This is a genomic window from Fumia xinanensis (assembly GCF_014384905.1).
GTDB lineage: Bacteria > Bacillota > Clostridia > Oscillospirales > Ruminococcaceae > Fumia > Fumia xinanensis.
Genome location: NZ_JACRSV010000003.1, coordinates 173014 through 288356, shown reverse-complemented (window position 1 = coordinate 288356; position 115343 = coordinate 173014). Strand labels below are relative to the sequence as shown.

Below are 115343 nucleotides of genomic sequence, written 5' to 3'. Positions count from 1 at the left end.
CAATGAAGTGCCCGGCTGCAGCAGAGTTGTATACGACGTAACCAGCAAGCCGCCGGCAACGATAGAGTGGGAATAAGTTGGAGTATCTTAAAAACTCAGTGTTTATGCGGGTTTGCGGCACTTTAAAAAGTCTTTTGATAACAAATTGATAACAGTTGCATAAGAGCCATTATTCTTGTAATCCGGTGGTTTTATGGTTAGAGAATGATTGACAGGCGGTTGTGCAACAAATAAATCCATATTATAAACTAAGCCCTTAGCTGTGGGTATGAAACTCATGGCTAAGGGCTTTTTGTCGTCTTTATTTATTTGGTTTGAGTTGATCTTTGAACATTTCGACTAAGGCATCACTAAGTTCCTGTGATGGCACTTTCGCCCATCTCTGTGTGGTATCGAACTTTGGATAGTGGTAACGCCAGTTATCGTATTCTTCCTTACTGATTTCTTCGGAAGATAACTTGTCCGCCTGTTCTTTCCAAGCATAGAGCATTTTCAGTAGTTCGTGAGCGTCTTTTCCTTTGTCCTTGTTGACTTTCAGACAGACTTCTCCGTCTGCTTCGCTGACAGTCAGACCATATAAATCTTCAAGGGTAAACAAAGTGTGCATCAGTCCGATATAGCTGTCAATGTCGGGTACATCGAGGGCATGAGGGGAAACATCAAGTGCCTGTGCCAATGCAGCAGTAAGTTCCGCTTTCGGTTTTCTTGTCCCTGTTTCATATTGTGCTAAACGCACATCGGCACTTCGCTCAGGAAAGCCGACAATCGTACCAAGATATTTTTGTGTCATTCCACGCAGAATGCGGAAAAAATGTATTCTCTCTCCAATCGCCATAATCATCGCTCCTTGTATATGTATTGTAATCAGTATAGCAGATATGTTTAGGCGAAGTCAAGATAATACAAAACAAAAAAGTTTAATGTTTTCCGAAAACCACTTGACACAAACAAATATGCTTAGTATAATGAGTTCAAAATTAAACAAATAAGTTTAGATGAAAAGGAGGGCAACCTATGGAGAACAAATTTATTCGTGCCGAAGAAGTGGCACAGGAACTAAGCGTATCAAAGCCTTATGCTTATAAGTTAATCCGGCAGTTGAATGAGGAACTGAAAGCCAAAGGTTTTATTACGATTACAGGGCGTGTAAACCGCCAGTATTTTTATGAAAGGCTCTACGGAGCAGGAAAGGAGGAAAAGTAATGCCGGTATTTAAGAATGAAGCCAATGGAACATGGTATGTGATGGCGAGGTATGTGAACTGGAAAGGCGAGCGTAAGCAGAAATGTAAACGTGGTTTTGCTACCAAGAAAGAAGCACAGGAATGGGAGCGGATGTTTCAGTTACAGAATGCGTCTGACCTTGATATGAGCTTTGAAGCCTTTACCGAGCTGTATATTCGGGATGTGAAAACTCGTCTGAAGGAGAACACATGGCTGACAAAAGAGCATATCATCCGCACGAAGATACTTCCGTATTTTGGCAAGTTAAGAATCAGCGAGATTTCCACAAAGGAGATTATCACATGGCAGAACGAACTGCTTGCCTATCGGGATGAGAAGAAAAAGCCTTATTCCCAGACTTACCTGAAAACGCTGCATAATCAACTGTCAGCCATATTTAATCATGCGGTACGTTACTATGAGTTGCGTTCCAATCCTGCCGCAAAGGTGGGAAATATGGGAAGTGAAGAACACAAGGAAATGCTGTTTTGGACAAAAGAAGAATACAAGAAATTCTCTTTTGAGATGATGGACAAGCCTGTTTCCTTTTATGCTTTTGAAATGCTCTACTGGTGCGGTATCCGAGAAGGGGAACTGCTTGCACTGACCGCAGCGGATTTCGATTTTGAGAAAGAAACGGTCAGAATCAACAAATCTTATCAGCGGCTACACGGAGAAGATGTGATTACTACACCGAAAACAAAGAAAAGCAACCGCATAATCAAAATGCCGAAGTTCCTTTGTGAGGAAATGCAGGAATATCTGGGTATGATTTACGGATTGAAGAAGAAAGACCGCATTTTTACAGTTACCAAAAGTTATCTTCATCACGAGATGGACAGAGGGGCAGAAGCCGCAGGCGTAAAGCGTATCCGCATTCACGATCTCCGTCACAGTCATATCAGTTTACTGATTGATATGGGATTTTCAGCGGTGGCGATTGCCGACCGTGTGGGGCATGAAAGCATTGACATCACTTACCAGTACGCTCATCTGTTCCCATCTAAACAGGTGGAAATGGCAGATAGATTAGATGATTTGGAGAAAGGAGAGATTGCAAATGTCAGCTAAGAACAGGGATAACAAAAACCGTTGGAGAAACATTACAGTAGGATTTCGGGTATCTCCTGAAGAAAATGAACGCATCAACAAGGCGGTTGCCTTATCAGGATTGCCAAAACAGGAATACTGTTACCGCCGCTGTCTGAATCAGGATGTGGTGGTACAGGGCAATCCGAGAGTGTATAAGGCACTCAAACTGGAACTTGCCGCTGTCCTTACAGAGTTAAAGCGGATTGAAGCAGGGAGCAGCGTGGATGAGGAACTGATGAATGTAATTGAACTGATTGCCATTATTCTTGGCGGTCTGAAAGGAGAGAATGAGAATGGAGAATAAAAAAGAAAAGACTGCCCCGAATGTATCTGTTGGCGCAGATACGGAGCAGCCAATTTTCAAAAACACTAAAAGTAGTATATCCGAGTGCGAGGAAAATATCAAGAGTTTTGAGGAAATGCAGAGAGAAATCCAGTTGAGTTTAGACCCCTCCTATCTCAAAGCAGTCTCCATGAATGAACTGTTTGACACCCAGTACCAGAGCAAGCCGCCGTTGATCGACGGTCTGCTCTATTCCGGAACTTATATTTTTGCAGGTTCTCCAAAACTGGGAAAGAGCTTTCTGATGGCACAGCTTGCCTATCATGTCAGCACAGGCACACCGCTTTGGAATTATACCACCCGAAAAGGAACGGTACTGTATCTTGCCCTTGAGGATGATTACCGCCGCTTACAGGAACGTCTGTATCGGATGTTTGGAACAGAGAGTGCGGATAATCTTTTCTTCTCTGTTTCTGCCAGTCAGCTAGGGAAAGGGCTGGATGAACAGCTTGCAAGGTTTGTAGCGGAACACGCAGACACAAAGTTGATTATCATTGATACGCTCCAAAAGGTGCGGGAAGTCGGCGGAGATAATTACAGCTATGCAAACGATTATCAGATTATGGCAAGGCTGAAAAGCTTTGCGGACACCCACGGTCTTTGTATCCTGCTTGTACACCACACAAGGAAACAGACGGCGGATGATAAGTTTGATATGATTTCGGGAACAAGTGGACTGCTCGGTGCGGCGGATGGGGCGTTTCTCCTTCAGAAAGAAAAACGGACAGGCAATGCCGCAACTTTGGAAGTATCGGGCAGGGATCAGCAAGACCAAAAGCTATACCTTATCCGCAACACAGAAACCTTGTTGTGGGAGCTGCAAAGGGCAGAAACAGAATTGTGGAAGGAACCGCCGGAACCTTTACTGGATGAGATTGCTGAACTTGTTATGAAGGATAAATCCTTTTGGGAAGGCTCGGCAACGGAACTGGTTTCGCTGATAAAGGTAGAAATTCAGCCCCATGTCATCACACGAAAACTGAATGTTCTTTCAGGGCGATTGTATGCGGAGCATGGCATTTATTATAAGAGCAACCGTACCCACGATGGAAGAAAAATACGGTTTTGGAAAGACGATACGGAAACAGCGTGACAGTTGGTGACGGTTGTGACGGTATTTTTGACAGCGGGGGCGGTATCGAAATAACCGTCACAACTGTCACATACCGTCACGGAGAGGATGGGATACGATGAGAAATGTGCAAATATCACAGGAATTATTTATGCAGTTGCTCCGCTTCCACTTGATGGAAGATGAGAGTTGCGAAAAAGAAATTAAGAAGGAGTTGGAGAAAAAGTTGGACAAGATGGTCATGCGTGATCTTTTTGGAAAATCAAAAACTGCACCGACAGAGGAAGAACGAGAACAGGCAAGAAAAGAATATCTGGACAGGCGAGGAGTGTCGGAGAGTTTCCGCTGGTAATTCTTCCTTGATGATAAGGACAGGGGTGTGCCACACCCCTGTAAATAACAGACAAGGCAGGAAGGGAGTGTTGCAGATGTTAAAGCAGCCGGAAAGAGAAAGCAGAAACATGAATGATTTCTTTTATGAGATGGAGGGCAGGCAGATACAAAAAATGAACAAGGTACTGGCAGACGTGGAGCTGACAAAAGCGGAGGAAAAAACTCTGATATGGCTTGCCGGATGGGAAGAAAGTACCGTAGATCATCTGCTGTCAGTCATAGAAAAAACAGCCCGGATACGGGCAGATAAAAAGGGCGGATACGCCCATAAATCTAAATGTGAGTCCGAGAAGTAATCGGATTGTGTTAAACAAAAACAAGCCCTCGGCGTTTGAGAGCGAAATACACCCATCGCACAAACTTCGTTTATGCTCTGCGTATTTCGCCCTTGCAGGGGGCAAGCCGCCGACAGGCGGATAAGTTCGTAAACAGGTGCCTATGCACCTACTCACAGCAAAGCCGGCGAGAGCCGAGGAAGGAGGATGCTTATAGGCAGACATTCATTTATCAGACAAAGTAAGCTGTCCGACGTGGCAGGAAGGATTGATTATATCTCCAATCCGAAACGACAGGAATATCTCTATGCGACCTATCAGACAAAAGGGGCAACACCGGAGTTTTGGAAACGTCTTGCAAGAGAAAATCAGTTAGACTTTAAGGCGAGTGGTTCAGCAGGGAAATGTATCGAGGGGCGTGAATTTATCATTGCACTTCCCGAAAGTTTTGTTCAGTACAGGGCAGATGATATGGTAAGGTTTTTTACGGAAACTTTTCATAAAAGATATGGTGTGGAATGCAGCGCAGCTCTTCATCACAACAAGACAAAGACGAATTATCATATTCATCTGGTGTTCAGTGAACGGAAAATGTTGGAACAGCCCGAAGTGAAGATTGCCACCCGAAATATGTTTTATGATGAGCAGGGAAAGCATAGACGCACGAAAAAAGAGATTTTAGACGAGCAGGGAAATATCAGAGCCGGATGCAGTATTATCTCGAAAGGGAAAGTATATGAAAGTCATATTTTCTCGAAAAAGGATGAATGGTTTAAGAACAAAGCCTTTACCAAAGAAGTGAAAGAACTATTTACAGATACAATTAACTGTTATGTAAAAGAAGAATCAGAAAAATTATCGGTATTCCAACAGGGTGGCGTTTATCTGGCAACGAAGAAAATCGGAAAGAACAATCCGAAGGCAGAGGAGATAAAGGCAGACAATGCGGCAAGGCAGGAATGGAATCGGACAGTTGATGTGGCATTAGTCGAGGGTGTTCCTGAAGAAGATATTTTGAAGATTAAGCAGGAAAAAATCACAGACAAAACGCTGCAATCTATCAGGACACACGGTTGGCTGCCGGATATGTTCCGTCAGATTATCCGAGGGGCAAAAGACTTTTTGCAGGAAGTGATTTTCAAATTTAAGCTGCCGCCGAAACCTGTACCAAAGATTGATTTGCAAGAGTGGAAAGATATGCAGAAGGTCATGCATGACTTGCAGGGACAGTCAAGGGAGATAAAACGCACACAGCAGGATATTTCTTCTTTGAAAAAGCAACTGTCAGAGTTGCGAGGGTTCTTTAAAGGCAAAGAACGAAAATCTCTGGAAGGGAAAATTGAATTGTTAGAGGATTTGGAAAAGCGTCTGCACAAGAGTATGGAACAGATCGTAAAACGGGAAGGCTATCCCAATGTACAAGCCTTTCAGAAGGTTTATAACAAGGCAGAAGAATTGATTATAGAATACAACGAAGAACTAAGGATATGGAAAAAGCAGACGGAACAGAAAAAAGAGAAACCGTTAGAACAGCCGAAAAAAGCGAGTGTACTGGAAAAGCTGCACCGCTATCAGCAGGAAGGCAGACAGCAGCCGAAACGGTTAGTCAAGAGAAAATCTATGGATAGAGAACGATAAGAAAGGTGGAAATGATTATGAAGAAAACAATTTTTGAAGAAATGGGCGGCACTTATATCAGACATGGGGATTATCTTATCCCCTGTCTTACCTTGCCGGAGGAAGAACAGAGATTTATCGGCGTATGGGGACAAAGGCATTTACGCTATCTGAAAGAATATCGCAGGGGTGTATATCTGAATCTGCTTACAAGTGGAAGGTTGAATGATTATTTGGCTGATATAGAAGAACAGGCACAGGAACGCTTTGAAAGGATTGTAGAGCAGATGAAACAGGCACAGGGGATCACGGAACAGTTAAAGGCAGAAAATCAGATGGAATGGGTAGGGAGAATGAACAATATACAAGCGTGTGCGAGGGAGATTGTGGATAATGAGGTGATTTATCAATAAGAAAAGGTGTATGGTGGAAAGCAAGTCTAAAAACGGCTTGCTTTTGGCTTTACAATGTGGGTGGCTGATGTATAATTATGATAAAGAGATAAATTGGAATTTGTCGATGATATTTAGAATATTAACTATAATAAAATGGTGTTGACTTAATAAAAAGGAGAATTGTTATGAAAAAAATATGTTGTGTAAATGATATGCCCGGTGTGGGAAAAATTGCTTTATCTGCAATGATACCGATCCTCTCTGCAAAAGGGATCGATGTCGCTTCATTGCCAACTGCGTTGGTGTCTAATACTCTTGATTTCGGAAAGTTCGATATTCTAGATACCACCGATTATATGGAAAAGACCGTTGATATTTGGCACGATCTTGGCTTTAGATTTGATTGTATTTCCACGGGTTTTATGGTTAGTCCTAAACAAATTAACATTGTTGAGCGACTAATCAACAATCAAGACACAGACAATTTGTTGGTTGTTGTAGATCCAATTATGGGTGATGAAGGAAAACTATACAATGGTATGACTGATAATAACGTGGCGATTATGAGAAAACTTAGTTCACACGCCGATATTCTGATTCCTAACTTCACTGAAGCGTGTTTCTTGACAAATCGTTTTTACAGCAGAGATACTTTAAGTCAGGATGAAGCAGATAAATTGATTGAGAGAGTGCGTCAGCTTGGCGGTAAATCGGTTGTCATTACAAGCACTTCTGTGAATGGTGAAAACTGCGTTATTGGATATGACCACACAAAGGATGAGAACTTCAAAATTGGATTTGAACTGATAGACGTTCGTTTCCCTGGAACAGGAGATATCTTTTCCGCAGTTCTTGTCAGCGACGTGCTGAACGGTGAGTCGTTGTATGATGCCACCAAACACGCAATGGAAACGGTAAGAATCATTATTATAGATAACCTCGATAAGAAAGAAAAATTTTTCGGTGTTGATATCGAGCGTTACATAAGCGAGGGGAAATTATGAAGATTAAAATAACTTTGGTAGAACAAAAAGGTACTTGTCCTTGCCACAGAGGACACAAGGTTGGAGATACTTTTGATTTTGACACAGAAAGAGGGAAGTTGTGTCCAATGGCTGCTCACGTTCTTTTTCCTATGATTGATATCTTACGCTATGGTGGCGAGTTAAAGAGCAATGTCTTCTGTTGCCCGGATGTAGATACAATAAATGTGTTCAAAATTGAGAAGGTAGATTAATAGATAATTGACAAATTAGAATTTGTAGTGAGATTAAAGTAGTGAGGTTACAGTATGAATATTAGGAAAGCAAAAAGAGAAGATTTATCACGAATTGGCGAAATTTATGTGTTTAACAATCGTGCAAATTATTATCCCGTGTTTAAAGATAAAATGTATTCATTTAATAAATTGCAATTTGTTTAATTGAGTTTGAATAACAGACAGAAAACCTCGGATGCCCATTTTACAAGGGTTTCCGAGGTTTCTTTATGCCTGTTGGATCTATTTTTTGACGGAGTATTATTTATGCGTTAATACTGAAAAACTTCTCCATATCATCTTCCACGGTGCCAATTCCTGTAATGCCGAAGTTCTCGACCAAGACCTTTGCAACATTCGGGCTGAGAAATGCTGGAAGTGTAGGACCAAGGTGGATATTCTTCACGCCAAGATATAAAAGAGCCAGAAGAACGATAACAGCTTTTTGCTCGTACCATGCGATATTATAGATAATTGGCAGATCGTTAATATCGTCAAGTCCAAAGACCTCTTTGAGTTTCAAAGCGATAACAGCAAGGGAATAGGAATCATTGCATTGACCTGCATCCAGAATACGTGGGATGCCATTGATATCGCCTAAAGACAACTTGTTATATTTATATTTTGCACAACCGGCAGTAAGGATGACAGCATCCTTTGGTAGAGCCTTAGCAAATTCTGTATAGTAGTCGCGGCTCTTTGCTCGACCATCACAGCCCGCCATAACTACAAACTTTTTGATTGCACCGCTTTTTACAGCTTCTACAACTTTATCTGCCAAAGCCAGAACCTGCGCATGGGCAAATCCGCCGATGATTTCACCGGTTTCGATTTCACTCGGAGCGACACATTTTTTTGCATGCTCAATAATCGCAGAAAAATTTTTTTGTTCGCCAATTTCTCCCGGAATATGTGTACATCCCGGATATCCCGCAGCACCGGTAGTGTAAAGTCTGTTTTTGTAACTATCCTTAGGAGGAACAATGCAGTTGGTTGTTATTAGAATAGGCCCGTTAAAGGATTCAAATTCTTCTTTTTGTTTCCACCAAGCATTCCCATAATTACCAACAAAGTTAGGATATTTTTTGAAAGCGGGATAATAATGAGCCGGCAACATCTCGGAATGTGTATACACATCCACTCCAGTTCCCTGTGTCTGCTCTAACAGCATTTCCAAATCGCGCAGGTCGTGGCCAGATACCAGAATGCCGGGGTTCTTTCTGACACCGATATTTACCTTTGTAATTTCGGGGGTTCCATAGCTGTCTGTGTTAGCCTTATCCAGCATTGCCATACCGGATACTCCGTATTTTCCTGTTTCCATTGTTAGAGCAATCAGATCTTCTACACTAAGGTTATCATTCAGCGTGGCAGCCAGTGCTTTCTGAAGAAATGCGTCAACTTCATCGTTGTCCTCCAACAACACATTTGCGTGCTTCGAGTAAGCGGAAAGTCCCTTCAAACCGTAGGTGATTAACTCGCGCAGAGAGCGAATATCCTCGTTTTCGGTAGAAAGAACACCGACAGTTCTGGCTTTTTCTTCCCAGTTTTCAGCTCCGTTCCATTTTGCGGCTTCAGGCAGAACAGTCAGATTGGTAACTTGCTTTAGCAGAACTTCCTTTTCGGTCAGTGTAGCACGGATTCTTGATTCAATGCTCTCTTTATCAAAATTTGCGTTGGTAATGGTAGTGAACAGATTCAGAGTAATCAAGTGATTGATTTTTGCAGAGACCTGTTTACCTTCCTGACGCAATGCAGTCGTAATAGCCGAAATTCCTTTTGTAACATAGACCAACAGATCCTGCATGGCCGCTACATCAGGTTTCTTTCCGCATATGCCGGACATGGTGCAGCCCTTGCACCCGGCGGTTTCCTGACACTGATAGCAAAACATTTTTTGTTCCATAATATACCTCCTAAAAACTATTAAAATTTGAAATAATGTGGTTTCTTTTTGATCAAAAAAGCATATAGACACGTTTGAATTAATCTTCCTAGGCGATTGCAGACACAGGACACGAGTCGGCGGCCTCCTGTACAGCACCTTGATTTTCAGCGTTTGCTCGTTGATACGCTTCCGCCTTTCCCTGCTCGTTCATACGGAAAACTTCGCCGCAGATCCCACAGCAAAGCCCACAGCCAATGCAGAGATCCTTATCTACTTTTGTTGCTTTCATAAAATCACCTTCTTTTGTCAATTTTGCGTTTGATTAAAATACAACTACTAAAAGCATTTTGAACGCTTCCTTCCCATATACCGCATGGGGATGGCCTGCTGGCATGACAATAGATTCTCCTTCGTGCAGCAGATATTCAACGCCATCAATCGTGATTTTTCCGATACCATCCAAGCAGGTGACGAAGGCGTCCCCACCCGATTCATGGGTGCTGATCTCTTCACCTTTTGCGAATGAGAACAGGGTAATACTTAATGCCTGGTTTTGTGTCAAAGTTTTGCTGACAATCTGCCCCTCCTGATAGGAAATTTGTTCTCTCAGCGTCAGTACTTCTGATTGAGCGATGTTTTTCATTTTTTTACTCATAGTATCTCTCCTTTTATTCCAAAATTTTACCATCCAACGAAATCGTAACAATCTGCCAAGGAATGAATTTTCCGCTTGCCTGCAACGCTTTTTTGGCAGCTAATTCTAGTCCGCCGCAGCAGGGAACTTCCATGCGTACAACCGTTACACTTTGAATATTGTTGTTTTGAATGATCTGCGTCAGCTTTTCGCTGTAGTCTATGCTGTCAAGCTTTGGGCAGCCGATAATCGTAATTTTCCCACGCATGAAATCCTCGTGCATTCTGGCATAGGCGTATGCACTGCAATCCGCTGCAATTAACAATTTTGCGCCGTCAAAATATGGTGCATTAGTCGGTACCAGTTTGATTTGGCATGGCCATTGTCCCAACTGTGATTCTGTCTGTACCCGGGCAGACGGAGTTGTTTCTTGTGAATGTTGAATACGCTGCATTCGACTGCCGGGGCAGCCTGTATGGGGAACAGCGGCATGATTGCTTTTCGCTTTTTTCCTCATATTTTCCTGCACAGCTTTTTCATCATAGGCGGCAGCTTCTCTCTCCACAAAGGAAATTGCACCTGTCGGGCAGGTTGGCAGACAATCTCCCAAACCATCACAATAATCATCTCGCAGAAGTGTTGCTTTGCCGTTTACCATGCCGATTGCACCCTCGTGACAAGCTTCGGCACACGCACCACATCCGTTACATTTTTTTTCATCTATTTGGATAATTTTTCGAATCATTTTATACTATCCTTTCTCTTGTCTTTCTGGGCATAGTATATTATAATCAAAAATAGAAATCTGTTGTTTTAACAACGAAAGGGCGAAAAATATGAAATTATCCGATATGCAGCTATTCCGTGGGTTAGAAGAAGATGACATCTCCTCACTTTTAAGCTGTTTGAATAGTGTAAAACGCAATTATAAAAAAGGAGAAGTAATTCTTTCAGAAGGGAGTATTATAGAGAATATCGGCATTGTGCTGTCAGGCATGGCAATGATATCTTGTAACGATATTTGGGGGAATACCAGCATTTTAGGAAGTGTTGCTCCTGGCTCTGTATTTGCTGAGGTATATGCCTGTATTCCGGGACAGCCGATGCTGGTTACAGTGTCTGCCGTGGAAGATACCTCTGTGTTGTTTATGAATGTGGGACGTGTTCTGACTACCTGCACAAACGCCTGCCCTTTTCATACAAACCTTGCACGAAATCTACTGACTGTCTGTGCTCATAAAAGTCTGCAACTTTCACAAAGGATTTTGCACACCAGTTCCAAATCCATACGAGGCCGATTGATGTCTTATTTTTCAGAATGCGCAAAACATGCCGGAAGCAATTCTTTTCTGATTCCATATAACCGCCAGCAATTAGCAGATTACTTGAATGTTGACCGCAGTACTATGTGCAACGAGCTTTCTAAAATGCAGAAAGATGGCATGATTGAATACAAAAAAAATCGTATTTTGCTCAAAGACTGAGATTTAAGGAATGGTATGAATTTGAATAGGGATTGATTTTTTAAGCAAAATCGCTTATGATCTGAAATAGAATATAGTGCTATTATCCACAGTTACAGAGCAAGTGTTATCAACACCGATAACAAAATGATAACATTAGCCTGTATAGGCAGGATAATATGGATAAATCAAATAATCAAAAGAACTGTAAACACGACAGAGAATAATCTCTAAACAAAATTGATTAGTAATTGTCGAGTGGGAATAACACTTTAAAGCAACCCGTAAAGTCCGATAGGCATGGACTTTACGGGTTTATTTTTATTCCGCGACAACATTCCATTGTACTGACTTGATAAAAGCTGCTTTGCCATGCAAAATAAAATGCGGCATAATTAAAACTGTAATAGGACAGGGGATACTCGTCATTATTAGATATTCTTTAAAATTCTGTCCACAAACAGAATAATTAAAACCTATCGTACTTACATGTTATTGTGGATCTGACGATACTCATTTACACTAAGTTTGTGAAAACTTTATGTGCTGATAGTTCATATTATCAAACAACTGTGCGGGTATCTATTGACTTTTTTTAAAAAAGCTTCTACAATGGTACTAAATAGGGGGTATCCTATTAGTATCGGCGTAAATTTTTACAAGGAACAGGATGCCGGATTTTTTATATTTTAAGAGTGTTTTTGAGAAAGGCTGGACCTTTGCCATGAATATATTGATTGTCGGCTGTGGAAAAGTGGGTTCTACTCTGGCGGGTGTGCTAAGCCGGGAGGGCCATGATGTTTCCATTATCGACCGATATGAAAGTTCTTTTGATTTGCTCCCCGAAGATTACAGCGGCTATATTACGGTGGGGGTGCCCATCGACCAGGACGTTCTGCGGAAAGCAGGCATCGAAAATTGTGACGCCGTCGCAGCGGTGAGCCGAGACGACAATGTCAATATCATGGTGTGTCAGCTTGCGCGAGAGTTTTTCCATGTAGGCACCGTTATAGCCCGTATTTACGATCCTAAGCGGGAAAATGTCTTCCGCCATTTCGGATTAAACACCATCTGCCCCACTAATATCACCGTAGATTCCGTCAAAAGCGCCTTGCTTAAACAGGAACTTCAAAGTGTGGAATTTGAGTGCAATCCCGTGGATTTTCACACCTTTCCTGTTCCTAAACGGCTCATCGGCGTCCACACCGATGAAATTCAAGGAAGTGAGCAGGAGGCGGTGTTCGCTGTCCTCCATAATGACGGGACTATGGTGCTTACCAGTAAGACGGATGTCATTTTACAGGCCACCGACCAGTTGGTAGTGGCGAAAATTATTAGTTAACTGCGAATTTGATCGGCTGGATATCGGCCGGAAAGGTCTGGAAAATAGATATGAGAATTGTGATTGTAGGCGGCGGAAAAGTGGGCTATTATTTAGCCAAAACGCTGATTGAACATCACCATGAACCGACAATCGTCGAAATTGATAAAGCACTTTGCGCCTTTTTGGCAGATGATTTGGACGCGCCCATCGTCTGCGGAGACGGAACCGCTATCGAAATGCTTGTCAGCGCCGGCATCGAACAGGCAGATGCCCTCATTGCCGTCACAGGGCAGGATGAAAACAACCTGATCACCTGCCAGCTGGCCAGGATGATGTTCCACACTAAGCGGACCATCGCCAAGGTCAACAACCCCAAAAACGCCGAAGTCATGAAAAAGCTGGGCATCGACATTACGGTATCCAGCACCGACAACATCACACGGCTTATTGAACGGGAGGTGGATTTTTCTCGTATCCGGCAGTTGGTGTCCCTCAACCAGGGAGAATCTTCCCTCAATGAAGTGTTGCTGCCCGAAGATTTCAAGTACGACGGAAAAAAGCTCACTGATATCAAAATGCCTGACCAGTCTATTATCGTGTCCATTGACCGGGAGGGGGAAATCATTATTCCCCGCGGCAACACCTGCGTTTATTCCGGAGATAAACTGCTGATTATGGCAAAAAACTCCGTGCTGCATAAAATAAAGGATAAGCTGAGACTTGACGACTAAAAAGGAGCGGCCTTATGTTAAACGACAAAGAGCAAAAAATTTATGAGTACATTCGGGAGTGTATCCTAAACTACAATATCTCTCCCACCGTCCGGGAAATTTGCCGTGAAGTTGGGATTCCCTCTACCTCTACGGTTCATTATTACCTTAAACGGTTGACCGAGGAAGGCTATATCGTCAAAGACGAGTTTAAAAAACGCACCATCAAGTTGCCTTCCAGCGGATCTATCACCGTCCCGCTTCTGGGAACGGTGACTGCCGGTATTCCCATAACTGCCATAGAGGAAGTAGAAGATTTTATTCCGGTTTTCAATCTCCGGGGGGACGCTAAAGATTTTTTTGCTCTCCATGTCCGGGGAGAAAGCATGAAAAACGCCGGTATTTTGGACGGTGACATTGTTATCGTCAAAAAAAGCCCTTCCTGCCGTAACGGGGAAATTATTGTAGCTTTGATTGGAGATGAGGCAACGGTCAAGCGGTTCTACAAGGACGAGAAGACCTTCCGCCTAATGCCGGAAAACCCGGATTTTGAGCCGATTATCGTTGATCAGCTGACAATTTTGGGAAAAGTGGTTTCGTTGATACGAAATTATTAACGATCGTCAATGAAAAGCCTGGCTGATGACACCATCGGCCAGGTTTTTTGACCTTCTTTTTTGAATTCCCTCAATCTATTTTCTCTCATGCTTAGGACAGACAATGTAAGGGAATCGCTATTGTAGGTAATAATGGCGGTGACACAGCACACCTAACAAACAAATAGACCTATTTTTTATCAACTGAGTTATTAAAGGCGGTTATATTATATGGCACAGGACAAAACAAATGTAATGCGTCTGCTGGACCGGGCAAAAATTGCATACACACCCCACTATTACGACCATGAGGACGGAGCGATTGACGGCATTGCCGTAGCCCAGAAGATGGGCCAGCCGCTTAGCCAAGTGTTTAAAACGTTAGTTACGCGGGGAAGTGGCCGACACTATTATGTTTTTGTCATTCCGGTGGCAGAAGAACTGGATCTGAAGGCGGCAGCTAAGGCCTGCGGGGAGAAATCGGTGGAGATGATCCACGTGAAAGAAATTAACGCGTTAACTGGCTATATCCGGGGCGGCTGTTCTCCCATCGGAATGAAAAAGCTTTTTCCCACCTTTCTGGATGAATCCGCCCAACGTCAGAATACTATTATGGTCAGCGCCGGTAAAATCGGAACCCAGGTGGAACTTGCCCCCATTGATTTAATAGATTTTGTCGGAGCAAAATTAGCCGCTCTCGCTAAAAAGCAATAAATGAAAGAGGAATGCCTATGAAAATCCAGTTGCCTTCCCCCGTGGGGCGTGCAATCGAGCGGCTCAATGCCGCAGGTTACGAGGCCTACGCTGTGGGCGGGTGCATTCGGGATAGTCTTTTGGGCCGGATGCCCGAAGACTGGGACGTCACTACTTCCGCCGAGCCGGAACAGACAAAAGCGGTATTTAATGGTGTACCTGTTATCGAAACCGGCATTCAGCACGGGACCGTCACAGTGATATTAGACGGTCAGCCACTGGAAATCACCACCTACCGAATAGATGGCAGTTACAGCGACAGCAGGCATCCTGACGCGGTCCGCTTTACCCGCAGCCTCAAAGAGGATCTTGCCCGCCGGGATTTTACCGTCAATGCGTTGGCTTATCATCCAGATACCGGAATCGTTGACTGCTTTGGAGGGACGGAGGATCTGCGGCAGAAAAGCCTCCGCTGCGTAGGAGACCCGGATAAGCGGTTTACCGAGGACGCTTTGCGTGTCATGAGGGGAATCCGCTTCGCCTCACAGCTTTCTTTTTCGCTGGAATCCGCAACGGAAGTGTCGCTGCGGAGATACGCCCCGCTCCTCCAAAAAGTTGCCGCTGAACGGCTCCGGACGGAACTTGTTAAGCTACTTTGCGGGGAACAAGTGGAAAGCGTTCTTCTGCGCTTTCCCGCCGTGCTGGGGCAGTTGATTCCAGAGCTTCTACCCATGGTGGGCTTCGACCAGCAGACTCCCTATCATATTTATGATATTTACGAACACACCGCCCATTCGGTAGCAGCCATCAAAAACACACCCGTTCTTCGGCTCACTATGCTTCTCCATGACATTGGAAAACCCCGCCGCTTTACAGTAGATAAAAAAGGGCAGGGTCATTTTAAGGGCCACGGGACCGTCAGCGTCCATATGTGCCAGGAAATTCTTCCTCGCCTTCGGTTCGACAAACGCACTATAGAACGGATTTTGAGTCTTGTCAAATACCACGACGTTGACTTAGAACCTAGAGAAGCTCTTATCAAACGGTGGTTGAACCGTCTTACACCGGAGGGCTTTTTTCAGCTGATGGAAGTAAAACTCGCCGACAATGCAGCGCAAAATCCTCTCTATGACCGAAGCGCCAGTTACCGGGAAATCATACAAATGGCCCACGAAATTCTCGACCGGAAAGAGTGTTTTTCTCTTTCCTCTCTCGCTGTCAATGGGGACGATCTCATCGAGATGGGAATTCCCGCCGACAAAGAACTGGGGGAAACCCTCCAAATTTTATTGCAGGCCGTCATCGACGGAAAATGCAAAAACGACCGGGAATCGTTACTGGAATACTGCCAAAGTCATCGGCAAAACCTATAACTTCAAACAAAAATTCTTGTACATTTTGCAACTCCCGACAAAAAGGGGGATTTTCCCCCTTTTTCTGTTGACAAGGTCCTTTTCCTCCGGTATACTATTTTATGATAATCACCTTATCAAGAGTGGCGGAGGGACAGGACCTGTGAAGCCACGGCAACCTGCTTTTTGCAAGGTGCCATTTCCTGCGACGCAGTCGAGAGATGAGGTTTGCTGGGAAACTGTATGCACTCGCTCAAAGGCGGGTGCTTTTTGGTTTTTCGGCGTGCAATTTCAAATTTTGAAACTGTGAAATTTCAGTTGTTTCGATTGCAACAACGGGCCATTTTCTTATCCGCACGGAAAAGCAGGCCAAAAATCGGGTGCGGACTGGATCTCTCTACACAAAAGGAGGCAAACATGTCAAAAGTTTTATTTACATCCGAATCGGTGACCGAAGGCCATCCCGATAAAATCTGCGACCAGATTTCCGACGCGGTCCTGGACGCCATCCTCTCCCAGGATCCAAACGGCCGCGTGGCCTGCGAGACCTGCTGCACAACCGGCATGGTCATGGTCATGGGAGAAATTTCCACAAAGTGCTATGTAGATATTCCGAAAATCGTCCGGGAAGTTGTGCTGGACATCGGCTACGACCGGGCCAAATACGGCTTTGACGGCAATACCTGTGCAGTTTTGACCAGTATTGACGAACAGTCGGGCGACATCGCCATGGGAGTGGACAAGGCGCTGGAAGTCAAGCAAGGTAAGGATTCAGACGATGAAAACGGTGCCGGAGATCAGGGCATGATGTTTGGCTACGCCTGTGACGAAACCCCTGAGCTGATGCCTATGCCCATTTCGCTGGCTCACAAGCTGACAAAACGCCTTACCGAGGTTCGAAAAAATGGTACCCTTCCTTACCTGCGCCCCGACGGAAAATCCCAAGTTACCGTCGAATACGAGGACGGTCGTCCCATTCGGGTGGACGCCATAGTAATTTCCTCCCAGCACGCCGACGATGTAACCCTGGAACAAATCCGCAAGGACGTTATGACGGAAGTCATTCTGCCCGTCATTCCGGCAGAGCTTTTGGACGAAAACACCAAATACTACATCAACCCCACCGGACGGTTCGTCATCGGCGGGCCCCAGGGGGACAGCGGTCTGACCGGACGCAAAATTATTGTTGACACCTACGGTGGATACGCCCGTCACGGCGGCGGTGCTTTCTCCGGAAAAGACCCGACAAAAGTGGACCGTTCCGCAGCCTATGCCGCCCGTTGGGTGGCCAAAAACATCGTGGCGGCAGGCCTCGCCAAAAAATGCGAAGTGCAGCTGGCCTACGCCATCGGCGTCGCCCGTCCCGTTTCCGTCATGGTGGACACCTTCGGTACCGGAACCGTTTCCGACGAAGTGATTGAAAAAACCGTGGAGAAAGTCTTTGACCTGCGCCCCACCGCCATTATCAGGGAGCTCGGCCTTCGCCGCCCCATTTACCGAAACTTGGCTAAATATGGCCATATGGGTCGAGAGGATCTGGGAGTCACCTGGGAAAAAACTGATAAAATTGAAGCTTTAAAAACGGCAATTCAAGGTTAAACCTCACCTTTTTTCTGCTTTTTTCATATACTGTCCCACGAGGTGATTGCCGTGCTGATTGCATTTGGACTGGGGGCAATGATTCTTCTCGCCCTGATTGGGGCGGTGGAAGTTATCTGCCTTTTGTCCCGGAAATTCTGGCGCAAAGGCGCCGCCGAGACGGTAACCCTGTCGATCATTCCTGCCAAAGGACATATGGACAATATCGAATACTTAGTCCGGGCGGCGCAAGCTGACCTGCATTGGCTGGAAAACAGCAGGGGACGGCTCATCGTTTTAAACCTTGGGCTGGACGAAGAAAGCAAAAATCTGATTACAGAGATGCGCGGGGTGGAGCTTTTGGAGGAAGAAGAGCTTTGCCCCTTGCTGCAAAACACCCTCATTGGACAGATGTATAGTAAATAGACTTGAAAACAAACCTCAATTTAGCCACAATAGTCATAAATGGAAGATTTTGCGGCTTCTCTTTGGATGTTTTCTAAGTCCATTCACTATGGAACCGAGGAACTATGGAAAAACAATTGGTGCAAATTGAAGGAATGGTCGAAAATGTGGTGTTCGGAAACGAAAATACCGGATTTGCCGTCATCGAACTGAACACCGGGGAGGAAATTCTCCCCGTGGTCGGAGAGCTCTATGGCGTGGAGGAAGGCGAGGAGCTGAAAGTAACCGGCACCTACGCCTCCCATCCCAAATTCGGCTATCAGTTTAAAGCGGAAGTCTATGAGCGCAGTCTCCCCGCTACAGCGACAGCCATCAAGAAATTCTTGTGCTCAGGCGCCGTCAAAGGCATCGGAAGCGTCCTCGCCCAAAGAATTGTCGACCTGTTCGGGGAAGAAACCCTCAACATTCTTGAAGAAAATCCCCAACGCCTTGTGGAGGTTAAGGGAATCACCCAGAAAAAAGCCGACGCACTCGCTATCGAGTTTCATCGGCTTTTTGGTATGCGCTCCGCCATGATGTTTTTCTCGGCATATGGCATGACCCCCAGTCAAGGCGTGCGCATCTGGAAAAAATGGGGCGTCATCTCGGTAGACGTCGTCAAGGACAACCCGTACCTTCTCTGCGAGGACGACATTATGGTGGAGTTTCGCACCGCCGATCAGATGGCCCTGTCACTGGGACTGGACGAGCAGTCCGGAAAGCGAATCTTTGGCGCCATCCAGCATGTGCTGCGCCACAACCTGCGAAACGGGCACACCTGCCTTGCGAGAGAAACGGTTTCTGCCTTAGTGAGCAAGTTGCTCGTAAACGTGGGCACCGATCCCATCGAAATCGAGATTGACAACCGCATTCAGGACGAGGAACTATTCTCGGTTCAGCGGAACAAGGAATTTCTCTTCCTTCCGTCCATGTATGGCGCGGAGCGGTACATCGCCCTGCGGCTTTCCATCATGCTCCAAAACCAGTTCTTCGTACACAAGGACATCGAATTGATGATTGACAAGGTGGAGACTGAGAAAGGTATCCAGTACGAAGGGCTTCAGCGGCAGGCCATCAGAGAAGCCCTTCAGCAGAGTATCCTGCTTTTAACCGGCGGCCCCGGCACCGGAAAAACCACCACCCTAAACGCCATTATCGACCTTTTGGAGCAGGAGGGGCTCACCCTCGCCATCGCGGCCCCCACCGGCCGGGCGGCCAAGCGGATTTCCGAGGTGACGGGACGGGATGCCAAAACCATCCATCGCCTGCTGGAAGTTGATTTCAGCGGCGGGGATACCCTGAAATTCATCCACAACGAGAAAAATCCCCTGCGGGCAGACGCTATTGTCATTGATGAAATGTCCATGGTAGATACGATTTTATTTGAGTCCCTGCTCCGGGGTGTCAAGATGGGAGCCAAACTGATTCTCGTGGGCGACTCCGACCAGCTGCCGTCGGTGGGGGCGGGCAATATTCTCCGTGATCTCATCGACAGCGAAGTGATCCCCACGGTGCAGCTCAGGCAGGTGTTCCGGCAGGCGGCCGAAAGCCTCATCGTCACCAATGCCCACAAAATTGTCGGTGGCGAAATGCCGAATCTGGCTCAGAAGGATAACGATTTCTTTTTTATGCAGCGAGGCAGCGAAGCGGCCGTTACTCAGACCGTCGTCGAGCTGGTATCCCAGCGTCTTCCCAAAAGCTATGGGTTTTCGCCCATCGCCGATATCCAGGTGCTGACACCCCAGCGACAGGGAAATTTGGGTGTTTACGTCTTAAATAGCCAGCTCCAGGAGGTCATAAACCCGAAATCGGCAGCTAAAAAAGAGTTCAAGGGCATTTTCTGCACCTTTCGCGAAGGGGACAAGGTGATGCAGATCCGCAACAACTACGATATGGAGTGGACAAAGGACGATGAAGAGGGCTTAGGCATCTTCAACGGCGATATCGGCATCATCAAGCTCATTGACAACGCCACCTCTACTATCGTGATCGACTTCGAGGACCGCATCTGCAACTATCCCTTCGAGATGGCGTCGGAATTGGAGCTTGCCTACGCCGTCACCGTCCACAAAAGCCAGGGCAGTGAATACGACGCTGTAATTCTCCCCATCTTTGGAGGATTCGACAAGCTCTATTTTCGGAACCTCCTCTATACAGCCGTCACCCGGGCAAAAAAGCTGCTCATTATCGTCGGAAACAGAGGACGGGTAGAATATATGGTGCAAAACAACCGCAAAATGCTGCGTTACACCAATTTGCGGAACTTTTTGACTGAGGCGGTACAACATGGAAGTTAGCAAAAAAGAATACCTGATCTCTATTTTATTTCCAAAGCACTGCCCCTTCTGCGGTCACCCCATGGAAATTCACCGGACGTACTGTGAAGAGTGCGAGCAAGAGCTTCCCTGGGTCCCCGCCGATACCCTTTGCCCCACCTGTGGAAAAAAGAACTGCATTTGCTCAAATGATCCCTTTTTAAAGCGGCTCTACGTTCCTTTTTTCTATGATGGGCTTGTCGCCAACGCCGTTAAAAGCCTTAAATTTTATAATAAACGGGGTTATTCCCGGCCATTGGGCGGACTTTTGGCCCAATATATCCGTAGAGAAAATAAGCACCAGCACTTTGACTGCATTCTCCCAATCCCTATGACCAAACGTGATATTCGAAAGCGAGGCTATAGCCAGTCGGAATTGATGGCACGGTTTATTGGGGAAGTATTGGATATCCCCGTTGAAAAGAACCGCCTGATTAAAATTCATCAAACCGAAAAACAGCATCGCCTCAACGCTGAAGAACGAAAAACAAACTTAAAAGACGCCTTTACTGTTAAAAATCCAGAAATTTTAAAAGGAAAGTCTGTTCTTCTCTGTGATGATGTCATCACCACCGGCGCCACTTTGCAGGAAGCGGCCAAAACGCTGAGAGCTGTTGGAATCACCGATATCAGCGCCGTTGTAGTCGCTACAACAGAAGAGCTTGAAATCCACTCAGAAAACATGGTATAATAAACACAATCAACGAAGGCTTTCACAGAAAACCTTTGACCGTAGTATGCGGCATTTCATCATTCAGTTGTGCAAAAGCAGAACCACGGCGCGTAAATCCGCCTCCAAATTCCAAAAAAATTTGCGAAGCATCTAAAGTCCCCGTTATCCTGCCAACGCAGGATTAGTGCAAGTATCACAGATAAGCCTCCATCCAGCAGGCTGTCTGCCGCCATAGAGGATTGATTTCACAGGGCGGCTGTCTTAAAAGACACAACCACCTACTCCGCTGCGTGATTTGAAACACACCTTTGTATAACGACAAAATCCGCACGGAAATCGCAGTAAAATAACAGAAAAGTAAGGAGGCTCATCCATGGCAGGTGTAGATTTGGGCATCGATCTGGGTACCACAAAAATTATTATTTACCGGTATGGCAAAGGTATTGTACTGGAAGAACCCAGCGTCGTCGCTTATCATACAAAAACAGAAAAAGTGGTCGCCGTAGGACATGAAGCTTTGAGGATGTTGGGAAGGACCCCCGCCTATATCCGCACCGAATGTCCCATCCGTGATGGCGTCATATCCAATCATCTTTTTACCGAGTACTTAATTAAAGAATTTGTAAAAAAAGTTTCCAAAAGTTTTCTCATCAAGCCGCGTATCGCCATCTGCATTCCGTCAGCGATAACCGATGTGGAGGCCAGGGCCGTCGTGGAGGCTGCAATGAGTGCAGGCGCACGCAAGGTGTATCTCGTGGACGAGCCCATTGCTGCCGCCATCGGCGCAGGGCTCGACATTGCAAAGCCCAACGGCCAGATGATGGTCGACTCCGGTGGTGGTACCACCGATGTAGCGGTTATCGCCCTTGGAGGAATCGTCGCCTCGTATTCCATGCGGGTGGCCGGCAACAGCTTTGACGAAGCCATTGTCAAGTACCTGCAAAGCGAGTACAAACTGGCTATCGGCACTAGCGTGGCTGAACGAATCAAAAAAGAAATTGGCTGTGTCTTTGAGCCTACCGCGGAAGTCACTACCACTGTAAAAGGCCGGAACCTTGTGACCGGGTATCCGGAGCAGATTACCATAAACCAGATGGAACTGTTTGAAATCCTACGCCCCTTTGCGGCGGAAATCGTCATGGGGGTCCGCAATGTTTTGGAACGCACACCACCGGAACTGACCGGTGATATTTTCGAAAACGGCATCACTATGACCGGAGGAACCTCACAGCTCAAAGGATTGGATAAGCTAATTGAGGAAAACACCGGCGTCAGTGTCCGCATCGCGGAAAACCCTCGGGACTGTGTGGGCATCGGTACCGGTAAGTGTTTTGACATGCTGGACGACTTAAAGGAAGGGTTTACACGCGCTTCTACCTATATCCACTAATAAAAAAGCCTTAGCTATTCCATCAGCTAAGGCTTTTTACAGTTTAAAATTTAATAAAAATACAAAAAGGAAAGCCTTAGGGGGATTATTATGCTCTCAAGGCTTTCCCTTTTGCGGTATAAGCACTGTTTTATCAGGGAGTATTAATTAATTCTGCCACCATGGTAACAGGAGAAGCGTCCAGGCCCTTCAGCCGCAGTGGGATTCCATAGACTTTGCAATAATCTTTTAGCCCCAAAATAGGGGTAAAGTCCATGCACTCATAGATGAGCAAAGGCCGGATACCGTCCTCCCGCATATCCAAAAGCGCGTGATGATTTGCAAAACCGGTGGAAAATCCGTCGGTTCCGTCTACGCTGAGGGTGTCCAATGCAATGGCCTTTAGATTCGGCAGTTGTTCCCGGAGATACCGGGCCGCTTCCAAGGTCAAAGCGGGGAAATCGTCCCGATAAACCGCCTCATTCTGCCAAAACTGGGAGTATCCCATATGCAACATCAAAAGGTCAGCGTTTTCGATGCCTTCCTGCCCTTTCAGCTGTTCCACACCGATTCGCCCACCCCGCTGGGACTGCACATTCACCAATAGAGCCTTGGAAAAGATGAAAGCCCCAATATTTAGTTGATCAATCGTGTCTCCACCCTCACAGAAGTGGTAGGGAGCGTCTACGTGGGAACCGCCGTGGGTGAAAAGCGTAATCACTGTCTGATTGTTACTATCGCCGGAACCGATGCTGGTAAACGGTTGAAACTGCGGCTTGGGAGTAGCGTCGTCGTACCGCACCACATCGGGCGACAGGGGAAGCGATAACTCATACAGCATAAACGTTCACCCCTAATAATGAGGCTGTCCGGTGTGACAGGTGATTCCGCCGTCTACCGGCAGGTTTACACCGTTTAGAAAATCCACCTTTCGTGCCGCCAGGAACAGGGCCACTTCGGCGATCTCCTCCGGCGTGGCAAAGGTGTGGGTGGGGTAAGCTTCCCGGTTGACCCGCTCGGCGTAGTCGATTTTCCGGAAGGTGTACTCCAGCATTTCTGTCCGGACCGCACCGGGACAGATAGCGTTGCAGCGGATACCCTGATCGGCGTAGTCGATGGCGATGGCCCGGGTGAGGTTTGTCACAGCGCCCTTGGCGGTGTTATAGGCCGCCATGGAGTAGTCCGCGCAGATGCCCGACACTGACGACATATTGATAATGGTTCCATACTGCTTTTTCAGCATCATGGGCATGAAGTAGTAGCAGGCTAAGTATACCCCGCGGCAGTCGATGGACATGATTTTGTCAAAATCTGCCGGCGGGGTCTCCAAAATCCTTCCCGCAAGGTGGATGCCGGCGTTGTTGAAGAGCACGTCGCAGCCGCCGAACTCTTTTTCCACGTATGCGGCCATGGCCTTGACTTCTTCTTCCACGCTCACATCCATCTGGTAAAAGCGGACGCAGGCTTCCGGGTATTTTTCGGTGCATTCCTTCTCGAGCGCATCTCCTTCCGCCTTTTTCCGCCCGGCAAACACGACGTTTGCCCGGTTTTCCGCAAACAGCCGCACCGTGGAGGCACCGATTCCGGTGGTTCCGCCGATGATGACCGTCGTTTTTCCCTTTAGCATCCTTCCTTCGCTCCTTTCGTCAGCTCCACAGCCGGTCGTGGGACCAAATATAATCCCAGTCGCTGGTGTCTTCCCAAAGCCCCTTGACTTTGGAATGCATATGCTCTTTCAGCGCCTCGTCGTTGATGTCGGTGATGCCAAGGCCCGGCGCGGTGGGAACTTTGGCCTGCCCGTCCGCAATAATGGGCTTATCGCAGCCGATGACTATGTCGTTCCACCAGGGGATGTCGTTGGAGTGGTGCTCCAGCGCCAAGAAATTCCGAGTGGCCGCAGCGGTGTGGACCGCCGCCAAAAACGCCACGGGGCTTTCCGCGTTGTGGATTGCCATGGCGACGCCGTGTTCTTCGGCTATTTCGCCGATTTTCTTGGTCTCGAGGATTCCCCCCGCCGTCAGGATATCCGGGTGGATCACCGAAAAGGCGCCGGAGGAGACGATCTCCCGGAAGGCTTCTTTTCCGTAGGTGTCCTCGCCGGTGCAGAGGGGAACGGTGGTCGCGGCGGCAATTCTCTGCCACTGCTTTGTATACTGCCAGGGGAGCAGATCCTCTGCCCAGGCGATGTTGTACTTTTCCAGCCGCCGCAGCAGCCGGATGCAGTCCTCCGCCCCGATATGGCCGAAGTGGTCAATGCTGATGGGCACATCATAGCCCACAACCGACCGGGCGTCCGCCACATACTGCTCCAAGAAATCCAGTCCCTTTTCGGTGATGTGGATTCCGGTAAAGGGATGCTCGATGTTATAAAGGTCGTAGATTGCTTTTTCTTTGAGGTTTTCCTCCGTGGTGTGGCCACCCCGTTTGAAGACGGGCATGTCCGCATCTTCCCGCATGGCATCTAATATCCAGGCTGGTGCGCAGAGGGTGCCCGGCTCGTCCAACAACAGGTCGATACCCACGTCCATTTTGAGGAATTTAAAGCCCTTTTCCATCCTCTTTTTGAGAGCGGCTCCCATGGCCTTGCCGTCGTGTTTTCCATACACGTCGGTGTCGCAGTAAACGGTCACGGTATCCCGATATTTCCCGCCAATGAGCTGATATACCGGCACCGAATAGGCTTTCCCTACGATGTCCCAAAGGGCCACTTCGATGCCGCTGACTCCGCCGCCCTGCCGTCCGTGGTAGCCGAACTGCTTAATCCGGTGGAACAGCCGGTCCACATCGCAGGGGTTTTCGTTGATGAGACGGCTTTTGAGCATCAGGGCATATTGCTTGCAGGCGAAATCCCGCACCTCGCCGAATCCCACGATCCCCTGGTTTGTGTAGACTTTAATGAGTGAATTCTCAAAGGGACCTCCTTCGATGTCGGTAAACCGAATGTCGGTAATTTTAAGTGCAGAGGGAGCCGAACAGGTATTGACGTTTTGCTGGATTTTTTCTTTCAGTTCCATTAATCCTCACCATTCCTTTCACCGCTCCTGCGCCGCGGGCGTGGGGAAGCGGCCTTGTTTCGCGCATTTACGCTCAAATTGGGAGGAATCCTCTCCAATCTCTATGGACAAACGGCAGCTTTTATAATTTGTTTTCCTTTTCCCGCATAAAATGCGGGAAATCCATCAAAGATGGCTTCAAAAGGCATTCGCCTTTTGAAAAAGCAAATTGTTAAAAAATAGTTGCAATCCGTGTCCCGGATTGCAAATGCCTGTTTAATCAGGCATTTTGCGGGCATTTCATGCCCGCAACGATACTATTTTTTATAGCCGCCAAAAATCCTTCTAATTTATCCCCAGCTTCAGATGCCGGAAGCTTTCTCCATAATTGCCTCTTCCGTTGCCCCCTCGTGGGCAAATTCGGAAACCAGCTCTCCTTCGTACATGACCATGATCCGGTTGCTCATCTGCATGACCTCCGGCAGTTCAGAGGACACCATGATGATGGAATGACCGTTTTCGACCAGCTGATGGATGAGCTGATAAATTTCGTGCTTGGCGTTGACGTCGATGCCCCGGGTTCCCTCATCAAATAGAATGATTTTAGGCTCGATAAACAGCCATTTGGCCAAAACTACCTTTTGCTGGTTGCCGCCGCTTAAGTTTACAACTTCCTGCTCGATGCCGGGGGTAGCAATTTTCAAATCGCCCACAAACCGGTCCGCCGCCTCGCGGCTTTTCTTTTTGGAGATAACAGTCCTTCGAATCAGCTTATTCAGTCCCACAAAGCCGATGTTCCGCTCCACGCTGTCATCGAGGATCAGGCCGTCGTAATGCCGGTCCTCGGTCACAAAGCCTAATCCCGCCTGGATGGCGTCTTTGGTGCATTTGGGAAGGTAGGGCTTGCCACGCAGGGTGATTTTCCCGGACAGAATTTTGTCGAGTCCGAAAAGCGCCCGGCAGATTTCCGTCCGTCCAGAGCCTACCAGTCCCGCAAAGCCCAGCACTTCCCCCTCATGGAGCTCAAAGGAAATGTTTTTGACCCGGCTTGTCGTGAGCCCCTCCACTTTCAATATGGTTTCCCCAATGTCGGTATAAACAGGGGGATAAATCTGCTTCAGTTCCCGGCCGACCATATACTGTACCAAATCGAATTGGTTGACCGAGTTCACGTCGTCGATGTCGATGACTTTTTCCCCGTCTTTCAAAACGGTGATGGTATCCGCGATTTCGAAAACCTCGTCCATGTGGTGGGAAATGTAGATGACACCCACGCCGTCAGCTTTCAGCTTTCGGATAATTTCAAACAATGTTTCTACATCGTTTTCCGGCAGCACAGCGGAAGGTTCGTCCAAAATCAGGATTTTTGGGGTGAACCGGATTGCCTTTGCAACCTCCACTCGCTGGGCGTTGGCCACCGATATATCGGAGACCAGCTGGGTCGGGTCCAAATCCCCAAAGCCCAGGGACCCGAGCAGTTCCTTGGCCTCTTCGTTCATCTTTTTCCGGTCGAGAATGCGCCCTTTTTTCAGCGGGAGATCGCTGAAAAACAGGTTTTCCGCCACCGACATGGTGGGGATCAGGGAAAAATGCTGCTGCACGGCGCGGATACCGGCCTTTTGTGCATCCAAAGGGCCCTGTATCTGGACTTCCTGCCCTTCGATAGAGATGGAGCCTTCGTCTTTGCGTATCACGCCGCAGAGTGTTTTGATAAGGGTACTTTTTCCCGCTCCGTTTTCTCCCACCAATGCCAAAACTTCTCCGCTCTTCAGCTCCAAGTCCACCTGGTTGAGCGCCACCACGCCGGGATACCGTTTGGTAATGCCCTTCATAGAAAGCAACGATTTCATTTTGAGGACTCCTTCTTGCGGACAGAACTTCCGTATACCGCGATCAAAATGATGATGCCTTTAATGATTTGCTGCCAGTAAATGCTGACTTTCAGTAGATTCATAATGTTGCCGATGAGTCCCATGACGAGGGTACCGACGATAACGCCACCGACCCCGCCAACTCCGCCGGTCATGCTGGCTCCGCCGATAACGACGGACGCGATTGCCGTCAGCTCCCAGCCGTTGCCCACCGAGTTGGAACCCAGGGTGAGCCGGGAAGCCATCAATACGCCGCCGATGGCGCAGAGAAAACCGGACACGATATACGCCGACAGTTCCACGCGGTTGACATTGACACCGCTGAGCCGCACCGCCTCTTTATTGCCGCCGAACCCCTTCAGGTGCCGACCGGCCTTGGTGCGCTCCAGGATGTGGTTTACAATAATCGCGATGACGAGCCAAATGACCGCCATCAGCGGCAAAAACCAATAAGATATGCTGCCAATTTTGAGGAATGTCTCGTTTTTGTAAAAGACCTGCCGCCCGGTGGACAGTAAGAGCCCCACCCCATTAAAGACGTTGAGGGTAGCCAAAGTGGCGATAAAGGGAATGATTTTGAAGCGGGTGATCAGTATGCCGTTGACAAAACCTGCCAGCAGACCCACGATCAGCGTGACCCCAATGGCTATGGGGATCGGCATTCCCGCCTTTAGCATCAAGGAAACGATGACCGTCGTCATCGAGACGATAGCGCCGACGGACAAATCGATACCGCCGGTCAGAATGACCACCAGCTCGCCCAAGGCAACGATTCCCACCGCCGCGTTTTGCTTAAACAGGTTTGAGATATTAGTGCTGGTAAAAAACTTGTCGCTGACCAGGGCCGAGACAATCACCATGACCACCAGCAAAATGTATTTGGAGTTTTTTACGAGGAGTTTTTTCCAATCAATTGTTTTTTTCATGTTTCAATCCTCCCGTTTTTGACACCGGCAAACAGGAAGATTCCCTGTTTGCCGGTATCTTTTGAGGTTTAGAAACCGTAATCCATGTATTCGTCTACGTTTTCATAGTTGACAATGATGACTGGGATCAGATACTCGGATTCCACTTCTTTGCCGCTGAATATATCATCGAGAACGTCCATGGTCATTTCCGCGATCATAATGGGGCTGTTCAGGCCGGTAACCAGGTCCGGGCCGTTCTTTCCGCCTTCGTTTTCCTTCATTTTTTCAAAGAAAGCCTTTTCGCCGTCGAAACCGGAGATGACTTTAATGTCCTTGCGGCCGGCGTTGTTGATAGCGGTCAGCGCGCCCAGAGCCTGCGCGTCATGGTGCACCAGCACTACATCGATCTGGCTATTGGCGGCCAGAAGTTCTTCCATCTGGTTCATGCCGTCATTCTCGCCCACGTCGGTGGGAGCGTAGCGTTCATCGATCAGCGGGAAACGGGCCATTTCACCCTGGTCGGACATACCGCCCATGATGCCGCCGAAGCGAAGGGCTGGACAGCCGGTGTCGGTGGGGGTACTGCGGACGTAAACCATGTTGCCGCCGTTGTATTTCTCGCCGATGTACTGGCCGATGCCCCGGGCGATTGCGAAGTTGTCGATTCCAACGTAAGTGTAACCTGAACCCGCCGTGGTATTGTCCACGCAGATCAGCGGAATTTTGGCGTTTTCACAGAGCTGTACCACAGAGGGGACGATCTCGTCTCCTACGGGGTTCAATACGATGGCTTCCACGCCCTGGGCAATCAAATCCTCGGCTAATTTGAGTTGCTCCTCTGCGCTTCTGTTCTGGCTGACCGTCATGCTCACATCAACGCCTTTTTCTTTGGACAAAGCCTCGAACTTTTCACTCATAGCTGCGTGATAGGTAGTGCCCAGCGTCAACTGAATGAAGCCCACCTTATGGCCCGATACGCCGGTTCCGGTAGCGTCACCGACAGAGTCCGGAGTGGATTCCGAAGAGCTTTCACCACTGTCCGAAGGCGGAGGTGTCTGTTCTTCCTGGCAACCGGACAGCCCCAGAGTAAATACCATTGCACATGCTAGTAATGCACTTAATAATCTCGTCTTTTTCATTTTTTTCCTCCTTTTTGATACCCTTTTTGTGAACACTGCGTTTCCTCCGATCAACGTCCTTGTTTGACTGATAACCGAAAGAATTTTTCGAGCATAATAAATCTGACACAATCCCCCTTTGTCCATAAAATTTGGAATCTGGGTATCGATGTTCCGAACATACCCGCTTCCTTTTATCAAAACGCTCTTGTTGTGACAGGTGATATGGTGCAGCGTTTCATTCCGCTATTTTGGCCCGAAATTAGAGTCATTGAAATCCCGTAAACATTTTAAACCTTTTTCTGTTTGATAAAGAGCGAAAAATCCGCTATCTGAGTCGTCAGAATACCCTTCCGCCCTTCTTCCCGGCATAAAAAACCCCGGCGCTCAAAAAAAGCTTTTGCCCGGCTAAGGTTGTTGGCAGTGATTTGGATAGATCCTTTTTCTTCCGCATCCTCATATTGCAGCAGTGGGGAAGCAGAAAACTCGTTTATCACCGTCATCTTATCCCGCTCCTCTTCAGTTACCCCGCAAGCGAACTGTAATTTTGTAATGGAAAAGCCATGAAGCGTTGTCACCGCTTGCCGAGTGAGCCGTTCTATCTCATCAAACCGATCTTCTGCCAGCAATTTTTGCGGACAGAGCCAGCTTCCGCCGCAGGCGAGCACATTGGGCAAAGCCAGATACTCCATCATATTTTGAAGACCAATTCCGCCTGTAGGAAGAAATGTTGCCATGGGGTAGGGAGAAGCGAAGGCACGAAGCATCGGAACACCTCCTGCCGCCTCTGCGGGAAAAAATTTCAGCTCACGGAGTCCCAAATTCAAGGCCGCCTCCACCTCGGAAGGAGTGGCGACCCCGGGAAATACCGGGATGTTCTGCTCTTGGCACCACTGGATAACCGGGACGTTGAGTCCGGGGCTGATGATAAACTGCGCGCCCGCCTGAACTGCCTGTTTTGCTCTTTCAAGGGTAATAACCGTCCCCGCGCCTACGTACATTTCGGGAACTTCATGGCGGATGTGCCCGATTGCTTTCACGCCGTCATTGGTGCGCAGGGTGATTTCAATGGCGAAAATGCCTCCTCGCAGCAATGCCCTTGCCAGCGGCACTGCCTTTGCCGCGTCGTCGATTACCACTACCGGCAGAATTCCGTTTTCAAAGAACTGTTCCATAGCCTGGGACATTTTATCGCCTCCAGTGAGGGTTTCCTTCCATAAAAGCGTCTAGCTCGTCCCGGTAGGGAAGCCCATCGTTGTCGCCTTTGCTCATAACCTGTATAGCACCGATGGCGCAGCCCTGCCGCACTGCCTCTGAAAGGGATGCCCCTTCCCGAAGCCCGGTGAGCACTCCGGCAGCGAAACCGTCTCCGGCTCCCACTGTATCCACCACTTCTGTGACCGGAAATCCGTCTACAAAGCCGCTTTCTCCTTGGCGGTCGGCGTAATAGGCGCCTTTGGCGCCGACTTTTACGATAACAGTTTTGGCCCCCGCCTCAATGTATCTTTGTGCAATTTTTTTCGGTTCCGATTCCCCAATCAAAATATTTGCTTCATTGATTCCGGGAAGAAAGACATCGGATTTTGCTGCCATGCCGTTGATCGTTTCAATCATTTTTTCCTTAGATGGCCACAGCTGCGGACGCAGATTGGGGTCAAAAGAAAACAGGCAGCCGTTTTCTTTGGCCTTTTCATTTAGAGTCTCCGCCATATCGCGGCAGGATTCTGACAGCGCTGGGGTAATCCCCGTCAGGTGGACAATGTCGAATTTGGAAAAGTCTAAGCCTTCAATATCCAATGGACTGAGACTCGCTGCGGCGCTTCCTTTCCGGAAATAAAAGATGCCAGGGTCGCCAGATGCCACTTTTTCTTTCAGCATAAATCCTGTGGGACGGCTGTCGGACAAAATAATTTGGTCGGTGGAAATTCCGGTGTTTTTCATCATTTTTACTATTTTCTTTCCAAATGGGTCGTGGCCCAGCTTAGTCATATAGGTCACTTTACTGCCCAGCCTGGTCATACCAACCGCCACGTTAAACTCCGCGCCGCAGGTGGTCAGGGTAAAGCTGCCCACATCCTCCAATTGGCCGACTTCATTGGCGATAAACAGCCCCATAGGCTCGCCTACGAGCAATACTCCTTTTTCCATGCAGAAATCTCCTTATGTAGATGATTGATTTTACCGCAACTCGGTAGATTCCCTTGCATTTAAAATACAGGGAAGGGAAATTTCCTGAGGCAAAGTGTCCGTCTGATGCATCTTTTGGAGCAATCGTTCCGCCGCCCTGTATCCGATTTCGGTGGATGGCACCTTTAAGGTCGTTACATGGGGCCGAATCATGAAAGGCCAGTTTAGCTCGTTACTCCAGTCCCAGTCCTCTGGTCCGCACAGCCCGATTTCACCGGGCATTGATAAGCCCAGTTCTGAAATGCCGTGATAAACCCGCGCCGTGGTAATAGAGTTAGTCCCTATAACTGCGGGAATGTCTCCTGTACGAAGCGATTCCCGCATTAGTTTCAGCTGGGAGACCGTGTTGATTCCCTCGCTGTGGTCAATGAGGAAAATGTCTTCTTGGGGCTTTGGCGTATAACCGTAGATTTCCTCCACGGCCTGGATAAAGCTATCTCGTCTCCGCATTCGGGTGGAGTTCTGCTCCCAGAATTGAGTAAAGAGGATGGGACGGGTGTAGCCTTTTTCTTTTAAATGCCGAATCAGCGTCTACATTCCGGCCTCGTGGTCGGATGTGACTACGTCCAGACTGTAATTGCGCACCTTTCGGTCACATAATACGATGGGTACGCCCCGGCAGGCTTTTTCAATGAGAAAATCGTTATCATAGGCGCTGGTGTTTACAAGCAGTCCGGAAACTCCTTTGGAAATCAAGGAATTGATGTTGTTCTGCTCCTTTTCCAGAGAGTCGCCGCTGTTGGAAATTAGCAGGGTATACCCGTGTTCATCCAAACACTTACTGATACCCATAATCAATGCCACTGAAAAGGGAGAGGTAATGTCCGCAATGGAAACACCGATTAGGTTAGTGGTCCTTTTTTTCAGATTGCTGGCAATGTCACTGGGTTTGTAATCGCTGACGCCAATGACGGTTTTGATTCGTTCCCAGGTTTTTTCGCTCATCAGTTCCCGATGGCCGTTTAAGTATCGGGACACTGTTGCCTTGGATACCCCGGCCGCAGCTGCTATATCGTCAATTGTCAATTTTTTTTGGGATGCCATTTCCATAATCCTCTCACTTACTATATTTTGCTTGCATCTCCCATGGAAGACGCATTATATCGTGCCGATTTCGCCATATACCTTCTCCAGAGAATCTCCGTTGATGAGTCCCTCCCGAACCTGGTCCTCTTTCTTTATAGTGGCCAGTGCTTGTTCAAACACCTCATCGGCGATTTCTTTTGGGATGATCACTACACCGTCTATGTCGCCGAAGATGAGATCTCCCGGGCGGATGGTGACGCCATCTAAAATAACGGGGATCTGACATTCGTTGATCTCGGCACGCCCCTTTGAAGTACGAGGATCTCTTCCGGCATAAAACAGCGGAAAATCCATTTCCTTAATAGCCTTTAAGTCCCGTACATATCCGTCCAGCAGAACTCCGGCCCCTTTTCGCTGTTTCACCGCGGTTGCAAAAAGTTCCCCAAAGACAGCACAATTATATTGGCCTCGGGTCACTAACACGTATATTTCTCCTTCGCCCAGTTGATCCACTACCTTGCACTGAGCAGTCAGAGGGTGTTCCGGCATAGAGTACACCACTGTTGCAATACTGGTAAAGGCCGGGCCAAAAATGACCGTATCGTCGTTTAATGGCATCAGCCTTTGCCCGATGCTTTGATTCCGGTATCCCATCCCATCCAGCACATCGCACAAGACCCCGGAATAGAGGTTTTCTTTTAGAAATGCGCAATCGTATTTTTTCATCGTCTCTTCCTCCTGCTATACAGAGCCATATTCTTTAACATCACCGACCCAAACCGATGATTCACATCCATCCTAATTTTTCACACAGCTTATATAATAATTCAGTTTTTACGAAACCGGTTTCATAAATTTTCAAAAAAATAAGTAAAATACATATTATTTCTTTTTTGCAAATTAAGCATAGCACTTTTAAATGGGTTTGAAAAGGGGTTTTGAAAAATATTTATATATTTTATAAATATTAAATACAATTTTTGTGCAATATTTTTATTTTATGAATTTTAAATCTATTTTGTTAACCGTTTTCATAAAATGTTTTGCATTAGTGCATGAATCCCATAGTAGTATCATAAAAAGAAAAAGTGATTTCGACACTTAACCCCTAACCGTTTCCTCACAAGAAAACGCAAGGAAGCAGTTGACAAAACAACACCTTCACGTTATGATAAACTTAATAAAAATAGCTTTTGTCCTAAATTTTGCAGAAATGCTTTATTTGTTATTTTAGTTAAGCCAATTTTATGCTAAAAAATGGAGGTTACTAATTTTGGACGACGGGCATACGTGGTATTTGCTTATTACATTACTACTGCTGGCACTGTGCTGTTATTTTACAGCCAGCGCATCCGCCATTGTGGGAGTCAACGACTCTAATTTAAAGGAACGCTCAGAGAGCGGCGATAAGAAAGCCAAACGTCTTTACGACTGTCTCCACAACAGTAATAATTTTGTCGACCGAGTACGGGGGACGGCCTGGATTTGCGGTACAGCTGCCGCAGGCTTGGGGACTGCTCGGCTCAGTCTGTTATTTTTTAAGATGATGCTGCCTGGAATGCCGGAACTATCCGCCTTTGCGGCTGCCCTTTCCATGCTATTTGCCGTACTGCTTTCGGTCTTTGCAGTGGTTTCAATTGGCTTTAAGATTCCGCAGCTTCTGGGGAGCCGCTACTGTGAACCATTCGGTTACAAAACGGCAGGCCTGCTCCGGGTACTGATGACACTGTTTACGCCTTTGGGAATCTTGATCCGCGGTTTTTCTTATCTGATTTCCAAGCTGTTTGGGGCGGATCCGTCCAAAGCACAGGAGGAGATCACTGAAGAGGAAATCCGAATGCTGGTTGACGTAGGGAATGAAATTGGCTTTATCGAAGAAAGCCAAAAAGAGATGATCAACAATATCTTTGAGTTTGATGATACCACAGCCGGAGAAGTCATGACTCACCGGACCGAAATCATCGCTGTGGAAAAGAATGCGAAGATTAGTGAAATTGTCTATCTAGCCATCAATGAAGGTTTTTCCCGGCTCCCTGTTTACGAAAAGGACCTGGACAATATCATTGGCCTGATCTATGTCAAAGATCTACTATGCCTAGTCGGCTGCAATTCTTCCGAGGATTTTAAAACGGCCGATTTTATACGATCTGTATTATTTGTACCGGAATCTACTAAATGCCGGGCTCTTTTTGCCGAGTTTAAGAAAAGCAAAGCTCACATGGCGGTAGTTGTGGACGAATATGGTGGTACTGCCGGCATCGTCAGCATGGAGGACATTCTGGAATCTATTGTAGGCGACATTGAGGACGAATACGACGAGCAGGAAGAAGACATTCAGCAAATTGCGGAGGACACCTACATTATGGACGGTACTACCGACCTGGAGGATGTGGGGTCACTTCTGGGCTTATCTTTTGAAGAGGATGAGGACTTTGATACTCTGGGCGGTTTCATCATCCATATGCTGGGGCGCATTCCCAAGGACGACGAAACACCGCTTCTGACTTTCAGCGGTTACCAATTCACCGTCTTGTCTATGGACGAGCGGCGAATCGACAAAGTGAAAGTTCAAAAGCTGCAGGAAACTCTCCCAATTGAAGAAGAAATTATAGTCGAGTAAGCCTTTCGGTTATTTTTCAATAATTAACAGGAATTTTAAAACTTTTTTAATGACCGCAACAAAATATTGCTGGGGGTTCCCGCTGCAACCGGAACAGGCAGTTGTCAATTAGGGAGTATAACGACTCCTCATTTGATAACTGCCTGTTCTGGTTATTTGATGGCTTAATTTTTTTGCGTTTGCGAAATTTTATCTAATCGGCGAAGCATTTTATTTTTGGCTTTTTGCCGTTCCCATTATTCAAATTTTAATTGTAGATAGGGAAACCTCTACATTACTCTCTTTTTCGACACAATTACGATTTCTCAAATTTGATTTTTCTGTGTCTTTTGTGTAAATCCTGAAAAAACGGTGCCTTTTTTGAAGCTGTACCCTTTACTTTTGGAGGAAAGCGTGATAAAATTGTAACGATGAATTGAGGGGATTTGCGTCTGTTTATACGCTGTTTTCCTTGATTTCCGGCAGGACGGCTGCCGGCGCCGAAGACTTGGAGAAACGTATCGTTTTTTCAAGCGCTTTTTTGTGCGTAAAACACATCCGGATCAAATTGCAAGGAGGATATAAAATGGCAAGAAAAATGAAAACCATGGATGGTAACAACGCCGCGGCCCACGTTTCCTACGCGTTTACCGACCTGGCGGCAATCTATCCCATTACGCCTTCTTCCGTTATGGCGGAAGTTACGGACAAATGGTCTGCCGATGGAAAGAAAAATATCTTTGGACAGGAAGTCCGCGTAGTTGAGATGCAATCCGAAGCTGGTGCTGCTGGTACCGTACACGGTTCTTTGGCAGCCGGTGCTTTGACCACCACTTTCACCGCTTCTCAGGGTCTTCTTTTGATGATCCCCAACATGTATAAAATGGCTGGTGAGCTGCTGCCTGGAGTTATCAATGTTTCCGCCCGTGCATTGGCGAGCCACGCGCTCTCTATCTTTGGCGATCACTCTGACATCTACGCCTGCCGTCAGACTGGTTTTGCAATGCTCTGCTCCACTAATCCTCAGGAAGTTATGGATTTGGGCGCTGTCGCCCACTGTGCAGCTATCAAGGGCCGCGTTCCCTTCGTGCACTTCTTCGACGGTTTCAGAACTTCTCACGAAATCCAGAAGATCGAAATGTGGGATTACGAGGACCTGAAAGAAATGGTGGACATGGATGCCGTTCAGGCGTTCAGAAACCGTGCTCTGAACCCCAATCACCCCGTTCTTCGCGGAAGCGCCCAGAACCCCGACATCTTCTTCCAGGCTAGAGAAGCCTGCAACAGCTTCTATAACGCGGTTCCCGAAATCGTAGAACAATATATGAACAAAGTCAACCAGAAAATTGGCACTGACTACAAACTGTTTAACTACTACGGCGCTGCTGATGCAGAGCATGTGATCGTTGCCATGGGTTCTGTCTGTGACACCATTGAAGAGACCATCGACTATTTGAACGCCCAGGGCGGCAAATATGGTCTCGTAAAAGTTAGACTGTACAGACCTTTCTCCGCTGCTCACCTGATCACGGCAATTCCCGAGACCGCAAAACAAATCACCGTTCTGGACAGAACCAAAGAGCCCGGCGCTATGGGTGAGCCTCTGTACCTGGACGTTGTTGCCGCTCTCCGCGACAGCAAGTTCCACAATGTCCCCATCTTCACGGGTAGATACGGTTTGGGTTCTAAGGACACCACTCCCGCACAGATTATCTCCGTTTACAAAAATACCGAGAAGAAAGTTTTCACCATTGGCATTGTCGACGATGTAACCCACCTGTCTCTGGAACTGGACGAGAACCCCTCCACCACTCCTGAAGACATTACCAGCTGTAAATTCTGGGGCTTGGGCGCTGACGGTACGGTTGGAGCCAATAAAAACTCCATCAAGATCATTGGTGACCACACCGATATGAACGCACAGGCTTATTTTGATTACGACTCCAAGAAATCCGGTGGTGTCACCATTTCCCACCTTCGTTTCGGCAAGTCCAAGATCAAATCCACCTACCTCATTAACAAAGCGGACTTCGTCGCCTGCCACAACCCGGCTTACGTGACCAAGTACGAAATGGTTCAGGACGTCAAACCCGGCGGAACTTTCCTCTTAAACTGCGATTGGACAGATGAACAGCTCGAAGAACATATTCCCGGCCAGATGAAGAGATACATTGCCGAGAATAACATCAAGTTCTACACCATCGACGGCATCAAAATTGGTAAAGAGATCGGCTTGGGTGGAAGAATCAATACTGTTTTGCAGTCTGCGTTCTTTAAGCTCGCCAACATCATCCCCACCGAAGACGCCATCAAATATATGAAAGACGCTGCCACCGCTTCTTATTCCAAGAAAGGTGAAGCCATTGTCAAGATGAACCACGACGCTATCGATCGCGGCGCTACCGACGTTCACGAAGTCAAGGTTCCGGATTCCTGGAAAAACGCTTCTGACACCGACCTGACGGTCAAAGCTACCGGCAACCGCAAAGACGTTGTCGATTTCGTAAACGACATCGTCATCCCCGTCACCTCTCAAAAAGGTAACGAACTGCCGGTTTCCACTTTTATCGGCGACCGGACTGATGGCACCTTCCCACAGGGAACTGCTGCATTTGAAAAACGCGGTGTTGCTGTCGACGTTCCTGTTTGGAACCCCGACAATTGTATCCAGTGTGGATTCTGTTCTCTCGTTTGTCCTCATGCAGTCGTCCGCACCTTTGCTATGACCGAAGAGGAAGCTGCCAACGCTCCCGAAGTTCAGGCGTCTATTCCCATGACTGGTATGCCCGACATGAAATTCGCAGTCGGCATCTCGGTGCTGGACTGCCTCAATTGCGGTCTCTGTGCCAATGTCTGCCCCGGCAAGAAGGGAGAAAAAGCGCTCACCATGGTGTCTCTGGACAGCCAGCGTGAGAAACAGAACGGTTTCAATTACTTGTTCGATCTTCCTGAGAAACCCGAGGTCTTTGAAAAATTCAAAGTGACCACCGTTAAAGGCAGCCAGTTCAAACAGCCTCTCCTCGAGTTCTCTGGCGCTTGTGCCGGATGCGGCGAGACTCCTTACGCGAAACTCGCCACCCAGCTCTACGGCGACAGAATGTATATTGCAAACGCCACCGGTTGTTCGTCTATCTGGGGCGGTTCCGCACCTTCTACTCCTTACACCGTAAACAAATCCGGCTTTGGTCCCGCTTGGGCCAACTCCCTGTTTGAGGACAATGCTGAGTATGGTTACGGTATGTTCCTCGCTCAGGACACCATCCGCAGAGCTGCTATTGATAAGCTGACCGCACTCTCTGAGAAAACCGACAAAGAGGATGTCAAAGCTGCCATTAAAGACTACCTTGACACCGTTGACTGCGGCGCTTCCAACAAGTCTGCCGCTGCAAAACTCATCTCTGTTCTGGAAAACTGCGGCTGTGATGACGCCAAAGAGATCCTCAAGAGCAAAGATTACCTGGCCAAGAAATCCGTCTGGATTCTGGGCGGCGACGGCTGGGCTTACGATATCGGCTTCGGTGGCTTGGATCATGTCATCGCTTCCGGTCAGGATGTAAATATTCTGGTATTCGATACCGAGGTTTACTCCAACACTGGCGGTCAGTCCTCCAAATCCACTCCTACCGGCGCAATCGCTCAGTTCGCTGCCGCTGGTAAGGAAGTTAAGAAGAAAGACCTGGCTGCAATTGCAATGAGCTACGGTTATGTCTACACCGCCCAGGTTTCTATGGGCGCCGACTACAACCAGTGCCTGAAGGCCTTCGTTGAGGCGGAAAGCTACCACGGTCCTTCCCTGATTATTGCTTACGCTCCCTGTATCAACCACGGCATCAAGGGCGGTATGGTTCAGGCTCAGGCTGAGGAAAAACGTGCGGTACAGGCTGGCTACTGGCATCTGTTCCGTTATGATCCCCGTCTGAAAGCAGAAGGCAAGAACCCCTTCCACCTGGACAGCAAGGCTCCCACCGCTGCGTACAAAGACTTCATCATGAACGAAGTTCGTTACAATGCGCTGGCACGTTCCAACCCGGATCGTGCGGAAGCCCTCTTCGACAAAGCCGAAGAAGCGGCTGCTGAGAAATACGCCCGTCTGGCTGCTATGTCCGACTAATCCGTATTTTACGAACAAAAAGCCCCGCAGGAAATTTTCCTGCGGGGCTTTGCTATTTATAAAGATGGGACAGCTCATTGAGCTGTCCCTATTTTGGGAAAAATTCAAAGTTGGTTCTCGTTGAGCCATTTTCTCACAGGCTCGACAATTTTTTTAATGCTGCCATCCTCAAAAGGAGATTGAAGCCCCGCGCTCTCCATTAAATCGACAAAGGTTTTGGTTCCGCCCAGCTTTACCAAATCGAAATACTTCTTCCAAGCCTTTTCCCGGTTTTCCAGTGCCTCCATCCAAATCTGAAGGGCGGCCGTCTGGGCCAGACAGTAATCCACATAGTAAAAGGGGTAGAGGTAAATATGCAATTGCCGCTGCCATCCGGCGCCTCGTCCGTAAAAGGGAAGGCCGTCGTGATCCATATAGGGCCGGTAAATTTTTTCCAGCCTCAACCACTCCTCGTTGCGCTGTTGGGGAGTTAACTCAGGATGGGAGTAAACGATCTCCTGAAAATGATCCACCATGCAGCCGTATGGGATAAAAATCAGCGCATCCTCGGCGTGGGATAACTCGTATTTCGCTGTCTGCTCCTTGAAAAACAGATGGTGCCAGGGAGCCGTCAGAAACTCCATGGACATTGAGTGGGTTTCACATCCCTCCATGGAAGGATTACGCAAATCGATGGGCTCAATCTCCCGGGAAGCGATATAGGATGCGAAAGCGTGGCCCGCCTCATGGGTAAGGACGTCCACATCACCGGAAGTTCCGTTGAAATTCGAGAAAATAAACGGACAGTTGTATCCAAGAATCGTCGTGCAGTAGCCGCCTGGCGCTTTTCCCTCTTTGGCCAGCACGTCAAAGAGGTCCATTTCAAACATCTGATCTATAAATGCAGCTGTTTCTGGGGACATTTCCTCGTACATCTTTTTACCGGCGGCTAAAAGTTCGTCAGGGGTACCCTGGGGAATCGCATTTCCGTCCGGGAAAGCGAAGAGATCGTCAATCATCTTGAGTTTCGTCAAGCCGATCCGCTTCGCCTGGCGTTCCTTGATCTCAACATCTACCGGCACTAAGTCCTCCACCACCTGTTGGCGGAAACGGGCCACCTCCTTGGGGCCGTAGCAATTGCGCTGTCGTCGAATATACCCCAGCTCCACAAAATCGTGAAAGCCCAACTTTTTGGCCTGCTCCGTCCGGTTTTTCACCAGCTTGTCGAAAATCTCGTCAAATTTCTCCCGATTTTCGTCAAAAAACGTTCCCTCTGCCTCCCAAGCAGCTTTGCGGACTGCCCGGTCTGGGTTTTGCTTATAAGGATGCAGCTGGGCGATGGTCAGTTCTTTGCCCTCAAAGGGAATTTTTGCTGAAGCGTACAGTTTTTGATATTCCGCTTCCAGCAGGTTTTCCTCCTGCATCAATGGGATGATTTCCGGGGAAAAGCCCCGCTGGTCCAGCTCCATATTGGAAAAAAGGAGCTTCCCATACTTCTTCTCCAGTTCTGGCCGGAACCTGGACTCCAGCAGTTCCTTGTTGAAAGCCTGAAGCTTCTCACTCAGAACGGGGGACAGTTCATCGTTATACTTCCGCTCCGCCTCGTAAAAAGCGTCGGTAGTGTCCACCGTGTTGCGAACATGACAGATAGTCCCCATGGTGTCCACGTCGACGACGATCTGTTCCATTTCCTTCATGGCGCGAACTGCGTCCCCACTTACTTCCGCTTTTTGAAGCAGTTTGATCGCATCGTCCATCTTTTGAAGGATTTTCTCTTTATTGGGACGTTCATAGGGCATTTCCGAAAATTTCATGGATGATATTCCTTTCTGGGATTGAAATGAGATCAGTTGCCTGCGCTGGAAAAGACAGTTTTATTTTGCTGATCTTTTCCCACGATACAAATATAGGTTTTCCCGGGATTCGCTGTTAATGCCTCGCCATTTTCCCTTGTAAAAGAAAATTGGCTGCTTGAGTTTCCTTTTTTCCACTGAATCGGCTCCCTGCCGCCATTTGTCACATAATATCCGTTGCCGGACGTGAGGGAAACCTCCCGGCGGTAGGTTTCCCCGTGATAACTGCCGATACTGGTGTACAAGATCAATATATTTTTGTATTGAAGGACTTTTCCGGTGTCGGCGTCAATGTGGTCCTCGCCGTTTCGCCGCTTTGAATACAGGCCGGTGGAGCGGTTATAGGAAAAGCCGCTGTTGGCTGATCCGGAAAAGGGGACAAACACCTCACTGGCATCTTGTGTGGCGGGAAACAACTCATCTCCGGCAAATTGGAATGGCGCTGCTGTCTCCCCTTCTCCGGAAATCCCGGCTTTTGGCATCAGCGTATCGATTTCTTCAGAACTGATGAAATAACTGTGCTCCCGCCCTTTGCTCTGTGCCCGTTGCTTATCCTGATAAAAGGAATTGCTGTAGGTCATACCGTCGATGTGGTCGATTCCCGTGGTTTGGATGCGCTCGTACCCCGCGGGACTGCCGCCAAAATGAACGAATACAGGATTATAAGGGAGGGCTAAATCGATGTAATAATGCCGCACGCTGCGGACAGGACCTACATAAGGGACATGGTCCTGGTCAGCAAATACCGCCATCATTCGGGTGATACCGCCTTCCACTACCACCTCGTAGATAATATCCGCCTTGGAAAGCCCTCTGTGGGGCAGAGCCTGGCCAATGTTGTTTACCATGACAGCCACCGGGCGCTTTCCCACCGCCGATTCACAGAAACAGGGATTCCCGGTCAGCGGATTGAAAATCGATTTTACGGGCCCAGGATCCTCCCCCACGGCCGAACTGGGCTCATCCGAAATCGAAGAATTGTTTCCGGGGCTGCCGCATCCGCTCAAAAAAAGGGTTCCTGCCAACAGTACGCCCATTACTTTCCAGATATTGTGTTTATTCATTTTAAACGCCTCTTTTCTGGGTCACGAAAACACGATTCCCGCCTGCTGCCTCATTTGTTTCAGCATTCGGTTGACCAGCAGAGTCAGGCGGTTGTTTTCCCGATATTCAGCCTTATAGATTTCGGGAAAAGTGATATACCGGTAAAAGCTCTGTGCTTCACCGCTCATGAGTTTACTTTTTTCGATTCCTCCCACCAGTTTTTCTTCCTTGCCGTCCCGGCCGATAAAGGTGATATTGGTGAGCTGGGAGATGGAGCGGATCAAAAGCGTCCCCTGGTCGCCCATGATTTCAGAACCAATGGCGCTTTGTCCGATTTTTGAACAGGAGATGCTTACCTGCTTATCCGGGTAAATAAAGATACTGTTGTCAAATCCATCCGCACCGGAGGAGAGAAAGCCTGCTTTGGTGGCAATCTCCCGGGGCTCTCCAAAAAGATCTACAGCCGGATAGATGCAGTAAATGCCCAAATCCATCAAGCATCCCGTCGCAAGCTGGGGATTAAAAATGTTGGGGACATTTCCCGCCAGAAATGCCGGATACTTGGAGGAAAGCTGGGAAAAATCGAACCGGGCGGTCGTCACTTTGCCGAGACGTCCCACCGCCTCATGGAGAATTTTTCGCTGAGGGAGGTGAAGCATCATAATCGCTTCCATATAAATGAGATTCTTTTCCTCCGCGAGGGACTGGAGCTCCATCAGTTCCTCCGGCTCCACAGCAATGGGTTTTTCGCAGATCACATGCTTGCCGTGCTGCAAAAACAGTTTGCTCTGTTCATAGTGGAGAGCATTGGGACTGGCGATATACACCGCGTCGATGTCGTCGCATTCTGCCATTTTTTTATAGTCGGTAAATACCAGCGGAGCGCCATGTTCGTGGGCAAACTGATCGCCTTTTTCCTGTTCCCGAGAATATACCGCCGCAAGCTCCAGTCCCTCGACCATCTCCCCCCCTTTGATAAATGCGTCAGTGATCCAGCCGGTGCCGATTGTTCCGTATCGTACCATAATTTGCTCCTTCCCTAAGGAATATTTCTTTAATTGTTTTATAAAAAATATTGGTAAGGTTATTATAGCATTGATTTTGTCAATTTTCAACAAAAGTGATTGCATTTTAAACCTTTTTGCAGTACAATAAAGACATTGAAGAATCGGGAGGGCTGTTTATGCAAAAATTAAGACGGATTTTTGTAATCATTGCCGGATGCAGTGCCATTTTGTCAGCTGGTATTTTCGCTGCAAGTGTTGCCATCCGCAAAGCCCTTCATATGAAATGCTGCAAGGTAAATTACGCCGGCCAAACCCCCGGCGTCTGTATGATAAGCGGCTCCAGCGACGGCCCTACAGCAGTTTTTGTGAGCACAAAATATCATCCAGGCTGGAGCAAGCGGCTCGCCTTAACCTTCGGCGCAATGGCAGCGGCAGCAGCAGGAATGACCGTTCTCATTCATTTTCTGATGAAAAACCAAGGGAGTTCTCTGTGAGAACTCCCTTTTGTTTTGCAAAACAATAAGGTTCCAAGGCGTTCTCCGTCCGGTGCCCAGTCCGCAATCTTTGATTGCGCTTAACAGTCGGGTCGGATTCTTATTTTAGCCTTTTTCCCGCACGCTGGATTTCAAAGTCCGATATTTTTTTCTCCCGGAGCCGCCTAAATACCGACTGGCGTAACAAAGTATAAAGAACCGCTGATATGGGGACGCCCAATAACATTCCCATGACGCCGAAAAGGTTACCGCCCAGCGTCACCGCAAACAAAACCCATATCCCAGGCAGTCCGATAGATCCCCCGACCACCTTAGGGTAGATAAAATTCCCTTCAATCTGCTGCAAAACAATAATAAAAAGCACAAACCAAACAGCTGTAATGGGGCGTACCATTAATAGAAGGAAAGCTCCGAAAGCCGTTCCGATAAAAGCGCCAAAAATGGGGATAAGAGCAGTCACACTGACAATGGTGGCAATCAGCGGAGCATACGGGATCGCGAATAAACTCATGCCGAGAAAGCACAGCGCTCCAATGATGACCGCCTCTGTCAGCTGACCGGAAACGAATTTCGCGAACATTTCATTGGAGAGTTTGCCTATAGATGTAAGAGTTTCTGCTTTTTCCCGGCTGAGAAATGCAAATAAAAATTTTTTCATGTTTTGGCAAAGTTTTTCCTTTTGTAGGAGCATATAGGCAGAAAAGGCGAAGCCTACGATGAAATTGAAAACGCCTCCGATAAGTCCCGCAGCCATATCCACCGTCCCGTTGAGGAAGCCTGGCATGGCTTTCTGGACAGCCTCTCCAAGTTTTACAAACATTATATCCCAATCCATGGTAAAGCGGGTCAGGGCGGCTGTAGAAACATCAAACCGCTTCATGAGCTGCTGAAGCCAAAGCTCCAACTCGTTTAAATACCCAGGAAGATTTTCTGCCAAAAGTAAAAAACTTTTTTTCAGTTCCGGCACTACCCAAAAGCAGAGCGCAAATATAAGCAGCGCCACCAGAAGATAGGTCAGGGTTAGACAAACTCCTCGCTTCCAACGATTCCACCATCGTAAGCCTTTACGTTCCATCCGTGCAAATACCTTCTCTTCCAGAAATTTTAAAGGTACATTTAAGATAAACGCAAGACAGAGGCCAATAATAAAGGGGGCGAGCACAGCGGCAAGCCAAGAAAAGGCTTGGGTGGCCAGTCCAAGGTTTTGGACAAGGGAATAAGCGGCAATGGCGAAAAGGATAATAAAAAGAATTTTACGAATATTTTTAGAATGCAGTTCCAATTGGCTTTCCCTCTTTCTTCGCCGCTGGGATATTGGCGAATTATGTTTGCCACGCATCGTTAAGGCTATGTGACGGAAATAAGCCTTGCTTTTTGTGACATTATTTTGTTATATTCTATTTACAAATTGTTCGTTTTTCGGTATAATAATGATGTTTAGCGTCGAAAAAACGCAGCGGAAATAAATAAGCAGGAGGTAATTTCGATGACCGTATCCCATTTATCCCCTTCTAAGAAAGTATTGCTGGGTATTCAGCATTTATTCGCCATGTTTGGCGCAACTGTGCTGGTTCCCACTCTTACTGGGCTCAATCCATCAGTGGCCTTGATCTGTGCTGGCATCGGCACGCTGATCTTCCATTTCTGCACCGGAAACCGGGTGCCAGTTTTTGTGGGTTCCAGTTTTGCCTACATCGCTGCTCTGCAGGTGATCATCGCTCGCTACAGCGTAGACGGCAATAACATCCCCGGCATCCAGGCTGCACAGGGCGGCATCATTGTAGCCGGCCTCGTTTATTGTGCGCTGGCCTTAATTGTCAAGCTGGTCGGTGTTAAACGAGTGAAAAATTTCTTCCCGCCTGTGGTCACAGGGCCTGTAATCGTCGTTATCGGCCTTACGTTGGCTCCCACGGGCATTGATATGGCTAAGGAGAACTGGTGGGTCGCCATCTTTGTCCTGCTTGTCATCATCGGTGTATCCATCTTTTCCAAAGGCTTTTTTAAACTTGTTCCTATCCTCATCGGTTTGGTCAGCGGTTACATCCTTTCCATTATTTTGTCCGCCACCGGTGTTTTCCCCGAACTTGTGAACTTCCAGCCCATTGCGGACGCTACCTGGATCAGCCCTGTTTGGAAATTCGGCGAGTTCTTTACTCTGCCCACCTTCCAATGGGACGCTATAGCCCTGATTGCTCCCATTGCCTTCGTCACCTTCATGGAACACATCGGCGATATGACCACTAACGGCTCTGTCGTGGGCAAAGACTTTCTGGAAGACCCGGGACTTCACCGTACTCTTTTGGGCGACGGTCTGGCCACTATGGCAGCTGGTCTATTGGGCGGACCTGCCAACACCACATACTCGGAGAATACCGGTGTTTTAGCCGTTACCAAAGTATATGACACGGTAGTACTCAAAATTGCCGCAATCTTTGCCATTGCACTAGGCCTTATCGGAAAATTTGGGGCTATCCTGCTCTGCATTCCAAACGCGGTCAAAGGCGGTATGTCGGTGGTCCTTTTTGGTATGATCGCTGCTGTCGGTATGCGAACTCTCACTGAGGCGCAGCTGGACTTTTCTCACAGCCGCAACCTGCTGATCACCGCCCTTATCCTGGTATTTGGCCTCGGTATGAGTGCAGGAATCACTATTGGGAACTTTACTATTTCCGGCCTATTTATCGCCGTTGTGGTAGGTGTCATCGCCAACAAAATTCTTCCCAAAGAGGTTTAATCCATTATCAGCTTACAGATGCCGGGAAGTTCAAGCAACCTCCCGGCTTTCTGATATTTTTGCAAAATTCTCTTGACTTTTTGTTCAAGCTATAGTATAATAAACGTCGGTTCAATAAATGAGGGTATAGCTCAGCTGGTTAGAGTACCTGCTTGACATGCAGGGGGTCGGTGGTTCAAGTCCACTTATCCTCACCAGAACTAAAAAACGCCGCAGCGATTGCTGCGGTGTTTTTGTATCATAAATGAAAAAGAGGGATACCGTATGGTATCCCTCTTTTTTATAGGGAAGACTGATAATAGTTTCCCAAAAACTCTCGGGTACGGGGGTGGTCGGAGGTGAAAAGAGCCTCTGGTGTCCCCTCGTCGACAATAACGCCTTGATCCATAAAGATAACTCGGTCAGCCACCTCTCTGGCAAAGGCCATTTCATGGGTTACAATGACCATCGTCATCTTTTCCGCCGCCAGTTCCTTGATGACCTTGAGAATTTCTCCAGTCAACTCCGGGTCGAGAGCGGAGGTGGGCTCATCAAAAAACAAAATCTTCGGGTTTAGCGCCATTGCCCGGGCAATGGACACTCGCTGCGCCTGGCCGCCAGACAGCTGACAGGGATAGGCATCCTCTTTACCGGAAAGGCCCATCTTTTGGAGCAGCTTCCGGGCAGTTTCCTTTGCTTTTTCCTTCTCCATTCCGGTGACCCTTATAGGAGCTTCGGTAATGTTCCGCAAAACAGAAAAATGGGGAAATAGGTTGTAGTTCTGGAAAACCAGACCGGTGTTCAAACGAATCTTCCGCAGCTGGTCTTTTGGGGCATAAACCGGCTTTTTCACCGCTTTTCCTTTTTTAGAGCGCTTGGATCCAGAAGCAACCTCATCCTTTGTTTCTTCATCCGGCTGCGGATCGGACACCAGCAAATCCCCGCAAATGGTGATCTGACCTCCATCCACTGTCTCCAAAAGGTTGATGCAACGGAGCAAAGTGGATTTTCCAGAGCCTGACGGACCGATAATCGCTAATACCTCACCATCTTCCAAAGAAAAGGAGATATCTTTGATGACTTCCAGGTCGCCAAAGCTTTTTTTGACGTTTTTGACAGATAAAACGCTCATTCTTTTTCCCTTTCCTTAATCGTAATAGCTGAGGCGTTTTTCCATACGAGTAAAGCAGAGGGATACCACGCCGTTCATAATCAAATAAAAAATACCTGCTACGAAGATGGGAACAATGGAAAATTCCCGGGTGGTAGCCGTCTGAGCCAGCCGGAACATCTCCGCCACGCCGATGGTTTGAGCGAGGGCCGTATCCTTGACCAGCGTCATACACTCACTTCCCATAGGCGGCAGAATCCTTTTGATGACCTGCGGAAGGGAAATATGGAAAAAAGTCTGAACTTTCGTAAACCCTAGTATCGTAGCTGCCTCTTTTTGCCCAACGGGAATAGATTCAATGCCGCTGCGAAAAATCTCACAGAAATACGCCGCATAATTGAGGACAAAGGCGAGAATCGCAGCCCAAAAACGTGGAATTGCAATGCCGAACATCTTACTGGGGGCGAAATAGAAGAAAATCAGCTGGAGGATCAATGGGGTCCCTCGCATAATGAGCAGGTAAAATCCGACCACTTTCCGGATAACAATATTTTTGGACATTCGTCCAAAGCAGACGATGAATCCCAGAGGAATGGATAAAATAAGCGTGAGAAAAAACACCTGCAGCGTTACCAGAGATGCTTCCAGCATTTGGGGGATCAGTTTTAAAAGCGTATCAAATTCCACGTTTTTCCTCCTAAATCACGCCAGCGCATAGAGCGCCAAAACCCTTTTAACGGCACAATTGCAGCAGACGGCATGCACTGTCTGCTGCAATTTATACTGAGATATCAGTAACAAACCCTTATTTTACGGTTGTAATGTCCTTACCGAACCATTTGGTGGCGATTTCAGCCAAAGTTCCGTCTTCAGCCAGTTCTTTCAGACATGTCTGCACTGCATCACGAAGGCTCTGAGCATTCTTCTCAAAGCCAATAACGTACTCTTCATCCGCCAGGGACTCATCCAACAGGCGGTAGGTACCAGGGTCTTTTTCCATGTAGTACCGGGCAACGACTTCATCCATAACAACTGCGTCAGCACCAGCGATTCCCAAATCCATCATTGCTTTTACGTTGTCAGAAATGGCAACCAGTTCTTTGATACTGTCTTTAAAGTCAGGCATGTTGTCAATGGCCAGCTCAGCAGAAGAACCGCTCTGCACATCAACGACTTTCCCAGCAAGATCAGCGATGTTATTGATGTCGCTGTCGGCCAAAACCACGACCACCTGAGTGTTCTTCATATAGGGATCAGAAAGATTCATCTCTTTTTCCCGCTTTTCAGTTTTGGTAAAGCCGTTCCATAGGCAGTCCACGTTGCCGGTGCTCAGCTCTTGTTCTTTAGAGTTCCAGTCAATGGGCTGAAGTTTCAGTTCAACACCTAATTTGGATGCTACTTCTTTCGCCACATCCACGTCAAATCCGACGATGTTCTGATCCTCATCCCTGAAGCCCATGGGGGGGAAGGAATCGTCGAGGCCCATAACTAATTCGCCTTTTGCCTTTACATCGGCAAGGGAGGTATCTTCTTTCTTGTCGCCACAGCCCGACAGGGTAAATCCTACCGCCATCACCAAAGCTGTCAGCAAAGCGAGACTTTTCTTCATTGTCAATCACCAATCTTTCAAATATTTGTCAGACGCTCAAACCCTTTTACATATCCGGCAACATGCACCCAACAGGATAGTCGACTCAATTGACGCCCAAAAGCTCCGCTTTTGATTGAGACCTATCCGGACAGCCTGTTTCCTGAGGGTTATAGAGACGCTTAACAAGCGGAGTTGCCGCTCGTTGGTGAAGCTATTATAGCATGGTATTTTAATTTAGTAAATAGGTAAAGAGGTAATTAAGTAAAGAATCTGAAAAATTTGTGGAAAAAAGAAAGGGGCGCTCTTCAACAGCGGCCCTTTCCCGGCGGAATTTACAAATCAATAGGTTTCAGCGGTCGGACATTCGCGATGATTTTAACCTGTTCCGAAGGATCCTTGGCTAAAAATTTATCTATAATCCGCTGACAGATCATCTGAGCATTCTCGTAGGTGGTACTGGGAAGCATCAAAACAAATTGGATGCTGCTGAAAGCCGACACCACATCCGCACGCCTCAAATTAGAAAGAATCGTGTCTTTTAAAAGCTGCATGGAAGATTTCAAAATGTCGTTTTCGGGAATCGTCTGATCCAAGCCGCTCAAGGTGAGCAGGGCCACGTTGATAGACTGACCAGTACGTGCCATTGCCCGCGCCTGCATCTGATAAAAGTTTTTAAAAATCTCATAATCACAGAAAAAAGCCTGCTTCTGCTGGCTAGATTCGTTGAGATCTTCGCAAATCAGCGATAGATCCATCTCAATAGCGCTTATACTGCTGATAATTTTCTGATACAGGGCTTTGATTCCATCAGAAAGGCACACACCAAGCTCGTTATAAAAGAGTTTGGAAATATAGTTGTAATGAGAAAGCGCTTTGCTGAACCGACCGGACGAGATGTAAGCTCTCAGCAGCTGTTCATGCAGCTTTTCTTCGTAGGAGTAGATATCCACAGCATTTTCACAGATGTGAATAATCTCGTCAAAACGTTTCTGCTGCTCCAACAGTTTACATAATTTCACGGTACAGGTAATAAAAAGAGTAGCATAGTATGTACTTTTCCGGAGGACCCAGTCGCAGTAGGCGGACTTAGGAAGAAATTCTCCTCTATAAAGGCAGAATGCATCGTAGTAGGCAGTGATCTTATCGTTGTCATAACCCGCTGATTCCGCACGATGGATGCACTCTTCAAATTTTTCTGTATCGACTTGCCAGGGGATGGAGCCATTCCAGCAATAGGAGTCCCTAGAATACAAAATAAACTCGGTGTCCTCATCTGGACACAATTCCTTTAAAATATTTCTGGCGCGGTAAACCAGATTTTTCAACACATTCAGGGGATCCCGGCTTTCTTCCTGGCCCCAAATATCGGAAACCAAACGATCGACCGAAATTGCGTTGTTGCGATTAGCAATCAAGTATTGAATCAGCATCCACGCTTTCTTTGTTCGCACTGATGCATCTGAAATTTCGTTGCCTTTATAGATAATTCTGAATCCGCCCAACAGCTGTATCTCACAGTTATCCGCTGGCGAAGCATTCAATGACATGAGGTAACCGCCTTTCCGAATGATTGGGAGCAAATTTTGAAAGCCAATCAATAACGAATAACAGGAATGGCCACCGCTCCTAACATTTTATCACAAACGCCAAAATATAGTTGGCACAAAAGAAAAGCCGGAATTTTTTGTGTGATATACAACAAAAAATAACTCCTGCTTTCCAATAAACTATCTTTATTATATCTTGTTTTACCATAAATTTCAATATTCATTTGACAATGACAAAATATATCCTGATATACATCAAGCGCCCCGTAAAACGAGGCGCTTTTAGCTTTTCTGCTATTCTTTAAAAGGGACTACCTGATGGAGCCTATCAGACTCGAAGCAGGCCTCCATCACTTTCATGACCCGCATCATCTGCGGATGAGTGATGAGCTGAGGTTCTAACCCGTCCACTGCCTTGCAAACATTGCGGTAGAAGTCATGCACATCCGGCGTGGGATGGGGCACAGAGTGTTCAACGATGGTATCGTCTTTTCTGGGAGCCATAGTTTTTGTTAGTCCCGCCGCGGTTTTGACGGGGATTACGTCTTTTTCGTCCCAGTTTTCACAGCAGACGATCTTGCCGCTCAAATCCCAATCATAGATAATTGCGGTTCCATTGGTACCCTGCATATACCAGCGGGGAAGATTAATAAAGTTACTGGTCCCCACTTCCACGTGGACTACCTTGCCGCTTTGGAAGGTAATGTTCATTTTGAACCCGTCGTCCACTTCGTAGTTGGTGATATGATCCATCACAGCATAAATTGAGACAATCTTTTCCTTGACCATCTGCAAAATCTGATCGATCAGGTGAACGCCCCAGTCTAACATCATTCCGCCGCCAAATTCCTTTTTGCCACGCCAGTCACCGGGAATACCGCGGGAGCCGTGTACCCGGGACTCAATGCTGAATACGTCTCCCAGCACACCGCTCTCATAAATCTCCTTCATGGCGAGAAAGTCTGCATCCCAGCGGCGGTTCTGATGGACAGTAAACAGTTTTCCATACTGATTGGCGGCATCGATCATAGCTTGCAGATCTTCGGAAGAGACAGTGACAGGCTTTTCACTGATGACGTTTTTCCCCGCGGCCAGCGCCTTGACCGCGATTTCACGGTGGACATCGTTAGGAGTTGCCACTGTTACAATGTCGACAGAGGGATCATCTAAAAGCTGCTCCAAAGAATCGTAGGCATGGATGCCCTTATCCCGGGCTGCCTGCTGCCGCTCCTCTTTAATGTCGAAAATACCGGCCAAGTTGGCAACATCGCTTTTCAAAAGGTGTTCTACATGCCAGCCACCCATACCGCCGTACCCTATGACCGCAATATTTTTTTTCATTTGTGTTCCTCCTATTGGGCAATGCCCATTAAATAATCGTAGCAACGTTTTATTTCATCAGGCCCTGTGGGATTGCAACCTTCGCTTTCCACAATTATACGTATTCCCAGTTCCTTTGCTTTTTTGTAAACTTTTTCAACGGGAGCAGCACCTTTTCCCAAAGATAAGCCATTAAAACCACCCTCACCATCCTTTAAATGGATAAATGACACGCGGTCCCCAAGCTTTTCCAGGAAAACAATGGGGTCGAGGCCAGCCACGAAAAGCCAGTAAGTATCGAGTTCAAACTGAATATTGGTGCGGGTGACCAATTCGTAAAAGTTTATCACACTGTCCCGGTTGGGATTGTGATCCCAGTAGTGGTTGTGGAAATGGAGAGACATTCCCTCCGCCTCCAGCTTCGGAATCATCTCATTAATACCATTTACAGCGGCTTCCACCTGCTCTTTGCTATCCCGGCATACGCAACAGATAGCCAGATCGGTGCATCCAATTTCCTTATGAAAGGCTACCGTCTTTTCAAAATTTGTTTGCAAGTCTTCCAGCATAATGTGGGAACTCCATGGGGCTAAATTGTACTTGTGCAGCCACTCTTTGATTTGGGAAGAAGTACAATCCCCAAACTGAGCAAATTCAACTGCCCGATAGCCAATTTCACTGGCTACTTTCAATGCTTTTTCCATGTCAGTACAGAATACGTCCCGCAAGCTAAACATCTGAATACCATATTCCATTGCAATGCCTCCTGATCTTTTGTAATCGATTTCATTATACACAAGTATCCCCCAAACCGCAATTGCCAAATCCGCAAAAATTTTTCGAATTATTCAGTAACAATCCACAAAATTTCCGTGAAAAAATTAACGATGCCGCTGTAATGAATAACCAAAACTCGAATGAGTAAAAATGCGGCTTTTTCTTGTACTTCTCAGCCTTTTCTGGTATGATAATCACAATGAAATAAAAAAGGAGACTTATAATGAATTGGGCAGAAGTAAGCATTGAAACCTCCACCCAGGGAATCGAAATTCTAACCGGTTTTCTCATGGTTCACGGCGTAAACTGCGTCATGATCGAAGATGCAGACGATTTTAATGCCTTCCTAAACGACACTACCATACACTGGGACTATGTGGATGAAGAACTGATGAAGATGCAGCATTGCACCACCAAAATAAAATTTTATCTGGCGGATAATCCCCAGGGGTTTGAAATCCTAAATCAAATTAAGGCAGATCTCCAGTATCTCCAAAAGGACTACGATTTTGATTTAGGGACGCTTCAAACCAGTATCGTCTATAAAGAGGAAGAGGAGTGGGAGACTGCCTGGAAAAAATATTACCATCCCATTTCCATCAGCGACCGTTTGGTAATTGTTCCCGAATGGGAGGATTTCCAAGGGAAAGACGGTCAAAAAATTCTTCGCCTCAACCCGGGAATGGCCTTTGGAACTGGGGGACACCACACTACCCGACTCTGCCTGACCATGTTGGATGAATTGTCCCCATCTGGGAAAGATGTACTGGACATGGGCTGCGGCAGCGGTATTTTGTCTATTGCGGCGCTACTGCTGGGAGCGAATACTGTCACTGCTATCGACATCGACCAGCTCGCCACCAAAATCTCCCATGAAAATGCTGCACTTAACAGCGTCGACAAGGAAAATTTCACCGTATACTGCGGCAATATTTTGGAAGACACCGTCCTAGCGGATACCATCGGCCAAAGGCCTTATGACATTATCGTCGCTAACATTGTAGCTGATGTTATTATCGCAATGGCCCCGCTGTTCCAACGCTTTATCAAGGAAGATGGCCTGTTGATCGTCTCCGGAATTATCCAAAGCCGCGCCCATGAGGTAACAGATCAGTTGGAAGCTGTGGGCTTTTCCGTTGAAGAATTGCGGGAAGACAACGACTGGGTCGCCGCAATCTGCAGGCTTAAAGAACACCTATAAATATCGAATCAAGAAAAGCGCCAGGTTTATCCGGCGCTTTGTGTTTTTTTATTGCCAACATTCGATTTTTGCCCTTGTTGGGAACCGCTGCCAGAGGACGTATCCGGCTCATTACGCTCTGCAAATGGATCTTCGTCGTCAAAGATAAACTGATGCATATGATCCTTGGTCAGTTCAATGTCCAAGTTGAGATAATCAGTACCGTTAACCCGGATGGTCCCGTCTTTTCCGATCAAATCTCTGCTGTCGGGAAACCGCATTTCCTCAAAAGTGACATCCCGCAGCATGATCCCGCCCAAATCCATAATTTCACCGATACTGAGCGACGTCTCGATACAGGGGAGAAGCTTTTTGGCAAAGCCAGGATAATCCAGGGGGTTCATTTTTTTCACTTTCTCAAATATCTGCCGCAAAACTTCCCGCTGACGGCTGGTGCGCTGAAAATCCGCGTTACCAACATAACGAATGCGGGCATAAGCCACCGCCTGAGTGCCGTTTAAGGTCTGAAGCCCGGCGGAACCGATGTAGTCCGGCGGAAGGCCCGCCACCTCCGATTGTTCCCAGATGCTCCGATTGGCATCCTTGCGCTCCGCCTCAGAGAGTTCAATGTCGACGCCGCCCACCGAATCCACTATCTGTGCCATCTGGTTGAAATTCACCGTGGCATACTCTCGGATATTCAAATCAAAATTCTGGTTCAAAGTCTTGACCGCCAACTCCGGGCCCCCATAAAAATAAGCATGGGCAATTTTGTCTTTTCCGTGGTCATCGATGGGAACGTAGCTGTCCCTCATCACTGTAGAGAGCTTCAATTTGTTGTTTTGCTTGTCCACCGTAAGCACCATGATTGCGTCGGAACGAAAGGCGGTTTCACCCTCACGCTCATCTACGCCAAAGAGGGCGATATTGGTGATGGAATGATCATTTTTATCATCGTTAAGCTGCTCTCCGCTGGAGGAAAGCCCTAAATTATCAGGATTTAATTCCCGGTATCTATATTGAAAAATCTGCACGAAGTAAATCACAGCACAGGCAACGCCGGCAAGGACGCACATCAACAGAAAAGCCACCACGATATTTTTTACTTTCAGCCGCCGTCTGCGCTTTTTTGCTGGCATAAAATCACGATCCTTTTATGATGTTTTAAATAGGCTTTTTTAGTATAGCACAGCACAATTGCATTTTCAATCCTGCCGCTCCTCCAAATCCCGGGCATATTGTGAGGGGGAGACACCCGCGATCCGTTTAAAAATCCGGCTGAAGGACTGTACAGAATCAAAATGAAGCTTTTCTGCAATTTCAGTCATCGACAGTCCGCTGCTTTTAATCAGCTCTACGGCGTTTTCAATTTTTTTCTCGTTCAGGTAGTGCTGCAGTGTCATACCGGTACGGGCATGGAAGACTCGGGAAAGATAACTGGAGCTATAGCAGAGATCTCGGCAGATGGTGCCGACATTATCGATATCGTAAATGTTGTTGTCGACATACTGGATAACCCGGTATACTGTCCCGCCAACACTAATTCCTTTACGGGAAGGCTCAACAGGACGCCCCGGTAACTGCCAGGTGCGGTAAAGCAGGCAGAGAATCTGGAAAACATAGGCATTGACCATTTCTTCCGAAAAATCCGTACCGTTATAAAACTCATTAACCAGTTTGGAAAGATAGAAAGATATGCCTAAGCGATCCTGCATCAACGGTTTTTCCATCGGCTTCTCAAAAAACTCCAAAATGGGCAGAAAATGCTCAGCCACCTCAGCGGAAAATTTCCATCCCATATAAAGAAAACGAAGTGGCGCAGTATCCGACGACACGATTGTATGAAAATCTCCGGGAACATTGATAAAAATGTCCCCCTCTTTTACAGGATATTTTTTGCCATCCCGATAATTATATCCCTCTCCGCCGATAAAACAACTCAACTCATAACAAAACTGTTTATGGCCTAGAACGGTATAACCCGGTTCACAGCTCATTTCTCCGCATTGATACATGGTAAGGATATCAAATTTTTTGGGATTTTCGAAAATATCAAAGCTACAGTGAAACTGCTTTCCGTATTCCATAGATTTTTTATCCATAATGCGGCCTCCCGCCCCAGCGCACCAAATAAATCTTTTTCTTATCATACCATATTACATAGTGGACAGGCAAGAAAAAAGGCCTGGAAATTCCAGACCTTTTCAATGAAATTTACGAAATTTTAAGATAAATGCACCCAAGTGCCAGGCCAGTTGACAGCATTGATGCCAAATTCACGGAGTTTGGCAATCAAAATGGTTTCTTCTTCTGGAACTGGAGGCTGGGCTGTATCAAAAAACTGGAGCAACGCAGGAACAAACCGTTCAAAATATTCAGAGCAGGAAGGAATATTGATAAACGTTCCGTCATCTTTGGCAGCACGTACACTAAAAGGACAGTCCCAGCCGTACTGGCCCATTACAGCAGAGCGGTTCCCCGCAAACTGAATAATGAACTGGGGGCAGTTCTCGGTGCCCATAAACATTACCCGCTCAGCCTTTGTTCCCATGAGCTGGACAATCATTTCCAATTGATGAATTGCATAATTGGAAATTACGCCGGGACCCGTAGTGGCTAAAGTGCGGATTCCCTCTTTAGAAATACCGTCCAGTTCTTTGGTAAAACGGAGGGCAGAAGTAGAAAACATCGGAGTGTGGTACTGCTCAGCCAATTGGAACAGTGCCTCAGCGGTCTTATAGTCCGGGGCAAAAGTTTTGTCCACGTATGTGGGTTTTCCGCTGCGAAGAGGGAGTTGGCAGAGTTCCCAGTGCATCTCTGGATTGTCCGGAGACAGCACCATGAGCACGTCGCTCTGAGCAATGACTTTCTCAATAGTCTTACAATGTTCAACGCCAAACTTTTTGCACCAATCCTCAGAGCTTAGGCCCTGCGGTGCGTCTATTTTTCCATACGCAAAAGCGACTTCATACCCACCCTTTGATTCGTCGTGAATCCACTGAGGCAGGTGGTTCGCATGCCACTCATCCAGAAAATAGTCGATGATGCCAATTTTTTTCATAAGCGCCATCTCCTCCTAGTCCAAGAAAGAAACTTCCTTGTGAGCTTCTGACGAATCGTAAAGGCCTTGCATCATCTTTGCAGTAATGGCAACGGTGTCAATGTGGGAGGGAAGCTTCTCGCCGGTCTGAATGCAGCGGATAAAGGCATTGATTTCATTTTGGAAAGCGTCTTCCATTTTGTAGTTGGGGATAATTTCATAGAGGGATTTGCCCTTGGCCGAGTAAATTTTAAAGGTGGAGCCATATTGGAGCCGGATACCTGCTTTGTCACCGATGAAGTCGACATAGCACTCGTCTTCACCAATATTTTGGGCCCAGGCTCCGTTTAATGTGATGGTGGGGCCTTCGGTGCGGACCATGCCGGTGATAAAGTCATCAACGTCATACGTCCCATTGGGATCGGGTTCGCTGGCCCACATGCTGATATAAGAATACTCCGGAATGTTGCGTCCCAATTTGCAGTAAGCCTCACCAGAAACGGTGAGAGGCTGAGGATCCCCCAAACAATACATAATCAAATCGAGATAATGAACGCCCCAATCGATCAAAACGCCGCCGCCGGAAATTTCTTTGGTGGTAAACATTCCGCCCAATCCAGGAATGGAACGGTGAGCCCGGAAACTGGCGTATACGTGGTATACTTCACCCAAGTCTCCTCTGTCAATCATATCTTTAATCATGTTGACACTGGTGTTAAAGCGGTTGACGACACCGATGTTTAGCACCTTACCGGTTTCATGCTGGACTTTCTGCATTTCCAGAGCCTCTGCATAAGTGCGGGCCGCAGGTTTTTCACAGAGCACATTTTTGCCCGCACGCAAAAAGTCAATGGAAATCTGGTTATGTAAATTGTTTGGAGTACACACGGATACCGCCTGTACTTCGTCGTCATTTAAGATATCGTGGTAGTCTACGACAGCGGTGCCGACTCCGTGCTTTTTCACTTTTTCCTCGGCTCTCTCCGGAATGATATCACAAAAATACTTGATTTCCACGTCTGGGTTGTTCAGGTAGGATGGAATGTGTGCGTTGGTTGCAATAGTGCCGCAGCCAATAATGGCAACTTTGATTTTAGCCATAACAAAGGCCCCTTTCAAAATGTTGGTATAGAAGATTATTAGGGATACGAATTCATTCAAAGTATAGTATAAAACTGCAAGTGGTACAAGGCTCCTATTTGCCTATTTTTTTGTCCTGATTTGACTTTTAGGGCGGTTGCAAGGACCTTTGCAGTGTGGTAGAATAAAAGACATCAATAATCATTTGACTAGATGGATAAATATTGATTAGGTTGAGGGACGAGCAAGCAATCTGAAAATTAAAATATACTAATCATAGGTTTTTTCTGTCATCTAAAGGAAGGCTCAAATTTGCAGTGAATGCTGGGAACTACAGCAAAATAAATATGGAATGGGGATTTCTATGAAAAAGTGGGAACGCCCGCAGGTTATGCGTCTCGTCGCCGGGCTGGGCGGAGGAATCGTTGTCGGACTTATCTTGGGTTTATTGTTTCATAATATGGGACTTTTTCTGCCCTTAGGCGGCATTGCCGGCATGTGCGTTGCCGTAGTTTATAAAAAATAGCCATTCTACTCAACTACAGTGGGTACGTCCTCTGCTATTTTTTGTTACATTCAAGGTAGAAAATCTCCGATTTCCCTCTTGTAATAAAAAATAGTATATTAGCGGGCATTTTATGCCCGCAGCATGCCTGATGGTATTGGCATATACAATCCGCAATACAGACTGCAACTATTTTTTGCCATTTGCTTTGTAAAAGGCAGTAAAAAAGCAAAAGGTTCCGTACGGTATTTTAGCAAGAGGGAGGAAATCCATATGTACGAACTGATTTCAGTGGGGGAACGCACCTATTATATCAACAGTCCCGCCAAAATGGGCCTTTTCCTGCTGGATGAGGGCCATGTGTGCCTCATCGACAGCGGAAACGACAAAGACGCCGGAAAAAAGGTCAACAAAATTTTAGAAGAGCATCATTGGAAATTAGCCCTCATCATCAATACCCACTCCAATGCCGACCACATCGGGGGCAACCGCTTTCTGCAGGAAAAAACTGGCTGCCGGATTCTTTCTACCGGTTTGGAAAATGCTTTCATTCGCTACCCTCACATGGAGCCATCCCTTATTTATGGAGGTTATCCATGCAGAGAGCTACGAGGTAAATTTATGATTGCTCCGGTCAGTGAACCTTCGGGGACGGTAGACGACGGGCTGCCGGACGGGCTTTCGTATTTCCGGCTACCTGGGCATTTTCTGAACATGATCGGTGTCCGTACCTCTGATGATGTTTGTTTTATTGCCGACTGCCTCTCCAGTAAAACAGTACTTGAAAAATATCACATTCCTTTTATTTATGATGTAAAAGCCTATCTTGAAACTCTTACCATCGTAGAACAGATGGAGGCAAAATGGTTTGTTCCGGCTCATGCGGAAGCAACAAACGACATCGGTGCTTTAACTGCACTCAATCGAAACAAAGTGGAGGAAGTCGCAAACCAGATCCTTTTGTTTTGCAGAACACCGATTGCTTTTGAGGAGCTTTTAAAAAATCTATTTGACCATTACCAGTTGACAATGAATTTTGAACAATATGCATTGGTAGGCAGCACGGTGCGCTCCTATCTATCCTGGCTCTACGACGATGGCAAATTATCTGCTGAGTTTAAAGAAAATCGTCTCCTATGGAAAATGATATGAAAAAGCCTCCGCTTTTTGCGGAGGCTTTTTCAGTAAAATTAAAACTTATTTGAGGCCGTTTTCGTAAGCTTCAATCATTTTCTTAACCATCTGACCGCCTACAGAACCAGCTTCTCTGGAGGTCAAATCGCCGTTGTAACCCTGTTTCAGGTTAACGCCGACTTCGCTTGCAGCTTCCATTTTGAATTTTTCCATAGCTTCTTTAGCCTGAGGAACCATAATGCTGTTACCGTTGTTATTGCTAGACATAATATTAACACTCCTTAAATTCTTTTTTCATTTGCGTTTGCAGTAGTATTGTTTGCCGATCCGTCTGCTTTATAACTGGTAAAATTTTGATTTCTATTACTGTTTTTGGGCGCTTATGGTCTCTGTTAAAATTAGGCTCGCCATATAGGAAAGCAGGGTAAAATCATCGGTTTTAGGAGGAAAGGTGATTGGCACCTCCATAGGTTCAATGGTGTGCCCATAGACACTTTTGACGCTTCGCATCAAAGCCACTACTGCACTTTCCTCCTCCTTACTGGAAAAGGTAAAAGTATCTTTAGAAGAAAGCCCGCAGGTGATCACCGGTATCTGGGCTTTGGCCAAGGATTTCAGCTGTCGTTCATCATCGGAGGCGGCTATGACAATCGTTCCTGCCGGAAGGGGTTCAGGCAGTTTTGTGTGGGGAGTTAGAACACTGATACAGTGGTCAGCACGGCAATAGGAAAGTGCCGACAGACTAAAAAGCATGAGGTTTTTGCCTTGTCCTATCGAAAAGATGCCGTCCTCGGAAAACGCCGTCAGGCAGTAGTGTTCTGACAAATTTTCGATAAAAAACCGCTCAAGATATCGGTTGTGATGCTGCCCCAGCAGGATAATCTTCACCAAAGTGCATCCGCCCTTTCCAATTTGAACTTTTTTATGGATTACTTGATAGGGTTTCCTTTTTTTCACAAAAAATAAATAAAAAAAAGAGAAATATTTTTGCGGTCTGTAAAGGAAATCACTTGACAGATAAGCGGAACTTGTGTATAATAGGTTTTTGTAAAGGAAAAAAGTTTACACCTGTCGCAAAAAATCAGAAAGAGGGATGTTTGAAAGATCAATTCTTTCAAACCCGTTTTGCGGTTTTCGCCTCCGTATATCAATGGCGACGGTTTGCTTTGCAAACCAACCGCAATTCCGAAGAAAGGTAGTCATAAAAATGAGTAAAGATTTGCATTTTTCGGTACTTTTGGATTTTTACGGCGAGATGCTCACCGATAAACAGAAAGACGTCATTGAGCTCTATTACAATCAGGACCTTTCCTTGGCGGAAATTTCTGAGCACGAGGGCATTACGAGACAGGGTGTCCGGGACAACATTAAGCGCGGTGAAGCCTATTTAACGGAACTGGAAGAAAGGCTCCACTTTGCGGAAAAAATAACCCGCCTGATGCAGGTAGTGGAACGAGTCACCGAACTCTGCGGAGATATTGAGCGCACCAACGAAGGATTCACTTCGTCGGCGGCTATCGAGGAAGATTCCATTGCCATCCGAACCATGTTAAATGATTATATCGACGACAACTTTTCATAATACATCACGTATAGCCCGTTAGGAGGGATTGCAGTTGGCATTTGAAAGCCTTGCAGACAAACTGTCCGCAGCGTTCAAAAAACTCAAGAGCAAAGGCAAACTAAATGAAACCGACATCAAGGAAGCCATGCGGGAAGTAAAGCTCGCCCTTCTGGAAGCGGACGTAAACTATAAAGTCGTCAAGGATTTTGTCAAAAATGTCAGCGAGCGTGCAGTAGGGCAGGAGGTTTTGGAAAGCCTCACCCCCGCCCAACAGGTTATCAAAATCGTAAATGAGGAATTGACAGCGTTGATGGGCGGGCAAAACGCCCGGCTGGTATTTCCGTCGAAGCCTCCTTGCATCGTGTTGATGTGCGGCTTACAGGGAAGCGGTAAAACCACCCACTCGGCAAAGCTGGCAAAATATTTTAAGGGCCAGGGCAGACGTCCTCTCTTAGTTGCCTGTGACGTCTACCGCCCCGCCGCCATCGAGCAGCTGAAAATCGTCGGCGAAAAGGCCGGCGCCACCGTTTTTGAAATGGGGCAGGGTGACCCGGTGAAAATCGCGTCGGAAGGCGTCAAATACGCCAAAGACCACGGTCACGATCTGGTCATCATCGACACCGCCGGCCGGCTCCACATCGACGAAAAGCTGATGGAAGAGCTGAAAAACATCGAGAAAACCGTTGTTCCCAACGAAATTTTGCTGGTAGTCGACGCCATGACCGGTCAGGACGCCGTCAACGTGGCAGACACCTTTAACAAGGCGCTTCCCATTACCGGCGTCATCCTCACAAAGCTTGACTCCGACACTCGCGGCGGCGCAGCGATCTCTGTCTTGCAGGTCACTGGCAAGCCCATCAAATTCTCCGGTATCGGCGAAAAAATCGACGACCTGGAGCCCTTCCATCCCGAGCGAATGGCGTCACGGATTCTGGGGATGGGCGACGTTTTGACCCTTATCGAAAAGGCCCAGGACGCGGTGGACGAAAAAGAAGCCGCTGAGCTTGCCAAAAAGATGAAGGAAAACAGCTTCGATATGAACGATTTATTGGATCAGCTGCGGCAGATCCGCAAGATGGGTTCTTTGAGGCAGATTGTTTCGATGCTCCCCGGCGTGGGCAACAAAATAGATGAAATGAATTTAGACGACAATCAGTTTACCCGCATCGAGGCCATGATTACCTCGATGACCAAGGCGGAACGGGCTAAACCGTCCATCATTAACCCCAGCCGGAAGCGGCGCATTGCCGCCGGAAGCGGCACCGAGGTCCAGGACGTGAACCGTCTGCTCAAACAGTTTGAGCAGATGAAGCAGATGATGAAAAAGCTGGGCGGCGGCAAAAAAGGCAAACGCCGGATGCGGCTTCCCCCCATGATGTAATTTTAGGTTACACTCCGTCCGGATTTACGGCGGGCTGTAGATAGAGAGTAATTTTAGGAGGTGTTCAAATGGCTGTTAAAATCAGACTGCGCAGAATGGGTGCGAAAAAAGCTCCCTTTTACCGTATCGTTGTTGCGGATTCCAGATATCCCAGAGACGGCAGATTCATCGAGGAGATCGGTACCTACGATCCCACCAAAAACCCCAGTGTCATCAATGTAGACGTTGAGAAAGCAAACAAATGGATTGCCAACGGTGCTCAGCCCACCGATACCGTCAAGAAAATCTTGAAAATCGGCGCTGAAAAGTAATTTTTGGCGGCTGCGGTTCATCCCGGCTGTCGGGATACCAGCGACAGGATACCGTGCTTTAAGCACGGTATTTTCGGATTGTACGAAAATTTTACCAGTGACCGCAAAGGAGGAGTTTTGCGCCATTGCCGCACAAAACCTTCCAAAACGTCCAGAAAGGAATGCTGATTTTTATGCAGGATTTATTGATCGCTCTGGCCAAAGGATTGGTCGAGGATAAAGACGCTGTCAAAGTTTCCGTCGACGAGCCCAACGAGGAAGGCGTTATTGTGTACCACTTAAACGTCGCCCCCGACGATATGGGCCGCGTCATCGGCAAGCAGGGGAGAATCGCCAAGGCCATCCGCGTGGTGATGCGTTCCTGCGCTGCACAGCGCAACGAAAAAATCATGGTCGAAATCGACTGATGCCCTTCCCGCCTGAATTTACAGGCGGGAATTTTTCACCGAAAAAACGAGCGGCTTTTGTCCCGTTGACAAAAGCCGCCTTTCAATGATAGAATGCAGGTAAATAATGATAGATACGGCAGTTTGGAAGGATACTTTCAAACTCGGACGTTTGCGTTTTCGCCAAATAGGCGGCACACAAATGCCCAGAAAGGATTGTTTATTTTGATGGGAAAAGATTTGTTGGAACTGGGAAAAGTGGTGGCGATTCACGCGCTCAAAGGGGAGATTCGTCTCCAGCCATGGTGCGACACCCCCGATTTCGCCGCCGGGTTCAAAAAGGTCTATCTGGACGGTGAGCCTATTAAGGTGCGCTCCGCCCGGCCCCATAAAAATATCGTCATTATGCAGCTAGATGGAATCAACACCCCGGAAGCCGCTCAGGCGCTGGTCAACAAATTGCTGTACATCTCCCGCGACCAGGTGAAGCTTCCGAAGGGGACTTATTTTGTTGCTGACCTGATCGGCCTCAAGGTCGTCGATGCCGACGATGAAAACATTGTGTACGGAGAGCTCACCGAAGTGAGCCCCACTGGCGCCAACGACGTGTACCACATCCGGTTTGCCGACGGGAAAACCCGTTATATCCCCGCCATACCTCAGGTGGTAATACAAACTGATTTGAAAAATGGTATCATGAAAATCCGTCCGTTGGAGGGGCTGTTCGATGATTAGGATCGACGTAGCAACTCTGTTTCCCGAAATGTGTGAAGCGGTTCTCCAAACTAGTATTATCGGACGGGCCCGCAAAAACAACCTGGTGGAGATTTACTGCCACAATATTCGGGACTATTCTCCTGACTCAAAGCACCATCGGGTGGATGATTCCCCTTACGGCGGCGGCAAAGGGATGGTCATGCAGCCGGAGCCTATTTACCGCTGTTATCTGGATATAGTACGGCAGACCCAGTCGATCCCCCATGTCATCTACCTTTCCCCTCAAGGGAAAACCCTCAACCAGCAAAAAGCACTGGCTTTGCGAGAGGTGCCGCATCTGTTTCTGCTCTGCGGGCATTATGAAGGGGTAGACGAACGGATCATCGAACGCATCGTCGACGAGGAAATTTCCATTGGAGACTATGTGCTCACCGGTGGGGAATTAGGGGCGCTGGTGCTCATTGACAGCGTGGTGCGGCTCTGTGATGGAGTTTTGGCGGCCGACGAATGCTTTGAGAAAGAAAGCCACATGGACGGCCTGCTAGAATACCCCCAATACACTCGCCCCGAAGAGTGGGACAGCTTGAGAGTGCCCGACGTGCTCCTCTCGGGCCATCACGCCAATATCAATGCCTGGCGGAACGAACAGTCCCTCCTCCGTACCCGAGAAAAACGACCGGATTTGCTGGAAAAGAAGGATTGAGTCTGCCTTGGGTCTGGTTGTCCTTTGGGGATTGTGGAAAATCGGTTTAAAAAAATTGGCAATTCTGCACAAATATGTGGAAAACTATTATGTAGATTTTACGCAGTCGCCGAATTTTCAGGAAAGACGCGTTTTCCGCGATAAATTTTGTTGACTCCCCTTTTTGCCGTGGTATAATATAGATAATTTGAATGGAAACGGTATCCAATGGAATTTGATAGAAATTTTCAAGTAGTTTAGGAGAGTATTATATGTACATTAAAGATGTAACCGTCAAGAATCATGTCGGCCTCCACGCCCGTCCTGCCACCTTCTTTATCCAGAGAGCCAACGAGTACAAATCCTCCGTCTGGGTGGAAAAAGACGAGCGCAGAGTCAACGCCAAGAGTCTGCTGGGCGTTCTTTCTCTGGGCATCATAGGCGGCACCGACATTCGGATCATCGCGGACGGCCCCGACGAGCAGGAAGCGGTCGACGCTTTGGTAAAACTCGTTGAATCCGCTTTTGCAGAATAATTTTTTATGACATCAGGCGCTGCCGTTTTGGCGGCGCTGTTTCTTTTTTCTTCTATATCAAAACGAGGTTAATAGATGGATATTGAACAACTGAAGCAAAAAGCCCTCAGCCTGACTATGCAGCCCGGCGTCTACCTGATGAAGGATAAGCAAGGAGAAATCATCTATGTAGGAAAGGCCAAGGCTCTAAAAAACCGGGTGGTCAGCTATTTTCGCCAGAATTCTTCCCACAACGAAAAGGTGCGGAAGATGGTTTCGATGGTCAACGACTTCGACTACATCGTCACCGCCAGCGAGTTTGAGGCCCTGGTGCTGGAGTGCAGCCTCATCAAACATTATGATCCGAAATACAACATTCTTTTAAAAGACGACAAGGGCTATCACTATATCCACATTTCGGACGAGGAGTACCCCCGCATCTCTGCCGCCTTACAAAAAACCGGCAGCGGCACTTATCTGGGGCCTTACACCAGCGGCTTTGTAGTGAAACAGACGGTTGAACAGGTCAACAAAATTTTCCGTCTGCCCACCTGTTCCCGAAAATTTCCCCAGGATTTCCGCAAAGGGCGGCCCTGCCTCAATTTTCATATCAAGCAGTGCATCGGCCTCTGTCAGGGAAGGATGTCCAAAGATGAATACCACGCCCTCTTGGAAGACGCCATGGACTATATCCGCAGCGGCGGCAGCGTCAATGTGGATAAAATGCGGGAAGAGATGGAAACAGCGGCGGAGAATCTGGAATTTGAAAAGGCAGCTCGCCTCCGGGACCGCATCAACGCCATTGTCAAGGTGGGAGACACCCAGGTGGTTCTCCTCCCTGAAAACCGGTCCATGGACGTGTGGGGCTTTGTCAAAAATCATCTGATGGCCTGCTGTGTGGTACTGAAATTCAGAGAAGGCAGGCTTTCCGACAAAGAAAATTTTGTTTTTGATGAAGTGTACGATATAAAAGATGTACGGGATGAATTTATGACCCGGTATTACGCAAATACGCAGGATTTTCCCAAAGCAGTGGTCCTCGACGAGGAAGTGGAGGACATGGATCTGTTCCAGCAGTTTTTGCGCCATCGGAGTTCCCATGCGGTTACCGTGTCCGTTCCTCAGAAGGGCGAACGCAAAAAGCTGATCGAAATGGCCTATAATAACGCTGCGGAGCAGCTTTCCCTCAAAGTCCAGCGCACCGGCCGAGAGGTGGCAGCGCTGGAAGAACTGGGACGGCTGCTGGGACTTTCAAGCACTCCTTATTATATCGAAGCCTACGATATTTCAAACTGGGGAGAGACTGCCCGAGTGGGCGGCATGATCGTCTTTGAAAACGGCAGGCCCCTAAAGAGCGATTACAAGCGGTTCGCCATCAAGGACGTGGCAGGGCAGGACGACTATGCCTCCATGCAGGAGGTGCTGAGACGGCGGTTTACCCGGTATCTGGAAAATGACCCGGCCTTTTCCCGGCTGCCCGACCTGATTCTGCTGGACGGAGGCAAAGGCCATGTGGCGGCGGTGGAGCCGTTGCTCAAAGAACTGGGCATCGATGTGCCCCTGTTCGGCATGGTTAAGGACAGTCGCCACCGCACGAGAGCCATCACCGGGGAGGGCGGCGAAATTGCCATTTCTACTGTGAAATCGGCCTTTACGTTAGTAACAAACATCCAAGACGAGGTGCACCGGTTCGCCATCGCCTATCAGCGGACGCTCCACAAAAAAGTTACCTATGAAAGCGAACTGCGTAAGGTCAAAGGCATTGGAGGGGCCAAAGTCAAAGCGCTGATGAAGGAATTTCGCACCAAAAAACGACTCAAAGAGGCGTCCCCCAACGAGCTGCGGCAGGTCGCGAAAATTTCAGAAGAAACCGCCGGAGAACTTTACCGGGCGATTCAGGAACTGTAGAGAAAGGAAACAGCATGATTACATTTCACCAAATCAAAAACAATCCCCAAATCAAGACCTATATTCAGAAAGCTGATGAAGCGCTGATCGCGTTGGGGTACACCGAGCACAGCTTCGCCCACGTGACCAAGGTGGCGGAAAAAGCGGGGCAGATCCTTGAAGAGCTCCAATATTCCCATCGGGAGGCAGAGCTTGCACGAATCGCCGGATATCTCCATGACATCGGCAATATCGTCAACCGCATCGATCATGCCCAGAGCGGCGCCGTTATGGCGTTTCGTCTGTTGGACAAGCTGGGGATGCCTGCCGACGAAATTGCCACCGTGATAAGCGCCATCGGAAACCACGACGAAGGCACCGCCATGCCGGTGAATCCTGTGGCTGCGGCGCTCATTTTGGCAGATAAGACCGATGTACGCCGTTCCCGTGTCCGCAATTCCGACTTTGCCACCTTTGACATCCACGATCGGGTCAACTACGCCGTCGAGCACGCCTATGCAGACATCACCGAAGACCATGAGCGTTTTTTGCTGGCTATTACCATTGACACTGAAATGTCCGCAGTCATGGATTACTTTGAAATTTTTCTCGACCGGATGGTCCTCTGCCGCAAGGCCGCCGACAAATTAGAGCTTAAGTTTCAACTGGTCATCAACGGACAGGTACTGCTTTAATTCCACAGTACGAGGACAGCTCTGGAAATCATATCCACTATGCACAAAAGGAATGGGTTTAACTAGTGCGATTTGTGGATTTTTGGTTCTTGAAAAGACAGTGATTTTGCATTATTATAGTAATATAAATGACTATGCGGAAAAATGAGGTGCACAGATGATAATTTTGTCGAATGGGCCTTGCGGCGCTGGCAAAAGCTCTTCCATGGGGGGATCCCATCCCGCCGGGATAAGTGCGCACTTCCGCGTCTATTAATAAGCATAAGGGGCAGGCTGCGATGATTTCGCGGCTTTTTTGTTTTTTAGGAGAAAGGGAGAATAAAAATGCTGAAAAAAGTTGCAGTCATCATGGGCAGCGACAGCGATTGGGACATTGTCAAAAAGGCTGTCGATTGTCTGAAGGAATACGGCATAGAGACCGAGGTTCATGTTATGTCCGCTCACCGCACCCCTGCAGAGGCCTGTGCTTTTGCAAAAGAAGCAAAGAAAAACGGATTTGGCGTCATCATCGCCGCTGCTGGTATGGCGGCCCATCTGGGCGGCGTTTTGGCTGCTCACACCACACTGCCGGTCATCGGCATCCCCATCAAATCCTCGTTTGACGGATTGGACGCCCTGCTGGCGACTGTCCAGATGCCCTCCGGAATCCCAGTAGCAACCGTTGCCGTCAATGGCGCAAAAAACGCCGCCATTTTAGCTCTCGAAATATTGGCAGTCAGCGATGAACCCTTAAGTGAAAAACTAGAGAAAATGAAAGAGGATATGGCGGAGGAAGTCCGAAAAAAAGACGCAAAGCTTCAACAGGAAGTCAACAAATAAAGGTTTTTTGGGAAAGGTGAAGGACATTATGGAAAAATTGGAACAGCTCTATGAGGGAAAAGCAAAAAAAGTTTTTAAAACTGACGAACCAGAACTCTATATCGTCGACTATAAAGACGACGCCACCGCGCTAAACGGTCTAAAAAAAGGAACCATCCACAACAAAGGCATCATCAACAACCGAGTGACCAACCACCTGATGAAACTTTTAGAGGCAGACGGCGTTCCCACCCATTTTGTAGAGGAGCTCTCCGACCGGGAGACGCTGGTCAAAAAAGTGACCATTATTCCGCTTGAAGTTATCGTCAGAAATATCGCCGCCGGTTCCCTTTCCAAACGTCTGGGCCTGCCGGAAGGCGCCAAGCTTCAGTCCACCGTTTTGGAATTCTGCTACAAAGATGACGCTCTGGGTGACCCCATGGTCAATGAATACCACATCGCCGCTCTTGGCGTTGCCACGAAAGAAGAACTGGGTAAAATCGCCGAGTATTCCTTCCACGTCAACCGCTTCCTCACCGACTACCTGAAAGACGTGGGCATCGAGCTCATTGACTTTAAGCTGGAATTCGGTAAAACCACTGACGGCACTATTGTTTTGGCGGACGAAATCTCCCCCGACACCTGCCGTTTCTGGGACAGTAAGACCCATGAAAAGCTGGATAAGGACCGCTTCCGCAGAGATATGGGCGGCGAAGAAGACGCTTATAAGGAAATCATGAAACGCCTATTGGGCGAATAATCATCGTACTTCGCCCGCGATATCCGTGGGCAATCGGAACAGGAGGAATCACTTTTGGGCGGATTTTTTGGCGTCGTTTCACGGGAAGACTGTGTGACAGACCTGTTTTTCGGAGTGGATTACCACTCCCATCTGGGGACAAGACGCGGCGGTATGGCGGTCTATTCCAAAGAGGCCGGCTTTCAGCGCGCTATTCACAACATTGAAAATTCCCCATTTCGTACCAAGTTTGAAAAAGATATAAATGAAATGGCCGGCATGATGGGGATCGGCTGTATCAGCGACAACGAGCCTCAGCCCCTCATTGTCCGCTCTCATCTGGGCAATTATGCCATCACGACGGTGGGGCGTATCAATAATGAGACAGAACTGATCAGCAGCGCTTTTCAGAAGGGGAGCACCCATTTTCTCGAAATGAGCGGCGGCAAAGTGAACGCAACCGAGCTGGTCGCTTCTCTCATCAACCAGAAAGACAGCATTCCGGAGGGAATACGATACGCTCAGGAGCAAGTCGACGGCTCTATGTCGATGCTGCTGCTCACCAAAGATGGCATCTACGCCGCCCGGGATAAAATGGGCCGGACACCAGTGATTTTGGGCCGGAAGGATGGGGCCCGCTGTGCTTCCTTTGAGTCCTTTTCTTACCTAAATCTTGGCTATGAGCTGGATCGGGAACTGGGGCCTGGTGAAATCGTCCTGATAAATTCGGATCAAGTCCAGATTCTCCGAAAACCGGACAAGCAGATGAAAATCTGCGCCTTCCTCTGGACCTATTACGGCTATCCCACCTCCAGCTACGAAAATGTAAACGTGGAAGAAATGCGGTACCGCTGCGGTGAAATTCTGGCGGAGAATGATCAGTACAAAGGCATTGACTATATCGCTGGTATCCCCGATTCCGGCGTTCCTCACGCCATCGGATATGCAAATCAATCCGGTATCCCTTTTGCGCGGCCTTTTATCAAATATACCCCCACTTGGCCCAGAAGTTTTATGCCGACAAATCAGTCGATGAGAAACCTGGTAGCCCGGATGAAGCTGATTCCAGTGGACGCCCTTATCCGCGGCAAAAGCCTTCTTTTTATAGATGACTCCATCGTCCGCGGCACCCAGATGGGCGAAACCGTCGATTTTCTCTACAACAGCGGCGCCAAGGAAGTACACATTCGCTCCGCCTGCCCGCCGATTATGTTCGGCTGCAAATACCTGAATTTTTCTCGGAGTACTTCGGAGATGGAGCTGATTACCCGCCGGGTGATTGCCGAGCTGGAAGGCGAGGGCGCTTTAGAGCACTTAGGCGAATACTGTGACGATAAGACCGAGCGGTATCAAAAAATGGTTCAGAAAATTGGCGAAAAGCTGGACTTTACCACCCTCCGTTATCAAACATTGGATGGAATGCTTAAAGCCATCGGACTGCCTCGCGACCAGGTCTGCACCTATTGCTGGAGCGGCCAGGAATAAAATCATGGAACTGAATCCGTCGCTTGGCGGTGAAACATTGGAAAAATCTCCGGAACAGCAAATCTATCCCGGAGATTTCCACATCCCGGAGTCTGTTTAAAATATAACATCGAGCCGCCCACTATCCGGGAAATTGCGGTTTTCGAAAAGGATAAAAGAAAAGCTTTGTTTATGCTTTTCATTATTAAACACAATCTGTAACCCCAATCGGGAGAAAGGCATGGTAGTTTGTGAAAAGTTTTAGTGAAAGCTATAAAAAGGCCGGCGTCGACGTAACCGCCGGATATAAAGCGGTAGAACTGATGAAAGCCCACGTGGCCAGAACAATGACCGATTCTGTTTTGACTGGCCTCGGCGGCTTCGGCGGCCTCTTCGAGCTGGATTTAACCGGTATTCCAAAGCCGGTTTTGGTTTCCGGCACCGACGGAGTAGGCACTAAATTGAAATTGGCCTTCTTGCAGGAGAAGCACGACACCGTCGGCATCGACTGCGTCGCCATGTGCGTCAACGACATTATTTGCTGCGGCGCCAAACCCCTCTTTTTCCTGGACTACGTGGCCGTGGGCAAAAACGTACCGGAAAAGGTGGCGCAAATCGTCAGCGGCGTTGCAGAAGGCTGCGTTCAGTCCGGCTGTGCTCTGGTGGGCGGTGAAACGGCTGAAATGCCCGGCTTCTACCCGGTGGACGAATACGATTTGGCTGGGTTCAGCGTCGGCGTTGTCGACAAGGATAAAATTCTCGATAACAGCACCCAAAAAGCAGGGGATGTGCTCATCGCTCTGCCCTCCTCCGGTGTTCATTCCAACGGTTTTTCGCTGGTGCGCAAGGTGTTTAACATCGAAAAAGCAGATCTTTCTACATACGTGGATTCTTTGGGCGCTACCCTGGGCGAAACCCTCCTGACCCCCACCAAAATTTATGTAAAACCCATGCTGTCCCTGTTTGAGAAAGTCACCGTCAAATCGGTGGCCCACATTACCGGCGGCGGCTTTTACGAGAATATCCCCCGTTCCCTCAAGAAAGGGCTTTCGGCCAAAATCAAACGCGCCGATGTAAAAGTTCTCCCGATTTTTGATTTGATTGCCCGCACCGGCAACATTCCCGAACGGGATATGTTCAACACCTTCAACATGGGTGTGGGGATGATAGCTTGTGTCGCCAAAGAAGATGCCGATCTGGCTCTCAGCACCTTGAAAGCTGCCGGTGAGGACGCTTATATCCTCGGCGAACTGGTAGAGGGTGAAGAAGGCGTTATCCTCGAATAAGTAGGAAAAGGCAATGGCATTTTTGTTATTGCCTTTTCCGTTTATACTAAAAGTATTTTCAGAAAAGGAAAGCCGGGCGGATATTTCGTCCAGCAGGGAGCAAAAATGAAAAATATCGTCGTACTGGTTTCCGGCGGCGGAACCAATTTGCAGGCACTTATCGACGCAGAGAAGCGCGGCGAAATCAAAAACGGCAAAATTACCTGCGTCATTGCGTCTAACTTCGAAGCCTACGCGCTGACGAGAGCCAAAGAAAACGGCATTGCCACCCGAGTGATCCCCAAAAAAGAGTACCCCGACCGGGGCGACTACAGCCGGGAGATTCTCAAAGCGTTGAATGAGGAAAAGGCGGATCTCATCGTCTACGCCGGTTTCATGATAATTCTGGATGAGACGGTGTCGAGCGCCTACCCCAATCAGATTATGAACGTCCATCCCGCCCTGATTCCCTCCTTTTGCGGGCCGGGCTACTACGGGCTGAAGGTTCACGAGGCGGCTCTCGAAAAAGGGGTCAAGCTGGCGGGAGCTACCGTCCACTTTGCCAACGAAATCTGCGACGGCGGCCCGATTATTTTGCAGGGGGCTATCGATGTTTTAGACGACGACACCCCAGAAACTTTGCAGAAACGGGTCATGGAGCAGGTAGAGTGGAAGCTTTTGCCGAAAGCGGTCTCTCTGTTCTGCGAGGATCGCATTGTAGTGGAAGGCAATAAAACGAAAATTTTAAAGTGAGGAGCGATTTTTGATGATCGACATGGTAAAGGATTTACAGCAAAACAGCTATCCCGGCCGCGGCATCGTGCTGGGCAGAAGTTCTGGTGGGGAACACGCCGTCATCGGCTATTTCATTATGGGAAGAAGCGAAAACAGCCGCAACCGGATTTTCGTCGAAGAACAGGGCGGAATCCGCACCGAAGCCTTTGATCCGGCGAAACTTTCCGACCCAAGCCTTATCATTTACTGGCCGGTTCGGGTTCTGGGCGACCAGACCATCGTCACCAACGGCGACCAGACTGACACCATCTATGATTATTTGAAGGACGGAAAAACCTTTGCCGACGCCCTTCGCACCCGCACTTTTGAGCCGGACGGTCCCAATTTCACCCCCCGCATCTCCGGCCTGGTGGAGAAAAACGGCGATTATCGCCTGTCCATCCTCAAGAGCAACGAGGGAGACCCTGACTCCGCCCACCGCTATTTTTACGAATACCAAAACCCAAAAGCGGGACAGGCTCATTTTATCCACACCTATGAGCACGACGGTGACCCCATTCCCTCCTTCGTCGGCGAGCCCAAGCAAGTGAAGATTGAGGGCTGTATCGAGTGCTTTACCAAAATGCTGTGGGAGAACCTCAATGAGGAAAACAAGGTGTCCCTGTTTACCCGGTTCATCAATTTGAAGACCGGCAAAACCGAGACCCGCATTATCAATAAAAACGTAAAATAATCGGAAAGGATGGATGTTTCGTGAAAGAACTGGAACTGAAATACGGCTGCAACCCCAATCAAAAGCCGTCGAAAATCTTTATGAAGGACGATCGGGAGCTTCCCATTGAAGTCTTAAACGGCAAGCCCGGCTATATCAACTTTTTGGACGCTTTCAACAGCTGGCAGCTGGTCAAAGAGCTGAAAGAGGCCACCGGCATCCCCGCCGCCGCTTCCTTTAAGCATGTTTCCCCCGCAGGCGCCGCTTTGGCCCTGCCCCTTTCCGACACCCTCAAAAAAATCTACTTTGTGGACGATATGGAGCTTTCCCCCATGGCCTGTGCCTACGCGAGAGCCCGAGGCGCTGATCGGATGTCCTCCTATGGCGACTGGATTGCGCTTTCCGACACCTGCGACGCTTCCACGGCAAAACTCATCGCCCGGGAAGTATCCGACGGCGTCATCGCCCCCGACTACACCGACGAGGCGTTGGAAATCCTCAAAAGCAAGCGCAAAGGCGGCTACAACGTGGTCAAAATCGATGCAAACTATGTCCCCGCCCCCATCGAGCATAAAGATGTGTTCGGAGTTACCTTTGAGCAGGGGAGAAACGAGCTGAAAATCGACGGAAGCCTTTTTGAAAACATCCCCACCGCCTGCAAGGATTTCCCGGAGGACGCTAAGCGGGACCTCATCATCTCCCTCATCACTCTGAAATACACTCAGTCAAACTCGGTCTGCTATGTCAAGGACGGCCAGGCCATCGGCATTGGAGCCGGCCAGCAGTCCCGCGTTCACTGCACCCGTTTGGCAGGCAACAAAGCGGACTTCTGGTTCTTAAGACAGCATCCCAAAACTATGAGCCTTCCCTTCAAAGAGGGCATCCGTCGGGCCGACCGGGACAACACCATCGATGTCTACATTTCCGACGACTATATGGACGTTTTGGCCGACGGCATTTGGGAGAATTTCTTCACTGTAAAGCCAGAACCCCTGACCCGGGAAGAAAAACGGGAGTGGCTTGACACCATGCAGGGCGTGGCTTTGGGTTCCGACGCATTCTTCCCCTTCGGCGACAATATCGAGCGCGCCCACCGCAGCGGCGTCCAGTATATCGCCCAGCCAGGCGGTTCCATTCGGGACGACAACGTCATCGAAATCTGCGACAAATACGGCATCGCCATGGCATTTACCGGCATTCGTCTGTTCCATCACTAATATCTCCCTGAGAAAGGAATCTGGTTATGAAATTACTGGTTGTTGGCTCCGGCGGCAGGGAACACGCCCTGGTCACCAAACTGCTTCAAAGCCCCCGTGTAGATGAAATCTTCGTTGCTCCCGGAAACGGCGGGATGAGCGTCTGCTGTACCCCCGTCGACATCAAGGCCACCGATATTGACAACATGGTTCGCTTTGCCGTCGAAAATAAAATAGACTTTGCTGTGGTAGCCCCTGACGATCCGCTGGTTCTCGGCATGGTGGACGCGCTGGAGGCTGCGGGTATCCCTGCTTTTGGCCCCGATAAAAAAGCCGCCATTCTGGAAGGCAGCAAGGTGTTCAGCAAAGATTTGATGAAAAAATACGGCATTCCCACCGCCAAATACGAGACTTTTGACAGTGAGGAAGCCGCCGTCTCCTACATCAAAGCGGAAAATATCTATCCCACCGTCATCAAGGCCGACGGTCTGGCGTTGGGGAAAGGCGTCATCATCGCACAGAACGAGAAGGAGGCCATCGACGCCGTCCACTCCATCATGGGGGACAAAATTTTCGGCGCGTCGGGGAATCACATCGTCATCGAAGAGTTCTTAGAAGGCCCCGAGGTCTCGGTGCTGGCCTTTACTGACTCTCACACCATCGTCCCCATGGTATCCGCTAAGGACCACAAGCGGGCACTGGACAACGACGAAGGCCTCAACACAGGCGGCATGGGCACCATTGCCCCCAATCCCTATTACACCGATGCAGTAGCCAAAGAGTGCATGGAGAAAATCTTTGTCCCCACTATCGAGGCGATGAACAAAGAGGGCCGCCCCTTTAAAGGCTGCTTGTTCTTCGGCCTGATGATTACCAAAAACGGCACCAAAGTCATTGAGTATAACTGCCGCTTCGGCGACCCGGAGACTCAGGTTGTCCTGCCGTTGCTTGAGTCCGATTTGCTCACTATTTTCGAGGCAGTGCGCAATGAGCGGTTGTCCGAAGTTCAGGTGAAATTTTCGAAGGACAGCGCCGCCTGCGTGGTCATGGCTTCCGGCGGATACCCTCAGAAGTATCAGACCGGCTACGAAATTGAAGGCCTCGACGAAAAAGGCCAGGCGCCCGGCGTCACCGTTTTCCATGCGGGGACAAAAGCAGAAAACGGAAAATTCCTCACCGCGGGAGGTCGCGTTCTGGGCGTCACCGCTATCGGGAAAGACCGAGAGGACGCTTTGAAAAAAAGCTATGAGGCGGTTTCTAAAATTCATTTCAAACACGCTCATTACCGCAAAGACATCGGAAAAATCAGATAGGTAAAAGCGGAAACCATCCTGGTTTCCGCTTTTTTGCGTTAAAAAACAACGGTTTTTACCTTGTCGCGACAAACTTTGGTACAGGCAACTAAAACAAGGGAGTAGCAATGATTGCAATTTGACAATAATCTTTTTTGGGTATATAATGAGCATATGTTCATTATATCATGCTGTACAAGGGGGAAAAGGTGATGCCGCGGCCGCAAAAATGCAGAAGGGTATGCGCCCTCCCAAAATCCTGTCGTTTTGGCGCGCTGGACGGTTCAAACTCTTTCGTGATTCAGATGACGGTAGAGGAATACGAAGCTATCCGGCTCATGGATTTGGAAAACCTCACCCAAGAGGAGTGCGCTCGGCAGATGGATGTAGCGCGCCCCACCGTTCAGCGGATTTACGCCTCCGCCCGCAAAAAATTGGCAGAGGCGCTGGTAAACGGCGGGACGCTGCATATCGGCGGCGGATGCTACTCTGTCTGCAACCGGACAGCAGGCTGCTGTCCAAGATGCCTCGTGGATACAAAGCGTGTTTTCTCGATACAGCATTTGGAAAAAGGAGAAAAAATTATGAAAATCGCAGTCACAACCGAAAATGGAAACGTCTTTCAGCACTTTGGAAAATGTAAAGAGTTTACCCTTTTTGATGTGGAAGAACAGAAAATTCTTAGCAAGCAGGTGCTGAATGCCGGGGAGAGCGGACATTCTGCTTTGGCAGTACTATTGGCGCAAAACCATGTGGACCTGCTCATCTGCGGCGGAATCGGAGCGGGAGCCCGGGTGGCCCTTCAAGAATCCGGTATTCAATTGGCTGCCGGAGTAAGCGGGACGGTAGACAATGCCGTTAACGCATACTTAAACGGCACGCTGTTTTTTAACAATGAAGCCACCTGCGACCATCATCACGGGGAATCCGGTGAGGAGCACCACTGTGGGGAAGAACATCACTGTAACGGGCATTGCCATTGAGAAAATAAAAAAGCACCTGGAAGAATCCAGGTGCTTTTTTATTTAAGAGAGTTTGGAATCATAGCGAAACGGTTCATCGGGATCCAGTTCTATATGGCCGGACATATAAGCGCCTCCGTCGACGGTATAATAAATCTCGGTGCAAGACGGATGATTTTTGAGAAGGGTTTCCGCAATAGAAATGAGGCAGGCTTCCTCTTCCGAAGAACCCATTGAAACTGCAGGAATGGAATTTCCCGCAAAATCCACATACAGGCCACTACCGTTCTCTTTAATGGAGTTGATGATAATTTTGAATTCGTTGTCTCCGGCCTTAAAGGCAAATTTATCGTTCAGAATGTTGACAAGTTGCTCATCTGTCACCTTTGCGTTGCTTTCTCCTTCTTCTACTGGCACCTGGGAAACCGTTTGGGTTTCCGGGTCATAAATCTGCACTGTCGGCGCAGAAGAGGACACCGATGGTTCCTCCGAACTTTCTGACGGTTCTGAAATAGACGAGTCGCTTGAACTAGGCTCAGGTGGAGGATTGCTTTTGTTACAGGAAGAAAACATCAAAGTCGTTAGCATCAATGCTGCAAGAATAAAACTCAATTTCTTATTCATCGTTTTTCAGTCCTTTCTTTCAAGCTTTGTCGGCAATACTAGCTGCAAAGGAATAAAGCAGAAACTTATTTTTGTCACAAGTACTTATACATAATCCAAAAGGAATCTTTAAGTTTATTATAACATAGTTCCTTTGAAATCCAATAGAAGGTGGTAATTTTTTACCAAGATGTAATAATTTCACCTATAAATCAAATTTTCTTTGATAATTTGTCCCCCAATTTTTCATGGCTTCTAATACAGGTTTTAAGCTATATCCTATTTCCGTTAAAGTGTATTCAACTTTTGGCGGAACTTCAGGATAGACCCTTCTCATAAGCAGCCCACTTTCTTCCATGGTGCGCAGATTGGCAGTTAATACTTTGGGAGATATACCGTCAATGGATTTTTTCAATTCTCCAAAGCGTTTTGTGCCCTCTAATAAATCCCTGAGTATTAAGACTTTCCAACGGTCACTAATCAACATAAGAGTAGTTTGTACAGGACAAACAGGCAATTCCTTATTCATTTTTCAGCTTTCCTTTTCCAATAGTATCTAATAGGTAACTACAATACAAAAAAGTGCTTACTTTACAATAGTTACTTTTATAGATATTATATTGTTGCAGGTAGAAAAAAGCAAGCCTGGTAATAATAAACTGGAGGAATCAAAGATGAAAATAGCAGTAATTTGTGCAAATGGAAGAGTCGGGAAACTAGTTGCGGAAGAGGCAGCTAAAAGGGGACTAGACGTAACGGCCGTTGTACGCAGCACAAATCAATCAGTCGCTAAAAAAGTAATTTTTAAAGATGTATTTGATTTAACCGCTTCTGATTTGAAAGGATTTTCTTGTGTGGTTGACGCTTTTGGGGCATGGACGCCAGAAACTATTGACGGTATTCCAAAAGCTGCTGCGAAATTATGCGATCTACTTTCCAACACTAATACTCGACTGCTCATTGTGGGGGGCGCAGGAAGTTTATATGTTGATGGAAGCCACACACACTGCGTAGCTGATGGGAAAGATTTCCCGGAAGATTTTAAACCTTTGGCAAAGGCTCACGACGAAGCGCTTAAAATACTTCGCACCAGGAATGACGTAAAATGGACTTATATTAGCCCAGCCTGCGATTTCCAAGCAGAAGGAGAGCGTACAGGAAAATATATTCTCTGCGGTGAAGAATTAACGTTAAATGACGAAGGAGAAAGCGTGATCAGCTATGCAGATTATGCTATCGCAATGATTGATGAAGCTGTAAATGGCAATCACATCCACCAAAGAATCAGCGTTGTAAAAGCATAAATACAGTGTTTACAAATAAATGCCAAAAGGGAAATTACTCCACTGGAGTATTTCCCTTTTATTTTGTCTATTTGCCAACTCGACAGCAGTTTGAAAGGTTGTTTACATTAAATTGTGGGAGATTATCCTGCAAAATTTTTTTCTTTTGTTGAAAACCCCAAAAAGAAAAAATAAAAAACTGTCAGCAAAAGGGTAAAATTACCGGTCTGCCGAAACAGAATCAAGCCACCTGAAACGAGCAAAATATCTGCAATCCAGGATATAACAGCACTGACCGTTTCCCCTGGTCCCGCTCCAAGCAATCGCTCCAGCAGCAGTTTGAGAATCTGTCCCCCGTCAAGCCCCTTAAGAGGAAATAGATTAAACACGCCCAACACTAAGTGAAAAAATGCGGGAACTGGCAGCTTTAATAACCACAATGTAAGAAAACAAAAAAGATTGACGGCACATCCACTTGCGAGAAAAAAAATTTCCTGCCGCATCGGATAAATTTGCTTTTGGGGGATTAAACGGATACCACTATATTCAAAATGCAGTTCCAGCGGCGGATATCCTTTATATAAAAATGCGGCCAAATGGCCCAGTTCGTGCAGAATACTGGCGCTGATGCACCACAAGCCCCATGGATTTTGGCCAATGGCGAGAAATAGGCAAATAACAGCAAAAAAGGAAAACCAAATATAAACTTTGACCTTTCCCATCTGAAAAGACAGCATAACTGATGTCCCTTTCTTTTAGGATTGTCCCGATTGTTCCGGTTCTGGAATCAGCGTGACTCTTTCACCGTCCCCCAATATCCACAAAGGGTCGTATCGAATACCGTTTAATCGGATTTCAAAATGCAGGTGGTTGCCGGTCGCTTCCCCAGTCTGACCCACTAGGGCAATTTTTTCTCCGCGTGTTACCAAATCGCCTTCCTCAACAAGCAATTTACTGCAATGAGCATATAACGTAGAGAAGCCATTGTAGTGATCTATCAGGAGATAATTTCCATAACTTTCATGGGTATCGGCTATCCGGACCACACCTGCCACAACAGCGTAAATAGGTGTTTTCTCTGGCGCTGCCAAATCGAGGCCATAATGGAAGTCCAATTGTCCGCTGATGGGATGGTACCGGTACCCAAATGGAGATGTAAGGCGAGCCTCCCTGAGGGGCAGGGCAAAAGGAATGGTGGTACATATGGGGGCAAATGAGGCGCTTGACGGAGGCGGCATATTTTCAAAGCAGACCTCAGGTACCGATTCCGCACCGCATAGGAGCAGCGCAAAAAATAGGCACAAAAGGCTGTTCAGCATGCGTTTCATCATTGCACGTCCTTCTTTCTGTACAGATTGTCTCCGTTATCATCCTATGAGAACAGGGTTGTTTTTAGAAGACGGTATAGAAAACTAAAGGACATTCCCAGCACAGTTTGTGCAACTTATTGAATATCAAACATGTAGAATAGGTGATATAATATCTTTATAGAAGTGTGAAACAACCCACATGAACGCATGAAAAGGAAGATTGGAGAGAAAAGACGTGGAAAAACGACGATCCGGACACCGAGTCAATATGACAGATATGACTCAAGGAAACCCTTATAGGCTGATTCTGCTGTTTTCCTTGCCTTTACTATTTGGAAATGTACTGCAGCAACTTTACAACATGGTGGACAGCATCGTCGTGGGAAACGTCATTGGAGACAAGGCCCTGGCCGCTGTTGGAACCGGATTCCCTATTATTTTTATGATGAGCTCCCTTTTTATGGGTATCGGCGTCGGCGCTACCGTCATGATCTCCCAATTCTATGGAGCAAAAGACCTAAAGCGGGTCAACGAAACGGTTGGGACCATTTATACCGCGATGATCGTGGGCATACTCCCGCTATCCCTCATCGGCATTTTGGCCAGCAAGCCTCTTCTGCAGCTCATCAAAGTTCCGGATGACGGCACTCTCGGCATGGCCCACACTTATATGATTATCATTTTTATCGGCATGATCGGCACCCTTGGGTACAATATCAACGCCGGTATTTTACAGGGGTTGGGGGACAGCAAGACTTCCTTGCTCTTTTTAGCAGTAGCCACCGTCATCAATATCGTCTTAGATCTGCTTTTCGCTATCCCTCTGCGCATGGGCGTAGCGGGTGTGGCACTGGCGACCATTATCGCCCAAATTTCGTCTTGGATTTTCGGTATCCGGTTTATCAACAAGCACTACGACTTTATCCACATTCAGCTGCACAAATTCTTTTTTGATAAAAAACTTTTCGCACAGGCCATCAAATTGGGGATTCCCTCCGGTATCCAGCAGGCGCTGTTTTCGGTGGGTATTATGGTGATGCAGTCTCTGGTCAATAGCTATGGCTTCAATTTTATGGCAGGCTTTAACGGCGCAAATAAAATCGACACCTTTGCCTTTATGCCCATTCAAAGCTTTACCACAGCGATGACGACCTACACCGGGCAAAACGTCGGCGCCGGCAACCATTCCCGGGTGTACCAGGGAATCCGGGCGGGAACAGTGCTCTCAGTTGGGTGCAGCCTTCTCGTCGGCGCTGTTTTGTATCCCTTGAGCGGATTTTTAATGCAGATGTTCAGCAAAAGCCCGGAGGTTATTGAGGCTGGCGTTTCCTATCTTCATTGTGTGCTGCCGTTTTACTTCCTGCTCGCCATTGTCTTTATGTTCAACAGTACCCTGCGTGGAACAGGAGAAACCATTATTCCCATGATCTCCTCCTTTGTCGCCCTGTGGTTTGCTCGGGTACCCATCGCCTATTTCATTGCTGAGCACTGGGGGAAGAATTATCTGTTTCTATCCTACGGTTTCGGCTGGGCGTTGGGAAGCCTTGTTTCCGGCATTTATTTCGCAACCGGACGTTGGAAACGGAAAAGCTTGGTTCATCACGAATAAAAATCGTCCCATGGGACACAAAAACCGCCAGCCCTGAAGGCTGGCGGTCTTGTTATGCAGAAAAAAGCGTGCATCCCATGGCGCGAAAATGGTCAATTTTTTCTCGGATCAACTCTTCCGACACATGGTAGGCTTTAGCGAAACAGGTAATGCACAAAAAGTCGGTTGCACCTCGGTTTACCATCCGTTTATAAACGGCAATTTCGTCTAAAGTCAGTTTACGGCAGCAGCTTCTACAACAGGCATTCAAATCAATTCACCTTCTCAGGCCTTTTCATCCACTTTGACCAATTTGCCACGATATACTTTACAGCTGTGGGCCTTTACCGGTGGAATGAAAGCCTCCCGCTTCACACCCATATTTTCCCCAGTGAAAACATCGGTCAGTTCCAGGCCATAGCCGCATTCAAAGGGGATGCCAATATCATCAAATGAAAAACCATACGTTTCAACAGCATACTCACTTTCCTCGTTAAAATTGAAGAAAGCCAAAGCAAACTCGCCGTTCGACAAATGTCGGAATAGTACGCAATTGTTTTGGATAAAGGGGTCTCCCGTCTGCCGAATCACTACCGGTGCCCGGCATTCCTCGTCCTGATTGATGGCAATAAGGTCTTTGTTGAGCAGGAGCTTGCGGGAAGCCTCGCTCATATCGCGCATGTCTCCGCCCATCATCAGCGGCACGCCAAACATGCACCAAAGGGCGAAATGGGTCTGGTACTCCTCGTCGGTGCAGCCGCCAAAACCGACATTTCCCTTGCCGTACATGCCAACGACGAGCATGTCGGGGTCATTGAAACTGCCGGAACTGGAATAGGGCAGATTGTCAAGCTGGCTCAGCGCAATCTCTTTGAAAGATTCATAGTTATCGCGGATATCTCCAGTAGAACGATACATATGAGCGCCGATAGATTTCATCCATTTCCAAGGCTCTTCCACGCCCCAATTGCAGGCAGAAAACAGGATATCTCTTCCAGTTGCTTTCAAAGCCATGCTCATCCGATGATATCGGTGCTTACAATCAGCAGTTGCGGGGAAGTTGCAGAAATCGTATTTCAGAAAATCCACGCCCCAGTCTGCAAAGGTCTGGGCATCGAGATACTCGTGGTCAAAACTGGACGGATAACCTGCACAAGTCCAAATACCGGCGCAGGAATACATACCAAATTTAAGGCCTTTGCTATGTACATAATCGGCCACATATTTCATACCATGGGGAAATTTTTCCGGATCGGCAACCAGCAGGCCGTTTTCATCCCGCTCCCGCAGTGACCAGCAGTCATCGATGACAAGATATTCGTATCCGGCCTCCAAAAAGCCTTCGTTTGCCATAACGTCTGCCGTTTCGATAATCAGCTGTTCGTTGATATTTGTTCCAAAAGTATTCCAGGAATTCCAACCCATAGGCGGTGTTTTCGCCAACATATTCATTGCCCCTTTCACTCTCTTTAATCAATGCTTTGCTTTCATTATAGGGAGAACGAACCGAATGTCAATACCCTATTTGGAAAAGAGAAAAAATAGCATAGAAATGGTAAAAAAATACATTTAAGGACAAAAAAGCCATGACCTTTCATTCAGTCATGGCTTTTTGTAAAAAATCAGATTTGTTCTCCTATGGTATCAACACGGAGCAGGTTAGTATTTCCCGAGATGCCAAGGGGGATACCTGCAGTGGTCACCACCAGCTCACCCTTCTGGACCAGGCCATGCTCCATAACCTTTTCATAAGCGTGGGCGAACAGCTCATCGGTGGTTTTTTTCTCTTCCACCAAGACGGGGGTAACTCCCCAAACCAAATTTAGCTGGCGCACAGCATATTCCCGGGGGGAGCAGGCAATGACGTCGCATTTTGGACGATATTTGGAAATTTGACGGGCGGTGCGGCCGTTTACAGTGACCGTGATAATGCAGTTGGCATCCAAATCCAGCGCGGTAGTGACAGTGGCGTGGGAAATCGCATCGGTGACATCAGGATCCCTCTGGGCAGGACGGGTTCGAAAACGGTTTTCGTAGTCGATGTCAGCTTCCGTCCGCTCGGCGATGACCACCATGGTTTTTAGGGACTCTATAGGGTAAAGACCAGCCGCAGTTTCACCGGAAAGCATAATAGCACTGGTGCCGTCGTACACGGCATTTGCCACGTCAGTAATCTCGGCGCGCGTTGGGCGGGGGTTTTTCATCATGGAATCCAGCATCTGGGTGGCGGTAATAACCTGTTTTCCCGCATTATAGGCGCATTTAATCAATTTTTTCTGAATGGCGGGAATATTTTCATAGGAAATTTCTACTCCCATATCGCCGCGAGCTACCATGATGCCATCCGCAACTTGGATGATTTCTCCCACATTGGACACACCTTCGGAGTTTTCAATCTTAGCGATAATTTTCATGTGGGAGCCGCCGTTATCGTCAAGAATTTTCCGCATCTCCCGGATGTCGTCGGCAGTTCTTGTAAAAGACGCCGCCACGAAGTCAAACCCCGTCTCAATGCCGAAAAGCAAATCGGCCCGATCCTGCTCGCTGATAAAGGGCATGGACAGCCGGGTATCGGGAACATTGACGCCTTTTCGGTTGGAGATTGTACCGCCGTTTAACACCTTACAGCGGATTTCCGTCCCCTCCACTGCGGTGACAACCATATCAATGAGGCCGTCGTCGATAAGAATATGGGTGCCTTCGCTAACGTCCTGAGGAAGTTTTCCAAAGGTAACAGACACCCGCTCATTATTTCCAAGAATGTCCTCAGTGGTGAGAGTAAAATCCTGGCCCTCCTGAAGCTCTGTTTTTCCGTTTTCAATGAGGCGCAGGCGAATCTCAGGCCCCCGGGTATCCAGTAAAGTAGCTACGGGAAGGTTTAACTTCCGTCTGACACGATCCACCCGCTCGTAACGCTCCTTGTGTTCGGGATGGGATTGATGGGAAAAATTGAAACGGGCCACGTTCATGCCTGCCAACATCAGCTTTTCGATCATTTCCTCGCTGTCGCAAGCGGGGCCCAGGGTGCAGATAATTTTTGTTTTTCTCATATACAGACCATCCTTTCTTCACACAGACTAATTTTGCAGCCGGTCTGCCGCGGCGTTTTTTATGAAATTGGGGTCTCTTTAGATGTTCCCCAAATTTTTCCCAGTTTATTATATCTTGCGGATTTTGAAAAGTCTATGCTTATTGTGTCAAAAGTCTGTAAAGTTATAAGGATTCTTCATCTCCCGTTATTACTCACAGCACTTTTAATTATTTTTTGTAGAAAATCACAATTGATTTTTTACATCGTTTTCCATATACTTATACTGTATTAATCAAACTAGTACAGTTCATACGCATCTGTACTGCTTTGCCGAAAGGCATTTTTTGAAAACGCCAATGTGCAGAAGATTTTTTCCGTTTGCTCTGCGGCGTTTTCTATTTTTTTGAGGTGAGGGCATGTTTCAAATCAATTTAAAAAGCGGCGAGGCTATTTATTTGCAGCTAAAAGAACAGGTTGTAAAACTGGCCTGCATGGGCGTTTTGAAACCTGACGAGCAGCTTCCCTCGGTTCGCGTGCTGGCCCGGGAACTGGGAATTAACCCCAACACTGTCTCCAAGGCCTATCAGGAACTGGAAAATGATAAAATTATTTATTCTGTTTCTGGAAAAGGCAGTTTTGTCACCGACGATATTTTTTCGGTCCAGTCGGTAAAGCAGGAGGTTCTGGCCGATTTTCAAAGGCTTGCAGGAAAGGCAAAGCAGTTTGGCATTCCGCAGGCTGAGCTGTATCAAGTCATTGACGACCTATATACGGAAGGAAGGACAGGTGAGGCAACATGATTCAAATAAACCAAGTAGAAAAACGGTTTGGCAATGTCAAGGCACTAGACCGAATCGATATGGAAATCCAGAAGGGCTCGATTTATGGATTAGTGGGGTCCAACGGGGCCGGTAAATCTACCCTATTGCGGCTGATTGCCGGCGTTTACAGCCCAGACAGCGGCAGTGTCTCGGTGGAAAGCGAAAAAATTTTTGAAAACCCGGAGAGGAAGCAGCGGGTCTTTCTGGTGTCCGACGAACCCTATTTTATCGGGCAATACACTCTCCACAACATGGCGGATTTTTACTGCCGGTTTTACCCCAAGTTCAATGTCGCCCTCTATAAAGAGCTCTGTGAACTATTTCACCTTCCAGCCGACAAAAAAATCGCCACCTACTCTAAAGGTATGAAAAGGCAGAGCGCTTTTTTACTGGGATTGTCCACTATGCCTGATTATCTACTCCTAGACGAATGCTTTGACGGCTTGGACCCGGTGAAACGACAGGTGGTGCGAAAAGTCCTGTCCGACGCCATGGCCGAGCGGCAGATGACCGCTATTATCTCCTCTCACAACCTGCGGGAGCTGGACGAAATCTGCGACACTGTCGGAATTCTTCATAAAGGAGACTTGCTCTATAGCAAGCAGCTGGACGACCTGAAAGGGGAAGTCCACAAAATACAGGTGGTATTCTCTGCTGACATCTCAGAAGAACAGCTGGCGCGGACCGTTTCTCTCATGTCTTATCAGGCTACCGGCCGATTTTTGACCCTGATTGCCAAGGGAAGCCTTCCAGAAATTGAAGAAAGGCTCGATTTGTTGGAGCCGCTGGCCCTGGAGGCACTTCCGCTGACGCTGGAAGAAGTATTTTTGTACGAAATGGAGGTGAAAGGGTATGACGCCAATGTTATCTTCCGTTAAAAGCGACCGGCTGGGCAGCGTGTTCGCCCATTGCCTGCACCGGTATAAAAGCATCTGGATTCTCTACACTATAACCATGTTTTTGGTGATGCCCTTTTCCTTTTTCCTGTCTTTTCTCTCGAATCCCCACAGCACCAATATATTCATTCCCACCGAAGTGCTGTTTCACCTGCTGGCGCTGGGGATGAGCGTCGCTTTACCGCTTATTCTATTTCAGTACATCAACAACCGGCAGGCGGTAGACGTGTTCCATTCCCTTCCAATTAGCCGAAAAAACCTTTTTTGGGGAAACTATCTATTCGGGTTAGCCGTATTGCTCATCCCTTACGTTTTATTTGGCATTGTCACCTTGGGTGCCCAAACCGCTGTCAACAATGAACTGCCGCTGGAGGTGGACTATCCTGTCATTCTGACTTCGATCATCTGTTTTTACAGCACCATGGTTTTTATTATGGTCAACTGCGGCACCCTTTTTGAAAGCATCACTTATTTTGGCATTATCCACATCGGCTATCCCCTGTTTGTGTCCGCTGTGCTCTCCTTTATTTCCTCTAATACTTACGGGTATCCTTCCAACTCTGCAAGCTTTATTGGGAATATTTTGTACAGCTTTTCCCCAGTGCGCCAATTGCTGGATTTTTATCCCAACTGGGATTATTACAATTGGTGGAAACTGCCAGTATTGCTGGGGATTGCCGCCTTCGTCGCCATATTAGGCGCCTACCTCTACAAAAGGCGCAAAAGTGAAAGCGCCGGACAGAGCTTCGCCTATATTCCGCTTTTTTACATTGGAAGCCTCTTAATTTCCATCACCGTGGGCCTTGGCTTCGTCCTGAGTCTGGGAAGCAAGAAAATTACCTCATATATTTTCGGCATTCTCCTGGGAATCGCTGTTTACTTTATTCTGGACACCATCCGCAACCGGGGATTCCGGAAAGTTGCCCAAACCGCTATAGTAGGGTGCACCGCCGCCGTTTTGGTCACCGCGGTGTTTGCTGCCAGCAACCTGACCCACACCTTTGGCTATGAGACCCGCGTTCCCCAAATACAGCAGATTGAAAGCGTCGTCCTTTACTGGAGTGCGCCGGGCTCCCTAGGCACTTCCGCTCTGGACAACGGCGTAAAGCTCAACGACCGAGAAAGCATCGAAGCGGCCTTGGCCTTCCATAAAAGCGTTACCGCCAATATCGACACTCTTAAGACAGGCTTTCCCTCCAACTATCTATATGACAGTGAAAATCAGCCGGTGGGGATAAATCTAGTGAAATACACCCCATATTCCTTTGACGATGGCAGTTATCCCGCCTTTGACTACGGAAACAGCCGGGTGCAAATTGTCTATGTCCTGCAAAATGGCTTCAAGGTGTACCGGGAATACAAAAATTGTCCCTTCGCCCTCACAAAACCTCTTTACGAAATCGCCCAGAGTAAAGCCTATCAAGAAGCGTTTGTTCAGTGGTTCCGACAGGAGGATTATTCTGACTGTGAGAATGTCGCCCTGTACAGCAGCTTGCACCAGGGGGCCGTTTCTTATACGTTATCACCGGATCAGGCCGTCCGACTGGCTAAGGCAATCAGCTCCGATTTGGATGCCCGCGATAACACCTCAAATTTGACACCGGCAGAAAGCCCAAAGGGATTTTTAGAACTGAACGGCGGTTATGGCCGGGCATATCGAGCAATTACCCTTCCGGTTTACCCAACCGACAGCAATATTCTCGCCTTTCTGGAGAAAAACGGCTATGATTTTCTGGAACCGTCCATCGAAGAGGTTCCTGTGGCCGCTTATATCTCCAAAGAGGAGCGAAAATCCCTGATGAGCTATCCCACTAAAACCGGAAGGCTCTTCTTCTGCACGGGTGTTGGTTCTCAGTTTGGTGAATGGATTCCGGAAAAATACGCGATTGAAGAATCCGGTCGTGCTTATGCCCCAAAATTCCATGAACTCACCCAGCAGGGGCTGGAGGAGCTTCTGACCATGATTGCTCCGGTATACATTTCCGAAACGCCTCACGACGCTGTTATCTTAAACGGAACCAACTATCTGGTCTATCCTCAATATGAAGAACAGGTGAAAGCCATTATTGAAAGTGGCCAGCCCGTTAACTACGAGCCTGGAACTATCCCCGCCGACACTGAGATCGCTTATTAACTGAAAACGATGCAGCCCAAAATCCGGCTGCATCGTTTTTACATTGTATAGAGGACTTCCGTTTATTACTATTGCCCACAATAGCAAATTCAGGTATAATGATCTTCACAGGTAATCAGCAATGGCCACACAAAACTTTCGATGGAAGAAGATGTCAATTGAATTTTTTGACCGTTATCTGATTCTGCCAACAGAAGGTTCAGATGATATATCAGATAGAAAAAAACTTTTAACAGGAAAAAAACAGCATTTTGCGAGGGAAAGGGGAGCAAACATTGTGATCTGCATCACAGGAGACCTCCACGGGGATTTTGGCCGTCTCTGCACACCGGAACTGAAAAAGCTCAAAAGCCGAGATGTTCTCATCGTCTGCGGCGACTTCGGTTTTGTGTGGGACGGCTCCAAGGAAGAACAAAAAATACTCAAAAAAATCGGAAGGCACCGTTATGACACTCTTTTCGTCGAGGGATGCCACGATAATTACGACCTGCTGAAGGAATATCCCGTTGTCGCCTACAAAGGCGGAAAAGCACGGAAAATCAGCGGTAACCTCTATCAGCTCATGCGGGGAGAAATCTATGAAATTGACGGCAGGTCGGTTTTCGCTTTTGGGGGCGGAGATTCCAAGGACAGAGGCCTCGACCTGAGCGAGGGTGGAAAAGCTTTTTGGGAAGAAGAGCAGCCATCCGTTCAGGAAACCCAGCACGCCCTCGATCAGCTGGCGGCCCACCGCAACCGGGTGGACTTTATCGTCACTCATGATGCCCCCGGCGCCATTAAGCAGTTTCTCTACATGGACGATAATGAGCTTAGTTTTATCCACAGCTTGTTTGACGAGGTGGTGAGCCGCTGCCAGTTTTCCCATTGGTACTTTGGGCGCTACCATCTGGACAAACCGGTACCGCCCCGATATACAGCCGTCTACAAACAGGTCATCAAGGCCGAATAATTTCAATCAGTTTTAAAATGACAAACAAGACCGGCTGGTGGAGCAGGTAAATCCACAAGGTGTATTTTCCCGCCAGGGCGAAAAACGGAACATGGGTGTTGTAGGCCCACTCAGGTATTTTACGGCTGCGATACCATAGGGCGAAAAAGCTGCCCGCAAAAAAGCAGAACATCCAAGGGAATAGAGGAAAATAATCGCCGGACACAAATCCGTCTGCCAAAACACCGAAAGGAAAAAACACCTCAGTCTGATAAAAGATGTCCGGAATCGGAATTTCCAGCAGCGAGGGAATCCCCACAAACCCTTCCCTTGCGCCCCAGGTAAACAGGAACAGTAAAGCACACAATATAACGCCCAACAAAGGTTTCACCTTTCCGAGCACCGGCTCAAGCACACCATAGAGGATCATGCAGGTGCCCAGCAGGTGCAGAATACCAAACCGTATGGGCATATCCGGCGAAGACAAGGCGCTGACGCCGGTGACGAGCAGAGCTGCCCCCATGCAGTAAACGCCACGACGGATGTTGTTTCTCGACAATAGGCAGCTAATTCCGGAAATGAACATGAAAAGCCCTGCGAATACGTCCCGAATAAAGTTCATCGGCCCGGAATCGAAAAAGGGTATGGATAGAATCTGCGCATGAATCAAATCGTAGAAAAAGTGGTATACCACCATGCAGATAATGGCAAATCCGCGGACTTCGTCCAGCAGGACAATCCGTTTCTTTAAAAGGTTGTCCATCTGAGCCGTCACTTCCTTTCAAAGGACCGCTCGAGCAGTTTGCTTTGGGCGGTTTTGTATAGTTTATGAAAAAATAGAGGAGATTGATAGTTTACAGCAATTTTATAAAAACGGCCGTTGTGCTGGATGAAAGAATACGCATCATTGCTGTTTTTGTCGCGGCCAAGGTAAAAATAGTATTTCTGAGGGCTCTAATAAGCCCGCAAACAAGGCGGATTTGGGGTTGCTCTGCAAATCCATGACATTTTAAACTATCTTTTACGGATTTTACCACATATTATACGGTAAAAAGAAAGTAAATTATAAAAAAACTATGAAAGGACTTTGCATTTGCGGGAAAATATAATATAATTGTAGTATATATGCGAAAATATTGTCTTTTTATGCAGTAAGAACATGCAAGCTGGCAGTTTTCGCAGAAAAATATGCGGCTAAATCACCGCATCAGGGGGAAAGGGTATGCTCAACAAAGTCAAAGTGGTCATTTGCGGGAAAAGCTATAACCTGCAGACCGAAGAAAATCCATCCTACGTCATTACGCTTGCCAAAGACCTGGACAAAAAGATCACCCAGTTTATGGATGAGAACGAAAGCGCCAGCCTCACTTCTGCTGCCGTTATGGTAGGCTTGTCTCTGTTGGACGACAATATGAAATCTGTTTCCGACGTAGACAATATCCGTGCTCAAATCAAAGGCTATGTGGAAGAAGCGACCAATATGCGCATTGAGGCGGACCAACTCCGTAAAGAGCTGGATGCCCTCAAAAGCGAAAACGAGTCACTAAAAAACGACTTGGGACTTCGTTCCCTCCGAGACAAAGTGGACGGAACCCACAACTGAGACCAGACCGAAAGGCGGGCCTGAATTGAACAAAGTAGAAATATTGGCTCCCGTCGGTTCGATGGAAGCACTGGAAGCCGCCGTGCGCTGCGGCGCTGACGCAGTGTATTTGGGACAGAAAAATTTCAGTGCACGCAAAAACAGTCAGAATTTTGGTGAGGAAGAGCTCTGTGAGGCGGTGACATACGCCCATCGATGCGGAGTGCAGGTTCATCAGGCGCTAAACATTCTGGTGTTCGACCACGAGCTGGACGATTTGAAGCGCTGTATTCATGCCGCCTGCCGCGCGGGAGTAGACGCACTCATCGTGCAGGACCTGGGCGTTGCCTCCATCATCAAAGCCCTTGCACCCGATATGCCTCTTCACGCTTCGACACAGATGGCGATTTATTCGCCGGCGGGCGTCAAAACGGCGGAAACGCTGGGTTTCTCCCGCGTCGTGCTGGCCCGGGAACTTTCCCGGAAAGAAATCGCTCGTATACGGGAAACCACTTCCCTGGAACTGGAAGTATTTGTTCACGGGGCACACTGTATGTGTGTTTCGGGACAATGCTATATGAGTGCCATGTTCGGAGGAAAAAGCGGCAACCGAGGGCAGTGTGCGCAGCCCTGCCGACTGCCCTTTACAGTGAAGGGCAAGGGGGAGAATGTTCTTTCCCTCAAGGATATGAGCCTAGTAGATCAGCTTCCGCTCTTGCAGGAAATGGGCGTGGATTCGGTCAAAATCGAGGGACGAATGAAGCGGCCGGAATACGTGGCCGCTGCTGTCACCGCCTGCCGCAAGGCGTTGAGCGGGGAAAAGCCGGACATTGGATCTCTGCAGGCCGTCTTTTCCAGAAGCGGGTTTACAAGCGGCTATTTCGACGCAAAAGTGGATGGGACCATGTTTGGATTCCGAAAAAAGGAAGACGTGGTGTCCGCCAATGAAGTTTTTAAGCCCCTTGCGCAGTTATATCATAAGCAGACTCCTTTGGTGCCGGTATCCATGTTTTTTTCCATGAAACGGAATGCCCCGATTCGGCTGGAAATACGCGACTCCGCCGGAAATGTGGTGTCGGCGGAGGGAGAGAATCCCCAGGAGGCGTTGCACCTTTCAGCGGCTCCTGATTCCGCAAGGAAATTCCTCTCTAAATTGGGAGGAACCCCTTACTACTTGGAAAGCTTTGAGGCCGAAATGGATGACGGCTTGACTCTTTCGTCCGCCGCCTTCAACGCGGTGCGCCGGGATGCAGTCAAGAAACTGAATTTGCTTCGGCAAGGGACTCCGGTAAAATTTTCAGATTGCCCTCTACCCAGTGTTGAAACCCTAAAACCCGTTTCCGAACCCGCTTTTTGGGGAAAATTTCTCCACTACGCGCAGATTCCCTGGGAAGAGGAACCCTATTTGGACAAAATTTTACTTCCAATAAATGAAATTGAAGCGCACCAAAAGGAATTATTTCCCTATAGGGGGAAAATTATACCAGTCCCTCCTCGGTTTGCCTTCGGTACAGAGGAAAGGGTACGGGCACAGCTCAAGAGGCTGAAGGAAACGGGGTTTTCCTCGCTTTACTGCGACAATATCGCCCATATTACATTGGGGCAACAGTCCGGCATGGAACTTGTTGGCGGCCCGAATTTAAACCTTGCAAACTCCTATAGTCTGAAAACCGTCAAAAACCTGGGGCTAGCGTCTGCGATCATTTCCATTGAAGACAAGCTGGACTGGATACGAAAACTTCGGATGCCGCTCCCGGCGGGAGTCGTCGGCTACGGTCATCTGCCTCTGATGGCGGTGCGAAACTGTCCTGTCAAGGCTCAGATCGGATGCAAGGACTGCGGGCAGAAAGGCGCTCTCGTAGACCGCAAAGGCTTCCATTTTCCGGTGCGCTGCGATGGGGAAGTAAGCTATATCTATAACACGCTGCCTCTGTCCATCAGCGACCGGCGGCATGAATTTAAGAACATCCGCTTTATCCTGCTGGATTTCACCATTGAGGAAACAGAGCAGGCTAAAGAAATTATAAACGCATTTCGTTTTGGGAAAAAGCTTCCCCAGGAATGTACCCGGGGCCTTTATTACCGCGGTGTTGAATGAGGTACTCATATGAAACTGAAAATTAAACGGATACGGGATGGCGCTGTGATACCCAAGCGAGCTACAGCGGAAAGCGCCGGACTGGACTTATCGGCTCATTTAGATGGGGAAGCAGTTATCCAGCCAGGGGAAATTGTCAAAATTCCAACTGGCATCGCCATCGGCCTGGAAACCGGTACGGTGGGGTTGGTTTATCCCCGCAGCGGGCTGGCCTCCAAGTACGGCATCACACTTGCTAACTGTGTCGGTGTCATCGACAGCGACTACCGGGGCGAAATTTTGGTACCGGTTACAAACCACTCTGCCGTCCCTTTTACCATTCATCACGGTGACCGTATCGCACAGCTGGTCATTTCCCCCGTGCTGCTTCCGGAAGTCGAAGAGGCCGAAGAGCTGGACGAAACTGAAAGGGGGGCCGGGGGCTTTGGGTCCACCGGCCGTGAAAAGCTCTCATGAAAAGAGGAAACGAATTGAAAAAAACACTGTTATTCCTTCTGTTTTTGCTGTCCGGCATTATCCTCGGAACCATTATCACCAATCTGGCCCAAGACGTTTCCTTTTTGAAATGGCTTTGCTGGGGTGATTCCATCGGAGTCGGCTATCCGAACCCTGTTTCCGTCGATTTGGCCATTATCAAGCTAAACTTTGGATTCGTGCTGGAAGTAAATATTGCAAAGCTGCTCTGTATTATCGGCTCTATCCTCATCTATGCGAAGGTGGCAAGGAAAATCTGATGGAAGTAAACTGTTTTATATTAGCCTCCCGCTCCCCTAGGAGGCAAGAACTTTTAACGCTGGTTATTCCGGATTTCACCTCCGTTCCTTCCCAGTTTGATGAGCAAAAACTGATGGGGCAGGGGCTTGCTCCAGAGCAACTTGTTCAAAAACTCTCTTTTGGAAAAGCAAAAGAAGTCTTTGAAAGGGAAAATCAAAATGCCGTTGTCATTGGCGGAGATACTGTAGTAGTTTCTCCGGAAGGTCGTGTTTTTGGTATTCCAAAGGACAGGAAGGAAGCATTTAATATGCTGTCCGCTCTGTCCGGAAAAGTCCATCGTGTACTGACCGGTGTGACCATCTACGGGCAGGTTCATCGCTCCTTTGTCTGTTCTACTGAAGTGGAATTTTACCCTTTGTCAAAACGGGATATCGACGAATATTTGGACACTGGCGAGCCCTTTGACAAAGCGGGGGCTTATGGTATTCAAGGCTATGGCGCCACCTTGGTCAAGGAAATTCGAGGGGATTATTTTAACGTTGTTGGATTCCCCATTGCCCGTTTTAAGCGGGAATTGAAGGATTTTCTCGGATAAGAACAGGTTTTTCAAAAAAAGATTGTGTAATACCCTGCAAAAGGTTATAATAAAAATATTGGTAAAAGGAAGGCCGCATAAACAGAGAAACGGCCGTATCGAGAGGAGTAGCACTTATGTTTTCAAAAGATATCGGCATTGATTTGGGAACAGCCAATACCCTGGTTTATATGAAGGGGAAGGGCATTATCATCAGAGAACCCAGCGTCGTCGCCGTGGATATTAAAAACGACAAGGTCAAGTGCGTGGGGCAGGAGGCTAAAGACGTTATCGGTAGAACTCCCGGTTCCATCGTCACCGTCCGGCCCTTGAAGGATGGCGTGATTGCCGATTTTGACATCACTACCAGCATGTTGCAGGAATTTATTCGCAAAGCGATTGGAAAATCTTTCTTCACGCGGGCGCGGGTAGTCATCTGCATTCCCTCCGGCGTCACCGCCGTTGAGCGCCGTGCCGTCCGCGACGCTACCGAGCAGGCGGGCGCCAAACGGGTTGCGATAATTGAAGAACCCATGGCAGCCGCAATCGGCGCGGGACTCCCCGTGGCCGAGCCCACCGGTTCCATGGTCGTCGACATTGGCGGCGGCACCAGCGAAGTGGCAGTCATCTCTTTAGGGGGCATTGTGGCGGCAAAATCCGTCCGGGTAGGCGGCGACGAATTCGACGCGGCTATTATTAATTTCATCAAGAAAAAATACAACCTCCTTATCGGCGAGCGCACCGCAGAGGATATCAAAATCAATATTGGTTCCGCCTGTCCTCTGGAAGAAGGGGAGCTGTCGATGGAAATCAAGGGCAGAAACCTCCTAAACGGCCTGCCCGAGAACATTACAATTACATCTGACCAAATCCGCAGTGCCTTAGAAGACCCACTGAGCCTGGTTCTGGAGGCCATCCGTATCACTCTGGAGCGCACTCCTCCTGAATTGGCAGCCGACATTATCGACCAGGGCATTACGCTGACCGGCGGCGGCGCGCTGCTGAAAAGCCTCGACAAGCTCATTAATATGGAAACCGGTATGCCGGTCCAGATCGCTGAAAACCCGCTGGACTGCGTGGCAAACGGCACCGGTATGGTGCTCGATAATATCGACCGGCTCACAGATATTCTCAGCGAAGAGGAAACCCGCTATTAATTCTGAAAAGGAAAGAGTTTTTGATGGCAAATGCCATTCAACATGCTCTTTCCTTTTCGTGACAATTTGAATTTAATTCAGAAAGGGGTGGCGCCTTGCGCGACTTTTTTAACAGTGTCCGCTTTAAAATCATCGCGGCCGTTTTGGCGGTTATCGTAGGCGTCATGCTGTATTCTGCCTCTACAGGCGGGCTGGCTACGATTCCGGAAAAAATCGTCTCCTTTGTTGTCGTTCCCGCCCAAAAGGCATCGGCGGCCCTGTCGGACTCTATTACCGATTTCTTTTCCATCTTTGTCAACGCGAAAGCGAATCAAGAGGAAAACGATCAGCTTAAGGAGGAAATATCCGAACTCCGCAAAAAAATGGTGGATTACGAAAATACCAAAACAGAAAATGAACGGCTCCAGGAAATTGTCGGCTTGAAAAAGGAGAATCCTGACATGCAGCTCTTGGACGCCGGGATCATCGGCAGAGACCCCTCCGACCGGTTTGGTTCCTTTACCATCGACAAGGGAACGGTTCACGGAATCTCCAAATGGGACCCGGTCATTACCGGTAACGGCCTCGTGGGATATGTGGATTCTCTGGGCCCCACTTATGCCAAAGTCGTCACCATACTGAGTCCTGAAATCAATGTGGGCGCAGTGGAAATCCGCACCAAGGAAACCGGAAACCTGACTGGAGACATCGTTTTGGCAGACAAAGGTCTTGCTAAGCTGGAATTACTTCCCAAAACGACCGAAGTAAAACAGGGGGACATTATTGTCACCGCTGGAACCAGTGGCTATTATCCTCCCGACTTGGTCATCGGAACCATAGAGGAAGTGACTCTGGAAAAATCGGGCATTACGGCTTCCGCCAGCATCAAGCCGGTCAGCGATGTTTATGAAATCAAGCACGTATTTGTGTTGACGGATTTTCTGGGCAAGCAGGATCACAGCTCCCGTACAGATGAAAGCGAGGGAACGTGATGACACTGGGCAAAACCTCAAAAGCGGTGATCAAATGGGGGATTTACGCAGTTTTGCTGCTGATACTCTATTGTATCCAAACCGCCCCCTCTCTTTTGACGATCCATCACACCAAACCTGTGCTGCTCATTCCATTAGCTGTTTGTATCGCCCTGTTTGAGGGAGAAATCGGCAGCGCTGTCTTTGGCCTCATCACCGGCTTTCTCTGGGATTTCGCCTCGGGAAAAGTCTTTGGATTTTACGGAATGGTGCTTTTGGTTTGCTGTCTTTTGGCGGCGCTATTATCTATGTATCTAGTGCGGGTCAATGTGGCAAATGCCCTTCTCACAGTCGGAGGGGTCAGCCTTATCTGCAGCATATGGAATTTTTTGTTTTACTATCTGATATGGGGCTTTCATGGAGTTTGGCTCAGTTTTGGGCAGCTTCTGCTCTCCTCCCTGTATACCACGTTTTTTGCTGTGCCCCTTTACTATCTTGTCCGGTTTATCGCCACAAAATTCAATAGTATGATTCGAACATAATTAGCGTCAACGGTATCGGAGAATGAATGCCGTTGGCGAGTATTTTTTTCCTATTTTTCCGGAAAGGAGTGTATTGCACATGAAAACCGCAAAAAAGCCTACTGAGCGCAATCGACTGGTCGTTCTATCGGTTCTATCCGCAGTGTTTTCTGTCTTTTTTGTCCTCTTACTTATGTCCTACCAGATTGTGCAGGGAGCGGAACTCAACGAACAAACCCACCAGATGACCAGCAGTAAACTTCCCATCAAGGCCGCCCGCGGCGACATCGTGGACTGCAATGGAGTGGCTTTCGCTGAAAACAAGGCGGGATTCAACATTGTGTTTCAGTACGCTTTTCTTCCCCGAAGCCAGCAAAATGAGATCATCAGAGAGCTGGTGGAACTCTGCGAGGAAAATGGGGTGGAGTGGTATGACCCGCTTCCCATTACCCGGACAGGCACACCCCAATTTCTGAATGAACAGGAAAAAGAAATTGCCACTTTAAAGAAGAAACTGGAACTGAATGTTTACGCTACAGCGGAAAACTGTATGTATTACCTTTTGGACACCTTTAACATCGAGGGTTATGACGATGAGACCGCCCGCAAAATCGCAGGCGTCCGCTATGGCATGGTCATCTCCGATTTTTCCATAAACAATAACCAGTATGTGTTTGCACAGGACGTCCCCATCGAATTCATTTTGAAAATAAAAGAAATGTCCCACCAATTTCCCGGTGTAGACATAGTGGAAGAGGATATCCGGAGTTATCCCAACGGAGATCTTCTTCCTCATGTAGTCGGCACCATCGGTGCTATGTATGCTGAAGAGTATGAGGAAAACTATAAAGAGCTGGGTTATAAAATGAACAGCCAAGTAGGGCGTTTTGGCATTGAAAAAGTAATGGAGACTACTCTCCACGGAGTGGACGGTGTCCGCGCCGTGGAACAGAACAAGCGTGGCGACGTTATCAGTGAAGAGGTGACGCAAGCCCCGCAATCCGGCGATAAAGTGGTTCTCACTGTAGATGCCGCCTTTCAGCGGAAAGTTAAAGAAGCATTGGAAGAACATATCGCATGGCTCCGTTCCCGCCCCAACGGTAAAGGCAACACCGTCAAGGCCGGGTCCGTAGTTGTACTGGACGTGAAAACCGGCGGGGTACTCGCCATGGTGAATTATCCCAGCTTTGACATCAACAATTATTTTTCTGATTATACCGCCCTCTTAAACGACAAAAACAACCCTCTCTTCAACCGGGCTACCGACGGGCTGTACCGCCCCGGTTCTACTTTCAAGACTGCCGTAGCAGTCGGTGGGTTGGAAGAAGGGATCATTAACCCTAACTCCACCGTCAACTGCCAGCACACCTATTATTATTACGATATTTTGCCCAATAACCAGTTTCGTCCCACTTGCCTTGGGTGGCATGGGCAGACCAACGTCTCAAAAGCTTTGACCGTGTCCTGCAACATTTTTTTCTACGATGTGGGACGCCGACTGGGCATTGATAAAATGAATGAATACGCAGGCCTATTAGGTCTAGGCGAGGAAACTGGGCTTGAGATCCCCTCCAAAAAAGGTGCTCTGTCCGGACCTGCTCGTTCAGAGTCATTGGGCTCCACCTGGTTTCAAGGAAATGTGGTTCAGGCTGCTATCGGCCAGATGGACACTTCGGTAACACCTCTACAATTGGCAATCCAGGCAATGACCTTGGCCAACAAAGGCACCCGCTATAAGGCGCACATCATCAAAGAGGTCCGCAGCTATGACGACAAGGAAGTCCTTTCCTCCACCGATCCGGAAATCGCCTCCCAATTTGAAATCCATCCGCAAAACTATCAGGCCATTGTTGAAGGCATGATCGGTGCGGCGGAAAAGGTTGGCGGCTCCTATTCTTTGAGCAATTTAGGATATCAGGTTGCCATCAAAACCGGCTCCCCCCAGGTGGATAACAACACCACAAACTCCGCGCTCATCGGCTTTGCACCTGTAGATAATCCCGAAATTGCCGTGGGTGTCATGCTGGAAGAAGGGGAAAACGCCAATTACCTCATGCGCCGTATTTTGGACGCCTATTATTCTACCCACGGAAAGAACAGCGCATACGGCGTCAAAGGTGAAGCGGGAGAAGGCTCCGGGGAAGAAAACGATGACACGTCCCCTGGAGAGAGTGAGAATCCGGCATTAGGCAGCGATTCACAGCCCGAATAACCGGAAATTTTTAAAAAAGAAGTATTTTGGCTATAGTATTCTTTGCAAAGATATGTTAAAATGTAAGGGTATGGCGGCTAATACAATTATATTTGCCACCACTATATCATTTCCTATGCTTGGAAGCGAAAGGAAGAATCTTTATGGCGCGAGTCCTATCGATTACTTCCGGCAAGGGCGGCGTAGGCAAATCCACGGTGTGCGTCGGCCTGGGAATGGCCTATGCGCTTCTTGGAAAAAGCGTTTTAATGATTGAATTCGACGTGGGCCTGCGTGGGATGGACCTGATGCTGGGCATTTCCGACCGGATTGTCTACGACTTGGGGGACTTGCTGGAGGGCCGATGCAACATTAATAAAGCTATTGTGGAATCTCCGTGGAACTCAAACCTAAACGTTATTGTGGCTCCGGTCTCTATGGAGTCATCCATTGCTATGGAAGACGTAAATATTTTAGTGGCAGGGCTTCGCCCGCACTTCGACATCATCATTTTGGACACGCCCGCTGGGCTGGGCCTCAGTATGCGCATTGCCGCCATGTCAGATATGGCTCTGGTAGTGGCTACGCCTGACTCGGTTTGCGTCCGGGATGGCGGCAAAGTGGTCAGCGCCCTGCATAAGGCAGATATGGGCAGTCACCGTCTCGTTATAAACCGAGTAAACAACAGGCTTGTAAAAAAGCAGATTGTCGCCGATTTGGACGAAGTGATCGACGGAGTAGGCTCCCAACTCATCGGCGTTCTGCCGGAGGACCAAGAAATGCAGCTTTGTACTTCAAAAGGACTTCCCTTGAGCGCAGGCGCTCGTATCGTCCGCATCTGCAAGGCCATTGCCCTCCGGATAGAAGGCGAATACATTCCTTTACTGGTAAATTAGAACCCTTAAATAGAAAATCAACAAGGAGGAACAAATTATGAATATCGGATTAATCGCACATGATTCAAAAAAAGAATTGATGGTGCAGTTTTGTATTGCGTATTGTGGAATCATGAGCCATCATAATCTGTGTTCCACCGGCACAACAGGTAAACTTATTGCCGAGGCCACCGGCCTCAACATCAAGCGTTTTTTGAGCGGCTCCCAAGGCGGTGACCAGCAAATCGCGTCTTTGATTGCCTGCAACGAAATTGATCTTTTGTTGTTTTTCCGCGACCCGCTGACTCCGAAGGCGCACGAGCCCAACGAGACCACCTTGCTGCGGCTTTGTGATGTCCACAACATTCCTATGGCCACCAATATCGCCACTGCCGAAGTTCTCATCCACGGATTGGAACGGGGAGACTTGGACTGGAGGATGATTGTTAATCAGGGGCTGTAATGATATTTCCATAACCCTATAGAAATACGGAAGTAAGCTTATCGGAACCGATGAGCTTGCTTTCTTTGCAAAAAGACAGATAAAAGGAGTTTCCATATGGCGTTAGAAATCAAATCCATCAAAGGAACCCAGGATGTACTGCCCGCCCAAAGTTATAAGTGGCAGTTTGTGGAGCGGTTGTTTCTCGATACGGCACGGCTGTACGGTTTTAAAGAAATGCGCACTCCCGTTTTTGAGGAAACCAGACTCTTCACCCGCTCGGTAGGGGACACCACTGACGTGGTACAGAAGGAAATGTACACCTTCACCGATAAGGGCGGCCGGGACCTGACCCTGCGTCCAGAGGGTACTGCCGGCATCAACCGTGCTGTATTGCAAAGCGGTCTCATCAATGAGGCACTGCCTGTCAAGGTGAGCTATAACATCTCCTGTTTTCGCAACGAGAAGCCCCAGGCGGGCCGTTTCCGCCAGTTCCATCAGCTGGGCGTGGAGATGTTTGGTTCCGCTTCTCCCAGCGCCGACGTGGAAGTCATTTCCTTCGTCAACGACTTTTTTGCCATTCTCGGCATCGAGGGCCTTTCGCTGGAAATCAACTCCATCGGATGTCCCACCTGCCGCAAGGAATATCACACCGCTTTGAAGCAGTACTTTGAAGCCCGCAAAGACGAGCTCTGCGAGACCTGCTTGACCCGTCTCGATAAAAACCCGATGCGGATTCTCGACTGCAAGAGTCCTGTCTGTAAGGAAATTGCCAAAGATGCCCCCGCGGTGCTGGACTATCTCTGTGACGACTGCAAAGCCCACTTTGAAGGGCTTAAAAAGAGGTTGGACGCTTTAAATATCGCCTATGTGGTCAACCCCCGTATCGTCCGAGGCCTCGACTATTACAATAAAACTGTTTTCGAATTCGTCTCTGGTGACATCGGCGCGCAAAGCACCGTCTGCGGCGGCGGGCGGTACGACGGGCTTTTAAAAAGCTTAGGCGGCAATGACCAGCCCGCCCTGGGCTTCGCTATGGGCATCGAACGGCTTCTCATGGTGGCAGAAGCACAGGGAGTAGAGATCCCCGCGCCCCAGCCCTGTGACCTCTACATCGCCTCCATCGGCGAAGAAGCGTCTATCCGGGCACTTCAATTGGTGACAGATCTCCGCAACGAAGGCTTTTACGCCGAATGCGACACCATGGGCCGCAGCGTCAAGGCTCAGATGAAATACGCCGACAAAATAGAAGCCCAGTTCTCGATGGTTTTGGGCGAAAACGAGCTGGCGGAAAACAAGGCCAACATCAAAAATATGCAGACCGGCGAAAGCTGTGAAATTATGCTGGACGAGTCTCTGGTCAAATTCCTCTACGATGACCAGATCAAAAAAATGACCGAGGCGCTGTCCATGGATCAAATCGAGAAATAAATTTTACCTAAATTGGTATAAAAGGAGTTTTATCAAATGGCGGACACTATGAAGGGCTTAAAACGTACCCATTACTGCACTGAAGTGACCACATCCGATATCGGCAGAGAAGTTGTCGTCGCAGGTTTTACCCAGAAACAGCGGGACAAGGGAGAGCTTGTCTTTATCGACCTTAGAGACCGCACCGGCATCATTCAGCTCACCTTTGACGATAAGTCCGATCGGGACGTCATCGCCAAGGCCAAAGAGGTGCATATGGAGTACGTCCTCATGGCAAAGGGTACGGTGCGCCGTCGGGAAAGTGTCAACCCTGACATTCCCACTGGCGAAATCGAGGTATTCGTCACCGACCTGCGGATTCTCGCCAAAGCCCAGACTCCGCCTTTCCACATCACCGACGACACTGAAACCAACGAAGAATTGCGGCTGCGTTACCGGTATCTGGACCTGCGGAGAAAAAGCCTTCAGGACAACCTCATCCGCCGGGGTAAAATTGCCCGTGCTTCCCGGGAGTATTTTTATCAGAACGGCTTTATCGAAATCGATACCCCTATGATGATTAAATCCACGCCTGAAGGAGCACGAGACTACGTGATTCCCTCCCGTGTCCATCCGGGCAAGTTTTATGCCCTACCCCAGTCCCCTCAGATGTACAAGCAGCTTTTGATGATCTCCGGCTTTGACCGCTACATCCAGCTGGCCCGTTGCTTCCGTGACGAAGACTTGCGCGCTGACCGCCAACCGGAATTTACACAAATCGATATGGAAATGTCCTTTGTGGATATGGAAGACGTGCTGGAAATCGGTGAGGGTTTTGTCCAGTATCTCATGAAAGAGGTTTTGGACGTTGATGTGAAACTCCCTCTGCCCCGTCTGACTTATAAAGACGCTATGGAACGGTTCGGCTCCGACAAACCCGACACCCGATTTGGCATGGAAATCAACGATTTGTCCGATTTGGTAAGGGACTGCGGCTTCGGCGTTTTTACTTCCGCCATTGAAGCTGGGGGAAGTGTCCGCGGCATTGTCATCAAAAACGGCGCCTCCATCTACACTAGAAAGGAAATCGACAAGCTGACCGAACAGGCAAAAGGCATCGGTGCCAAAGGGCTAGCCTTTGTCCGCTGGGTGGATGACGCTCCCAACTGCTCTTTTGCGAAATTTATGGGTGAAGGGGAATTGGAGGCCGTTCTATCCCGCTTAGGCTGTCAAAAAGGGGATGTGGCCCTCATTGTCGCCGACAAAAACAAAATTGTTCTGCCGGTGTTGGGTGCGCTCCGCCTCACCACTGCCAAACGGATGGACATCATCCCCGAGGGCTTCGATTACCTGTGGATAACGGAATTTCCCTTCTTTGAGTGGGACGAAGATTCTGAAACCTGGGTGGCCATGCACCATCCCTTTACCATGCCTATGGACGAGGATCTGGACAAACTGGATTCCAATCCCGGTGCTGTCCGGGCCAAAGCTTACGATTTAGTGCTCAACGGCGTCGAGCTGTGCAGCGGTTCCATCCGCATTACTGATTTTGAGCTCCAACAGAAGATGTTCCGCGCTCTGGGCCTTAGCGACGAGGAAATCGAGGCAAAATTTGGCTTCCTGGTAGACGCTTACCGTTACGGCGCACCCCCCCACGGCGGCATGGGCATCGGCCTTGACCGGTTGGCCATGATTCTCTGCGGCGCCGACAACATCCGCGATGTCACCGCCTTCCCCAAGGTGCAAAACGCAAGCGAGCTCATGTCCCAGTGCCCCTCAGACATAGACGCCGCCCAGCTTAGCGAACTTTCACTATCCATTGTGAAACCAGAACAGGAATAAAAGCAAAGCACGGGTTTTACCCGTGCTTTTTTGATGCATACCTTTTAATCGTCCAGCACCCACCGAACGTCGTTTAACCGCTTTACGTCTAGGGGGCAAATTTTCAGCGTGTGCAATGGATTTCCCGACCCGCCGTAAATATAATCGAAGGTACGCAGCCGTCCATCGAAAATACAGGGAAGGGAAAGACCGATAAGCGGTATCCCCCCCGCCTCGTAACCCGTTAGTTTAAAAATCTTTCTGCGATCGGCCATGTTGAGCCTAGATATGTTGAGCTTCTCAGCTATTCTTTTTAAGTCAAGCCGCCCACGGCCAGAAGACGAAAAAAGGGCGATAAGACCTACCCCATCGTCTAAAATAAAAGTTGGGACAGATTTTTGAGGCTCAAAATATTCCGCCGCGTCCTGTAAAGACTGGATCGGCTTAGGGTGAGGGATAATCGTAAAATCCGCCTTTTGTTCTGTCAAATAGTCAAAAAGCTCTGTCATCGTCAGCATCGTAATCGCCCCTTTTTATTTATCCTACAATCTTTTTTCGCAATTGTCCAGCAAAAAAGCCTGTGGAATACACAGGCTTTTTCCGTCGCACTATTTGTTGAGGACTTCTGCTTTGCAGTTTGACACAAACGTCGGGTCACTGTTGTTGTTTCCAACCACGACCGTCATGCCAAATTCACTGCGGAGAACCGTTCCCTGAGCCACCGTCTGTCCGCCGGCATTAATATCAACACCGGTAGTGCCAACCGGCAGATATGCGCGGACAGCAGCTTCACAATCGGCGCCGCATCCTGTGGGAGCAGGGGTTGGAGCAGCAAGGTAGGTGATCGCATTGTTGTAGGTCGCGCTGGTGATCCGCACCGAAGCAATCCTGCAAAGAGACAACGCCTCTTGTGGAACTCCCTGCGCGTTTGTGAGCTGGAGCAGCCCTGCATTAGGATTGGTATTGGGGGCCGGAAGCAGAGAACCCAGCCGTCCGCTGGCGTTATTCCCGCTTTCCATCGCAACTACTGCGGTATCTGTCGGATACAAAGCAATTAGTTGTCGAATCACGTTTCTCATCTGGTCGACGCAGGCGCATTCAACCGCATTTCCAGCAGCGCCAGTTGTTCCAGTTGGGCCTGTTGCCCCGGTCGGCCCAGTAGGACCTGTCGGTCCAGTGGGGCCCGTCGCTCCTGTTCCGGTCGCTCCGGTAGCGCCTGTTGCCCCGGTCGGTCCAGTAGGACCTGTCGGGCCGGTGGGGCCCGTCGCTCCTGTTCCGGTCGCTCCGGTGGCGCCTGTTGCCCCGGTCGCACCGGTGGGACCTGTCGGACCGGTCGGTCCAGTAGGGCCTGTAAAACCAACTAGACCTGTCGGACCTGTTGGGCCGGTTGGACCAGTCGCACCTGTAGGTCCAGTAGGCCCTATACAATCAGGTGGACAGGGGCACGGGCAGGGACGGGGGCAAGGTTCAGGACAAGGGGGCGGGCAGGGACAGCAGCAATCCGAACATTTATAAATATTCATAAACACCCTCCATGGTCGCAGTAAATGACAAGCTTCTCGGCCTGTTATAAAACTGCGATTTGTCTTCAGTTTCATTCTGTATCAGTAACTATTGGATAATGTGGTTTAGGTGACCCGATACAGAATAATACTGCACTAGTATTGTATTCTACAAGAGGGAAAGCGGTTCATGAAAAAACTGGTGGAGTCTCATTATAAAGCCTCCTCTATCAGGAAGGACTTGAAATTCAGATGCTTTTATGGTATGATATTTTAGTTATAGTATGCGATCTTAACACATTACAATAAATATACGTCTTGTACGCGAAATATGGGAAGGAGTGAGCACTGGATGGCGAAACAACGAATCGCTTTGTTGTTTGGCGGCATTTCATCGGACAGCTACAAATATCTTCCATCCGTACGCTCGGTAGCAGAAGCATTATCAGAAAACCAGTTTGAAGTAGTATTGTTAGGTATTTCTCCAAAAGGGAAGTGGCTTTATTGCCCCATGGAGCTGTCCTTGCTGCAGCAAGAGGACTGGATGAAACATCCGGACTGCTGTCCAGTCGTTTTTAACATGGACGGCACCAAGCAGGGAATTTACAAAATTCTGGAAGACCAAACTCTTTCCTTTTTACATTTGGACTGTGTCATCCCCTTGCTTTACGGCCGGGGGGCGGTGGATGGAAAAGTGCAGGGTGTATTGGATCTATCCGGAATACCCTATGTAGGAAGCGGTACCTGTCCCGCGGCGGTTTCTATGGACCGGGCGTTCACTCACATGATCGCCAACAGCGCTGGCATTGGCACAGCTCGATATCTGATGGTGAAACGAAACGACAAACTCGATGTACATCAACTGTCTGAACAAGTGTTGGACAGTTTTGGTTATCCGGTATTTGTAAAGCCTGTCGGCAGTTTGTCCGGTGTTTCTTTGGTGGATAATGAGGAGGAATTGGCGGAAGCAGTCAAAACCTCTTTTACTCATGACGACAAAGTGCTCATAGAAGAGCGTATTCTGGGAAGCCAAATCAAGTGTGCCGTCATCGGAAACGAAATCCCTGAAGCCTCGGTACTGGGAGAATATGCTCTGGAAATGGTTGGTCGGGATTTCGATCAAAAATCTTCGGAATGTATTATTCCCGCCCGACTCAGCCAGGATATTTCTTATCGAATTCGTGATTTAGCCATTAAGGTCTACCAGCTTTTTGACTGCTCGGGGTTGGCAGCCGTGGACTTTTTTGTTACCCCTGCAGAAGAGATTTATTTTAACCAGGTAAAAGCCATTCCTGATTTGTCTACCGATTCACTCTTTGTCAAACTGTGGGGAACGGTGGGCCTATCTTATGGGGATTTACTGGAACGCCTGATTATACTGGCGCAGGAGCAGGCTGAAACTGTCAAGTAACCGTCTGCAAACGGAAAGGAAATAGCATGTCTAAAGATGTCATGATCCGCATCAAAGGTGTTTATACGGTGGAAAACGACCAAACAACCGCGGAACTTTTTACAAAAGGTAAAATGTACAAAAAAAACAACCATACGTATCTTACTTATGAGGAAACTGAGACGACAGGATACGAAGGCTGTACCACCACTTTAAAAATCGAGGACCAGGGCCGTGTCACCATGATGCGAAGAGGCAGCACCTCTTCCCATTTGGTTCTCCAGCCGGGTATCCGCAACATTGGGCGCTACACCGTTTATGGAAGCCCGATGGAAATTGGAGTATTTGCCGAAAACTTGGAATGGAAGCTTACCGACGACAGCGCAAGCCTTCATATGGCATATACTCTGGATATGAACTCTGTCTTAATGAGCGAAAACGAGCTTTTTATCGACGTTTCCCAAGTGGAGGATTCCCACCCCCACAGCTAAAATATAAGTTTGGCAAGAGAGCTCCTATTTAACAGATTCTGTAAAGCTTTTAGTCCTCTGCCATCAAGAAACGACGGCGGATATAGTGCCGTTAAACCACATCACTGCCCATTTCCCAGAAAGGAAGGATATTTTTGATGACCAATCCGATTTTGGATGCGAAACAGGAGTGCCGAGAGATTATCCTGGCTGCTTTAGGCCGCTGTGTAGCAGAAGGTACGCTCTCCGAAGAACCTATTCCGGACTTTACCGTTGAAATTCCCGGGGATATTTCCCACGGCGATTTTGCCACTAACATCGCCATGGTATCGGCTAAAGTGTTCCGTAAGGCCCCCCGGCAGATAGCTGAGGCTTTGGCCCAACAAATCGTACTGGAGGGGACGAGCTTTGACGCCGTCGAAGTGGCAGGTGCCGGCTTTATCAACTTTACGCTGGGCCGCCGGTGGTTTTCCGCCTCGGTGCAGGAGGCGCTCTCCGCCAAGGAAAACTACGGCCGCACCGACTACGGACAGGGCAAACGGATGCTCGTCGAATTTGTATCCGCAAACCCCACCGGTCCCATGCACATCGGTAACGCCCGGGGCGGCGCTTTGGGCGACGGCATCGCGGCAGTTCTCGATTGGGCCGGTTTTCAGGCCGACCGGGAATTTTACATCAACGACGCTGGCAATCAAATTAATAAATTTGGCCTGTCATTGGACTTGCGGTACCAGCAGCTTTACAAAGACGGCGTTGAAATGCCAGAGGATTCCTACCACGGAGACGACATCATCGCCCATGCCAAAAACTTCGCCGCTATTCACGGCGACAAATACATGTCAGCCACCGAAGAAGAGCGTCGGAAAGCGTTAGTCCAATACGCGCTCCCCATTAACATCGCAAACCTGGAGACTGACCTTGCTAAGTACCGTATCCACTACGACCGGTGGTTCAAGGAGTCCGCTCTCCACGCCGATGGTTCCGTCGATAAAGTGATTGAGCTTCTCAAGGAAAAAGGGCACACTTACGAAGCCGAGGGGGCCATTTGGTTCAAGGCAACGGCGTTCGGCGCCGATAAGGATTTTGTGCTTGTCCGCTCCAACGGTTTCCCCACCTATATTGTTCCGGACATCGCCTATCATTACGACAAGCTGGTCACCCGCGGCTACGACAAGGCCATTAACGTGCTCGGTGCCGATCATCACGGTTACGTGGCCCGTATGAAGGCAGCTTTGGAGGCTATTGGTATCGATCCGTCCCGTCTCGACGTGGTGCTGATGCAGATGGTAAACCTGGTTCGCGACGGGCAGATTATCAAAGCCAGCAAACGGTCCGGCAAGGCCATCACACTGGTCACTCTGCTGGAGGAAATCCCGGTAGACGCCGCCCGGTTCTACTTTAATTTAAGAGAACCAAACTCACAGTTTGATTTTGACCTGGATCTGGCGGTGGAGCAGTCCAGCCAGAACCCAGTTTATTACGTCCAGTACGCCCACGCCCGGATTTGCTCCATCGTTGCCAAATTAAAAGGCGAAGGCATTGAAGCCAGAGCTGTAACTTTGGAGGAATTAGACCTTCTCATAGCACCGGAAGAGATTGAACTCATCCGGCATCTGGCCAAGCTGCCCAACGAAATTGTTGAGTCCGCTAAGACCTATGACCCGGCAAAAATGACCCGGTACGCCTTGGACCTGGCCGCTTTATTCCATAAATTCTACAATGCCTGTAAGGTTCTCTGCGGCGACGAAAAGCTGATGCAGGCCCGCTTGGCCTTATGCCTGGCCGTCCGTATTGCGCTGAAAAATACGCTGACCATTCTAAAAATTGACGCGCCTGAATCCATGTAAGGCCCGTCCTCAGGAGGCAAATACAAGATGAAATTAGGTATGGTGGGCCTTCCCAACGTGGGAAAGAGCACCCTTTTCAATGCCCTGACAAATGCAGGCGCCGAGTCTGCCAATTATCCGTTCTGTACCATTGAGCCCAATGTGGGCGTAGTATCGGTTCCAGATGAGCGGCTGGACCATCTGGCTGAAATGTACCATCCGAAAAAATTCACCCCCGCGGTCCTGGAATTTGTCGACATCGCGGGGCTTGTGAAAGGCGCGTCCAAAGGGGAGGGCCTGGGAAACAAGTTCTTGGCCGATATCCGGGAAGTGGACGCCATCGTCCACGTAGTCCGCTGTTTTGAGGATGTGGATGTGGTTCATGTGGACGGGACTATTGGTGCTGCCAGAGACATTGAAACTATCAATTTAGAGCTGATTTTTTCCGATATGGAGATTCTGGAGCGCCGGATCGCGAAAACCCAGAAACTCGTCCGCGCTGATAAGAAATACGCCGGGGAGCTGGAATTTTTAGAGCGGCTTTACGCCCATCTGGAAGAGGGGAAATCCGCCCGCAGTTTTGAGTTCACTGACGACGAACGGGAAATCATTGCTTCCTCGCCTCTTCTATCTAATAAACCAGTGATTTACGCCGCCAATATGTGTGAAGACGATTTTGTAGGTGGTTATGAGTCTAATACCCAGTATCAGGCGGTGAAGCAAATTGCAGAAGAGGAACATTCCGCTGTCTTACCCATCTGCGCGAAAATCGAGGAAGAAATTGCCGATATGACCGACGAAGAAAAGAAAGAGTTTTTAGCGGACCTAAACCTCAAGGAAAGCGGCCTCGCCCGTATCATCAAGGAAGGGTATGCTCTGCTAGGACTTATTTCCTTCCTAACGGCAGGAGAGCCGGAAGTTCGGGCCTGGACAATCACAAAGGGCACCAAAGCGCCTCAGGCCGCCGGAAAAATCCACACGGACTTTGAACGGGGCTTCATCCGGGCAGAAGTGGTTGCCTTTGACGACCTGATGGCCTGCGGCACCATGGCCGCTGCCAAAGAAAAGGGCCTCGTCCGGTTGGAAGGCAAGGAATATGTCATGAAAGACGGCGATATCGTATTGTTCCGTTTTAACGTATAGTAATAAATTTTCTAAAAGAGGACGGCGATGCCGTCCTCTTTTTTATAAAAAACTGTATTTCTGAAGAAATAAAGAATTATTTTTATATATTGACAATCTATTTTATTTTATGTTACAATGATACCACTATTTTCAAAGGAGGGAGCCCCCATGCTGTTCAGCCAAATGATCCGCATCCAATTGAACAGACAGTACCCATAAAGGAATGGTTCTTCTCGTGATTTGCCCGCAGAAGCTGTTTTACGGGAACGGCCTCTGCGTTTTTTATTTTTTAAAAGGGAGGGAGAGCGCTTTATGGAGCCATACCTTTACATCATGAAAACCCGGATGATGAAGGCTTTAGCCTACCGGTTTGACGTGCTTACCGCAGTACTAGTTCAGTGTTTTCTCGTCGTTGTCACCGCTTTTTTCTGGATTGCGGTCTACGGCGGGCGCGACAGTGCCGCCGGCGTTACAGAAAAACAGATGCTAACTTATACCATCATGTCCGGCGTTCTCTCCTGCCTCTTTACCATCAATGTGGAAATCCGGATTTCCCAGAGCATTCAAAAAGGAGATATTGCTCTGGACATCCTGAAACCTGTAAACCTATTCGGTATTTATCTGGCGGAAGATACCGGAAATTTACTGATCCTTTTGTTCCAAAATGTCTTGCCTCTGTTACTGGTCTCAGCTTTATTCATTCAGGTGCCTGTACCGGCATCGGCCCTGCTTCTGCTGCTGTTTATCGTCACCGCGGCCATCAGTTATCTCATCAACTGGCTATTGTCCGTCACCTTCGGAATGCTCTCCTTTTGGCTCATCAGAATGGGGCCGCTTTCTTCTCTAAAAATCTGCGTTATCCGCATGCTCTCTGGCAGCATCATCCCTTTGTGGTTTTTTCCAGAATGGCTCCGCAATATTCTGGCCTTTTTGCCCTTTCAGTATATTTACCAGCTTCCCCTCAGTATCTACATCGGCAAGCTGACAGAACAGGAGACTATCTTTCAGGTTGGCGTACAGCTGGTCTGGCTTTTAATCCTTTACGGCCTGTACCGGCTGATGCAAAGGAAAGTACTGAAAAACGTCATGGTTCAGGGCGGCTGACAGGAGGAAAAACATGTTACAAAAAATTAAGCACTACGGCTCCGTCGCCTGGAAAATCGCCAAAATGAGCATTCAGGAGGATATCGAGTATCCCTTGGGCCTATTGGGATGGGTTGTCGCCAACATCTTCCAGTTTGTAGTCGGATTTGCCATGATCAAATTCGTCATCGCAGAGTTCGGTGACTTAAACGGCTGGCACTTTGGGGAAATCGCCTTTATGTATGGTTTAGGGATTATCAGTCACTCTATATCGGTTTTGCTGTTTGTACAAACCTGGGGAATGGGCTGGCATATTATAAACGGCGCGTTTGACCGGTTTATGGTTCGACCCATGAGCGTACTTTTCCAGTTCTTGTTTATGTATGTAAATCTCATCGGTGTAGCAGACGCCGTTCCTGGCCTAATGATTTTTGCCTACGGCTGCGTACAGGTCAATTTCCAATGGTCCCTGGCCAATCTTCTGTCCGTTCTGGTAACTATTTTCGGCGCTACCCTGATTCGAGGCGGCATCTACATGATTTTCGGCTGTACCTGCTTTTGGACCAACAGTCCCAATCAGTTTGTACCTTTATGCCAGCAGATGTTCGACAAGACGACAATGTATCCACTCTCTATGTATCCAAGGGTTTTGCAGGGCGTCTTTACCTTCCTGCTTCCCTTGGGGTTCATCAGCTATTACCCTGCCAGCGACCTCCTCGACAAGGTCGGACGGTTTGTTTTTCCTGGGGGTGCCGCGCTCTTTACCCTCGGATCCGGCGTGATTGTCTACCTAATCGCCTGCCTGCTGTTTAAGCTGGGCCTGCGCCGGTACGAAAGCGCTGGGAATTAACGAATCTTTTTAAACTGTGCCTGTATCGCTGCAAAGCCCATTTTTCCTGAAAGAAAGGATTGTCAGCTATGTCTATCATCACCGTAGACCACTTGGTCAAAGACTATAAAATCATCCGTAAAGAAGAGGGATTGAAAGGCGCGCTCAAGAGCCTTGTACACAAAAAGAAGGAGAGCCTCCGGGCAGTGGATCATGTGAGTTTTTCTATCGATCGGGGGGAGATCGTCGCCTATATCGGCCCCAATGGAGCGGGAAAGAGCACCACCGTCAAAATGATGTCCGGAATATTGACTCCCACCGCGGGGGAAATTCGGATTAATGGCCTCTCCCCACAGAAAAACCGCAAGGAAGTGGTGCAAAACCTGGGTGTCGTGTTCGGGCAGCGCAGCCAGCTTCAGTGGGATTTGCGATTGGGCGAGACCTTTGAGCTTTTAAAACGCATTTACCGCATCGACGACAGAACCTATAAAGGAAATCTGGATATTATGGATGATATTCTGGAGATTGGACAGATCATCGACCAGCCGGTGAGGCAGCTTTCTCTCGGCCAGCGGATGCGGGGAGATTTAGCGGCCGCCATGCTCCATTCGCCGGAAGTTCTGTTTTTGGACGAACCCACTATTGGATTGGACGTAAACGCTAAATACGCCATCCGAAAGTTCATCAAGGAAATCAATCAGACGAGGAAAACAACGATTATTCTCACCACCCACGACCTGGGGGATATTCAGGAACTCTGTTCCCGCCTAATGATCATCAACAAGGGCAAGCTCATCGAGGACGGATCTCTGGTAGAGCTCATCGACCGAATTGCCCCCTACCGCCAACTGATTGTAGACTTTTATGCCGAACAGGCTCCTATATGCCACCCCTCCGCTCAGTTTATATCTGGGGAAGGCGCCCGACAGGTGCTTCGCTTTCAAAAAACGGACATTACCGCCGCAAAGCTCATTGAAGATATCTCTAAGCAGGCTAAAATCAAGGATTTTAGCCTAGAGGAAGCAAAAATTGACGATATCATTAAAGTAGCCTACGATCAGTAACCGTTTGAAAATAATAGAAAAGAGCACGTTCTGATTTCAGAACGCGCTCTTTTTCTTTGAGGATTCTTACCGGCCAAATTCTGGATTGAATGCGTAGAAGTTTTTGCTGTTGACTTTTTCTTGGCCGATACGCAACGCCTCGCCAAAGCGCTGAAAATGGACGATCTCTCTTTCCCGGAGGAAACGGATAGCGTCTTTGACATCGGGATCGTCTACCAGCCGCAGGATATTATCATAGCTCAGCCTGGCTTTCTGTTCCGCCGCCAAGTCTTCATGCAAATCGGCAAACAAGTCACCTGTAGAGGCCAAAGTCTCTGTGCTGAACGCCATGCCAGAAGCGGCCTGAGGCCAAATTCCCGCGGTATGGTCAACAAAGTATTGGTCAAATCCCTGGGCCTTGATCTGCTCGACCGTCAAGTTTTTGGTCAGCTGATACAGAATTGCGGAAATCATTTCCACATGTGCCAGTTCTTCGGTGCCTACATCAGTCAGTGTACCGGTAATTTCACCAAAGGGACAGCTGTAACGCTGAGAGAGATAACGAGTGGCCGCACCCAGCTCGCCGTGAGGACCGCCTAACTGTGACATAATCACTGTGGCCGCTTTGGCGTCGGGGCGTTTGATTTTCACTGGATGAATCAGATGTTTATCATAACTCCACATACTCGTTATACCCCCATTTCCCAAGGCCACGGATTATCTACCCATGCCCAGCGCATCTGGCCGCCAGCTGTATTCTGAACCCGGCCATTTTTTTCTTCCCATTCCATCATGAGATCATGGAGCTTATCAGCGCATTTCTTAAAAAATTTCAGCGCCTCCTGGTCGTTTGGATGGGTATTCAAAAACAGGTTGGCTTCAATGACCGCAAACTTGGCGATTTGGATTTCTTTCAGCAGTGTATTTTTGTTATCTTCCATTTTGTACCGCCTCCTTACCGATGAATGGCAGGTCGAGCTTTGCAAAAAGCGTTCCCCGTTCCAGCGCCACAGAGGGGGCGTATAAATCTTCCCATCTCTGCATCGGCACATAAGACATTGCAAGCGGAAGCTGGTCTAAACACATTTTGCCAAAATCAACTTGCTCCCAGTTTTCCATCAGCATAACACCTCTTTCTTGTAAAAATACAGTATATGGTATGCTGGGGAAAAATTGTCGGTTCTCAATCAAAAAAAACAGCGTTTTCCCCTGTTTTTAAAGAGAAATAACGCTGTTTTCTATTTGTTAGCGAAGCAAAACTACGCCCGCTGCCATACAAAAACAAATGGATACGGTAAAAATGACATCCAATTTTTTTACTGAAGTTTCATGATAATTAGTCCGCTGGCCTTCCTCGGAAAAACCTTTGGACTCCATTGCCATAGCAAGGCATTCCGACCATCGAATGGCGTTTACGAACATGACGAAAACCGGTTTTAAGGAAAAAGGGGAGAATATCCCCCTCACCTGTAGGGCACGCCGGGCATTCCCATATTCCTTTTGAATGTTCGGAAGGAGGTGGACAGCCGCCAAAATACCATAGGCAAACTTTGGGGGCAGTTTTGCCTGTTGCTGTAAGCTGACAATAAATTCCTGTGCACCGGTAGTCAGAGAAAACAGGATGCCGAGTCCTGCAAAGGCAAAAATCCGCGTCCCCAGCTGTAATCCGTTGTAGAGTGAACCGATGGACATGGCGGCGATTCCAATGCTTCCTGTGTATCCAGCTGCCTTCGGTCCGGTATACAACAGACCGGTAATCAGAAAGCCAACCGCCATCAATAAAACGGGCAAAAAGAGGAGAAAAAGCTTTTTCTTAGAGGCTCTTGAAAAAATGGCCACTGCCGTCAGCGAAAGCCCTAACACCAACAGGTTGAGCCACACCGAATAGCTGAAAGACAATAAAACCGCGCTGATTAAAACGGTCAATGCCTTGCAGAAGGGATTGACGTT

Annotated in this window: 117 protein-coding genes, 1 tRNA gene, 1 pseudogene and 1 riboswitch (2 of these 120 only partly in view); of the genes and pseudogenes, 74 read left to right on the top strand and 45 right to left on the bottom strand. The window is 48.2% G+C overall.

Annotation, left to right across the window (positions count from 1 at the left end; genetic code table 11):
* A protein-coding gene (gene guaA / locus H8710_RS11015) for a glutamine-hydrolyzing GMP synthase (RefSeq protein WP_249295649.1) crosses the window boundary here: on the top strand, positions 1-76 show its 3' end. The gene continues 1454 nt to the left of window position 1, outside the view; the window shows 76 of its 1530 coding nt (coding positions 1455-1530); its start codon lies beyond the left edge, outside the window; its stop codon occupies positions 74-76.
* 225 nt (positions 77-301) lie between these two features.
* Here guaA and H8710_RS11010 read toward each other — a convergent pair whose 3' ends face one another.
* The gene (locus tag H8710_RS11010) at positions 302-835 is read right to left on the bottom strand and encodes a helix-turn-helix domain-containing protein (RefSeq protein WP_249295647.1); all 534 of its coding nucleotides are present in this window, start codon (positions 833-835) and stop codon (positions 302-304) included.
* A gap of 179 nt (positions 836-1014) precedes the next feature.
* Between H8710_RS11010 and H8710_RS11005 the strand changes: the two genes are divergently transcribed.
* The 10 genes from H8710_RS11005 to H8710_RS10960 all read left to right on the top strand — a co-directional run bounded on the left by H8710_RS11005 (position 1015) and on the right by H8710_RS10960 (position 7647).
* Positions 1015-1203: a transcriptional regulator gene (locus H8710_RS11005; RefSeq protein ID WP_024739120.1), complete on the top strand. Its 189-nt coding sequence runs from the start codon at positions 1015-1017 to the stop codon at positions 1201-1203.
* Positions 1203-2294 (top strand): site-specific integrase, encoded by a 1092-nt coding sequence (locus tag H8710_RS11000; RefSeq protein WP_121708397.1) that lies wholly within the window; start codon positions 1203-1205, stop codon positions 2292-2294. Before H8710_RS11005 ends, H8710_RS11000 begins: the two co-directional genes overlap by 1 nt.
* Positions 2284-2619 carry a plasmid mobilization protein gene (locus H8710_RS10995; RefSeq protein ID WP_117530918.1) on the top strand — a complete coding sequence of 112 codons (336 nt, stop codon included), beginning with the start codon at positions 2284-2286 and terminating at the stop codon, positions 2617-2619. The genes H8710_RS11000 and H8710_RS10995 overlap by 11 nt, the downstream gene beginning before the upstream one ends.
* Positions 2609-3751, top strand: a complete 1143-nt coding sequence (locus tag H8710_RS10990; protein WP_249295645.1) for a helicase RepA family protein — start codon at positions 2609-2611, stop codon at positions 3749-3751. Before H8710_RS10995 ends, H8710_RS10990 begins: the two co-directional genes overlap by 11 nt.
* A gap of 97 nt (positions 3752-3848) precedes the next feature.
* On the top strand, positions 3849-4082 hold the full coding sequence (locus tag H8710_RS10985) for a complexin-2 (protein ID WP_181965803.1): 234 nt from the start codon (positions 3849-3851) through the stop codon (positions 4080-4082).
* 76 nt (positions 4083-4158) lie between these two features.
* Positions 4159-4419: a hypothetical protein gene (locus H8710_RS10980; RefSeq protein ID WP_121708399.1), complete on the top strand. Its 261-nt coding sequence runs from the start codon at positions 4159-4161 to the stop codon at positions 4417-4419.
* 186 nt (positions 4420-4605) lie between these two features.
* The gene (locus tag H8710_RS10975; protein ID WP_249295639.1) at positions 4606-6036 is read left to right on the top strand and encodes a MobA/MobL family protein; all 1431 of its coding nucleotides are present in this window, start codon (positions 4606-4608) and stop codon (positions 6034-6036) included.
* A gap of 17 nt (positions 6037-6053) precedes the next feature.
* The gene (locus tag H8710_RS10970) at positions 6054-6428 is read left to right on the top strand and encodes a TnpV protein (protein WP_249295637.1); all 375 of its coding nucleotides are present in this window, start codon (positions 6054-6056) and stop codon (positions 6426-6428) included.
* A 167-nt stretch (positions 6429-6595) separates the two neighbouring features.
* A complete protein-coding gene (locus H8710_RS10965; RefSeq protein ID WP_121708402.1) occupies positions 6596-7414 on the top strand; it encodes a pyridoxamine kinase in 819 nt (272 codons plus the stop codon).
* Positions 7411-7647, top strand: coding sequence for a TIGR04076 family protein (locus H8710_RS10960; protein WP_080907770.1), 237 nt, complete (start codon positions 7411-7413; stop codon positions 7645-7647). The genes H8710_RS10965 and H8710_RS10960 overlap by 4 nt, the downstream gene beginning before the upstream one ends.
* A gap of 286 nt (positions 7648-7933) precedes the next feature.
* On the opposite strand, the gene hcp is transcribed toward H8710_RS10960, so the two are convergent.
* The 4 genes from hcp to H8710_RS10940 all read right to left on the bottom strand — a co-directional run bounded on the left by hcp (position 7934) and on the right by H8710_RS10940 (position 10935).
* The gene (hcp, locus tag H8710_RS10955) at positions 7934-9574 is read right to left on the bottom strand and encodes a hydroxylamine reductase (RefSeq protein ID WP_132093369.1); all 1641 of its coding nucleotides are present in this window, start codon (positions 9572-9574) and stop codon (positions 7934-7936) included.
* Positions 9575-9662: 88 nt separating this feature from the next.
* Positions 9663-9845, bottom strand: a complete 183-nt coding sequence (locus tag H8710_RS10950) for a ferredoxin (protein ID WP_121708404.1) — start codon at positions 9843-9845, stop codon at positions 9663-9665.
* 33 nt (positions 9846-9878) lie between these two features.
* On the bottom strand, positions 9879-10211 hold the full coding sequence (locus H8710_RS10945) for a cupin domain-containing protein (RefSeq protein WP_118348728.1): 333 nt from the start codon (positions 10209-10211) through the stop codon (positions 9879-9881).
* Positions 10212-10224: 13 nt separating this feature from the next.
* On the bottom strand, positions 10225-10935 hold the full coding sequence (locus tag H8710_RS10940) for an ATP-binding protein (RefSeq protein WP_249295635.1): 711 nt from the start codon (positions 10933-10935) through the stop codon (positions 10225-10227).
* Between the two features lie 91 nt (positions 10936-11026).
* Here H8710_RS10940 and H8710_RS10935 point away from each other — a divergent pair, with 91 nt between their 5' ends.
* The 11 genes from H8710_RS10935 to mreB (H8710_RS10885) all read left to right on the top strand — a co-directional run bounded on the left by H8710_RS10935 (position 11027) and on the right by mreB (H8710_RS10885) (position 22728).
* Positions 11027-11674, top strand: a complete 648-nt coding sequence (locus tag H8710_RS10935) for a Crp/Fnr family transcriptional regulator (protein ID WP_016439651.1) — start codon at positions 11027-11029, stop codon at positions 11672-11674.
* A 703-nt stretch (positions 11675-12377) separates the two neighbouring features.
* The gene (locus H8710_RS10930) at positions 12378-12995 is read left to right on the top strand and encodes a potassium channel family protein (RefSeq protein ID WP_249295634.1); all 618 of its coding nucleotides are present in this window, start codon (positions 12378-12380) and stop codon (positions 12993-12995) included.
* Positions 12996-13045: 50 nt separating this feature from the next.
* On the top strand, positions 13046-13708 hold the full coding sequence (locus H8710_RS10925) for a potassium channel family protein (protein ID WP_249295632.1): 663 nt from the start codon (positions 13046-13048) through the stop codon (positions 13706-13708).
* Between the two features lie 14 nt (positions 13709-13722).
* Positions 13723-14304 (top strand): transcriptional repressor LexA, encoded by a 582-nt coding sequence (lexA, locus tag H8710_RS10920; RefSeq protein ID WP_249295630.1) that lies wholly within the window; start codon positions 13723-13725, stop codon positions 14302-14304.
* 210 nt (positions 14305-14514) lie between these two features.
* The gene (gene ybaK, locus H8710_RS10915) at positions 14515-14997 is read left to right on the top strand and encodes a Cys-tRNA(Pro) deacylase (protein ID WP_249295628.1); all 483 of its coding nucleotides are present in this window, start codon (positions 14515-14517) and stop codon (positions 14995-14997) included.
* A 17-nt stretch (positions 14998-15014) separates the two neighbouring features.
* Entirely contained in the window at positions 15015-16349 is a 1335-nt protein-coding gene (locus tag H8710_RS10910; protein WP_249295626.1) for a CCA tRNA nucleotidyltransferase, read from the top strand.
* Between the two features lie 110 nt (positions 16350-16459).
* Positions 16460-16556: riboswitch (SAM riboswitch) on the top strand.
* Between the two features lie 189 nt (positions 16557-16745).
* Positions 16746-17927, top strand: coding sequence for a methionine adenosyltransferase (gene metK, locus H8710_RS10905; RefSeq protein ID WP_249295622.1), 1182 nt, complete (start codon positions 16746-16748; stop codon positions 17925-17927).
* 51 nt (positions 17928-17978) lie between these two features.
* Positions 17979-18332: a hypothetical protein gene (locus tag H8710_RS10900; RefSeq protein ID WP_249295620.1), complete on the top strand. Its 354-nt coding sequence runs from the start codon at positions 17979-17981 to the stop codon at positions 18330-18332.
* Positions 18333-18436: 104 nt separating this feature from the next.
* Positions 18437-20647, top strand: a complete 2211-nt coding sequence (gene recD2 / locus H8710_RS10895; protein ID WP_249295618.1) for an SF1B family DNA helicase RecD2 — start codon at positions 18437-18439, stop codon at positions 20645-20647.
* Positions 20637-21356, top strand: coding sequence for a ComF family protein (locus H8710_RS10890; protein WP_249295610.1), 720 nt, complete (start codon positions 20637-20639; stop codon positions 21354-21356). Before recD2 ends, H8710_RS10890 begins: the two co-directional genes overlap by 11 nt.
* A gap of 355 nt (positions 21357-21711) precedes the next feature.
* Positions 21712-22728: a rod shape-determining protein gene (gene mreB, locus H8710_RS10885; protein WP_249295608.1), complete on the top strand. Its 1017-nt coding sequence runs from the start codon at positions 21712-21714 to the stop codon at positions 22726-22728.
* Positions 22729-22861: 133 nt separating this feature from the next.
* On the opposite strand, the gene H8710_RS10880 is transcribed toward mreB (H8710_RS10885), so the two are convergent.
* The 10 genes and pseudogenes from H8710_RS10880 to H8710_RS10835 form a co-directional block, all read right to left on the bottom strand.
* Complete coding sequence (locus tag H8710_RS10880; protein WP_249295606.1) at positions 22862-23548, bottom strand: cyclase family protein; 687 nt, start codon at positions 23546-23548, stop codon at positions 22862-22864.
* Between the two features lie 12 nt (positions 23549-23560).
* Positions 23561-24334 carry an SDR family NAD(P)-dependent oxidoreductase gene (locus H8710_RS10875; protein WP_249295604.1) on the bottom strand — a complete coding sequence of 258 codons (774 nt, stop codon included), beginning with the start codon at positions 24332-24334 and terminating at the stop codon, positions 23561-23563.
* Between the two features lie 19 nt (positions 24335-24353).
* Positions 24354-25721 (bottom strand): mandelate racemase/muconate lactonizing enzyme family protein, encoded by a 1368-nt coding sequence (locus H8710_RS10870; protein WP_249295601.1) that lies wholly within the window; start codon positions 25719-25721, stop codon positions 24354-24356.
* Between the two features lie 341 nt (positions 25722-26062).
* Positions 26063-27550: a sugar ABC transporter ATP-binding protein gene (locus H8710_RS10865; protein ID WP_249295599.1), complete on the bottom strand. Its 1488-nt coding sequence runs from the start codon at positions 27548-27550 to the stop codon at positions 26063-26065.
* Positions 27547-28497: an ABC transporter permease gene (locus H8710_RS10860; RefSeq protein ID WP_249295597.1), complete on the bottom strand. Its 951-nt coding sequence runs from the start codon at positions 28495-28497 to the stop codon at positions 27547-27549. Before H8710_RS10860 ends, H8710_RS10865 begins: the two co-directional genes overlap by 4 nt.
* Before the next feature lie 68 nt (positions 28498-28565).
* A complete protein-coding gene (locus H8710_RS10855) occupies positions 28566-29618 on the bottom strand; it encodes a sugar ABC transporter substrate-binding protein (protein WP_249295594.1) in 1053 nt (350 codons plus the stop codon).
* 269 nt (positions 29619-29887) lie between these two features.
* Positions 29888-30784: a bifunctional 4-hydroxy-2-oxoglutarate aldolase/2-dehydro-3-deoxy-phosphogluconate aldolase gene (locus H8710_RS10850; protein ID WP_249295591.1), complete on the bottom strand. Its 897-nt coding sequence runs from the start codon at positions 30782-30784 to the stop codon at positions 29888-29890.
* Between the two features lies 1 nt (position 30785).
* Entirely contained in the window at positions 30786-31745 is a 960-nt protein-coding gene (locus H8710_RS10845; RefSeq protein ID WP_249295589.1) for a sugar kinase, read from the bottom strand.
* 30 nt (positions 31746-31775) lie between these two features.
* Positions 31776-32828: pseudogene (locus H8710_RS10840) on the bottom strand (LacI family DNA-binding transcriptional regulator).
* A 54-nt stretch (positions 32829-32882) separates the two neighbouring features.
* Positions 32883-33536: an RraA family protein gene (locus tag H8710_RS10835; protein WP_249295586.1), complete on the bottom strand. Its 654-nt coding sequence runs from the start codon at positions 33534-33536 to the stop codon at positions 32883-32885.
* Between the two features lie 547 nt (positions 33537-34083).
* Between H8710_RS10835 and H8710_RS10830 the strand changes: the two genes are divergently transcribed.
* Both H8710_RS10830 and nifJ read left to right on the top strand, forming a co-directional pair.
* Positions 34084-35430, top strand: coding sequence for a hemolysin family protein (locus H8710_RS10830; protein ID WP_249295583.1), 1347 nt, complete (start codon positions 34084-34086; stop codon positions 35428-35430).
* Positions 35431-35995: 565 nt separating this feature from the next.
* On the top strand, positions 35996-39520 hold the full coding sequence (gene nifJ, locus H8710_RS10825) for a pyruvate:ferredoxin (flavodoxin) oxidoreductase (protein ID WP_249295579.1): 3525 nt from the start codon (positions 35996-35998) through the stop codon (positions 39518-39520).
* A 104-nt stretch (positions 39521-39624) separates the two neighbouring features.
* On the opposite strand, the gene H8710_RS10820 is transcribed toward nifJ, so the two are convergent.
* The 3 genes from H8710_RS10820 to H8710_RS10810 are packed head-to-tail and all read right to left on the bottom strand — an operon-like array spanning position 39625 to position 43421.
* Positions 39625-41313, bottom strand: coding sequence for a M3 family oligoendopeptidase (locus H8710_RS10820; protein WP_249295576.1), 1689 nt, complete (start codon positions 41311-41313; stop codon positions 39625-39627).
* 32 nt (positions 41314-41345) lie between these two features.
* Positions 41346-42416 (bottom strand): DUF3048 domain-containing protein, encoded by a 1071-nt coding sequence (locus tag H8710_RS10815; RefSeq protein WP_249295575.1) that lies wholly within the window; start codon positions 42414-42416, stop codon positions 41346-41348.
* Between the two features lie 21 nt (positions 42417-42437).
* On the bottom strand, positions 42438-43421 hold the full coding sequence (locus H8710_RS10810; RefSeq protein WP_249295572.1) for a Gfo/Idh/MocA family protein: 984 nt from the start codon (positions 43419-43421) through the stop codon (positions 42438-42440).
* Between the two features lie 158 nt (positions 43422-43579).
* On the opposite strand from H8710_RS10810, the gene H8710_RS10805 reads away from it, so the two are divergent.
* A complete protein-coding gene (locus tag H8710_RS10805) occupies positions 43580-43897 on the top strand; it encodes a hypothetical protein (protein ID WP_249295569.1) in 318 nt (105 codons plus the stop codon).
* Positions 43898-43997: 100 nt separating this feature from the next.
* Here the strand turns inward: H8710_RS10805 and H8710_RS10800 are convergent, their stop codons facing one another.
* Positions 43998-45179 (bottom strand): AI-2E family transporter, encoded by a 1182-nt coding sequence (locus H8710_RS10800; protein ID WP_249295566.1) that lies wholly within the window; start codon positions 45177-45179, stop codon positions 43998-44000.
* Positions 45180-45383: 204 nt separating this feature from the next.
* On the opposite strand from H8710_RS10800, the gene H8710_RS10795 reads away from it, so the two are divergent.
* Together H8710_RS10795 and H8710_RS10790 are read left to right on the top strand one after the other, a co-directional pair.
* On the top strand, positions 45384-46631 hold the full coding sequence (locus H8710_RS10795; RefSeq protein ID WP_249295564.1) for a uracil-xanthine permease family protein: 1248 nt from the start codon (positions 45384-45386) through the stop codon (positions 46629-46631).
* A 120-nt stretch (positions 46632-46751) separates the two neighbouring features.
* A tRNA-Val gene (locus tag H8710_RS10790) sits at positions 46752-46828 on the top strand.
* An 83-nt stretch (positions 46829-46911) separates the two neighbouring features.
* Here H8710_RS10790 and H8710_RS10785 read toward each other — a convergent pair.
* From H8710_RS10785 to H8710_RS10760, 6 genes are all read right to left on the bottom strand, one after another.
* A complete protein-coding gene (locus H8710_RS10785) occupies positions 46912-47742 on the bottom strand; it encodes an amino acid ABC transporter ATP-binding protein (protein ID WP_249295561.1) in 831 nt (276 codons plus the stop codon).
* Between the two features lie 15 nt (positions 47743-47757).
* On the bottom strand, positions 47758-48372 hold the full coding sequence (locus tag H8710_RS10780) for an amino acid ABC transporter permease (protein WP_249295717.1): 615 nt from the start codon (positions 48370-48372) through the stop codon (positions 47758-47760).
* A 154-nt stretch (positions 48373-48526) separates the two neighbouring features.
* Positions 48527-49330 (bottom strand): amino acid ABC transporter substrate-binding protein, encoded by an 804-nt coding sequence (locus H8710_RS10775; protein WP_249295558.1) that lies wholly within the window; start codon positions 49328-49330, stop codon positions 48527-48529.
* A gap of 314 nt (positions 49331-49644) precedes the next feature.
* Positions 49645-50859, bottom strand: a complete 1215-nt coding sequence (locus H8710_RS10770; protein WP_249295556.1) for an AfsR/SARP family transcriptional regulator — start codon at positions 50857-50859, stop codon at positions 49645-49647.
* Positions 50860-51153: 294 nt separating this feature from the next.
* Positions 51154-52200 carry a Gfo/Idh/MocA family protein gene (locus H8710_RS10765; protein WP_249295554.1) on the bottom strand — a complete coding sequence of 349 codons (1047 nt, stop codon included), beginning with the start codon at positions 52198-52200 and terminating at the stop codon, positions 51154-51156.
* An 11-nt stretch (positions 52201-52211) separates the two neighbouring features.
* Complete coding sequence (locus H8710_RS10760) at positions 52212-52976, bottom strand: TIM barrel protein (RefSeq protein WP_249295551.1); 765 nt, start codon at positions 52974-52976, stop codon at positions 52212-52214.
* A gap of 203 nt (positions 52977-53179) precedes the next feature.
* Between H8710_RS10760 and prmA the strand changes: the two genes are divergently transcribed.
* Positions 53180-54157 (top strand): 50S ribosomal protein L11 methyltransferase, encoded by a 978-nt coding sequence (gene prmA, locus H8710_RS10755; protein ID WP_249295549.1) that lies wholly within the window; start codon positions 53180-53182, stop codon positions 54155-54157.
* A 26-nt stretch (positions 54158-54183) separates the two neighbouring features.
* On the opposite strand, the gene H8710_RS10750 is transcribed toward prmA, so the two are convergent.
* From H8710_RS10750 to H8710_RS10735, 4 genes are all read right to left on the bottom strand, one after another.
* Complete coding sequence (locus tag H8710_RS10750; RefSeq protein WP_249295548.1) at positions 54184-55275, bottom strand: LCP family protein; 1092 nt, start codon at positions 55273-55275, stop codon at positions 54184-54186.
* Positions 55276-55341: 66 nt separating this feature from the next.
* On the bottom strand, positions 55342-56238 hold the full coding sequence (locus tag H8710_RS10745; RefSeq protein WP_249295544.1) for an AraC family transcriptional regulator: 897 nt from the start codon (positions 56236-56238) through the stop codon (positions 55342-55344).
* Positions 56239-56360: 122 nt separating this feature from the next.
* A complete protein-coding gene (locus tag H8710_RS10740; protein WP_249295542.1) occupies positions 56361-57197 on the bottom strand; it encodes a Gfo/Idh/MocA family oxidoreductase in 837 nt (278 codons plus the stop codon).
* Positions 57198-57212: 15 nt separating this feature from the next.
* On the bottom strand, positions 57213-58277 hold the full coding sequence (locus H8710_RS10735; protein WP_249295536.1) for a Gfo/Idh/MocA family protein: 1065 nt from the start codon (positions 58275-58277) through the stop codon (positions 57213-57215).
* Between the two features lie 343 nt (positions 58278-58620).
* Between H8710_RS10735 and H8710_RS10730 the strand changes: the two genes are divergently transcribed.
* Positions 58621-58782, top strand: coding sequence for a hypothetical protein (locus H8710_RS10730; protein ID WP_249295534.1), 162 nt, complete (start codon positions 58621-58623; stop codon positions 58780-58782).
* Between the two features lie 252 nt (positions 58783-59034).
* Entirely contained in the window at positions 59035-59913 is an 879-nt protein-coding gene (locus tag H8710_RS10725; RefSeq protein WP_249295532.1) for an MBL fold metallo-hydrolase, read from the top strand.
* Positions 59914-59958: 45 nt separating this feature from the next.
* On the opposite strand, the gene H8710_RS10720 is transcribed toward H8710_RS10725, so the two are convergent.
* Both H8710_RS10720 and H8710_RS10715 read right to left on the bottom strand, forming a co-directional pair.
* A complete protein-coding gene (locus H8710_RS10720; RefSeq protein ID WP_249295528.1) occupies positions 59959-60162 on the bottom strand; it encodes an alpha/beta-type small acid-soluble spore protein in 204 nt (67 codons plus the stop codon).
* A gap of 96 nt (positions 60163-60258) precedes the next feature.
* The gene (locus H8710_RS10715) at positions 60259-60786 is read right to left on the bottom strand and encodes a hypothetical protein (RefSeq protein WP_249295525.1); all 528 of its coding nucleotides are present in this window, start codon (positions 60784-60786) and stop codon (positions 60259-60261) included.
* Positions 60787-61102: 316 nt separating this feature from the next.
* Between H8710_RS10715 and ylxM the strand changes: the two genes are divergently transcribed.
* The 18 genes from ylxM (at position 61103) to H8710_RS10625 (ending at position 77217) form a co-directional block, all read left to right on the top strand.
* Complete coding sequence (gene ylxM, locus H8710_RS10710; RefSeq protein ID WP_249295520.1) at positions 61103-61477, top strand: YlxM family DNA-binding protein; 375 nt, start codon at positions 61103-61105, stop codon at positions 61475-61477.
* Between the two features lie 34 nt (positions 61478-61511).
* The gene (ffh, locus tag H8710_RS10705) at positions 61512-62840 is read left to right on the top strand and encodes a signal recognition particle protein (RefSeq protein WP_249295517.1); all 1329 of its coding nucleotides are present in this window, start codon (positions 61512-61514) and stop codon (positions 62838-62840) included.
* A gap of 68 nt (positions 62841-62908) precedes the next feature.
* A complete protein-coding gene (gene rpsP, locus H8710_RS10700) occupies positions 62909-63151 on the top strand; it encodes a 30S ribosomal protein S16 (protein ID WP_249295515.1) in 243 nt (80 codons plus the stop codon).
* Between the two features lie 173 nt (positions 63152-63324).
* The gene (locus H8710_RS10695; RefSeq protein ID WP_249295513.1) at positions 63325-63558 is read left to right on the top strand and encodes a KH domain-containing protein; all 234 of its coding nucleotides are present in this window, start codon (positions 63325-63327) and stop codon (positions 63556-63558) included.
* A gap of 207 nt (positions 63559-63765) precedes the next feature.
* On the top strand, positions 63766-64272 hold the full coding sequence (gene rimM / locus H8710_RS10690; protein ID WP_249295512.1) for a ribosome maturation factor RimM: 507 nt from the start codon (positions 63766-63768) through the stop codon (positions 64270-64272).
* Positions 64268-64957: a tRNA (guanosine(37)-N1)-methyltransferase TrmD gene (gene trmD, locus H8710_RS10685; protein WP_249295715.1), complete on the top strand. Its 690-nt coding sequence runs from the start codon at positions 64268-64270 to the stop codon at positions 64955-64957. Before rimM ends, trmD begins: the two co-directional genes overlap by 5 nt.
* A gap of 251 nt (positions 64958-65208) precedes the next feature.
* Positions 65209-65472 (top strand): HPr family phosphocarrier protein, encoded by a 264-nt coding sequence (locus tag H8710_RS10680; protein WP_249295511.1) that lies wholly within the window; start codon positions 65209-65211, stop codon positions 65470-65472.
* A 75-nt stretch (positions 65473-65547) separates the two neighbouring features.
* Positions 65548-67359: an excinuclease ABC subunit UvrC gene (uvrC, locus tag H8710_RS10675; protein ID WP_249295510.1), complete on the top strand. Its 1812-nt coding sequence runs from the start codon at positions 65548-65550 to the stop codon at positions 67357-67359.
* A gap of 14 nt (positions 67360-67373) precedes the next feature.
* Positions 67374-68033: an HD domain-containing protein gene (locus H8710_RS10670; protein ID WP_249295509.1), complete on the top strand. Its 660-nt coding sequence runs from the start codon at positions 67374-67376 to the stop codon at positions 68031-68033.
* Positions 68034-68357: 324 nt separating this feature from the next.
* Positions 68358-68852 (top strand): 5-(carboxyamino)imidazole ribonucleotide mutase, encoded by a 495-nt coding sequence (purE, locus tag H8710_RS10665; protein ID WP_249295508.1) that lies wholly within the window; start codon positions 68358-68360, stop codon positions 68850-68852.
* Between the two features lie 28 nt (positions 68853-68880).
* The gene (purC, locus tag H8710_RS10660) at positions 68881-69591 is read left to right on the top strand and encodes a phosphoribosylaminoimidazolesuccinocarboxamide synthase (protein ID WP_249295507.1); all 711 of its coding nucleotides are present in this window, start codon (positions 68881-68883) and stop codon (positions 69589-69591) included.
* A 54-nt stretch (positions 69592-69645) separates the two neighbouring features.
* Complete coding sequence (locus tag H8710_RS10655) at positions 69646-71055, top strand: amidophosphoribosyltransferase (protein ID WP_249295506.1); 1410 nt, start codon at positions 69646-69648, stop codon at positions 71053-71055.
* 230 nt (positions 71056-71285) lie between these two features.
* Positions 71286-72320: a phosphoribosylformylglycinamidine cyclo-ligase gene (gene purM / locus H8710_RS10650; RefSeq protein ID WP_249295505.1), complete on the top strand. Its 1035-nt coding sequence runs from the start codon at positions 71286-71288 to the stop codon at positions 72318-72320.
* A 105-nt stretch (positions 72321-72425) separates the two neighbouring features.
* A complete protein-coding gene (gene purN / locus H8710_RS10645; protein ID WP_249295504.1) occupies positions 72426-73052 on the top strand; it encodes a phosphoribosylglycinamide formyltransferase in 627 nt (208 codons plus the stop codon).
* Between the two features lie 13 nt (positions 73053-73065).
* Positions 73066-73767 (top strand): IMP cyclohydrolase, encoded by a 702-nt coding sequence (locus H8710_RS10640; RefSeq protein WP_249295503.1) that lies wholly within the window; start codon positions 73066-73068, stop codon positions 73765-73767.
* A gap of 20 nt (positions 73768-73787) precedes the next feature.
* Positions 73788-74963: a phosphoribosylaminoimidazolecarboxamide formyltransferase gene (locus tag H8710_RS10635; RefSeq protein WP_249295502.1), complete on the top strand. Its 1176-nt coding sequence runs from the start codon at positions 73788-73790 to the stop codon at positions 74961-74963.
* A gap of 26 nt (positions 74964-74989) precedes the next feature.
* Positions 74990-76255, top strand: coding sequence for a phosphoribosylamine--glycine ligase (purD, locus tag H8710_RS10630; RefSeq protein WP_249295501.1), 1266 nt, complete (start codon positions 74990-74992; stop codon positions 76253-76255).
* Between the two features lie 167 nt (positions 76256-76422).
* Positions 76423-77217 carry a NifB/NifX family molybdenum-iron cluster-binding protein gene (locus H8710_RS10625; protein WP_346727109.1) on the top strand — a complete coding sequence of 265 codons (795 nt, stop codon included), beginning with the start codon at positions 76423-76425 and terminating at the stop codon, positions 77215-77217.
* Between the two features lie 42 nt (positions 77218-77259).
* Here the strand turns inward: H8710_RS10625 and H8710_RS10620 are convergent, their stop codons facing one another.
* Complete coding sequence (locus H8710_RS10620; protein WP_249295499.1) at positions 77260-77820, bottom strand: hypothetical protein; 561 nt, start codon at positions 77818-77820, stop codon at positions 77260-77262.
* A 184-nt stretch (positions 77821-78004) separates the two neighbouring features.
* The gene (locus H8710_RS10615) at positions 78005-78328 is read right to left on the bottom strand and encodes a winged helix-turn-helix transcriptional regulator (protein ID WP_249295498.1); all 324 of its coding nucleotides are present in this window, start codon (positions 78326-78328) and stop codon (positions 78005-78007) included.
* 145 nt (positions 78329-78473) lie between these two features.
* On the opposite strand from H8710_RS10615, the gene H8710_RS10610 reads away from it, so the two are divergent.
* Complete coding sequence (locus H8710_RS10610; protein WP_249295497.1) at positions 78474-79103, top strand: NAD(P)-dependent oxidoreductase; 630 nt, start codon at positions 78474-78476, stop codon at positions 79101-79103.
* A 122-nt stretch (positions 79104-79225) separates the two neighbouring features.
* Here H8710_RS10610 and H8710_RS10605 read toward each other — a convergent pair whose 3' ends face one another.
* Entirely contained in the window at positions 79226-79819 is a 594-nt protein-coding gene (locus H8710_RS10605) for a site-2 protease family protein (protein WP_249295496.1), read from the bottom strand.
* 18 nt (positions 79820-79837) lie between these two features.
* The gene (locus tag H8710_RS10600) at positions 79838-80413 is read right to left on the bottom strand and encodes a M23 family metallopeptidase (protein WP_249295495.1); all 576 of its coding nucleotides are present in this window, start codon (positions 80411-80413) and stop codon (positions 79838-79840) included.
* 214 nt (positions 80414-80627) lie between these two features.
* On the opposite strand from H8710_RS10600, the gene H8710_RS10595 reads away from it, so the two are divergent.
* Entirely contained in the window at positions 80628-82001 is a 1374-nt protein-coding gene (locus tag H8710_RS10595) for an MATE family efflux transporter (RefSeq protein ID WP_249295494.1), read from the top strand.
* A gap of 52 nt (positions 82002-82053) precedes the next feature.
* Here H8710_RS10595 and H8710_RS10590 read toward each other — a convergent pair whose 3' ends face one another.
* From H8710_RS10590 to pyk, 3 genes are all read right to left on the bottom strand, one after another.
* Positions 82054-82251: a hypothetical protein gene (locus tag H8710_RS10590; protein WP_249295493.1), complete on the bottom strand. Its 198-nt coding sequence runs from the start codon at positions 82249-82251 to the stop codon at positions 82054-82056.
* 14 nt (positions 82252-82265) lie between these two features.
* Entirely contained in the window at positions 82266-83426 is a 1161-nt protein-coding gene (locus tag H8710_RS10585) for a glycoside hydrolase family 27 protein (protein ID WP_249295492.1), read from the bottom strand.
* Between the two features lie 176 nt (positions 83427-83602).
* Positions 83603-85030, bottom strand: coding sequence for a pyruvate kinase (gene pyk, locus H8710_RS10580; protein ID WP_249295491.1), 1428 nt, complete (start codon positions 85028-85030; stop codon positions 83603-83605).
* A gap of 397 nt (positions 85031-85427) precedes the next feature.
* Between pyk and H8710_RS10575 the strand changes: the two genes are divergently transcribed.
* From H8710_RS10575 to H8710_RS10560, 4 genes are all read left to right on the top strand, one after another.
* Positions 85428-85811 (top strand): GntR family transcriptional regulator, encoded by a 384-nt coding sequence (locus tag H8710_RS10575; RefSeq protein ID WP_249295490.1) that lies wholly within the window; start codon positions 85428-85430, stop codon positions 85809-85811.
* Positions 85808-86710: an ABC transporter ATP-binding protein gene (locus tag H8710_RS10570; RefSeq protein ID WP_249295489.1), complete on the top strand. Its 903-nt coding sequence runs from the start codon at positions 85808-85810 to the stop codon at positions 86708-86710. The genes H8710_RS10575 and H8710_RS10570 overlap by 4 nt, the downstream gene beginning before the upstream one ends.
* A complete protein-coding gene (locus tag H8710_RS10565) occupies positions 86685-88862 on the top strand; it encodes a hypothetical protein (protein WP_249295488.1) in 2178 nt (725 codons plus the stop codon). The genes H8710_RS10570 and H8710_RS10565 overlap by 26 nt, the downstream gene beginning before the upstream one ends.
* A gap of 277 nt (positions 88863-89139) precedes the next feature.
* Positions 89140-89811 (top strand): metallophosphoesterase, encoded by a 672-nt coding sequence (locus H8710_RS10560; RefSeq protein ID WP_249295487.1) that lies wholly within the window; start codon positions 89140-89142, stop codon positions 89809-89811.
* On the opposite strand, the gene H8710_RS10555 is transcribed toward H8710_RS10560, so the two are convergent.
* On the bottom strand, positions 89798-90553 hold the full coding sequence (locus tag H8710_RS10555; protein ID WP_249295486.1) for a heparan-alpha-glucosaminide N-acetyltransferase: 756 nt from the start codon (positions 90551-90553) through the stop codon (positions 89798-89800). The genes H8710_RS10560 and H8710_RS10555 overlap by 14 nt on opposite strands.
* Before the next feature lie 459 nt (positions 90554-91012).
* Here H8710_RS10555 and H8710_RS10550 point away from each other — a divergent pair, with 459 nt between their 5' ends.
* From H8710_RS10550 to aspS, 13 genes are all read left to right on the top strand, one after another.
* Entirely contained in the window at positions 91013-91393 is a 381-nt protein-coding gene (locus H8710_RS10550; protein WP_249295485.1) for a cell division protein ZapA, read from the top strand.
* A 25-nt stretch (positions 91394-91418) separates the two neighbouring features.
* Positions 91419-93470: a peptidase U32 family protein gene (locus H8710_RS10545; RefSeq protein ID WP_249295484.1), complete on the top strand. Its 2052-nt coding sequence runs from the start codon at positions 91419-91421 to the stop codon at positions 93468-93470.
* A 9-nt stretch (positions 93471-93479) separates the two neighbouring features.
* Positions 93480-93926, top strand: a complete 447-nt coding sequence (gene dut / locus H8710_RS10540; RefSeq protein ID WP_249295483.1) for a dUTP diphosphatase — start codon at positions 93480-93482, stop codon at positions 93924-93926.
* A gap of 14 nt (positions 93927-93940) precedes the next feature.
* A complete protein-coding gene (locus tag H8710_RS10535; protein ID WP_249295482.1) occupies positions 93941-94204 on the top strand; it encodes a DUF4321 domain-containing protein in 264 nt (87 codons plus the stop codon).
* Positions 94204-94779 carry a Maf family protein gene (locus H8710_RS10530; RefSeq protein WP_249295481.1) on the top strand — a complete coding sequence of 192 codons (576 nt, stop codon included), beginning with the start codon at positions 94204-94206 and terminating at the stop codon, positions 94777-94779. The genes H8710_RS10535 and H8710_RS10530 overlap by 1 nt, the downstream gene beginning before the upstream one ends.
* Before the next feature lie 116 nt (positions 94780-94895).
* Positions 94896-95915 carry a rod shape-determining protein gene (gene mreB, locus H8710_RS10525; RefSeq protein ID WP_249295480.1) on the top strand — a complete coding sequence of 340 codons (1020 nt, stop codon included), beginning with the start codon at positions 94896-94898 and terminating at the stop codon, positions 95913-95915.
* A 95-nt stretch (positions 95916-96010) separates the two neighbouring features.
* Entirely contained in the window at positions 96011-96886 is an 876-nt protein-coding gene (gene mreC, locus H8710_RS10520) for a rod shape-determining protein MreC (protein WP_249295479.1), read from the top strand.
* Complete coding sequence (mreD, locus tag H8710_RS10515; RefSeq protein ID WP_249295478.1) at positions 96886-97407, top strand: rod shape-determining protein MreD; 522 nt, start codon at positions 96886-96888, stop codon at positions 97405-97407. Before mreC ends, mreD begins: the two co-directional genes overlap by 1 nt.
* Positions 97408-97486: 79 nt before the next feature.
* Entirely contained in the window at positions 97487-99598 is a 2112-nt protein-coding gene (locus tag H8710_RS10510) for a penicillin-binding transpeptidase domain-containing protein (protein WP_249295477.1), read from the top strand.
* A 143-nt stretch (positions 99599-99741) separates the two neighbouring features.
* On the top strand, positions 99742-100473 hold the full coding sequence (locus H8710_RS10505) for a nucleotide-binding protein (protein WP_249295476.1): 732 nt from the start codon (positions 99742-99744) through the stop codon (positions 100471-100473).
* A gap of 37 nt (positions 100474-100510) precedes the next feature.
* Complete coding sequence (locus tag H8710_RS10500; RefSeq protein WP_249295475.1) at positions 100511-100915, top strand: methylglyoxal synthase; 405 nt, start codon at positions 100511-100513, stop codon at positions 100913-100915.
* 96 nt (positions 100916-101011) lie between these two features.
* Positions 101012-102325, top strand: a complete 1314-nt coding sequence (hisS, locus tag H8710_RS10495) for a histidine--tRNA ligase (RefSeq protein WP_249295474.1) — start codon at positions 101012-101014, stop codon at positions 102323-102325.
* Between the two features lie 36 nt (positions 102326-102361).
* Positions 102362-104146, top strand: coding sequence for an aspartate--tRNA ligase (gene aspS, locus H8710_RS10490; protein WP_249295473.1), 1785 nt, complete (start codon positions 102362-102364; stop codon positions 104144-104146).
* A gap of 44 nt (positions 104147-104190) precedes the next feature.
* On the opposite strand, the gene H8710_RS10485 is transcribed toward aspS, so the two are convergent.
* Both H8710_RS10485 and H8710_RS10480 read right to left on the bottom strand, forming a co-directional pair.
* Positions 104191-104643: an aminoacyl-tRNA deacylase gene (locus H8710_RS10485; RefSeq protein WP_249295472.1), complete on the bottom strand. Its 453-nt coding sequence runs from the start codon at positions 104641-104643 to the stop codon at positions 104191-104193.
* Between the two features lie 90 nt (positions 104644-104733).
* Positions 104734-105648, bottom strand: coding sequence for a collagen-like protein (locus tag H8710_RS10480; RefSeq protein WP_249295471.1), 915 nt, complete (start codon positions 105646-105648; stop codon positions 104734-104736).
* A 331-nt stretch (positions 105649-105979) separates the two neighbouring features.
* Between H8710_RS10480 and H8710_RS10475 the strand changes: the two genes are divergently transcribed.
* The 7 genes from H8710_RS10475 (at position 105980) to H8710_RS10445 (ending at position 113414) form a co-directional block, all read left to right on the top strand.
* A complete protein-coding gene (locus tag H8710_RS10475) occupies positions 105980-107038 on the top strand; it encodes a D-alanine--D-alanine ligase (RefSeq protein ID WP_249295470.1) in 1059 nt (352 codons plus the stop codon).
* Positions 107039-107064: 26 nt separating this feature from the next.
* On the top strand, positions 107065-107508 hold the full coding sequence (locus H8710_RS10470; protein ID WP_249295469.1) for a YwiB family protein: 444 nt from the start codon (positions 107065-107067) through the stop codon (positions 107506-107508).
* 137 nt (positions 107509-107645) lie between these two features.
* Complete coding sequence (argS, locus tag H8710_RS10465) at positions 107646-109334, top strand: arginine--tRNA ligase (RefSeq protein WP_249295468.1); 1689 nt, start codon at positions 107646-107648, stop codon at positions 109332-109334.
* Between the two features lie 27 nt (positions 109335-109361).
* Complete coding sequence (gene ychF, locus H8710_RS10460; RefSeq protein ID WP_249295467.1) at positions 109362-110456, top strand: redox-regulated ATPase YchF; 1095 nt, start codon at positions 109362-109364, stop codon at positions 110454-110456.
* A gap of 294 nt (positions 110457-110750) precedes the next feature.
* A complete protein-coding gene (locus H8710_RS10455) occupies positions 110751-111542 on the top strand; it encodes an ABC transporter permease (RefSeq protein ID WP_249295466.1) in 792 nt (263 codons plus the stop codon).
* Between the two features lie 13 nt (positions 111543-111555).
* Positions 111556-112371: an ABC transporter permease gene (locus tag H8710_RS10450; protein ID WP_249295465.1), complete on the top strand. Its 816-nt coding sequence runs from the start codon at positions 111556-111558 to the stop codon at positions 112369-112371.
* 68 nt (positions 112372-112439) lie between these two features.
* Complete coding sequence (locus H8710_RS10445; RefSeq protein ID WP_249295464.1) at positions 112440-113414, top strand: ABC transporter ATP-binding protein; 975 nt, start codon at positions 112440-112442, stop codon at positions 113412-113414.
* A gap of 66 nt (positions 113415-113480) precedes the next feature.
* Here H8710_RS10445 and H8710_RS10440 read toward each other — a convergent pair whose 3' ends face one another.
* The 4 genes from H8710_RS10440 to H8710_RS10425 form a co-directional block, all read right to left on the bottom strand.
* Positions 113481-114077, bottom strand: a complete 597-nt coding sequence (locus tag H8710_RS10440) for a manganese catalase family protein (protein ID WP_249295463.1) — start codon at positions 114075-114077, stop codon at positions 113481-113483.
* Between the two features lie 5 nt (positions 114078-114082).
* Positions 114083-114334, bottom strand: a complete 252-nt coding sequence (locus H8710_RS10435) for a spore coat protein CotJB (protein WP_249295462.1) — start codon at positions 114332-114334, stop codon at positions 114083-114085.
* Positions 114324-114512, bottom strand: coding sequence for a spore coat associated protein CotJA (locus H8710_RS10430; RefSeq protein ID WP_249295461.1), 189 nt, complete (start codon positions 114510-114512; stop codon positions 114324-114326). Before H8710_RS10430 ends, H8710_RS10435 begins: the two co-directional genes overlap by 11 nt.
* A gap of 126 nt (positions 114513-114638) precedes the next feature.
* On the bottom strand, positions 114639-115343 hold the 3' portion of the coding sequence (locus H8710_RS10425; RefSeq protein WP_249295460.1) for an energy-coupling factor transporter transmembrane component T family protein. The gene runs 21 nt beyond the window's last position; 705 of the gene's 726 nt are visible here — the last part of the coding sequence; its start codon lies beyond the right edge, outside the window; it ends in the stop codon at positions 114639-114641.

Bases quoted from the DNA above. Each gene is read 5' to 3' on its own strand.
- H8710_RS11010 (WP_249295647.1), bottom strand. From the start codon at position 835: ATGGCGATTGGAGAGAGAATACATTTTTTCCGCATTCTGCGTGGAATG.
- H8710_RS11005 (WP_024739120.1), top strand. From the start codon at position 1,015: ATGGAGAACAAATTTATTCGTGCCGAAGAAGTGGCACAGGAACTAAGC.
- H8710_RS11000 (WP_121708397.1), top strand. From the start codon at position 1,203: ATGCCGGTATTTAAGAATGAAGCCAATGGAACATGGTATGTGATGGCG.
- H8710_RS10995 (WP_117530918.1), top strand. From the start codon at position 2,284: ATGTCAGCTAAGAACAGGGATAACAAAAACCGTTGGAGAAACATTACA.
- H8710_RS10990 (WP_249295645.1), top strand. From the start codon at position 2,609: ATGGAGAATAAAAAAGAAAAGACTGCCCCGAATGTATCTGTTGGCGCA.
- H8710_RS10985 (WP_181965803.1), top strand. From the start codon at position 3,849: ATGAGAAATGTGCAAATATCACAGGAATTATTTATGCAGTTGCTCCGC.
- H8710_RS10980 (WP_121708399.1), top strand. From the start codon at position 4,159: ATGTTAAAGCAGCCGGAAAGAGAAAGCAGAAACATGAATGATTTCTTT.
- H8710_RS10975 (WP_249295639.1), top strand. From the start codon at position 4,606: ATGCTTATAGGCAGACATTCATTTATCAGACAAAGTAAGCTGTCCGAC.
- H8710_RS10970 (WP_249295637.1), top strand. From the start codon at position 6,054: ATGAAGAAAACAATTTTTGAAGAAATGGGCGGCACTTATATCAGACAT.
- H8710_RS10965 (WP_121708402.1), top strand. From the start codon at position 6,596: ATGAAAAAAATATGTTGTGTAAATGATATGCCCGGTGTGGGAAAAATT.
- H8710_RS10960 (WP_080907770.1), top strand. From the start codon at position 7,411: ATGAAGATTAAAATAACTTTGGTAGAACAAAAAGGTACTTGTCCTTGC.
- hcp (WP_132093369.1), bottom strand. From the start codon at position 9,574: ATGGAACAAAAAATGTTTTGCTATCAGTGTCAGGAAACCGCCGGGTGC.
- H8710_RS10950 (WP_121708404.1), bottom strand. From the start codon at position 9,845: ATGAAAGCAACAAAAGTAGATAAGGATCTCTGCATTGGCTGTGGGCTT.
- H8710_RS10945 (WP_118348728.1), bottom strand. From the start codon at position 10,211: ATGAGTAAAAAAATGAAAAACATCGCTCAATCAGAAGTACTGACGCTG.
- H8710_RS10940 (WP_249295635.1), bottom strand. From the start codon at position 10,935: ATGATTCGAAAAATTATCCAAATAGATGAAAAAAAATGTAACGGATGT.
- H8710_RS10935 (WP_016439651.1), top strand. From the start codon at position 11,027: ATGAAATTATCCGATATGCAGCTATTCCGTGGGTTAGAAGAAGATGAC.
- H8710_RS10930 (WP_249295634.1), top strand. From the start codon at position 12,378: ATGAATATATTGATTGTCGGCTGTGGAAAAGTGGGTTCTACTCTGGCG.
- H8710_RS10925 (WP_249295632.1), top strand. From the start codon at position 13,046: ATGAGAATTGTGATTGTAGGCGGCGGAAAAGTGGGCTATTATTTAGCC.
- lexA (WP_249295630.1), top strand. From the start codon at position 13,723: ATGTTAAACGACAAAGAGCAAAAAATTTATGAGTACATTCGGGAGTGT.
- ybaK (WP_249295628.1), top strand. From the start codon at position 14,515: ATGGCACAGGACAAAACAAATGTAATGCGTCTGCTGGACCGGGCAAAA.
- H8710_RS10910 (WP_249295626.1), top strand. From the start codon at position 15,015: ATGAAAATCCAGTTGCCTTCCCCCGTGGGGCGTGCAATCGAGCGGCTC.
- metK (WP_249295622.1), top strand. From the start codon at position 16,746: ATGTCAAAAGTTTTATTTACATCCGAATCGGTGACCGAAGGCCATCCC.
- recD2 (WP_249295618.1), top strand. From the start codon at position 18,437: ATGGAAAAACAATTGGTGCAAATTGAAGGAATGGTCGAAAATGTGGTG.
- H8710_RS10890 (WP_249295610.1), top strand. From the start codon at position 20,637: ATGGAAGTTAGCAAAAAAGAATACCTGATCTCTATTTTATTTCCAAAG.
- mreB (WP_249295608.1), top strand. From the start codon at position 21,712: ATGGCAGGTGTAGATTTGGGCATCGATCTGGGTACCACAAAAATTATT.
- H8710_RS10880 (WP_249295606.1), bottom strand. From the start codon at position 23,548: ATGCTGTATGAGTTATCGCTTCCCCTGTCGCCCGATGTGGTGCGGTAC.
- H8710_RS10875 (WP_249295604.1), bottom strand. From the start codon at position 24,334: ATGCTAAAGGGAAAAACGACGGTCATCATCGGCGGAACCACCGGAATC.
- H8710_RS10870 (WP_249295601.1), bottom strand. From the start codon at position 25,721: ATGGAACTGAAAGAAAAAATCCAGCAAAACGTCAATACCTGTTCGGCT.
- H8710_RS10865 (WP_249295599.1), bottom strand. From the start codon at position 27,550: ATGAAATCGTTGCTTTCTATGAAGGGCATTACCAAACGGTATCCCGGC.
- H8710_RS10860 (WP_249295597.1), bottom strand. From the start codon at position 28,497: ATGAAAAAAACAATTGATTGGAAAAAACTCCTCGTAAAAAACTCCAAA.
- H8710_RS10855 (WP_249295594.1), bottom strand. From the start codon at position 29,618: ATGAAAAAGACGAGATTATTAAGTGCATTACTAGCATGTGCAATGGTA.
- H8710_RS10850 (WP_249295591.1), bottom strand. From the start codon at position 30,784: ATGTCCCAGGCTATGGAACAGTTCTTTGAAAACGGAATTCTGCCGGTA.
- H8710_RS10845 (WP_249295589.1), bottom strand. From the start codon at position 31,745: ATGGAAAAAGGAGTATTGCTCGTAGGCGAGCCTATGGGGCTGTTTATC.
- H8710_RS10835 (WP_249295586.1), bottom strand. From the start codon at position 33,536: ATGAAAAAATACGATTGCGCATTTCTAAAAGAAAACCTCTATTCCGGG.
- nifJ (WP_249295579.1), top strand. From the start codon at position 35,996: ATGGCAAGAAAAATGAAAACCATGGATGGTAACAACGCCGCGGCCCAC.
- H8710_RS10820 (WP_249295576.1), bottom strand. From the start codon at position 41,313: ATGAAATTTTCGGAAATGCCCTATGAACGTCCCAATAAAGAGAAAATC.
- H8710_RS10815 (WP_249295575.1), bottom strand. From the start codon at position 42,416: ATGAATAAACACAATATCTGGAAAGTAATGGGCGTACTGTTGGCAGGA.
- H8710_RS10810 (WP_249295572.1), bottom strand. From the start codon at position 43,421: ATGGTACGATACGGAACAATCGGCACCGGCTGGATCACTGACGCATTT.
- H8710_RS10805 (WP_249295569.1), top strand. From the start codon at position 43,580: ATGCAAAAATTAAGACGGATTTTTGTAATCATTGCCGGATGCAGTGCC.
- H8710_RS10795 (WP_249295564.1), top strand. From the start codon at position 45,384: ATGACCGTATCCCATTTATCCCCTTCTAAGAAAGTATTGCTGGGTATT.
- H8710_RS10785 (WP_249295561.1), bottom strand. From the start codon at position 47,742: ATGAGCGTTTTATCTGTCAAAAACGTCAAAAAAAGCTTTGGCGACCTG.
- H8710_RS10780 (WP_249295717.1), bottom strand. From the start codon at position 48,372: ATGCTGGAAGCATCTCTGGTAACGCTGCAGGTGTTTTTTCTCACGCTT.
- H8710_RS10775 (WP_249295558.1), bottom strand. From the start codon at position 49,330: ATGAAGAAAAGTCTCGCTTTGCTGACAGCTTTGGTGATGGCGGTAGGA.
- H8710_RS10770 (WP_249295556.1), bottom strand. From the start codon at position 50,859: ATGTCATTGAATGCTTCGCCAGCGGATAACTGTGAGATACAGCTGTTG.
- H8710_RS10765 (WP_249295554.1), bottom strand. From the start codon at position 52,200: ATGAAAAAAAATATTGCGGTCATAGGGTACGGCGGTATGGGTGGCTGG.
- prmA (WP_249295549.1), top strand. From the start codon at position 53,180: ATGAATTGGGCAGAAGTAAGCATTGAAACCTCCACCCAGGGAATCGAA.
- H8710_RS10750 (WP_249295548.1), bottom strand. From the start codon at position 55,275: ATGCCAGCAAAAAAGCGCAGACGGCGGCTGAAAGTAAAAAATATCGTG.
- H8710_RS10745 (WP_249295544.1), bottom strand. From the start codon at position 56,238: ATGGATAAAAAATCTATGGAATACGGAAAGCAGTTTCACTGTAGCTTT.
- H8710_RS10740 (WP_249295542.1), bottom strand. From the start codon at position 57,197: ATGAAAAAAATTGGCATCATCGACTATTTTCTGGATGAGTGGCATGCG.
- H8710_RS10735 (WP_249295536.1), bottom strand. From the start codon at position 58,277: ATGGCTAAAATCAAAGTTGCCATTATTGGCTGCGGCACTATTGCAACC.
- H8710_RS10730 (WP_249295534.1), top strand. From the start codon at position 58,621: ATGAAAAAGTGGGAACGCCCGCAGGTTATGCGTCTCGTCGCCGGGCTG.
- H8710_RS10725 (WP_249295532.1), top strand. From the start codon at position 59,035: ATGTACGAACTGATTTCAGTGGGGGAACGCACCTATTATATCAACAGT.
- H8710_RS10720 (WP_249295528.1), bottom strand. From the start codon at position 60,162: ATGTCTAGCAATAACAACGGTAACAGCATTATGGTTCCTCAGGCTAAA.
- ylxM (WP_249295520.1), top strand. From the start codon at position 61,103: ATGAGTAAAGATTTGCATTTTTCGGTACTTTTGGATTTTTACGGCGAG.
- rpsP (WP_249295515.1), top strand. From the start codon at position 62,909: ATGGCTGTTAAAATCAGACTGCGCAGAATGGGTGCGAAAAAAGCTCCC.
- H8710_RS10695 (WP_249295513.1), top strand. From the start codon at position 63,325: ATGCAGGATTTATTGATCGCTCTGGCCAAAGGATTGGTCGAGGATAAA.
- rimM (WP_249295512.1), top strand. From the start codon at position 63,766: ATGGGAAAAGATTTGTTGGAACTGGGAAAAGTGGTGGCGATTCACGCG.
- H8710_RS10680 (WP_249295511.1), top strand. From the start codon at position 65,209: ATGTACATTAAAGATGTAACCGTCAAGAATCATGTCGGCCTCCACGCC.
- uvrC (WP_249295510.1), top strand. From the start codon at position 65,548: ATGGATATTGAACAACTGAAGCAAAAAGCCCTCAGCCTGACTATGCAG.
- H8710_RS10670 (WP_249295509.1), top strand. From the start codon at position 67,374: ATGATTACATTTCACCAAATCAAAAACAATCCCCAAATCAAGACCTAT.
- purE (WP_249295508.1), top strand. From the start codon at position 68,358: ATGCTGAAAAAAGTTGCAGTCATCATGGGCAGCGACAGCGATTGGGAC.
- purC (WP_249295507.1), top strand. From the start codon at position 68,881: ATGGAAAAATTGGAACAGCTCTATGAGGGAAAAGCAAAAAAAGTTTTT.
- purN (WP_249295504.1), top strand. From the start codon at position 72,426: ATGAAAAATATCGTCGTACTGGTTTCCGGCGGCGGAACCAATTTGCAG.
- H8710_RS10640 (WP_249295503.1), top strand. From the start codon at position 73,066: ATGATCGACATGGTAAAGGATTTACAGCAAAACAGCTATCCCGGCCGC.
- purD (WP_249295501.1), top strand. From the start codon at position 74,990: ATGAAATTACTGGTTGTTGGCTCCGGCGGCAGGGAACACGCCCTGGTC.
- H8710_RS10625 (WP_346727109.1), top strand. From the start codon at position 76,423: ATGCTGTACAAGGGGGAAAAGGTGATGCCGCGGCCGCAAAAATGCAGA.
- H8710_RS10620 (WP_249295499.1), bottom strand. From the start codon at position 77,820: ATGAATAAGAAATTGAGTTTTATTCTTGCAGCATTGATGCTAACGACT.
- H8710_RS10615 (WP_249295498.1), bottom strand. From the start codon at position 78,328: ATGAATAAGGAATTGCCTGTTTGTCCTGTACAAACTACTCTTATGTTG.
- H8710_RS10610 (WP_249295497.1), top strand. From the start codon at position 78,474: ATGAAAATAGCAGTAATTTGTGCAAATGGAAGAGTCGGGAAACTAGTT.
- H8710_RS10605 (WP_249295496.1), bottom strand. From the start codon at position 79,819: ATGCTGTCTTTTCAGATGGGAAAGGTCAAAGTTTATATTTGGTTTTCC.
- H8710_RS10600 (WP_249295495.1), bottom strand. From the start codon at position 80,413: ATGATGAAACGCATGCTGAACAGCCTTTTGTGCCTATTTTTTGCGCTG.
- H8710_RS10585 (WP_249295492.1), bottom strand. From the start codon at position 83,426: ATGTTGGCGAAAACACCGCCTATGGGTTGGAATTCCTGGAATACTTTT.
- pyk (WP_249295491.1), bottom strand. From the start codon at position 85,030: ATGAGAAAAACAAAAATTATCTGCACCCTGGGCCCCGCTTGCGACAGC.
- H8710_RS10575 (WP_249295490.1), top strand. From the start codon at position 85,428: ATGTTTCAAATCAATTTAAAAAGCGGCGAGGCTATTTATTTGCAGCTA.
- H8710_RS10570 (WP_249295489.1), top strand. From the start codon at position 85,808: ATGATTCAAATAAACCAAGTAGAAAAACGGTTTGGCAATGTCAAGGCA.
- H8710_RS10565 (WP_249295488.1), top strand. From the start codon at position 86,685: ATGACGCCAATGTTATCTTCCGTTAAAAGCGACCGGCTGGGCAGCGTG.
- H8710_RS10555 (WP_249295486.1), bottom strand. From the start codon at position 90,553: ATGGACAACCTTTTAAAGAAACGGATTGTCCTGCTGGACGAAGTCCGC.
- H8710_RS10550 (WP_249295485.1), top strand. From the start codon at position 91,013: ATGCTCAACAAAGTCAAAGTGGTCATTTGCGGGAAAAGCTATAACCTG.
- dut (WP_249295483.1), top strand. From the start codon at position 93,480: ATGAAACTGAAAATTAAACGGATACGGGATGGCGCTGTGATACCCAAG.
- H8710_RS10530 (WP_249295481.1), top strand. From the start codon at position 94,204: ATGGAAGTAAACTGTTTTATATTAGCCTCCCGCTCCCCTAGGAGGCAA.
- mreB (WP_249295480.1), top strand. From the start codon at position 94,896: ATGTTTTCAAAAGATATCGGCATTGATTTGGGAACAGCCAATACCCTG.
- mreD (WP_249295478.1), top strand. From the start codon at position 96,886: ATGACACTGGGCAAAACCTCAAAAGCGGTGATCAAATGGGGGATTTAC.
- H8710_RS10510 (WP_249295477.1), top strand. From the start codon at position 97,487: ATGAAAACCGCAAAAAAGCCTACTGAGCGCAATCGACTGGTCGTTCTA.
- H8710_RS10505 (WP_249295476.1), top strand. From the start codon at position 99,742: ATGGCGCGAGTCCTATCGATTACTTCCGGCAAGGGCGGCGTAGGCAAA.
- H8710_RS10500 (WP_249295475.1), top strand. From the start codon at position 100,511: ATGAATATCGGATTAATCGCACATGATTCAAAAAAAGAATTGATGGTG.
- hisS (WP_249295474.1), top strand. From the start codon at position 101,012: ATGGCGTTAGAAATCAAATCCATCAAAGGAACCCAGGATGTACTGCCC.
- aspS (WP_249295473.1), top strand. From the start codon at position 102,362: ATGGCGGACACTATGAAGGGCTTAAAACGTACCCATTACTGCACTGAA.
- H8710_RS10485 (WP_249295472.1), bottom strand. From the start codon at position 104,643: ATGCTGACGATGACAGAGCTTTTTGACTATTTGACAGAACAAAAGGCG.
- H8710_RS10480 (WP_249295471.1), bottom strand. From the start codon at position 105,648: ATGAATATTTATAAATGTTCGGATTGCTGCTGTCCCTGCCCGCCCCCT.
- H8710_RS10475 (WP_249295470.1), top strand. From the start codon at position 105,980: ATGGCGAAACAACGAATCGCTTTGTTGTTTGGCGGCATTTCATCGGAC.
- H8710_RS10470 (WP_249295469.1), top strand. From the start codon at position 107,065: ATGTCTAAAGATGTCATGATCCGCATCAAAGGTGTTTATACGGTGGAA.
- argS (WP_249295468.1), top strand. From the start codon at position 107,646: ATGACCAATCCGATTTTGGATGCGAAACAGGAGTGCCGAGAGATTATC.
- ychF (WP_249295467.1), top strand. From the start codon at position 109,362: ATGAAATTAGGTATGGTGGGCCTTCCCAACGTGGGAAAGAGCACCCTT.
- H8710_RS10455 (WP_249295466.1), top strand. From the start codon at position 110,751: ATGGAGCCATACCTTTACATCATGAAAACCCGGATGATGAAGGCTTTA.
- H8710_RS10450 (WP_249295465.1), top strand. From the start codon at position 111,556: ATGTTACAAAAAATTAAGCACTACGGCTCCGTCGCCTGGAAAATCGCC.
- H8710_RS10445 (WP_249295464.1), top strand. From the start codon at position 112,440: ATGTCTATCATCACCGTAGACCACTTGGTCAAAGACTATAAAATCATC.
- H8710_RS10440 (WP_249295463.1), bottom strand. From the start codon at position 114,077: ATGTGGAGTTATGATAAACATCTGATTCATCCAGTGAAAATCAAACGC.
- H8710_RS10435 (WP_249295462.1), bottom strand. From the start codon at position 114,334: ATGGAAGATAACAAAAATACACTGCTGAAAGAAATCCAAATCGCCAAG.
- H8710_RS10430 (WP_249295461.1), bottom strand. From the start codon at position 114,512: ATGGAAAACTGGGAGCAAGTTGATTTTGGCAAAATGTGTTTAGACCAG.